At 47.4% G+C, this 115,343-nt stretch carries 116 protein-coding genes and 1 other RNA gene (1 of these 117 only partly in view); 54 read left to right on the top strand and 63 right to left on the bottom strand.

Annotated features, from left to right (window positions below):
* Positions 1-200: the final stretch of an MFS transporter gene (locus tag OEU88_RS04115; RefSeq protein ID WP_262693838.1), read on the top strand. 1,081 nt of this gene lie to the left of the window's left edge; only the last 200 of its 1,281 coding nucleotides appear in the window; the start codon falls outside the window, past its left edge; its stop codon occupies positions 198-200.
* 11 nt (positions 201-211) lie between these two features.
* On the opposite strand, the gene OEU88_RS04110 is transcribed toward OEU88_RS04115, so the two are convergent.
* From OEU88_RS04110 to OEU88_RS04085, 6 genes are all read right to left on the bottom strand, one after another.
* On the bottom strand, positions 212-865 hold the full coding sequence (locus tag OEU88_RS04110; protein WP_262693837.1) for an ABC-type transport auxiliary lipoprotein family protein: 654 nt from the start codon (positions 863-865) through the stop codon (positions 212-214).
* Positions 865-1,836, bottom strand: coding sequence for an MlaD family protein (locus OEU88_RS04105; protein WP_262693836.1), 972 nt, complete (start codon positions 1,834-1,836; stop codon positions 865-867). Before OEU88_RS04105 ends, OEU88_RS04110 begins: the two co-directional genes overlap by 1 nt.
* A 10-nt stretch (positions 1,837-1,846) precedes the next feature.
* Entirely contained in the window at positions 1,847-2,653 is an 807-nt protein-coding gene (locus OEU88_RS04100; protein WP_262693835.1) for an ABC transporter ATP-binding protein, read from the bottom strand.
* 2 nt (positions 2,654-2,655) lie between these two features.
* Entirely contained in the window at positions 2,656-3,831 is a 1,176-nt protein-coding gene (locus tag OEU88_RS04095) for an ABC transporter permease (RefSeq protein WP_262693834.1), read from the bottom strand.
* A 111-nt stretch (positions 3,832-3,942) separates the two neighbouring features.
* The gene (locus OEU88_RS04090; RefSeq protein WP_262693833.1) at positions 3,943-4,734 is read right to left on the bottom strand and encodes a nucleotidyltransferase family protein; all 792 of its coding nucleotides are present in this window, start codon (positions 4,732-4,734) and stop codon (positions 3,943-3,945) included.
* Positions 4,735-4,747: 13 nt separating this feature from the next.
* The gene (locus OEU88_RS04085; RefSeq protein ID WP_262693832.1) at positions 4,748-5,776 is read right to left on the bottom strand and encodes a D-alanine--D-alanine ligase family protein; all 1,029 of its coding nucleotides are present in this window, start codon (positions 5,774-5,776) and stop codon (positions 4,748-4,750) included.
* 238 nt (positions 5,777-6,014) lie between these two features.
* Between OEU88_RS04085 and pip the strand changes: the two genes are divergently transcribed.
* Both pip and OEU88_RS04075 read left to right on the top strand, forming a co-directional pair.
* Positions 6,015-6,980, top strand: a complete 966-nt coding sequence (pip, locus tag OEU88_RS04080; RefSeq protein ID WP_262693831.1) for a prolyl aminopeptidase — start codon at positions 6,015-6,017, stop codon at positions 6,978-6,980.
* A 111-nt stretch (positions 6,981-7,091) separates the two neighbouring features.
* Complete coding sequence (locus OEU88_RS04075) at positions 7,092-7,547, top strand: copper chaperone PCu(A)C (RefSeq protein ID WP_262693830.1); 456 nt, start codon at positions 7,092-7,094, stop codon at positions 7,545-7,547.
* A 12-nt stretch (positions 7,548-7,559) separates the two neighbouring features.
* Here the strand turns inward: OEU88_RS04075 and hemH are convergent, their stop codons facing one another.
* Positions 7,560-8,588 (bottom strand): ferrochelatase, encoded by a 1,029-nt coding sequence (gene hemH / locus OEU88_RS04070; protein WP_262693829.1) that lies wholly within the window; start codon positions 8,586-8,588, stop codon positions 7,560-7,562.
* Between the two features lie 51 nt (positions 8,589-8,639).
* Positions 8,640-9,716, bottom strand: a complete 1,077-nt coding sequence (locus tag OEU88_RS04065; RefSeq protein ID WP_262693828.1) for a succinylglutamate desuccinylase/aspartoacylase family protein — start codon at positions 9,714-9,716, stop codon at positions 8,640-8,642.
* A gap of 158 nt (positions 9,717-9,874) precedes the next feature.
* On the opposite strand from OEU88_RS04065, the gene OEU88_RS04060 reads away from it, so the two are divergent.
* The 4 genes from OEU88_RS04060 (at position 9,875) to argB (ending at position 13,618) form a co-directional block, all read left to right on the top strand.
* Entirely contained in the window at positions 9,875-10,504 is a 630-nt protein-coding gene (locus OEU88_RS04060; RefSeq protein WP_262693827.1) for a cation transporter, read from the top strand.
* Between the two features lie 8 nt (positions 10,505-10,512).
* Entirely contained in the window at positions 10,513-11,799 is a 1,287-nt protein-coding gene (locus tag OEU88_RS04055) for an MFS transporter (protein WP_262693826.1), read from the top strand.
* Positions 11,800-11,951: 152 nt separating this feature from the next.
* Positions 11,952-12,668: a lysoplasmalogenase gene (locus tag OEU88_RS04050; protein ID WP_262693825.1), complete on the top strand. Its 717-nt coding sequence runs from the start codon at positions 11,952-11,954 to the stop codon at positions 12,666-12,668.
* 47 nt (positions 12,669-12,715) lie between these two features.
* Positions 12,716-13,618, top strand: a complete 903-nt coding sequence (gene argB / locus OEU88_RS04045; RefSeq protein WP_262693824.1) for an acetylglutamate kinase — start codon at positions 12,716-12,718, stop codon at positions 13,616-13,618.
* 38 nt (positions 13,619-13,656) lie between these two features.
* Here the strand turns inward: argB and OEU88_RS04040 are convergent, their stop codons facing one another.
* The gene (locus OEU88_RS04040) at positions 13,657-14,922 is read right to left on the bottom strand and encodes a DUF2336 domain-containing protein (protein WP_262693823.1); all 1,266 of its coding nucleotides are present in this window, start codon (positions 14,920-14,922) and stop codon (positions 13,657-13,659) included.
* Positions 14,922-16,580, bottom strand: coding sequence for a diguanylate cyclase (locus OEU88_RS04035; protein ID WP_262693822.1), 1,659 nt, complete (start codon positions 16,578-16,580; stop codon positions 14,922-14,924). Before OEU88_RS04035 ends, OEU88_RS04040 begins: the two co-directional genes overlap by 1 nt.
* Before the next feature lie 112 nt (positions 16,581-16,692).
* On the opposite strand from OEU88_RS04035, the gene OEU88_RS04030 reads away from it, so the two are divergent.
* The 3 genes from OEU88_RS04030 to dapE all read left to right on the top strand — a co-directional run bounded on the left by OEU88_RS04030 (position 16,693) and on the right by dapE (position 19,504).
* Entirely contained in the window at positions 16,693-17,418 is a 726-nt protein-coding gene (locus OEU88_RS04030) for a pyrimidine 5'-nucleotidase (protein WP_262693821.1), read from the top strand.
* 98 nt (positions 17,419-17,516) lie between these two features.
* Positions 17,517-18,362: a 2,3,4,5-tetrahydropyridine-2,6-dicarboxylate N-succinyltransferase gene (dapD, locus tag OEU88_RS04025; RefSeq protein ID WP_262693820.1), complete on the top strand. Its 846-nt coding sequence runs from the start codon at positions 17,517-17,519 to the stop codon at positions 18,360-18,362.
* A gap of 5 nt (positions 18,363-18,367) precedes the next feature.
* A complete protein-coding gene (dapE, locus tag OEU88_RS04020) occupies positions 18,368-19,504 on the top strand; it encodes a succinyl-diaminopimelate desuccinylase (RefSeq protein ID WP_262693819.1) in 1,137 nt (378 codons plus the stop codon).
* A gap of 53 nt (positions 19,505-19,557) precedes the next feature.
* Here dapE and OEU88_RS04015 read toward each other — a convergent pair whose 3' ends face one another.
* The 6 genes from OEU88_RS04015 to ffs form a co-directional block, all read right to left on the bottom strand.
* Complete coding sequence (locus OEU88_RS04015) at positions 19,558-19,938, bottom strand: GFA family protein (RefSeq protein ID WP_262693818.1); 381 nt, start codon at positions 19,936-19,938, stop codon at positions 19,558-19,560.
* A gap of 3 nt (positions 19,939-19,941) precedes the next feature.
* Positions 19,942-20,547, bottom strand: coding sequence for a recombination mediator RecR (gene recR / locus OEU88_RS04010; protein WP_262693817.1), 606 nt, complete (start codon positions 20,545-20,547; stop codon positions 19,942-19,944).
* A complete protein-coding gene (locus tag OEU88_RS04005; RefSeq protein WP_394805226.1) occupies positions 20,547-20,843 on the bottom strand; it encodes a GIY-YIG nuclease family protein in 297 nt (98 codons plus the stop codon). Before OEU88_RS04005 ends, recR begins: the two co-directional genes overlap by 1 nt.
* On the bottom strand, positions 20,821-21,144 hold the full coding sequence (locus OEU88_RS04000; protein ID WP_262693815.1) for a YbaB/EbfC family nucleoid-associated protein: 324 nt from the start codon (positions 21,142-21,144) through the stop codon (positions 20,821-20,823). Before OEU88_RS04000 ends, OEU88_RS04005 begins: the two co-directional genes overlap by 23 nt.
* A 17-nt stretch (positions 21,145-21,161) precedes the next feature.
* Positions 21,162-22,961 (bottom strand): DNA polymerase III subunit gamma/tau, encoded by a 1,800-nt coding sequence (locus tag OEU88_RS03995; RefSeq protein ID WP_262693814.1) that lies wholly within the window; start codon positions 22,959-22,961, stop codon positions 21,162-21,164.
* Between the two features lie 94 nt (positions 22,962-23,055).
* An RNA gene (gene ffs, locus OEU88_RS03990) (signal recognition particle sRNA small type) lies at positions 23,056-23,155 on the bottom strand.
* Positions 23,156-23,244: 89 nt separating this feature from the next.
* On the opposite strand from ffs, the gene nudC reads away from it, so the two are divergent.
* The gene (gene nudC, locus OEU88_RS03985; RefSeq protein ID WP_262693813.1) at positions 23,245-24,156 is read left to right on the top strand and encodes an NAD(+) diphosphatase; all 912 of its coding nucleotides are present in this window, start codon (positions 23,245-23,247) and stop codon (positions 24,154-24,156) included.
* A 55-nt stretch (positions 24,157-24,211) separates the two neighbouring features.
* On the opposite strand, the gene OEU88_RS03980 is transcribed toward nudC, so the two are convergent.
* Together OEU88_RS03980 and OEU88_RS03975 are read right to left on the bottom strand one after the other, a co-directional pair.
* Complete coding sequence (locus OEU88_RS03980; RefSeq protein ID WP_262693812.1) at positions 24,212-24,511, bottom strand: 4a-hydroxytetrahydrobiopterin dehydratase; 300 nt, start codon at positions 24,509-24,511, stop codon at positions 24,212-24,214.
* A complete protein-coding gene (locus OEU88_RS03975) occupies positions 24,511-25,227 on the bottom strand; it encodes an NAD-dependent deacylase (RefSeq protein ID WP_262693811.1) in 717 nt (238 codons plus the stop codon). Before OEU88_RS03975 ends, OEU88_RS03980 begins: the two co-directional genes overlap by 1 nt.
* A gap of 70 nt (positions 25,228-25,297) precedes the next feature.
* Here OEU88_RS03975 and OEU88_RS03970 point away from each other — a divergent pair, with 70 nt between their 5' ends.
* The 3 genes from OEU88_RS03970 (at position 25,298) to OEU88_RS03960 (ending at position 27,643) form a co-directional block, all read left to right on the top strand.
* The gene (locus OEU88_RS03970) at positions 25,298-25,771 is read left to right on the top strand and encodes a low molecular weight protein-tyrosine-phosphatase (protein WP_262693810.1); all 474 of its coding nucleotides are present in this window, start codon (positions 25,298-25,300) and stop codon (positions 25,769-25,771) included.
* A 5-nt stretch (positions 25,772-25,776) separates the two neighbouring features.
* Positions 25,777-26,652, top strand: a complete 876-nt coding sequence (locus OEU88_RS03965) for a fructosamine kinase family protein (RefSeq protein ID WP_262693809.1) — start codon at positions 25,777-25,779, stop codon at positions 26,650-26,652.
* Between the two features lie 79 nt (positions 26,653-26,731).
* Positions 26,732-27,643, top strand: coding sequence for an alpha/beta fold hydrolase (locus tag OEU88_RS03960; RefSeq protein ID WP_262693808.1), 912 nt, complete (start codon positions 26,732-26,734; stop codon positions 27,641-27,643).
* Between the two features lie 12 nt (positions 27,644-27,655).
* Here OEU88_RS03960 and thpR read toward each other — a convergent pair whose 3' ends face one another.
* Both thpR and OEU88_RS03950 read right to left on the bottom strand, forming a co-directional pair.
* Positions 27,656-28,264: an RNA 2',3'-cyclic phosphodiesterase gene (thpR, locus tag OEU88_RS03955; protein ID WP_262693807.1), complete on the bottom strand. Its 609-nt coding sequence runs from the start codon at positions 28,262-28,264 to the stop codon at positions 27,656-27,658.
* 76 nt (positions 28,265-28,340) lie between these two features.
* Entirely contained in the window at positions 28,341-29,018 is a 678-nt protein-coding gene (locus OEU88_RS03950; RefSeq protein ID WP_262693806.1) for an arylesterase, read from the bottom strand.
* Between the two features lie 79 nt (positions 29,019-29,097).
* Here OEU88_RS03950 and OEU88_RS03945 point away from each other — a divergent pair, with 79 nt between their 5' ends.
* From OEU88_RS03945 to OEU88_RS03920, 6 genes are all read left to right on the top strand, one after another.
* The gene (locus tag OEU88_RS03945; protein ID WP_394805225.1) at positions 29,098-29,832 is read left to right on the top strand and encodes an ABC transporter ATP-binding protein; all 735 of its coding nucleotides are present in this window, start codon (positions 29,098-29,100) and stop codon (positions 29,830-29,832) included.
* Positions 29,829-32,363 carry an ABC transporter permease gene (locus OEU88_RS03940; protein WP_262693804.1) on the top strand — a complete coding sequence of 845 codons (2,535 nt, stop codon included), beginning with the start codon at positions 29,829-29,831 and terminating at the stop codon, positions 32,361-32,363. Before OEU88_RS03945 ends, OEU88_RS03940 begins: the two co-directional genes overlap by 4 nt.
* Positions 32,364-32,474: 111 nt before the next feature.
* On the top strand, positions 32,475-33,191 hold the full coding sequence (locus tag OEU88_RS03935; RefSeq protein WP_262693803.1) for a Bax inhibitor-1/YccA family protein: 717 nt from the start codon (positions 32,475-32,477) through the stop codon (positions 33,189-33,191).
* 254 nt (positions 33,192-33,445) lie between these two features.
* Positions 33,446-34,519 (top strand): DUF547 domain-containing protein, encoded by a 1,074-nt coding sequence (locus OEU88_RS03930; RefSeq protein ID WP_262693802.1) that lies wholly within the window; start codon positions 33,446-33,448, stop codon positions 34,517-34,519.
* A gap of 285 nt (positions 34,520-34,804) precedes the next feature.
* Positions 34,805-35,875: a DUF547 domain-containing protein gene (locus OEU88_RS03925; protein ID WP_262693801.1), complete on the top strand. Its 1,071-nt coding sequence runs from the start codon at positions 34,805-34,807 to the stop codon at positions 35,873-35,875.
* Positions 35,876-36,004: 129 nt separating this feature from the next.
* Positions 36,005-36,949: a DUF547 domain-containing protein gene (locus OEU88_RS03920; RefSeq protein WP_262693799.1), complete on the top strand. Its 945-nt coding sequence runs from the start codon at positions 36,005-36,007 to the stop codon at positions 36,947-36,949.
* A 158-nt stretch (positions 36,950-37,107) separates the two neighbouring features.
* On the opposite strand, the gene OEU88_RS03915 is transcribed toward OEU88_RS03920, so the two are convergent.
* The 3 genes from OEU88_RS03915 to OEU88_RS03905 form a co-directional block, all read right to left on the bottom strand.
* Positions 37,108-37,962 (bottom strand): peroxiredoxin-like family protein, encoded by an 855-nt coding sequence (locus tag OEU88_RS03915; protein ID WP_262693798.1) that lies wholly within the window; start codon positions 37,960-37,962, stop codon positions 37,108-37,110.
* Between the two features lie 93 nt (positions 37,963-38,055).
* The gene (bioB, locus tag OEU88_RS03910; protein ID WP_317279124.1) at positions 38,056-39,054 is read right to left on the bottom strand and encodes a biotin synthase BioB; all 999 of its coding nucleotides are present in this window, start codon (positions 39,052-39,054) and stop codon (positions 38,056-38,058) included.
* 203 nt (positions 39,055-39,257) lie between these two features.
* Positions 39,258-39,392 carry a hypothetical protein gene (locus OEU88_RS03905; protein ID WP_262693797.1) on the bottom strand — a complete coding sequence of 45 codons (135 nt, stop codon included), beginning with the start codon at positions 39,390-39,392 and terminating at the stop codon, positions 39,258-39,260.
* Here OEU88_RS03905 and OEU88_RS03900 point away from each other — a divergent pair.
* Positions 39,380-39,604 carry a hypothetical protein gene (locus tag OEU88_RS03900; protein WP_262693796.1) on the top strand — a complete coding sequence of 75 codons (225 nt, stop codon included), beginning with the start codon at positions 39,380-39,382 and terminating at the stop codon, positions 39,602-39,604. The two genes, OEU88_RS03905 and OEU88_RS03900, sit on opposite strands and share 13 nt — an antisense overlap.
* Before the next feature lie 244 nt (positions 39,605-39,848).
* Complete coding sequence (locus OEU88_RS03895) at positions 39,849-40,088, top strand: sulfurtransferase TusA family protein (RefSeq protein ID WP_262693795.1); 240 nt, start codon at positions 39,849-39,851, stop codon at positions 40,086-40,088.
* A 48-nt stretch (positions 40,089-40,136) separates the two neighbouring features.
* Here the strand turns inward: OEU88_RS03895 and OEU88_RS03890 are convergent, their stop codons facing one another.
* From OEU88_RS03890 to OEU88_RS03880, 3 genes are all read right to left on the bottom strand, one after another.
* Entirely contained in the window at positions 40,137-40,892 is a 756-nt protein-coding gene (locus OEU88_RS03890) for a TIGR02186 family protein (protein WP_262693794.1), read from the bottom strand.
* Positions 40,892-41,830: a sulfite exporter TauE/SafE family protein gene (locus OEU88_RS03885; RefSeq protein ID WP_394805208.1), complete on the bottom strand. Its 939-nt coding sequence runs from the start codon at positions 41,828-41,830 to the stop codon at positions 40,892-40,894. The genes OEU88_RS03890 and OEU88_RS03885 overlap by 1 nt, the downstream gene beginning before the upstream one ends.
* 126 nt (positions 41,831-41,956) lie before the next feature.
* Positions 41,957-42,325: a DUF962 domain-containing protein gene (locus OEU88_RS03880; protein ID WP_262693792.1), complete on the bottom strand. Its 369-nt coding sequence runs from the start codon at positions 42,323-42,325 to the stop codon at positions 41,957-41,959.
* Positions 42,326-42,557: 232 nt separating this feature from the next.
* On the opposite strand from OEU88_RS03880, the gene OEU88_RS03875 reads away from it, so the two are divergent.
* From OEU88_RS03875 to OEU88_RS03860, 4 genes are read left to right on the top strand one after another with little or no spacing between them, the layout of a single operon-like run.
* The gene (locus tag OEU88_RS03875; protein ID WP_262693791.1) at positions 42,558-43,031 is read left to right on the top strand and encodes a MerR family transcriptional regulator; all 474 of its coding nucleotides are present in this window, start codon (positions 42,558-42,560) and stop codon (positions 43,029-43,031) included.
* 31 nt (positions 43,032-43,062) lie between these two features.
* The gene (locus OEU88_RS03870) at positions 43,063-44,859 is read left to right on the top strand and encodes an acyl-CoA dehydrogenase C-terminal domain-containing protein (protein ID WP_262693790.1); all 1,797 of its coding nucleotides are present in this window, start codon (positions 43,063-43,065) and stop codon (positions 44,857-44,859) included.
* 26 nt (positions 44,860-44,885) lie between these two features.
* Positions 44,886-46,091 carry an acetyl-CoA C-acetyltransferase gene (locus OEU88_RS03865; RefSeq protein ID WP_262693789.1) on the top strand — a complete coding sequence of 402 codons (1,206 nt, stop codon included), beginning with the start codon at positions 44,886-44,888 and terminating at the stop codon, positions 46,089-46,091.
* 24 nt (positions 46,092-46,115) lie between these two features.
* Positions 46,116-48,332: a 3-hydroxyacyl-CoA dehydrogenase NAD-binding domain-containing protein gene (locus tag OEU88_RS03860; RefSeq protein WP_262693788.1), complete on the top strand. Its 2,217-nt coding sequence runs from the start codon at positions 46,116-46,118 to the stop codon at positions 48,330-48,332.
* Between the two features lie 80 nt (positions 48,333-48,412).
* Here the strand turns inward: OEU88_RS03860 and OEU88_RS03855 are convergent, their stop codons facing one another.
* The 3 genes from OEU88_RS03855 to OEU88_RS03845 are packed head-to-tail and all read right to left on the bottom strand — an operon-like array spanning position 48,413 to position 49,758.
* Positions 48,413-48,598 (bottom strand): hypothetical protein, encoded by a 186-nt coding sequence (locus OEU88_RS03855; protein ID WP_262693787.1) that lies wholly within the window; start codon positions 48,596-48,598, stop codon positions 48,413-48,415.
* 12 nt (positions 48,599-48,610) lie between these two features.
* Positions 48,611-49,405 (bottom strand): hypothetical protein, encoded by a 795-nt coding sequence (locus tag OEU88_RS03850; RefSeq protein ID WP_262693786.1) that lies wholly within the window; start codon positions 49,403-49,405, stop codon positions 48,611-48,613.
* Positions 49,384-49,758 (bottom strand): hypothetical protein, encoded by a 375-nt coding sequence (locus OEU88_RS03845; RefSeq protein WP_262693785.1) that lies wholly within the window; start codon positions 49,756-49,758, stop codon positions 49,384-49,386. The genes OEU88_RS03850 and OEU88_RS03845 overlap by 22 nt, the downstream gene beginning before the upstream one ends.
* Positions 49,759-50,051: 293 nt before the next feature.
* Here OEU88_RS03845 and OEU88_RS03840 point away from each other — a divergent pair, with 293 nt between their 5' ends.
* From OEU88_RS03840 to OEU88_RS03785, 12 genes are all read left to right on the top strand, one after another.
* Complete coding sequence (locus OEU88_RS03840; RefSeq protein ID WP_262693784.1) at positions 50,052-50,471, top strand: hypothetical protein; 420 nt, start codon at positions 50,052-50,054, stop codon at positions 50,469-50,471.
* A 2-nt stretch (positions 50,472-50,473) separates the two neighbouring features.
* Positions 50,474-50,707: a helix-turn-helix transcriptional regulator gene (locus OEU88_RS03835; RefSeq protein WP_262693783.1), complete on the top strand. Its 234-nt coding sequence runs from the start codon at positions 50,474-50,476 to the stop codon at positions 50,705-50,707.
* Positions 50,708-50,735: 28 nt separating this feature from the next.
* Positions 50,736-51,398, top strand: coding sequence for a DUF2461 domain-containing protein (locus OEU88_RS03830; RefSeq protein WP_262693782.1), 663 nt, complete (start codon positions 50,736-50,738; stop codon positions 51,396-51,398).
* Between the two features lie 24 nt (positions 51,399-51,422).
* Positions 51,423-52,037: a carboxymuconolactone decarboxylase family protein gene (locus OEU88_RS03825; RefSeq protein WP_262693781.1), complete on the top strand. Its 615-nt coding sequence runs from the start codon at positions 51,423-51,425 to the stop codon at positions 52,035-52,037.
* Positions 52,038-52,064: 27 nt separating this feature from the next.
* The gene (locus tag OEU88_RS03820) at positions 52,065-52,700 is read left to right on the top strand and encodes a B3/B4 domain-containing protein (protein WP_262693780.1); all 636 of its coding nucleotides are present in this window, start codon (positions 52,065-52,067) and stop codon (positions 52,698-52,700) included.
* A 102-nt stretch (positions 52,701-52,802) separates the two neighbouring features.
* Entirely contained in the window at positions 52,803-53,630 is an 828-nt protein-coding gene (locus tag OEU88_RS03815) for a crotonase/enoyl-CoA hydratase family protein (RefSeq protein WP_262693779.1), read from the top strand.
* A complete protein-coding gene (locus tag OEU88_RS03810) occupies positions 53,631-54,530 on the top strand; it encodes an NINE protein (RefSeq protein WP_262693778.1) in 900 nt (299 codons plus the stop codon).
* Positions 54,520-55,164: a phosphoribosylanthranilate isomerase gene (locus OEU88_RS03805; RefSeq protein WP_262693777.1), complete on the top strand. Its 645-nt coding sequence runs from the start codon at positions 54,520-54,522 to the stop codon at positions 55,162-55,164. Before OEU88_RS03810 ends, OEU88_RS03805 begins: the two co-directional genes overlap by 11 nt.
* A 48-nt stretch (positions 55,165-55,212) precedes the next feature.
* Entirely contained in the window at positions 55,213-56,421 is a 1,209-nt protein-coding gene (gene trpB, locus OEU88_RS03800; RefSeq protein ID WP_262693776.1) for a tryptophan synthase subunit beta, read from the top strand.
* A gap of 9 nt (positions 56,422-56,430) precedes the next feature.
* Entirely contained in the window at positions 56,431-57,252 is an 822-nt protein-coding gene (gene trpA / locus OEU88_RS03795) for a tryptophan synthase subunit alpha (protein WP_262693775.1), read from the top strand.
* Positions 57,253-57,312: 60 nt separating this feature from the next.
* Positions 57,313-58,185 (top strand): acetyl-CoA carboxylase, carboxyltransferase subunit beta, encoded by an 873-nt coding sequence (gene accD / locus OEU88_RS03790; RefSeq protein WP_262693774.1) that lies wholly within the window; start codon positions 57,313-57,315, stop codon positions 58,183-58,185.
* 39 nt (positions 58,186-58,224) lie between these two features.
* On the top strand, positions 58,225-59,544 hold the full coding sequence (locus tag OEU88_RS03785; RefSeq protein WP_262693773.1) for a bifunctional folylpolyglutamate synthase/dihydrofolate synthase: 1,320 nt from the start codon (positions 58,225-58,227) through the stop codon (positions 59,542-59,544).
* A 29-nt stretch (positions 59,545-59,573) separates the two neighbouring features.
* Here the strand turns inward: OEU88_RS03785 and OEU88_RS03780 are convergent, their stop codons facing one another.
* The 16 genes from OEU88_RS03780 to OEU88_RS03705 all read right to left on the bottom strand — a co-directional run bounded on the left by OEU88_RS03780 (position 59,574) and on the right by OEU88_RS03705 (position 78,392).
* A complete protein-coding gene (locus OEU88_RS03780; protein WP_262693772.1) occupies positions 59,574-59,987 on the bottom strand; it encodes a DUF1801 domain-containing protein in 414 nt (137 codons plus the stop codon).
* A 31-nt stretch (positions 59,988-60,018) separates the two neighbouring features.
* A complete protein-coding gene (locus OEU88_RS03775) occupies positions 60,019-60,429 on the bottom strand; it encodes an ACT domain-containing protein (RefSeq protein WP_262693771.1) in 411 nt (136 codons plus the stop codon).
* Positions 60,430-60,542: 113 nt separating this feature from the next.
* Positions 60,543-60,875: a thioredoxin gene (gene trxA, locus OEU88_RS03770; protein WP_262693770.1), complete on the bottom strand. Its 333-nt coding sequence runs from the start codon at positions 60,873-60,875 to the stop codon at positions 60,543-60,545.
* Positions 60,876-61,010: 135 nt separating this feature from the next.
* Positions 61,011-64,472: a double-strand break repair helicase AddA gene (addA, locus tag OEU88_RS03765; protein WP_262693769.1), complete on the bottom strand. Its 3,462-nt coding sequence runs from the start codon at positions 64,470-64,472 to the stop codon at positions 61,011-61,013.
* Positions 64,469-67,498, bottom strand: a complete 3,030-nt coding sequence (gene addB, locus OEU88_RS03760) for a double-strand break repair protein AddB (RefSeq protein WP_262693768.1) — start codon at positions 67,496-67,498, stop codon at positions 64,469-64,471. Before addB ends, addA begins: the two co-directional genes overlap by 4 nt.
* Positions 67,495-68,244 (bottom strand): nucleotidyltransferase family protein, encoded by a 750-nt coding sequence (locus OEU88_RS03755; RefSeq protein ID WP_262693767.1) that lies wholly within the window; start codon positions 68,242-68,244, stop codon positions 67,495-67,497. The genes addB and OEU88_RS03755 overlap by 4 nt, the downstream gene beginning before the upstream one ends.
* Before the next feature lie 46 nt (positions 68,245-68,290).
* The gene (gene tsaE / locus OEU88_RS03750) at positions 68,291-68,773 is read right to left on the bottom strand and encodes a tRNA (adenosine(37)-N6)-threonylcarbamoyltransferase complex ATPase subunit type 1 TsaE (protein ID WP_262693766.1); all 483 of its coding nucleotides are present in this window, start codon (positions 68,771-68,773) and stop codon (positions 68,291-68,293) included.
* A 10-nt stretch (positions 68,774-68,783) separates the two neighbouring features.
* On the bottom strand, positions 68,784-71,141 hold the full coding sequence (locus OEU88_RS03745; RefSeq protein WP_262693765.1) for a PAS domain-containing sensor histidine kinase: 2,358 nt from the start codon (positions 71,139-71,141) through the stop codon (positions 68,784-68,786).
* A gap of 138 nt (positions 71,142-71,279) precedes the next feature.
* Positions 71,280-72,449 carry a methionine adenosyltransferase gene (metK, locus tag OEU88_RS03740; RefSeq protein ID WP_262693764.1) on the bottom strand — a complete coding sequence of 390 codons (1,170 nt, stop codon included), beginning with the start codon at positions 72,447-72,449 and terminating at the stop codon, positions 71,280-71,282.
* Positions 72,450-72,487: 38 nt separating this feature from the next.
* Positions 72,488-73,774, bottom strand: a complete 1,287-nt coding sequence (gene ahcY / locus OEU88_RS03735; RefSeq protein ID WP_262693763.1) for an adenosylhomocysteinase — start codon at positions 73,772-73,774, stop codon at positions 72,488-72,490.
* Between the two features lie 98 nt (positions 73,775-73,872).
* Positions 73,873-74,163 (bottom strand): HPr family phosphocarrier protein, encoded by a 291-nt coding sequence (locus OEU88_RS03730; protein WP_262693762.1) that lies wholly within the window; start codon positions 74,161-74,163, stop codon positions 73,873-73,875.
* A gap of 2 nt (positions 74,164-74,165) precedes the next feature.
* A complete protein-coding gene (locus OEU88_RS03725) occupies positions 74,166-74,564 on the bottom strand; it encodes a PTS sugar transporter subunit IIA (protein WP_262693761.1) in 399 nt (132 codons plus the stop codon).
* A 50-nt stretch (positions 74,565-74,614) separates the two neighbouring features.
* Positions 74,615-75,502 carry an RNase adapter RapZ gene (rapZ, locus tag OEU88_RS03720; RefSeq protein WP_262693760.1) on the bottom strand — a complete coding sequence of 296 codons (888 nt, stop codon included), beginning with the start codon at positions 75,500-75,502 and terminating at the stop codon, positions 74,615-74,617.
* A complete protein-coding gene (locus OEU88_RS03715) occupies positions 75,495-75,938 on the bottom strand; it encodes an HPr kinase/phosphorylase (RefSeq protein ID WP_262693759.1) in 444 nt (147 codons plus the stop codon). Before OEU88_RS03715 ends, rapZ begins: the two co-directional genes overlap by 8 nt.
* 45 nt (positions 75,939-75,983) lie before the next feature.
* Entirely contained in the window at positions 75,984-77,669 is a 1,686-nt protein-coding gene (locus OEU88_RS03710) for a sensor histidine kinase (RefSeq protein ID WP_262693758.1), read from the bottom strand.
* A gap of 12 nt (positions 77,670-77,681) precedes the next feature.
* Complete coding sequence (locus tag OEU88_RS03705; protein WP_262693757.1) at positions 77,682-78,392, bottom strand: response regulator transcription factor; 711 nt, start codon at positions 78,390-78,392, stop codon at positions 77,682-77,684.
* 379 nt (positions 78,393-78,771) lie between these two features.
* On the opposite strand from OEU88_RS03705, the gene OEU88_RS03700 reads away from it, so the two are divergent.
* From OEU88_RS03700 to OEU88_RS03690, 3 genes are all read left to right on the top strand, one after another.
* Positions 78,772-80,367: a phosphoenolpyruvate carboxykinase gene (locus OEU88_RS03700; RefSeq protein WP_394805224.1), complete on the top strand. Its 1,596-nt coding sequence runs from the start codon at positions 78,772-78,774 to the stop codon at positions 80,365-80,367.
* 198 nt (positions 80,368-80,565) lie between these two features.
* A complete protein-coding gene (gene speD, locus OEU88_RS03695; protein ID WP_262693755.1) occupies positions 80,566-80,991 on the top strand; it encodes an adenosylmethionine decarboxylase in 426 nt (141 codons plus the stop codon).
* On the top strand, positions 80,978-81,886 hold the full coding sequence (locus OEU88_RS03690; RefSeq protein ID WP_262693754.1) for a spermine/spermidine synthase domain-containing protein: 909 nt from the start codon (positions 80,978-80,980) through the stop codon (positions 81,884-81,886). Before speD ends, OEU88_RS03690 begins: the two co-directional genes overlap by 14 nt.
* A gap of 61 nt (positions 81,887-81,947) precedes the next feature.
* Here OEU88_RS03690 and OEU88_RS03685 read toward each other — a convergent pair whose 3' ends face one another.
* From OEU88_RS03685 to OEU88_RS03665, 5 genes are all read right to left on the bottom strand, one after another.
* On the bottom strand, positions 81,948-82,724 hold the full coding sequence (locus tag OEU88_RS03685) for a hypothetical protein (protein WP_262693753.1): 777 nt from the start codon (positions 82,722-82,724) through the stop codon (positions 81,948-81,950).
* 124 nt (positions 82,725-82,848) lie between these two features.
* Positions 82,849-83,748, bottom strand: a complete 900-nt coding sequence (locus OEU88_RS03680; RefSeq protein WP_262693752.1) for a LytTR family DNA-binding domain-containing protein — start codon at positions 83,746-83,748, stop codon at positions 82,849-82,851.
* Positions 83,720-84,169, bottom strand: coding sequence for a tellurite resistance TerB family protein (locus tag OEU88_RS03675; protein ID WP_262693751.1), 450 nt, complete (start codon positions 84,167-84,169; stop codon positions 83,720-83,722). The genes OEU88_RS03680 and OEU88_RS03675 overlap by 29 nt, the downstream gene beginning before the upstream one ends.
* A gap of 106 nt (positions 84,170-84,275) precedes the next feature.
* Positions 84,276-85,142 carry an acyl-CoA thioester hydrolase/BAAT C-terminal domain-containing protein gene (locus tag OEU88_RS03670; protein ID WP_262693750.1) on the bottom strand — a complete coding sequence of 289 codons (867 nt, stop codon included), beginning with the start codon at positions 85,140-85,142 and terminating at the stop codon, positions 84,276-84,278.
* Between the two features lie 93 nt (positions 85,143-85,235).
* Positions 85,236-85,913, bottom strand: a complete 678-nt coding sequence (locus OEU88_RS03665) for a DNA-3-methyladenine glycosylase I (protein ID WP_262693749.1) — start codon at positions 85,911-85,913, stop codon at positions 85,236-85,238.
* Between the two features lie 240 nt (positions 85,914-86,153).
* On the opposite strand from OEU88_RS03665, the gene OEU88_RS03660 reads away from it, so the two are divergent.
* Complete coding sequence (locus tag OEU88_RS03660; RefSeq protein ID WP_262693748.1) at positions 86,154-86,675, top strand: J domain-containing protein; 522 nt, start codon at positions 86,154-86,156, stop codon at positions 86,673-86,675.
* On the opposite strand, the gene OEU88_RS03655 is transcribed toward OEU88_RS03660, so the two are convergent.
* Both OEU88_RS03655 and OEU88_RS03650 read right to left on the bottom strand, forming a co-directional pair.
* Complete coding sequence (locus OEU88_RS03655) at positions 86,672-87,361, bottom strand: GNAT family N-acetyltransferase (protein WP_262693747.1); 690 nt, start codon at positions 87,359-87,361, stop codon at positions 86,672-86,674. The genes OEU88_RS03660 and OEU88_RS03655 overlap by 4 nt on opposite strands.
* Before the next feature lie 5 nt (positions 87,362-87,366).
* Positions 87,367-87,675 carry a DUF1272 domain-containing protein gene (locus OEU88_RS03650; protein ID WP_262693746.1) on the bottom strand — a complete coding sequence of 103 codons (309 nt, stop codon included), beginning with the start codon at positions 87,673-87,675 and terminating at the stop codon, positions 87,367-87,369.
* Between the two features lie 115 nt (positions 87,676-87,790).
* Here OEU88_RS03650 and OEU88_RS03645 point away from each other — a divergent pair, with 115 nt between their 5' ends.
* Positions 87,791-89,107 (top strand): Zn-dependent hydrolase, encoded by a 1,317-nt coding sequence (locus tag OEU88_RS03645; protein WP_262693745.1) that lies wholly within the window; start codon positions 87,791-87,793, stop codon positions 89,105-89,107.
* Between the two features lie 31 nt (positions 89,108-89,138).
* Here OEU88_RS03645 and OEU88_RS03640 read toward each other — a convergent pair whose 3' ends face one another.
* Positions 89,139-89,801: a pyridoxamine 5'-phosphate oxidase family protein gene (locus OEU88_RS03640; RefSeq protein ID WP_262693744.1), complete on the bottom strand. Its 663-nt coding sequence runs from the start codon at positions 89,799-89,801 to the stop codon at positions 89,139-89,141.
* Positions 89,802-90,063: 262 nt separating this feature from the next.
* Here OEU88_RS03640 and pdxR point away from each other — a divergent pair, with 262 nt between their 5' ends.
* The 4 genes from pdxR to OEU88_RS03620 all read left to right on the top strand — a co-directional run bounded on the left by pdxR (position 90,064) and on the right by OEU88_RS03620 (position 94,612).
* On the top strand, positions 90,064-91,494 hold the full coding sequence (pdxR, locus tag OEU88_RS03635) for a MocR-like pyridoxine biosynthesis transcription factor PdxR (RefSeq protein WP_262693743.1): 1,431 nt from the start codon (positions 90,064-90,066) through the stop codon (positions 91,492-91,494).
* Between the two features lie 70 nt (positions 91,495-91,564).
* Positions 91,565-92,326, top strand: coding sequence for a carbonic anhydrase (locus OEU88_RS03630; protein ID WP_262693742.1), 762 nt, complete (start codon positions 91,565-91,567; stop codon positions 92,324-92,326).
* A gap of 2 nt (positions 92,327-92,328) precedes the next feature.
* Entirely contained in the window at positions 92,329-93,141 is an 813-nt protein-coding gene (locus OEU88_RS03625) for a hypothetical protein (protein WP_262693741.1), read from the top strand.
* 100 nt (positions 93,142-93,241) lie between these two features.
* Positions 93,242-94,612, top strand: coding sequence for a sodium-dependent transporter (locus tag OEU88_RS03620; protein ID WP_394805223.1), 1,371 nt, complete (start codon positions 93,242-93,244; stop codon positions 94,610-94,612).
* Between the two features lie 72 nt (positions 94,613-94,684).
* On the opposite strand, the gene OEU88_RS03615 is transcribed toward OEU88_RS03620, so the two are convergent.
* Complete coding sequence (locus tag OEU88_RS03615) at positions 94,685-95,101, bottom strand: SufE family protein (RefSeq protein WP_262693739.1); 417 nt, start codon at positions 95,099-95,101, stop codon at positions 94,685-94,687.
* A gap of 136 nt (positions 95,102-95,237) precedes the next feature.
* Between OEU88_RS03615 and OEU88_RS03610 the strand changes: the two genes are divergently transcribed.
* On the top strand, positions 95,238-96,578 hold the full coding sequence (locus OEU88_RS03610; protein ID WP_262693738.1) for a spinster family MFS transporter: 1,341 nt from the start codon (positions 95,238-95,240) through the stop codon (positions 96,576-96,578).
* A 77-nt stretch (positions 96,579-96,655) separates the two neighbouring features.
* Here OEU88_RS03610 and pspC read toward each other — a convergent pair whose 3' ends face one another.
* From pspC to OEU88_RS03590, 4 genes are all read right to left on the bottom strand, one after another.
* Positions 96,656-97,048, bottom strand: coding sequence for an envelope stress response membrane protein PspC (gene pspC / locus OEU88_RS03605; RefSeq protein ID WP_262693737.1), 393 nt, complete (start codon positions 97,046-97,048; stop codon positions 96,656-96,658).
* Positions 97,035-97,262, bottom strand: coding sequence for an envelope stress response membrane protein PspB (gene pspB / locus OEU88_RS03600; RefSeq protein WP_262693736.1), 228 nt, complete (start codon positions 97,260-97,262; stop codon positions 97,035-97,037). Before pspB ends, pspC begins: the two co-directional genes overlap by 14 nt.
* Before the next feature lie 69 nt (positions 97,263-97,331).
* Positions 97,332-98,048, bottom strand: coding sequence for a phage shock protein PspA (gene pspA / locus OEU88_RS03595; RefSeq protein WP_262693735.1), 717 nt, complete (start codon positions 98,046-98,048; stop codon positions 97,332-97,334).
* A 160-nt stretch (positions 98,049-98,208) separates the two neighbouring features.
* Positions 98,209-98,373 carry a hypothetical protein gene (locus tag OEU88_RS03590; protein WP_262693734.1) on the bottom strand — a complete coding sequence of 55 codons (165 nt, stop codon included), beginning with the start codon at positions 98,371-98,373 and terminating at the stop codon, positions 98,209-98,211.
* Positions 98,374-98,575: 202 nt separating this feature from the next.
* Here OEU88_RS03590 and pspF point away from each other — a divergent pair, with 202 nt between their 5' ends.
* Together pspF and OEU88_RS03580 are read left to right on the top strand one after the other, a co-directional pair.
* Positions 98,576-99,610, top strand: a complete 1,035-nt coding sequence (pspF, locus tag OEU88_RS03585; RefSeq protein ID WP_262693733.1) for a phage shock protein operon transcriptional activator — start codon at positions 98,576-98,578, stop codon at positions 99,608-99,610.
* 36 nt (positions 99,611-99,646) lie between these two features.
* Positions 99,647-99,970, top strand: coding sequence for a hypothetical protein (locus OEU88_RS03580; protein WP_262693732.1), 324 nt, complete (start codon positions 99,647-99,649; stop codon positions 99,968-99,970).
* Positions 99,971-99,999: 29 nt separating this feature from the next.
* On the opposite strand, the gene OEU88_RS03575 is transcribed toward OEU88_RS03580, so the two are convergent.
* On the bottom strand, positions 100,000-101,358 hold the full coding sequence (locus tag OEU88_RS03575; RefSeq protein ID WP_262693731.1) for a putative O-glycosylation ligase, exosortase A system-associated: 1,359 nt from the start codon (positions 101,356-101,358) through the stop codon (positions 100,000-100,002).
* Positions 101,359-101,474: 116 nt separating this feature from the next.
* On the opposite strand from OEU88_RS03575, the gene OEU88_RS03570 reads away from it, so the two are divergent.
* Positions 101,475-103,181, top strand: a complete 1,707-nt coding sequence (locus tag OEU88_RS03570) for an amidohydrolase (protein ID WP_262693730.1) — start codon at positions 101,475-101,477, stop codon at positions 103,179-103,181.
* A gap of 66 nt (positions 103,182-103,247) precedes the next feature.
* On the opposite strand, the gene OEU88_RS03565 is transcribed toward OEU88_RS03570, so the two are convergent.
* Complete coding sequence (locus OEU88_RS03565) at positions 103,248-105,311, bottom strand: S9 family peptidase (RefSeq protein ID WP_262693729.1); 2,064 nt, start codon at positions 105,309-105,311, stop codon at positions 103,248-103,250.
* Between the two features lie 252 nt (positions 105,312-105,563).
* Between OEU88_RS03565 and OEU88_RS03560 the strand changes: the two genes are divergently transcribed.
* Positions 105,564-107,174 carry an EAL domain-containing protein gene (locus OEU88_RS03560; protein ID WP_262693728.1) on the top strand — a complete coding sequence of 537 codons (1,611 nt, stop codon included), beginning with the start codon at positions 105,564-105,566 and terminating at the stop codon, positions 107,172-107,174.
* 296 nt (positions 107,175-107,470) lie between these two features.
* Here OEU88_RS03560 and OEU88_RS03555 read toward each other — a convergent pair whose 3' ends face one another.
* Complete coding sequence (locus OEU88_RS03555) at positions 107,471-108,289, bottom strand: hypothetical protein (RefSeq protein WP_262693727.1); 819 nt, start codon at positions 108,287-108,289, stop codon at positions 107,471-107,473.
* 756 nt (positions 108,290-109,045) lie between these two features.
* On the bottom strand, positions 109,046-110,848 hold the full coding sequence (gene lepA / locus OEU88_RS03550) for a translation elongation factor 4 (RefSeq protein ID WP_262693726.1): 1,803 nt from the start codon (positions 110,846-110,848) through the stop codon (positions 109,046-109,048).
* A gap of 153 nt (positions 110,849-111,001) precedes the next feature.
* Here lepA and OEU88_RS03545 point away from each other — a divergent pair, with 153 nt between their 5' ends.
* Positions 111,002-112,912, top strand: a complete 1,911-nt coding sequence (locus OEU88_RS03545) for an ATP-binding protein (protein WP_262693725.1) — start codon at positions 111,002-111,004, stop codon at positions 112,910-112,912.
* Here the strand turns inward: OEU88_RS03545 and OEU88_RS03540 are convergent.
* A complete protein-coding gene (locus tag OEU88_RS03540; protein WP_262693724.1) occupies positions 112,905-113,939 on the bottom strand; it encodes a DNA cytosine methyltransferase in 1,035 nt (344 codons plus the stop codon). The genes OEU88_RS03545 and OEU88_RS03540 overlap by 8 nt on opposite strands.
* Before the next feature lie 200 nt (positions 113,940-114,139).
* Between OEU88_RS03540 and OEU88_RS03535 the strand changes: the two genes are divergently transcribed.
* Positions 114,140-115,273 carry a PepSY-associated TM helix domain-containing protein gene (locus OEU88_RS03535; RefSeq protein WP_262693723.1) on the top strand — a complete coding sequence of 378 codons (1,134 nt, stop codon included), beginning with the start codon at positions 114,140-114,142 and terminating at the stop codon, positions 115,271-115,273.
* Positions 115,274-115,343 lie beyond the last annotated feature (70 nt).

Here is a 115,343-nt window from a genome sequence, read left to right as displayed (position 1 = left end):
AAGGCGCGGCACTTGGTCTGTCAAACGGGTTTGGTGCTCTAGGGCGCGTTATGGGGCCTCTAATCGGTGGCCTTTTGTTCAGCGCGACAACAACTTATTTGCCATTCGTTGTCGTAATATCAATCGGGCTTATTGCATTCACTTGGGCATGGTGGGAAAACCGTAGAAGACCACATCTCCATTCAAAACGAGCCGTATAGAAATCAATAGTTTATAGTGCGCAATTACTACCAAGCGGCCCAAGCCAGTTGGCGGCGTCGCCGCTCAATGCATGCATGCCTGCCCGAAACCCGGCAACAACACTATTTCCTTGGTTTGTATCAATGGCTGTACTCACATTGAAGGCACGTTGCCCCACAAGGTGTCCATCGCGGTATCGCACCAGTGAAAACTCGATAGCCACGTCAACTGTATCGTCTCTGCTGCGTTCACCAGGAGCGAACTCAAAAGACCATACTTTCACGGTCATACGGCACCCTGCCCGCACATCCAGACCACCATCGCCCAATAATTTAACACCCGATTTCTCGCTTAAGGAACGCACGAGATAATCGCGTACAAGATCAGCAGAATTACCCGCCCAGCGCACACCTTTAAGAGTTGACCGTTGATCGTCAGGCAAAGCAACAGCAATATCAACACCTGACAGTCCCTGATTCATCAAAGGCTCCTCCAGGTAGATGATGTTTTCACTGTCCACATTCGCACTATAACCACCTTCGTAGCTCAGATTATAGACATCATCAGCAGGTCCATCATCACCGAAAGAGATAAGCGGTCCACACCCTGCAAGCAACACTAGTGCGCAGAAAAGGAAGCTCGTTATAAGCTTAGAAACAGGGATTTTAACTGTCTGTCCCACCATCAGTTACCTTCCTCTTCCGTTTTGCGTGTTTTCAGATTGTAGGGTGCTTCTTTAGCACCAAACAAAGCTTCTGAAGGGTTTTGTTCGATACGACTAACAAGCCGCGAAAGGCTACGGGCCGTCAGGCGCAAGTCGAGAATCATGCGTGAAACTTCAGGTAAGCTGCCACCAATAAATTGTGTCACCGTACCCTCATTAGCAGCTACAAGGCCATCCACTCTATTAAGCATAGCTGTTGCGGCCTGCATTGTGCCTGTCGCTTCCGCGATCAGTTGTTTGGCGTCTTCTTCAATGAGTGTATTGCCATTATCAACCAACGTGCTGATTTTCACGGCAGCGTTTTTAGCCTCGGCCAGAATAATCTGCACGTCAGCAACCATCACTTCAAGGTTATCAGTTCCATCAGCCAAATTACCTGTAAGTCGTTCAGTATTACTGAGTGTTTTGGAGATATTCGCAACATTATCATTGCTTAAAATCTTTTGTATTTGCCCCAGCATTTTGATGGCTTCGTTAACAAGGTTAGGCGCACTATCAAATATCTCCAGCAAAGGAGACGGTTCGGCTTCGATGATTGGGCGCTCAGCCCCTAGGTGCGATTCAAGCGGCGGCGAATTAGGCGACCCGCCAGACAATTCGATATATGCAACGCCTGTTAATCCCTGAAATTCAAGCCGAGCACGTGACGCTTCGCTTACCGGCACCTCAGCGCGTAGCCTGATCCATACACGCACCTTGCTTGGGTCTTGCGGGGCCAGTGTAATGTCACGGACATCGCCAACAGGAATCCCGAGATAATACACGATACTGCGTTTATAAAGGCCGCTAACAGTGCCATCAAAGTAGATGTCATAGTCTTTGTATTCAGCATCAAGGTCTACCTTGGCAATCCAAATAGCAAACGCGATAAGGCCTGCTAAGAAGCTAAGCACAAACCCACCAACCAACACATATGACGCTCTGGTTTCCATAACCCTGACCTTACTCTATTCCGGCAGCGCGTGCACGCGGCCCACCAAAATATTCTTGTACCCACGGATGATCAAAGTGAACCACTTCAGACAGCGGTGCGTTGATCAAGATACGTTTATCACCAAGTACCGCAACACGGTCGCATACTCTGTAAAGCGTGTCGAGATCATGTGTAACTAAGAAAACCGTAAGACCGAGCGACTTACTCAGGTCTTTCACAAGAGCATCGAATGCCGCAGCACCTATCGGATCAAGGCCTGCAGTTGGCTCATCAAGAAATAAAACATGAGGATCAAGCGCCAATGCCCGGGCGAGCGATGCACGTTTGCGCATACCCCCAGACAGGTCGGAAGGAAACTTGCAGGCTGCATCAAGCGGCAAACCTGCCATTGTAATTTTGCTTCGGGCAAGGTCATCCATCAAATCTGTAGGTAAATGATAATGCTCTCCAAGCGGCACTTGAACATTTTGCGCCACAGTTAAGGAGCTGAATAATGCGCCGTCTTGAAACAAAACACCCCATTCACGGCGAGAAGCACGTTCTTCGCTAGTTGTCAGGGACGCCTGATCGCGCCCATTGATGGATATAGCACCCGCTTGTGGATGGTTTAGTCCAATAATGGTCTTCAGCAGCACTGACTTTCCTGTACCAGATCCACCAACAACACCTAAAATTTCACCACGCCGCACTTCCAAGTCCAGACCATCATGCACAACATGGTCGCCGAAAGCTGTTTTCAGGCCAGTTACAACAATGGCATTATCCATTGCTTCACTCGAAGATGGCATCTTTGTAGCTATTTGCACATCTGTCATAGCTACATTCCAATACTGGTGAAAAATATCGCAAACAAAGCATCAAAAGCGATTACGAGAAAGATAGATTGAACAACACTTTTTGTCGTACGCATACCCAGCGCATCAGCACTGCCTTCAACCCGCAACCCTTGGTAACAGCCACATGTCGCAATAACAGCGGCAAAGAATGGTGCCTTTAGAATACCAACCCAATAATGCTCAACGGTAATGACATCACGAAAATAGACAACAAAATTAGCAGGCGAGATATCTAGCTGTATCCACGCCATCATTATACCGCCAGCAACACCAACGATATCTGCGTAAAAACCGAGAAGCGGCAAACATATTAACAGCGCAATTAAACGCGGCAGCACCAAAACATCAATCGGGTTCATCCCAAGTGTTTTCATCGCGTCGACTTCTTCACGCAACACCATCGAACCAATTTGAGCCGTAAATGCGCTACCTGAACGACCAGCAACAATAATGGCTGTTAATAAGATACCCAACTCACGTAAGTGCGATATACCAAGCATATCTATAACAAAAATATCGGCGCCAAACTTGGCAAGCTGAATGGCACCTTGGTTCACCATCACGGCACCAATTAAAAATGATATAAGCCCCACAATACCCATTGCACGCAAACCTGTTACCTCCATTTGATGGATAACAGGCACTAACCGAACACGGCCAGGCTCAGATACAGAACCAAACAAGCGAACTAACACAAGCCCCAGGAAACTAAGAAGCCTGCCGAGTGACCGAACCGCCAGAAAGACTGACTCGCCAGTTTCAATCAAAGGGCCGAGGTACCATGGCGGCCTTTCAGGTTCTGTAGGCGCAGGAACGGGACAACAGGTAATTACATCAAGCAAGGCTTTGTTTTGTTCTGGCACGCCCATTAATGTTGCTTCACAGTCCTCGCCCATGTGTGCAGCAAAACGACGCACCAACACGGCGCCCGTTGTATCCAGCTTTTGCAGGCCAGAACAGTCAAGGCGCATCATATCCGTTTGCGCTAGAGCACGTCCGGTTTCACAACTGCCGCCCAGTCTGGAAAATATCTCTTTGGTAACAGTATCAATCAATATGGCATTGTCGATGATCCAATTACCTTTCAGCGTTACGCGCGTTTGTGTATCGACTTTCTCAAAAGTCACAAACTCATCGATAATTGCTGCATCTACCATCAAAGCTCCACTATGGGGTCGCTACACACCATCAAAAAAACAATAATGTCATGCGGCATTATTGCCAATCAATATCGTGATTTAATGGTATTTGTTAGTGCTAAAAAATATCTAAGCAGCGTGTTGGCCAAGCAAGATTTCCGTCGCCAGCTTCTTTGAACGTGCATTGTCCACATCTATTGGTGCTTCAGGAAAGGGCATACGCACTGCAACCGCCGTCATATTAAAACGTTTACCGATTCGAGTCATAGCCTTATCGAGACTATAGAGCGAAAAACGATATGCAAATGCATTCCAGAGACCAAATGCCTTTAAAACACGGTATAAAGATTTGGCAAATTGGCCACCGGTCTGAAAAACACGTGCTGCATTAACAACGCGTTCGCTAGTAAGGGCATAAAGATTACAATTAGAATACTCACCATCAGCAAATTCATGAAACCTACGTTGACCGTCCGGGTATTTTGCAAGCAATATTTCCTTCGGCGTTAACGCAATAGCAGCGTCGCAGCCAGAGTTTCCTATCTCAGTACAAAAATGTGCAATCATTTCCGGCGACAAAAGAACATTATCAGCTGTTGTCACCAGTGTAGGGAACATACCATCACCTTCAATCGCAGCTAGGTAGCTGGAAAAAAGATCAGTTCTGGCTTCAATGGCGCGTGCCTTGCCTGCTTGTTGCAGGCGGACAAATGCAGGTACGTCACCAAGTACTGCTATGTTATCAATAACAACTGTTATCTGCTTAATTTCAGATGCGCGATCCAGGTTATCAAGCACATGCTCAACTAACTTTTTACCGGCGATCTCAATAAGGCATTTATGAGATACGCCAGCTTCAGCTGCCAATTCATTAACAATGCCGGGGCGCTGCGCCGCCATAACAACCGCATGGAACTGCATATACTGCCTTTACTTAAGCTAAGTCAGATTCGGTTATAACATTTTGTCGTAGCATACTGTGGCACAAAATTGTCTCTACCAATTCTGTATACGACACACCCGCACCCCGCGCCGAAAATGGTATTGCTTTTTTGGACCAAAGATTACAGCTCAGGTTGATTTCAAGAAAATTCAGGCGATCCGTTTCCGGATCATACTTAAATTCCATTCTGCCATAATCGCACGGCCATATCTCAGGCATAATTGCCTCTGCTGCTGCATGAAGTCGGTCGATAATCGCTTGGTTATCATATATTTTGAGTACGACATCATCTGTCGCCGTAAGGTGCCGCTTCTGTTCGTACGACCTAATGGCTAAGGGGTCATCAACATGAAACCGTACGATAGGCAATATCCACGGGCCGCGCGCACCAACAATTGGTACAGCTAGCTCGTATCCATCAACGAAGCTTTCCACTATCACATCGTGCCCTGCTGAATGCAGATACTGAATGTGTTCCTTGGCTTCATCCCAGCTATCTGTCGCCTTAATCCCCCATGAAGCTGAACTCGCATTAGGCTTTATCACCAGGCGAGTCCATTCAAATTTTGGCTTGTTCGTCTCAAGACAATCAACATCAAGACAACCGCGGCGATATATCTCCCAATCCGGTGTCGTAAGGCCGCGGCTTTTTGAGGCTAGTTTCATCAGGTGCTTGTCATCGCCAAGTCCACGAATAATAGGACTGGCCCCCAAAAAAGGAACCCGGTTGTATGTCGCCAATAAAGGTGCAAGCATTTCGCTGTTCAGGAAACCACCCCGATTAAAGAGCGTTAAGAGAAAATCATAATCAGGCTTGTCAAAAACCCGCTCATAATGACCGCTGGCCTCCACGCTAAAGCCAATTTCTTTCAGCGTTTCGCGTAATTCATAGTGGTAAACAGCGTGTGTGCCATCTTCCGCGTCAGGCTGACCATCACCTTCTGCCCATTTTGCCAAAAAGAGGATTTTAAGCTGTTTTTTAACATCTTCTTTGAGGCGAAGACAGTTTTCGTGCGGCATAGTTACCTCATAGCGAAGCGTTTATTCGACGAACTAATTACTATTAGATTGCCTTTTTCGACCAAAGGTTACAGCCTAGACCCACTTAAAAATAGACAGCCTGCTTTTCAACCTAACCCGAACCTCATCTACATCTTTTTCTTCTCCAAGCCAAATTATTTTAAAGAAAAGACATTAAGTCCTGACAGTCTTGTCTTGTTGTGATTGCGAGGTTAAACTTACAAAAAAGGACATACAATTGCGCGCAGACAGCAAACTAGCACTACGAACACTATATCCACCGATACAGCCTTATGCCGCTGATTGGGTAACTGTTGAAAACGGCCACCGTATATATGTGGAACAGTCTGGCGCACCTGATGGCATCCCCGTTTTATTTGTACATGGTGGCCCTGGTGGCGGCACCAGCCCAGTACAACGCCGGTTCTTTAACCCTCGAAAATATCGTATTATATTATTTGATCAGCGCGGGTGCGGTAAAAGCCAGCCTCATGCATCTTTAAATCATAATACAACGCAGCACCTGATCGGCGATATGGAGCTTATTAGAGAAGCCCTATCTATCGACAATTGGCTACTGTTTGGCGGATCATGGGGAAGCACACTATCTCTTCTTTATGCTCAAGCTTATCCCGAACGCACAAGAGGTCTTATCCTAAGAGGTATATTCTTGATGCGTGAACGCGAGATGGACTGGTTCTATAAAGATGGGACCAGCCGCATCTTCCCTGAAGCTTGGGAACAATTTAGAAGCATGGTCCCTGAGGGCGAACAGAATGATTTAATCGCCGCTTATTATAAACGCCTATCTGATCCGGAATTTGAAAAAGAACGCCTACAGTTTGCAAAAGAATGGAGTCTTTGGGAAGCAAGCTCCGTTACATTAATGCCAGACGAAGAACAACAAGCGCATTCTGTAGACCCTATATTTGCGCTCGCTTTTGCGCGCATTGAAGCACACTATTTTCACAATAGGGGCTTCCTGAAGCGCGAAAATCAAATTTTGGAAGATGCTCACAAACTCAACGGCATCCCGACCACCATTATTCAAGGCAGATACGATTCAATATGTCCGCCAAGTTCAGCGTGGGAATTGGCGCAAGCCATGCCATGGGCAAAACTAAAAATTGTACCCATTGCTGGCCATTCTGCTTTTGAGCCCGCGATTCAGCATGAGTTAATTTGCGCCACTGATGCGGCATAGCGCCTCACTGGGCTTAACAAATCACAATGTATCCTCTATCGAAACAATCAGTGAAGCTGCAAACCCTCAAGTATGAACAGGCAATCGCCCTTCAAGCATAGAGAGATTGACATGACAAAGATGCTAATGACTTTGCTGCTGACTTTTTGTTTTGCTCATCCTGTTTTTGCGCACGGCAACCCTGCGCACGAATCGCTTGATCTATCTAATGCCTGGGCACGCAAAACAGGCAGGCGCAGCGTATCTGCCGCTGTTTACTTTGACATTCACAATCAAACACACGCGCAAGAAACATTGACAGCTGTGTCAAGCGACCGCGCAGCAATTGCAATGATTCACCGCTCGTTCGAGCAAGACGACATAATGCGGATGGAAATGCAGGACGAAGTACCCATTGCGCCTGCAGAGAAGCTTTCTTTTGAGCCCGGCAGCTACCATGTCATGTTGATTGATTTAACAGAGCCCCTAGTGGAAGGCGATGTGTTTCCTGTCACTCTATCTTTCAAGAATGCTGGCGATGTAACCATTTACGTAGAAGTCACCGGAATAAGCGGGCCACAAAATTAACTAACCAACAGCCTACTTTGTAAGCCACCCAGAAACTTCGTCACGGATCACATGTTCAAGCACCTCAATGCCAATTTCTGTGTCATTAAGGCAGGGAATATAGTGGAAGTGTGTCCCTCCCTCGCTCAGGAATTGCTCCCTCAGTTCCATATTCAGTTCTTCAAGTGTCTCCAGACAGTCAACACTGAAGGCCGGTGCCATAACGGCGAGTCGTTTCACGCCTGATGCCGCTAACTCTGATACCGTTTTATCTGTATACGGGCTCACCCATTCCGCGGGCCCGACACGAGACTGAAAGCTTGTAACAACCGTTCCAGCATCAAAATTGGTTGCTTCCTCAAATTGCCGCGAGGTCTTTTTACAGTAGCACGGATAAGGGTCACCCTTATCATAGTATGATTGCGGGATAGAGTGATACGACATCAATATTTTTTCCGGCTGCCAATCGATAGTATTAAGCGATTCATGGGCCGAACGCGCCAAGGCCTTGATATATTTGGGATGGTCATTGTAACGATTAATCGTGTGCACACCGGGTTGCCAGCGCATTTTCCCAAGGCATTCAAATACTTTATCATACGAAGACGCTGTGGTTGTCGCACTATATTGCGGGTAAAGAGCAAACGGAATAATGCGCTCACAGCCTTTAGCTTTCAGTTCCTCCAATGCATTCATTATTGAAGGGTCGCCATAACGAAACGCCCAAGCCACTTCCAGCGTATCCCCAAAGCTGGTTTGCAGTTTTTCTGCCTGTGACCGCGCATATGTGCGCAGCGGAGACTCATCTTTCTCATTATCCCATATTTTTGCATATGCCTTCGCCGAGCGCAGTGGACGAAAAGTCAAGATAGGGCCATATAGTACAGGCAACCACAATGCTCGCGGTGTTTCAATAACACGCGGGTCTGATAAAAATTCCGCCAAATACTTACGCACAGACCAATATGTTGGGGCCTCAGGGGTGCCGAGCGATATTAACAGCAACCCTGTTTTACCAAACTTCACCTTTGGGTGGTCTGTAGGCAAATGTTCAATATCCATAATAGTGTCTTTTTCTTTTAATTAATGAGCGCTTCAAACCTGCTGAGACTTCTAACGTAGTATACGTACCAGCATTGCGCCTGGTTCTCTTAAAGGATCTGTCGCTACAGACAAAACAATACCGTCATGCGGTGCAACATATGTTGCAATTTCCTGCCCATAAGCATCAAGCATAACTGCCAACACCTGATTTTGCCTGACATGCTCTTTCAGACCAACTTTCAAATAAGCAAATCCGCCCACTTCCGTATAGACATTTGTTGACACGGAACCCACGAATGGTTCTGTCGCAGACTCCATTTTCACGCCTTCAATCATTTCTGCGCCAATCATAAGATTACGCAACCCCGATACAGCGCGCGCAATCAAGTCAGGCTGCCACTTTTTTGGTCCACCTACTTCAAATGTAACAGCTGGAATACCACGGCTTAAAAAACTTGTTTCAAGCGTACCCTTTTGCCCGGCGTCATTTTTGATCATGTCTGGCATTAAATCGAATGCCATTTGCCGGGATATATCGTTCCTGAAATCCGAAAAAACAAACAAAGGATAAAGCGTGCCGATGGTTTGCGTATGAAGATCAACTGCCAAATCAAAATCAGCTGATAAAATACTGGCCCAAAGACGTGCAACATAACGTTCAGCTACATCGCCGCCGTCCAGTCGACCCGGAAATATGCGATTTAAGTCCGTTTTAGAGCCGCCGCCGTCAGAGCCAACAAAGTGTCTGCTATTGGCAATCATACCTGGCTGATTAAGCCCTGGAACCGCAACAATTAAGCCACTAACCGCTTGTGTATCCAAGCCATCAATCAGACTGTGAATAGCTGCAATACCGTTTAATTCATCGCCGTGTACGGCGGCTGTTAATAATAGCTTAGGGCCAGGCTTTGCGCCTTTAGCCACAATGATTGGAACCCAAATAGGCTGCCCTGTATTGGTGCTGCCTGCACGAAATTTAAGCCTGTGTATCCCCACATCCATTTGAGCCGCGTTCAGCATCTCAATTTCAATGGCGTCACCAAGCGACGCACCAAAGCTCGCATGCGCGTTTTGCATAGCCGGCAACAACAAGCCTGCCGATATTAAAACGGCAATCCGTATCCAGGACAGTTTCAAAAAATGCATAAAAACATGCCACTTTCGTTCAAGCGCTAGCAAATATAATGACCATATAATGCTCACCACAGGAACGAGATTGCAATGGTTGCTAGAAAAATGATGTTGCACATCCGCCATGAAAAGGGCCTAATAAACTTCTGTGTATCTACATTTGAGAGAACATCATGGGCGCCCATTGTTGTGACGATGTAAAGTTTGACGGTATAGATCCGGCCTATAAACGTGCCTTAATTGCTGTCATCATCATTAATGCACTTATGTTTTTAATCGAAATGCCAATGGGGTTTGTTGGCCAGTCACAGGCACTAAAAGCAGATGCGCTAGACTTTCTTGGGGACACACTGACGTATACAATATCACTACTCGTTATTGGAAAGGCTGCGACCCTAAGGGCCAAGGTAGCTCTCTTGAAAGGGTTAAGTCTGGCTGCCATGGGAATTTGGGTGCTTGGCTCAACCATATACAGTGTCTTCTACACCACTGAACCTGCCGCGTTGATTATGGGGTCTGTAGGAATGGCCGCTCTGATCGCAAACCTGATCAGCGTTCTTCTCCTTATGCGTTATAAGGATGGTGATGCAAACGTGAGATCAGTTTGGTTGTGTAGCCGCAATGATGCAATTGGCAATGTCATGGTAATGCTTGCAGCATCTGGTGTTTGGGCCTCTGGCACAGGTTGGCCAGACCTAATCGTAGCAACATTAATGGCGACACTGTTTATCACCGGCGCGGTCGCAATTATCAAACAGGCACGCGCTGAGATAAACCACCCACCCCACGCGCCTGCAGAATAGACAAAACAGTGGCAGCCAAAAATAAACACTTCTTACTGACTAAACGCTTTTTTCCGCTATTTTTGACCCAATTTCTTGGTGCATTTAACGATAACCTTTTTCGACAAGCCGTAATTATTCTGATCACTTTCCGCTTTGCTGCTGAGATTGGCATGTCCCCACCAATGCTTACCAATCTGGCAGTCGGGTTATTCATTCTACCATTTTTCATATTTTCAGCTCTGGCCGGGCAAATGGCGGATAAGCTTGAAAAAAGCGATCAGATAGTCTGGATCAAAGTGTGGGAAATTGGCCTGATGATACTCGGTGCTGTTGCCTTTCATTTTGAAAGCCTGCCAATGATGATTGCCGTGCTCGCGGGCCTCGGGCTTCAGTCCACCTTTTTTGGACCTATTAAGTACGGTATTTTGCCTGACCTGATGAAAGAGAAGGAACTACTCGGGGCAAATGCTCTTGTGGAAGCTGGAACTTTTATAGCAATTTTAGCAGGCACTATAATTGGCGGTATATTGGTTTTGAGCGAAAATGGTCTTGCACAGGTATCCTTATTCATGATTGCCATTGCCGTCATCGGCACCTTTAGCGGAAGACTTGTGCCTAAAACCGGTCAGGCTGCACCCGATCTTACCATTAACCTAAATATCTTCACCTCGACGAGAAGCCTTATCAAAAGCTCCTGGTCAGAGCCTACAACCAAAAGAGCCATGCTGGGTATAAGCTGGATCTGGCTGCTGGGCACAATCTTCATTGCACAGATACCGGACATCGTTAAAAACCGCCTCAATGGAGATGAGCAAATCGTCACAATGTTCATGGCCTGCTTTTCACTTGGAATCGGCGTCGGCTCTCTTGCATGCAACCGCATTCTGAAAGGTGCGCTCTCAGCAAGGTTGGCTGCACCCGGACTGCTCGTTTTGATGATTGCCTCCACTTTGTTGTATCTCATTCTTCCAAACGGGATCGAAACGACAAGCACGCCAATGTCAATTACAGCATTTATGAGCGCACCTACAAACTGGATTATAACCACTATCCTTACCATCATCGCAATGAGTGCTGGCATGGTTATCGTGCCGTTATACGCCGTTCTACAACACCACACACAGCGGGAAAAACGCTCCCGAATTATGGCTGCTACCAATATTGTAAATAGTGCCTTTATGGCAGGCGGCTCTCTCATTGCTGCTGCACTAATCGGGTTTGGCCTGTCTTCTCCCGATATTTTATTGATCGTAGGTTTAGCCAATCTCGGCTTTCTACCAGGTGTGCGCTCATTGCATAAGTCGCTGACTTAAAAGCATGCCTTGATGCGAGATTTTCCCGTAATATCGATATTTAAATTGCGCTTGCCATGATTACACTACAAACACAAAATACATACATTTGAATCAAAGACTTGAGGCATTGGGTTGCAAGCGATTATAGTGTCGCATTAAGGGGAGCGATTTTGACGCAACTATTCGGCAGACGTAAACGACCCATTGTGGAAGGTATCGGGCAGCTTATGTTGTTCCTGTCTGCCGTTGCTTCGGTTGTCTATGTAGGCGGATGGTACCCCGAAGGCCTTCTTTGGCAACCACTAGCGAAAGCAGGCGCTGTTGGTTTTCTGGCACTTTTTGTCATAATAACTGCGCAAACCTCCAATCACATGCTTTTAATTCTCGCGCTACTTGCTTCAGTTGTTGGCGATGTAATGCTGGTGCTTCCTGCAGAGAATAGCTTTCTGCATGGCTTGTCAGCTTTTTTTGCTGCTCACGTAGTTTATATTTTTCTGTTTATGAAAAACCGCATGCATTCTGCCGACATAACAAGTGCACGAACACGTATCAGTGCTTTGTATTGGGCATTAGGCGGTGTGGCGGCATTTCTACTTTACCCAACATTGGGCGACATGCTAATTCCAGTGTTCGCTTATATCCTCGTTCTGACATTGATGGCGACAATGGCCATGTTCAGCCGCTTTCCTCCACGCTTGGTTGGCTTTGGTGTAACATTATTTCTTATTTCAGACGGACTACTTGGTGCTGGAAAATTTCTGAATTTCACCTACGGCGAACCTTATGCTGTTTGGGGCACCTACTATTTTGCACAGTTATTTATCACTTTAGGTGTCATGATATACGATGAACGGCCAACACATTTTGGCGGCTACCGATTTGACTAATCTGTTAAAACACACCTCCCTAATTCTCTACACATTATTCTGAGGCCATGCTGATCGTGGACAAGCAAAAGAAGAAACTACAAAAAAAAGCTTCAACTCTTGTTGAGGCACTCCCTTACATGCGCAAATACTCCGGCGAAACTTTTGTTATTAAATACGGCGGACATGCCATGGGTGATAGCGCACTCGCCAATCAATTTGCCGAAGACATCACACTTCTGAAACAAGTTGGTATAAACCCCGTTGTTGTACATGGTGGTGGGCCACAAATCGGCGACATGCTGTCACGGTTATCTATTGAAAGCGAATTTATTGACGGGCTGCGTGTTACCAGCAAAGCTACTGTTGAAATTGCAGAAATGGTTCTGTGTGGCTCTGTATGTAAATCCATTGTTGCAGATATAAATGCCGTTGGTGGCAGGGCCATTGGACTATCTGGCAAGGATAGTTCTCTTGTTATGGCCAAGAAAGCACACCGAACAAAGCCCGATCCAGACTCAAATCTGGAACAGGTCATTGATCTTGGCTTTGTTGGTGATCCTGTTCAGGTTGACCCCACAATTCTTGAACAAAGTATCGATAATGGCATCATCCCCGTTATCTCCCCAATAGCTGCAGGCTTGGACGGTCATACATACAATATTAATGCTGACACTATGGCGGGGGCAATTGCTGGCGCGCTTGGCGCACGCAGGTTTTTCCTTCTTACTGATGTAGCAGGCGTTTTAAACAAAGACGGCGACATGTTAACAGAGCTGGATGCTGACGACATTGAGCGCCTCAGAGAAGACGGCACGATAACAGGGGGAATGATCCCAAAAGTTGAGACATGCCTTAAAGCAGTAGATGCTGGCGTTAAAGGTGCTGTTATTATAGACGGTCGTGTGAAACATGCTCTATTGCTGGAAATTTTCACAGAACGCGGCGCAGGTACCTTGATTAGATCATAACCCTCATAGAGCTTCGCTGATCTACCAAAAAGATATTATCAAGATTGATCAAGGAAGTAGCTTAAATGCCACTCCAGCTCATCATCTTTAATAGGATACTTGGTGCCATGCTTGGCGTGAAGTAACTGCGCAGTTGGCACCAAAGCAAACCGAGTTTGCATTTCATATGCGGTGCGCATTGTAAGGCCCGCTTTCCAACAAAGCGCCGTAACAGCACGGCCACTTTTGGAGTGGATAACCTGCCGTACCGCATCGACAGTCATATCCGCCATTACTGCCAAACACTGGATAAGTAATTCACGCCTATTTTGACTGATCTGCTCTAAAACAAACTTATCATCCAGCATACTTCGTTCATAATAATCCAGTGCCGTTTGCGCGTATTTTTCTTCGTCATCGTCACCTGGTTTCTCACTGGCCAAACGTTCACGTACTTTATCAAGCAATTCTTCAGCTTGATCTTCCGAAAGCTCACTTTGCTCCATCATGGCATGAACAAGTGCCGAAGCCACAAACCCGGCAATACGTTTCATTGCACGCACAGAAAGTTGTGGCCTGAGCGCAAGTGGTCGGTGTAAATCCTCTACCGTTGCAGCTTGTGAAATAATCTGATCAAGCGTGTCTTCACGTATTTGAGCATTTCGGTTTGTCAGCAATGCCGAAACAGCCGGAACATCAAGCGTTGTTGCAATTTCTTGTGAAACTTCTTCGGAGACAACAACACGGTTAGCAATTGACTCAAGCGCTTTAGAGCTAATTCCTGCTGCGATAATCTCGCGCAGATCATCATCGTTTAAAAGCGGTGAATACTGCAGGATAGGCCCGCAAACCACATCTTCAATATCGCGGGCTAAGCGTGTGATTAACTGCTTAGGTACGTTCTCGGCATCCTTAATCTCTTGTGATACCATCGCCCTGATCTTAGGTAACTGATCACTTGCCAAATCTTCCAGTACAGCAATCGACTTATCACGCAGAGACTTTTGTTCTTCCTCCTTAAGGCCTGGTACAAGCCGGCCTATTTTCCGTGCGAGTTCAGCTCGCACTTCTTCGTCGCTGTCACTTTTAAGTATCTCGTCAGCCTGTATCGGTGTTGACGTGTTTTTTGCTATATTACGCCGCACTGAAACCGACTCGTCTTCAGCAAGATAATACAGGACTTCGGGACGAGCATCACGCCGCTCAGCAAGTTGAATACGCTGCTGTTCCGTTCCTTCCCGCAATATTGTCTGCTCCTGCTCAACAGTCAGCGTTAATGGCAATTCCTTTTGCCCACCAAAAATATTCTTAAGCTTGTTCAGCATCAGGCAGACACCTCCTTTTCACGAGGTTCATTTAAAGGGCCGTCTGCAATGGCAACACCATTTCGTCCTTGATTCTTCACTTCATACAACGCGCCGTCAGCACGCTCTGCCAGATCAGCAAACTTCAAATCAACACCAGGAACCGACCGGCAAATGCCGATAGATGCAGAAAGCTGCAATTCAGCATTGCCAATTTTTTCTCTTATACCCGGCATGGCATCAATAATGTTTCTGGCTTTCAATGCAGCATTTGCAGCTGAAATATCCTCCAACCAGACAACAAACTCGTCGCCGCCGTATCTACCTGCATAATCAGATGCCCGAATGATGGTCTTCAACACATCACCCATCAGATGAATGGCTTTATCACCTGCACCATGTCCCAGCGTATCATTCACTTCCTTGAAGTGATCCAGATCAATGAACAATAAACATCCACTTTGCCCAGAACGGCATTGCTGCTGCAAACGACGCTCAACAATTTCAATAAATGCGCGCCGATTGGAAAGACCTGTTAGTTCATCGAGCGACGAAAGCCGCGTCAATCGGTTAATGAGTTGCGCTTTGCCGAAGGCTGCGGCCAAAGAGCCAATAATATCAGACAGAAGCTGCCGCTCATGGTCAGCCCAAGGAAAAAGGTTTGTATCACGGCTCACAACTATCATGCCAATACCGCGATCATTTTGTTCGAGACGAACAGCCAAATGCTTTCGCCCCATATCTTCCACTTCAACAACAGTCTCAGATGAAAGTGCCAAATCTCGCCAAATCATTTCTGTATTTGGCGTAACTGCGCCATCCCCACTGATAGCAACAGGTACTAGTCCTTCAGGGTACTTAACAACCGACCACACCAAATCGGCACGCAGCATTTCGATCAGTTCATTGGAGGCGCTATCCAGCAAATCCTCTGATGTCTCGGCACTATTAAGCAGATCAACAATTCGCTGCTGCAATCCCAAGCGTAAATTGTCCATGCGTGTCTGGCGCTCACTAGCAACACGGCTGGAAACATCTGTGCATGTGCCCCGCACGCCGATGAAGTTTTGATGGTCATCGAACCTTGGTTCTACCGTAAACGAAACCCAACTTTTCACACCTTCTATAATTTCAACCTGAATCGTTTCAAAATTTGATGCGGTCTTCGATGACAACGGACTACGTGCTGGTATCTTTCCAGTTGGCCAAAACAAGTCATCTGCACATCGTCCAATCCAGGGCTCTAGGTTACAACCAAAGGCATTCATGGGGGATAAAAATCTAAATATGCGGTCGGCGTCCACCTCAAAGCTCAGATCCACGGCTCGATCAAGAAGAGATTTCAACATTGCCCTACTTTCAAGCAAGGCTTCCGTCATTTGATCATTTAGAGTTGTGTCACGCCCAACAATCAACACTCCATCGGGATGCGGGCACGCCGTCAACCAGAACCGTTCTTCTTTTGCTGAAACCAAACGCGCTTCTGCAGGTATATGCTGTTGAAACACAGTGTGTGCTAACTCTTTGATTTGAGGAGAGCCACTTTTCCATGCGTGTGCAAGAACATCACCAGATGGCGATTGCTGCAAAAGCTGCTCTTCTGCGCCCACCAATATAGCCCGCACATCAGCAGCACTCGTTAAAGAAGGCTGGAAAGCTCTTTTTTTGAATAGTCCCAAATCTATTTCCAATATGGAGTCTGGTAACAGTTACTCACATACGTTAAGACCTCACGGTTAATGTTGTTTTAACGCAGCATCAATGTCTGCCATCTTCGTTTGAGAAATAAACATGACACTGAGCAACTCTTCCGGCCCTAAAGCTATTTCCGAGGTTTTCCTTGAAAACAGAGATGTTTTCGTCTTCGATCTCGACAACACTCTTTACCCATCGGAAAACAATCTGTTTGCACAAGTCGATGTAAAAATTGGAGAATATGTGCAGAAATTCCTTCAGCTTGGTCCTGAAGATGCACGTGCTGTACAAAAACGATATTTACTAGAGCACGGCACAACCCTTAAAGGGTTGATGGCTAATCATACAATTGATCCGCAACATTATATGGACAGTGTGCATGATATTGACATGTCACTACTGCAAAAAAATACCCAACTTCGTGAGGCACTTCTCAATTTGGACGGTCGGCGGATTGTTTTTACAAACGCCGACACAGCTTATGCTGAACGTGTACTCGCCCGTATTGGTATAGCTGACCTTTTTGAAGATATTTTCGATATTCACCGCGCAAAGCTAGAACCCAAGCCTGCGCCTCATATTTATGATAACTTCCTCAGTGAATTCAACATTGACCCAAAGCGGGCAATAATGTTCGAGGACATGGCGCGAAACCTGATCCCGGCACACGCGCGAGGCATGGCGACAGTATGGATTGATACGGATAGTGTTTGGGGAAACGCAGACCATCACCCGTCTTTCATTGACGCCGAAACAACGTCTTTACCAAGCTGGCTTGAAACCTACCTTGATCACAAAGACGCGAACAAGGCTAAAAGCTAGGTTTCCGCAACTCCGACACATTGACTCCGTAAGCAAGATGGCTATTGTTTGCGCCCATTCGGCCAAGCGCCCAACCGTTATAGACCAAGGTTACTTTCATGAGTTATTCCGATCTAGAGAAAACAATCTCCGATGCATTTGATGCGCGCGATACTATCAACACAAAAACAACTGGTATTGTTCGTGATGCAGTAAACGAAGCACTTGATCTGCTTGACGCAGGCAAAGCACGCGTCGCCAGCAAAGAAACCGACGGCTGGGTCGTACACCAATGGCTTAAGAAAGCTGTTCTGCTTTCTTTTCGGTTGAATGATATGGAAACGATCATGGGCGGCCCTGGCAACAACACAACATGGTGGGACAAAGTACCCAGCAAATTTGAAGGCTGGGGCGAAAAAGAATTTCGCATGGCAGGTTTCCGTGCCGTACCTGGCTCCATTGTTCGGCGTTCAGCACACATTGCCAAGGACGTAGTTTTGATGCCTTCGTTTGTAAACCTGGGTGCACACGTTGGCACCGGCACCATGGTAGACACATGGGCAAGTGTTGGCAGCTGTGCACAAGTGGGTGCCCATGTGCATGTATCCGCTGGTGCCGGCATTGGCGGCGTGCTTGAACCACTGCAGGCTGATCCTGTTATCATTGAAGATAATTGCTTTATCGGTGCGCGCTCGGAAATTGTTGAAGGTGTGATCGTTGAAGAAGGGTCCGTTATCTCAATGGGCGTTTTCATCACTGGCTCAACCAAAATCATTGACCGCAATACAGGTGAAGTTTTCCGTGGCCGCGTGCCTGCATATAGTGTTGTGGTTCCGGGCAGTTTGCCTGGAAAATCGTTACCCGATGGCACACCTGGCCCCAGCCTTTCATGTGCTGTGATTGTCAAACGCGTCGACGAGCAAACCCGCGCAAAAACATCTATCAATGATCTGCTGAGAGATTAAACACAATGATTGATCCAGTCGCATTATCGCAGGAACTAATACGCCACAAAAGTGTCACGCCTGACACAGGTGATGCGTTGGATTTACTAGCAGAACACCTTGAGAAACTAGGCTTCGAGTGTCACAAACTCATCTTTGAAGAAGACGGCACAGACCCTGTACCCAATTTATATGCAAGGCGCGGCAACGCAGCACCCAATTTATGCTTTGCTGGCCATACGGATGTTGTTCCTGTGGGAGCTGAGAAAAACTGGTCTGTGGACCCATTTGCAGCAACTATTAAAGACGGCAATCTTTATGGCCGCGGTGCTTCGGATATGAAATCCGCAATTGCCGCTTTTGTTTCAGCCTGTGACCGCGTACTAGCTGAAACATCAGTGAACGGGTCATTGTCACTCTTGATAACTGGTGACGAGGAAGGCCCAGCAATTAATGGCACGCGCAAAGTGCTTGATTGGCTTCGGGCGCGTAATGAAACCATTGATCTTTGTGTGGTTGGTGAACCGACAAATCCCAAACAAATGGGGCAAATGATAAAGGTAGGACGGCGCGGTAGCCTGCATGGTATGTTGTCTGTAACAGGCATTCAGGGGCATGTTGCTTACCCACAAGTTGCACATAACCCAGTGCCGGACCTTGTAAAAGTGCTTGCTGAATTAAACAAGGAACCGCTTGATAATGGCAATGAACTGTTTCAGCCATCCAATCTGGAAGTTGTTAATATTCATGTTGGCAACGAAAGCCATAATGTCATCCCCGAGCAAGCCAGCGCTCGCTTTAACGTGCGTTTCAACAACGAGTTCACACCCGAAAGCTTGCAAGCCGAGCTCACACGCCGCATGGCCCGTGCCGGTGTTAACTACGATATTGATTGGTGGGTCTCGGGTGAAAGTTTCCTGACCGAGGAAGGTCCTCTATCAGCAGCCGTAAGTGAAGCGGTTGCCAGACACACAGACCAAGAACCTGAGCTGTCGACAACAGGCGGCACATCAGATGCGCGTTTCATTAAGGACATGTGCCCGGTTGTAGAATTTGGTCTTGTTGGCGCCACCATGCACAAAATTGATGAGCATGTAGCGGTGAGTGATATCAACATGCTTACAGACATCTACGCTGATGTAATTCGATTATTACTGAAGTAAAACACACTACCCACACATAAGATTTCATGTAAAACGACACCGCCTGCACACTGCTAGCGAATTGTCTCTACGTTGGCTTCCCAGTTTGCACCGTCAAACGCTTTGATCTGCATGCCCTCGACTGTACCTTTATCTATGCAGCGGGCGTTAATTGACCAACCATCAGGGTGGCTACGCGGTACATAAAATGGCTTCACACCGCATGTCTTGCAAAAGAGGTGCTGCGCTGTGCCAGTGTTAAAACGATATTCAGTCAGGTTTTCTGCGCCTGACACTATGCGGAACTCTTCCTTACTCGCGAACACATGCAAAAAACCCACTGCCAAACACATGGAGCAATTGCATTCCAGCGCTTCAAACGATGCCGGTAAATCAACTTCAAACGAAACAGCACCACAATGGCACGCCCCGCAGTGCGTTACTTTTTCAGCCATAGCCTATCCTACCTCACCGCGCGCACGCAGCGCAGCTGCCAGCGTGCCGTCATCCAGATAATCCAGTTCTCCGCCTACAGGCACCCCGTGAGCAAGAGCCGTAACTTTCACACCCGCATCCTCGAGCCGCTCAGCCAAATAATGGCTTGTGGTTTGTCCGTCAACTGTGGCGTTCAGTGCTAAAATAATTTCGCTTACCTGCTCACCACCCGCGCGTTCAACCAATCCTGCAATATTCAAATCATCGGGGCCAACACCATCAAGGGCTGACAGCGTTCCGCCAAGTACATGATAAAGGCCTTTGAATGTTTCTGATCGATCAAGCGCCCACAAATCAGCGACTTCCTCTACCACGCAGATCACCGTCTGGTCACGGCGCGCGTCTTCACAAACATGGCATGGGTTCAATGTGTCTACATTGCCGCAAACACCGCATATTTGCACACGGTCCGCCACCATGCGCAGTGCCTCAGCCAGCGGTATCATGACGCTGTCTTTCTTCTTCAAAAGTTGCAATGCAGAACGGCGCGCAGAACGCGGGCCAAGCCCCGGCAATTTAGCGAGCAGCTGGATAAGTTTATCAATTTCACTGCCGTGGGAGCGAGGCATCAGGCATTATCCTTCAAATAATCTTCCAACAGCTTTTTGCGGAATTTCCTGTCTCGTTTCAAGTGCCATTCACGGCTCATGGCATCAGACCGGTTTTTAAATTCTTCTGTATAGAGAATAACCCATTGTCGCCCACGCGTAGATTTGGCCCCCGTGCCTGCATTATGTGCAGCCAATCGCTTATCCAGATCATTAGTCCAACCAACATACGTTTTAGATGTTTTCCCCAAACTGCCAAGAACATATGCGTAGCACGGGAAAATAATCGCTGTCCTAAAACGGCATTTTGAAACCAGCAGGCAACTCAAGGCCACCGGTGAGGTCTTTCATCTGCTCCGCTGCTAGGTCCGCCACTTTTGCTTTGGCCTGGGTATGCGCTGCCACAATCAGGTCTTCCAGCACTTCACGGTCTTCGCTTGAGAACAAGCTATCATCAATGGAAACAGCCTTCATGTCACCTTGGCCGTTTAATGTGACCTTCACCATGCCTGCACCGGCAACACCTTCTACGGTTGCGTCAGCAAGGCCTGCTTGCATATCTCCCATTTTGGCTTGCATTTCCTGGGCTTTTTTCATCATTTCGGTCAGGTTTTTCATGGTATCAAACTCTTGTTCTAAAAATCAAAATCACTGGGTACTTCGTCGTCATAGTTCAGCATCTCATCATCGCCTGCGTTTGCCAGAACATCATCCAGCATATCATCTTCAGCGCTACGACGGTCACGCACTGTCAGTAACTTCGCTTCAGGAAAAACACTTAGCAGTGATTTCACTGCCGGGTCTTCCAGTGTTTCTTCGCGGCGTTTTTTGTTACGTGCATCATGCTGCTCTTTAAGTGTTACATCACTGCTGGCAGCAGCAGTTGGTTGCGCAATGCTGATTGCCCAATCATGGTCAGTCCATGCTTTTAGGCATTGCTTGACACGCATGATAAAATCATTTGGGGTTTGACGCGTTGTTGTAACAGTGAATGCGCCCGACTTGTATTCAACCAATCGAATATGATCGGTTAACACCGTTGCCAGAATGCCCTCTTTTTCAGCCTGAAATAACGCGACCATTTTTTCAAAACTAATTGGCATTGGGTGTTTTGCATGATCATTTGCGCCACTGGCGTGAAGCGCAACAACATTAGACACAGCACTTGCTGTTGGCCCAGAGGTCTGTTGTTGCTGATGTTGTGTCCCAGCCGCTTGAGCCACGGCACCGCCTCCCGTGGGAGATGAACCTGAAACCGGCGCACCAGCGACAGAAGGTGTACTCGTGATTTTTTTTACCAAATCAGCAGGGCTCGGCAGATTGGATGCATAAGCAAGCCTGATCAGCACCATCTCGGCGGCAGCGATCGCACTTGGTGCCACGCGCACTTCACCAAGGCCCTTCATCAGCATCTGCCAGGCACGTGTCAGGTGAGGCATCGACAGACCCGCGGCCATCTTGCCACCTTGTTCTTTTTCTGCTTCCGATACCAGTGTATCTACACCGGTATCCGGTGTTACTTTAAGCCGCGTTAACCAATGCAACACTTCAAGCAAATCATTAATCACAACAACAGGGTCAGCACCACTGTCATACTGTTGGCGCAGTGTTGTAATCGCGGCAGCAATATCACCGCGCATGATCTGCTCAAATAAGTCCAACACCTGCGCACGGTCAGCAAGACCAAGCATGTCGCGTACTTGCCCTTCAGTTACGGCGCCAGCACCGTGGGCAATCGCCTGATCCAAAAGCGACAAACTATCCCGAACAGAACCTTCCGCCGCACGTGCTATTAACTTCAGCGCACCGTCTTCTGCTGTGCAGTTTTCGTTTGCAACCAGCTTCGCTAAGTGCGCAATGAGCGTGTCAGCTTCCACACGCTTTAGGTCAAAGCGTTGACAACGTGACAGAACCGTAACCGGTAGCTTTCTAATCTCTGTTGTCGCAAAGATAAATTTTACATGCTCAGGAGGTTCTTCCAGCGTCTTCAATAACGCATTAAATGCGTTTTTCGACAACATGTGTACTTCATCGATAATATAGATTTTATAGCGCGCAGACACCGGCGCATAGCGAACGCTTTCAATAATCTCACGAATATCGTCAACACCGGTACGTGATGCAGCATCCATTTCCAGCACATCAACATGGCGCGATTGTGCAATCGAATTGCAATTGTCGCACTCACCGCACGGATTGATGGTGGGGCCCTCAACACTGGTACAATTTAGTGCTTTTGCAATAATGCGCGCTGTTGTGGTTTTACCTACACCGCGAACACCTGTTAAAATAAAAGCATGCGCCAAACGGCCAGTATCAATCGCATTGGAAAGCGTACGCACCATGGCATCCTGACCGATCAAGCTGTCAAAATCAGAAGGGCGGTACTTTCGGGCAAGAACCCGATAATTCTGGTCGTTGGTGTTATCGCTCATACTTACACTGCTCCCAAGGGGTATTCACCCGCATGATTAGCAGGAAAGCAGTCCGCGTAAAAGTTATTCACGCGCTTCACGTCAAAATTTTTAGAAGGGTGGGAGAGCCAAACGACCCACGCACAACTCGTTACGGCTGCTTCCTTTCGGACCTGACCGGCTTGGCGAGCGGAATGTCCGCCGGCGCTCCCGCGGCTTATATGGCGAATGTCATCAAAACTTGCAAGAGAATAAGCGCACGCTAGGTTAAAGTAATTATACTGACCTCTTACAAGGACCACTTATGGCGCTCTCATCAATACAGACATTCTTTTCCGGCAGTACGATGGACAGAGCTGATCATTTGCGCACGGACCCAGAGATACTCGGCGCTTTGGCAGACGCGGATACCGCACGGATTATGGTCTTCGTTGAGGAGCAGATATTAACCGGGCCAATAGGAGAGATTACCTGGCTTTCGGCAAGCCAATGCAGGTATCTACCGGTCGCAGAAAAAATATTTCTCGGCATCAGTGACAATATACACCGTTATGCAGCGACATTAAGCGGCGGCGTTGATGATTTTGTGGACATGTTCGGCGAATCGAAGTTTCGGGATGCACGCGGTATTGCGATGAAAGCAGGACACGCTCATCCTGAACTTGGCATCATCGCACAAGCCAAATCTGTACTTAGTTGGCATACCAGCCACCGATTTTGCTCCAATTGCGGCAGCGAATCGCAATTAGTAAAAGCTGGATACGAACGGCAATGCCAAACATGCGGTAAAAACCACTTCCCACGCACAGACCCTGTGGTGATCATGCTTGCATGTCACGGCGACAAAGCCTTGCTTGGGCGAGGACCACATCTACCGCCCAACTTCTTTTCCGCGCTTGCCGGTTTCATGGAACCCGGCGAAACCATTGAAGAAGCAGTTGCCCGCGAACTGATGGAAGAAGCAGGCGTTACGGCAACCAGTGTGGAGATTGTGGCCAATCAACCATGGCCGTGGCCGTCCAGCCTGATGATTGGATGCATGGCCCAGGTTGAAGACACAAAGCTAACCCTGGATGAAAAGGAAATTGATGATGCCAGATGGGTCACTAAAGATGAGATAAGAGCATCCTTAAGGGGAGAAACACCCGATATGCTGGTACCGCCAGCCATTGCTATCGCATATGACCTACTTCAATATTGGCTTACTCAAAAGTGACTTCAAAACTGAAGTACCCAACAAACAGTTAAATAAAGCGAATGCTCTAATTATTCTAGCTTGCAAAGGCCTCCATTGCTGTTGCCATCTTGATGTCCAGTTCAGTGACACCGTCCGCATCGTGCGTTGTCATTTTAACTTCAACGCGGTTGTAAACATTGAACCACTCAGGATGATGGTCCATCTTTTCAGCAAGCAAAGCGGCACGATTCATAAATGCCCAGGCTTCACTAAAATCACCAAACATATATGTCTTTTTAAGCGCCATATCAGCCACATCGTATGACCAGCCAGCCAGCAAGGCCAACGCGTCATTACGTGCAGTATCAGATAATTTAGTAGGCCGGTCACTCATTACGGTTCTCCTGAACGTATAATTTCCTCAACAAACACAGGAAGCAAATCTCCCGCTTTGCCGTGCCGTGCTTCCGCAAAATTGCTTATGCCCTCACTTGGCTCAAGGTTTATCTCTGCGGTATGTGCACGTCCATATGCATTTATCGCATTCACAAAACCGGCCGCAGGATAGACGGTACCACTCGTGCCAACGGAAACAAACAGGTCGCACTTATAAAGCAGGTCTTCAATTTCATCCATATAGAACGGTATTTCACCAAACCAAACAATATGAGGACGAAGTGCTGGCATTGCACCGCATTTGGGACATTTTGTTTGCTGCGTACAATCGCCTTGCCAGTGATGCACGCTATTGCAATGTATGCAGCGCACCTTGCACAGCTCACCGTGCATATGCAGCACATTCTTACTACCTGCCCGCTCATGCAGATCGTCAACATTCTGGGTTATAATTGTTACATGCGTATCTGATGCTTGCTCCAAGTTCGCCAATGCAACATGAGCTGCATTGGGTTCCACACTTCCAACATTCTGCCGGCGGGCATTATAAAAACGTTGAACAAGTTCAGGGTCTCGCGCAAAAGCTTCAGGTGTGGCAACATCCTGAACACGGTGCTGCTCCCATAAGCCGCCGTTATCGCGAAATGTAGCCACGCCGGATTCTGCTGAGATACCAGCCCCCGTTAGCACGACAATGTTCTTATATTTCGCCAAAACACTTTCCTTAAAACAAGCTAGCTCGTAGGTTACTATCTTAGCCAGCAAGAACAAGCAGGAGTTGGGTTTGGTATCGGTTCTTTTTGTATGTATGGGTAATATATGTCGCTCGCCTATGGCGGAAGGTGCTTTTAAGGCTGCTGTTGAAATTGCTGGCTTGGTGGATGAAATTAAAATCGATAGCGCAGGCACAATCGACTACCACGCTGGTTCATTGCCTGACGAGCGAGCACAAAAGGCCGCACATGCCAAAGGCGTTGACATAACTAATCAACGATCACGAAAGGTCGCAAATAACGACTATGAAGCTTTCGATTATATTATGGCGATGGACAATGAAAACTTCCGCGACCTTATGGCCAACTGCCCAGCTGAATACCAGGAACGTATCCATATGTTTCTAAAGTTTGCACCCGATGTTCCTATCAACGAGATGCCGGATCCTTATTATGGGCGTGATAATGGTTTCGCGGAATGCTTTGCTGCCGCTGAAAAAGCAGCAGAAGGGCTACTGAGCCATATCAAACAGAAGCATTTTTAAATCTTATGTCTGGTGCAATTAGTCATAAAATTGAACAAGCGTTAAACGCCAAAATCATGCATGCAAAGCCACTTGCCGGCGGCGATATCGCAGATGTTTCGTGTCTTACTTTATCAGATGGTCGCTTTGTTGTGGCAAAACGCCCGCGCATCGATCAACCTGACACAACCGCATCCGAAAAAATGATGCTGAAACATCTTGCCAGCAGCTCAAAACTACCGGTTCCAGATGTTTTGTTTCAGACAAAAGGCGTGCTGATCATCAGTCATATTGAAAACACCGGGATGAGCACAACAGCCGAAGCCGCAGAGGGTGCTGCAATCCATATTTCAGCACTGCATGCATCACAGCCAAAAGGCAAAAAAACTCATTACGGACTAAACAAAGATACCTTCATCGGACCACTGCCACAGCAAAACCAGCCAACAGATAACTGGGTGGACTTTTTTCGTGATCGTCGATTAATGGCAATGGCAACTTCGTGTTTGCGCACACAGCGGATGCCGCCAGAGACAATGAAACGCATCGAAAACTTAAGTGAACGGCTGTCCGACTTAATTCCTGCGCAACCTACACCCAGTTTGCTGCACGGCGACTTATGGGCCGGCAATATGTTATTTAATGATGATAAAGTTGCAGGATTCATAGACCCGGCTATTTCGTATGGTCACCATGAAATGGACCTTGCCTTCATTGCACTGATGGGCGGACTTCATGAAAATTTCTTTAGCGCTTATTCAACTCAAAGCTTTATCGATAAAGGGTTTCATAGCCAACGATGCGCGGTATACCAGCTATGGCCTCTTTTGGTGCACTTGCGTATTTTTGGCGGCAGCTATCTGGATCAGATTCATGAACGCCTCGACGAACTTGGTTTTTAATGTCACCGGAATGTGATCTGTTAGATAAAAAGAAACTACCTATATAATGGTTATTACTAATGCGACGGAACATACCTCAATGCCCAAAAAAGTAAAAATCCTGCGGTCATTTCGTTTCTGGGCCACTATTGTGGCATTGCCATTTCTATTACTTGGATGCGCTTCAACATTCTTTGATTTTGAATCTGACTTTGTCAGCGACGAATTTATCCAACGTGAAACTATTTCTGTCGATGTCGGCAAAGGCATAGAGCTGAGCTATCTACGAAGCGGTGATCCAAGTGGTCAGCGCGTCATCTTTGTGAACGGCACACCCGGAGACGCCGGCGGCAACTGGGTCGACATGCTACGCGGTGTACCTGAAGGTTTCGAATTTATTGCCATTGATCGCCCAGGCTTTGGTTTAACAAAACCGAAGAAACAACTTGTTGCTCTTGATGACCAGGCAGCAGCTATCGCGCCTCTATTTGTTGAGCGAGATGGACGAAAAACCATTCTGGCAGGCCATTCTCTTGGCGGACCAATTGTTGCAGCTGCTGCCGCCAATTACCCAGATCAAGTAGGCGGCATTGCGGTGTTAGCCGGTGCGCTGGACCCTGAGCTAGAAGATGTATTGTTTATTCAGTACATTGGTAACATACCACCGATTAGCTGGTTACTGCCAAAAGTTGCGCGCCATTCTAACCGGGAACTTATCGCGCTTGAAGATGAGCTTCGTTTACTTGAACCAAAACTGGCAACCATTACGCAACCGGTTGTTATTGTGCATGGCACCGAAGATGAACTGGTACCCTACAAAAATGTTCCGTTCATGCAGCGCACCATGACCAATGCCCAAAGTCTGGATGTCATTAAGATCGAAGGAATGAACCACTTCCTGCAATGGCGTCAACGTGACGTGATCATGGATGCCGTTATGTCAATTGCAGAACAACTTAAAGCCAACCATGAAGATATAACCGCAGCGTCACCACCAAATGTTAGCCCCTAGGCTATTTATTATTTAAACAGCCCCAAATGCAGGCCATGAGTTACCAGCATATTCCGGCAAATCGCTCTCGTGAATAACATCCATACCTGTCGCGCTGTAAACAGCTTCATGCCGGTAATATGACCCTTCAGAGGTACGCTCACTGGAAAACAGCACAAAATTGCCAACCTCAACCGATCGTGTGTGCAAAATTTCATTGTTTGTGAGCCAGTCACCGACACGCGCCTGAGCACCGCGCCTGAAACGCGCCAAAGTGACATGTGGCTTATATTTTCGGCGCTCAACATCCACATCAATTCGATCCAGCGACGCTATGACTTTCTCGTGCAGATGTTGCAGTGGCTTCTTGTCCTGCACACCTGCCCACAATGCTTTGGGGTGTCTTGGTTTACCGAACAAACCTACACCGTGTAGTGAAAGCTGAAACGGTTCAAAGCGGATACGGGATAAAGCATCTTCAATTTCACGGGCAGTTTTGACAGACACATCGCCAATAAAAGCGAGTGTCATATGAAGTTGATTATCACGTTGCCAGTGCGCACCTTCGACGCCACCGCGTGCTGGAGCAAGGTCATGAATGACCAGATCAGGAATATCTAAGCCCACAAAAAGTCGGACCATGTGCACCTCCTGTCATTGGCGATACACCGATTCTACGCAGATTTTTTTATTTGGCCAGACATATTTAATCGGTTTTTTATTTCGAAAGAGCGCGTACCACGTAAGGGCCCATTTTATCTATAATAATAGCGACGCCTTCTTTGGTAGGATGAATACCATCTTCCTGATTAAGTGAAGCAATCGTTGCAACACCGTCCAAGAAAAATGGGTAAAGTGGTACATCGTACTTTTCCTTCAGGTCAGGGAAAATAGCGTCAAACGTAGCCTGATAGTCAGGCCCCCAACTAGGCGACGCCAACATGCCTGCAATCAATACAGGAATACCGCGATCCATCAGCGTTTTGACCATTGCATCCATGTTGTCGCGTGTAATTTCTGGCGCAACACCGCGCAATGCATCATTTGCGCCCAGCTCCAATATGACAAGGTCTGGCTTCCCGCCTTTAACCGGTGCCAGCGCCCAATCAAGGCGTGAACGACCACCGGACGATGTATCACCCGACACACCCGCGTTGATAACCTTAACCGACTCATCAATATTTTGATTCAACCAAACCTCAAGCTGATCGGTAAAACCATCACCCGCAGGCAAGCCATAACCAGCCGTTAAACTATCACCGAAAGCCAAAACCTGGACTGTTTTGTCTTCATTATCGCTTTGCACCGCATAAATGGAGCCACTTATCGCAAACAAAGCGAGCACACAAAAACTGCGCGTTAGTAGTAATATTTTGGTGAGACGATTGACCTTCATGATCCGAGCACCTAGCTATAAGCGTAATAACAATAACATCCACACTAATGTGGCAGCGAGAGGAAAAATTACAATGGCTATGCCAAAACCTATCATCGAACTCAAGGACGTTTCACTGACATTATCGTCAGGTGCTGGCCCCGTAAACATTCTCAAGAAGATTAATTTCGCAATAGAAGACGGCGAAACTGTGGGCATTGTCGGACCATCTGGCTCTGGTAAATCATCTTTGATGAGCTTGATGACAGGTCTTGAACAATCAACAACTGGTAGCGTCATTGTTGACGGCCTTCCATTTGAAGGCGCTGATGAAGACACACTTGCACGCCATCGCCTCAGCCGGGTTGGTATTGTAATGCAGGCCTTCCATTTGATTCCCACGATGACTGCGCTCGAAAATGTTGCTGTGCCGCTTGAACTGGCAAAAGTAAATGACGCTTTTGATCGCGCCTCTCGTGAACTGGAAGCCGTTGGGCTTGCTCACCGAATGGATCATTATCCTGCGCAATTATCAGGCGGCGAACAGCAACGCGTAGCGCTTGCGCGCGCACTGGCACCAGAACCTGCAATTTTGTTCGGCGATGAACCAACAGGTAACTTGGACGGCAAAACAGGCCGCGCGATTATTGATCTGATCTTCAACCTATCCAAAAGCCGCAGATCGACACTTATTCTGGTCACGCACGACCCAGCACTTGCAGACCAATGTGACCGCGTCATATCCATGGCGGACGGCAACATTGTGGATGACACAGGCAACACCCGTTCTGTTGACGGTAAAACCGACATGATGCCGAAAGCAGCAAGGTCATGATTACCCGCAACGCTTCAACACCTATTGCGCTGAAACTGGCACTGCGCGAGCTGCGTGCCGGTCTTAGCGGCTTCAAAGTTTTCATGGCGTGTTTGATTTTAGGTGTAACTGCCATCGCCGCAATTGGGTCGCTTACACGTGCAATCCAAGAAGGACTAGAGCGCGAAGGTCAGTCTATCCTTGGCGGCGATATTGAAATTCGCCTGGACCAAACAGACGCTCAAGCGTCAGAAATTGAATGGTTCAATACTCAGGGTGAAATGTCATCATCGGCACGCTTGCGCACTATGGCGCGTGTCGACGGTGTTCCCGCTTCAACACTTGTGGAACTGCGTGCAGTAGATAATCTTTATCCGCTATACGGTGAGTTTAAAACAAACCCGCAGCTGGACAGCGAAGCACTATTTTCCGAAGTCAACGGAAAGTGGGGGACTGCAATTGACCCATTGCTAGCTGAAAAACTGAATGTATCCATCGGCGACACGCTTTTATTTGGTCAGATAAAAGCAGATATCCGCGCATTTATTGACACAGAACCCGACAAAGCGAACCTTGGTTTCCAACTAGGCCCATCAGTGATGATCAACCGCGCTGCGCTTGAAAAGACCGGCCTTGTTACTGTCGGTAGCCTAGTTAATTTCTACTATAAAATTAAGCTGCCAGAAGGCGCTGTCATTGAAACAGTGCGTGAAAACCTGAAAGAGAATTTCCCGGACGCAACATGGCGCGTACGTGATCGTGGCACCAGCGCCCCCGGCCTGCGGCGCTTCATTGAACAGATGGGCATGTTCCTGACACTTGTTGGCATATCAGCGCTCGTTGTTGGTGGTGTCGGGGTTGGCAACGCAGTGCGTGGCTACATGGACAGAAAAACACGAACCATCGCTACATTAAAAATTCTCGGTGCGGATGGCAGTGTTGTGTTTGCCACCTATTTTATCCAAATCCTGTTGATAGGCAGCATAGCTGTATCTGTAGGTTTGGTCCTTGGTGCATTTCTACCAAGTGTGCTTGCGCAGTTCCTGCCTGACACGCTGCCTGTAAAACCTGACGGCGGTGTTTACCCTATTGCGCTGATTTTAGCCGCCATATACGGCCTGATGATCACTATCGCCTTTACTGTATGGCCGCTTGGTAAAGCACGTGACCTGCCTGCTGTGCGTCTGTTTAGAACACTGGTTGCACCAGAAGGTAAATGGCCGCGCCTTATATATACATCGACAATTTTTGGCGCAGCAACATCTGTTGTATTGCTTGCTGTGGGCCTCTCTGACAACAAAGTGCTGGCAGCAGGTTTTTTGGCAGGGTCCGTTATTGCACTTGGCCTGTTACGCTTCACTAGCTATGTGATTGAAAAAACTGCTGCTGCTGCGCCTCGCCCCAAAAACGCACTTATACGTATGGCTGTTGCCAACTTGCACCGACCTGGTGCCGCAACAGGTGCTGTCGTAATCTCATTGGGTCTTGGCTTAACTTTATTCGCCGGACTTGCACTTATCGAAGGCAACCTTGGCAAACGGTTAAGCGAACAAGTGCCATCAGAAGCGCCTGCGTTTTTCATGCTGGATATCCAGCCATACCAAGTTGAAGAATTTGAAGCGACAACCGGCAGCATTGAAGGTGTTAAGGACGTGGTGACCATTCCTAATTTGCGTGGCCGCGTAACTCACTTAAACGGTATACCTGCAACTGATGTGGAAGTTGATCCTGAAGTGCGCTGGATTTTACGCGGCGACCGAGGCTTGTCTTACATGGATACACTGCGCGCCGGCAGTGAGGTTGTTGAAGGAGAGTGGTGGCCAGAAGATTATGCTGGTGAACCGGAGATTAGTCTTGGCAAGGAAGCTGCAGACGGCTTGGGACTAACGATTGGTGATACGATGACCATATCGGTTCTTGGCCGCGACATAACCGTTCGTGTCCGATCTCTAAGGGAAATCAACTGGGGCAGTTTCGGCTTCAACTTTGTTATCCTGTTTGATCCATACACTCTTAAGGCTGCTCCGCATACGTTTATGGCAACACTGAAAGCTGACAACGCCACCGAACGAGAAGCTCATAGTATTATTACGAACAAGTTTCCTAATGTAACAGCCATTCGCATGAAGGAAGTTTTGTCATCTCTGAATACAATGATCGAACAAATAGGTGTTGCAGTGCGCGCCACGGCACTTGTTGCAATTGTCGCAGGCATTTTGGTGCTTGCTGGTGCGATTGCAGCAGGGTTCCAGCAACGTGTTTATGAAAGTGTGATCTTGAAAGTGGTGGGAGCTGTGCGTAGCCAAATTCTGCGCGCATACCTGCTTGAATACGCCTTGATTGGGCTGGTAACAGCCACTATTGCACTGGGCCTCGGTACATTGACCGGTTGGGTTGTAGTGGAGATCGTAATGGAAATGGAGTTTGCATTCCTGCCTATGCCAATGATTATTACAGTTGTTACCAGCTTGCTTGTAACGGTGTTGTTTGGCCTAGCGTCTAGCTTTCGCGCACTTTCCATCAAACCAAATACAGTTTTGCGCGCAGAATAAAGCGATGAGGCTGAAAAATGCGACCAACCGGTATCAGTTGCTGTTGCAACTGGTGCCGTAAATCCCCATATTAGAGAAAATTATGTCACACACTTCCAAAGGGAGTAACAAATGGTAAATCGATTTAATACTGCATACCGTGCTGGTACGGCGCAGCAAACTGCAGAGTATGATGAAGGCCTGCGCGCCTACATGCTCAAGGTTTATAACTATATGTCTTCAGGTGTTTTGCTGACCGGCGTCATTGCAATGCTTGTTGGCACTAATGAAGCATTACTGAGCACTATATACAGCGGGGGTTTGCGTTGGATTGTTGCACTGGCACCACTTGCATTCGTCATGGTGATGAGCTTTGGTGCACACCGGATGAAATCAAGCACCTTACAAATGGTTTTCTGGGCGTTTGCTGCGACAATGGGCCTATCAATGGCTAGTATTTTTGCCATTTATGACGGCATGAGCATCGCTCGTACATTCTTCATCACAGCTGCAGCATTCGGCGCCTTAAGTCTGTATGGTTATACGACCAAAAGAAGCCTTTCCGGATTTGGTACGTTCCTGTTTATGGGTGTTATTGGTATCCTGATCGCAAGTGTCGTGAACATTTTCGTCGCTTCCAGCATGCTTCATTTTGTGATTTCTGTTGCTGGTGTGCTTATTTTTGCAGGCCTTACTGCTTATGATACGCAGCGCATCAAAGAAAGCTATCACATGATGGCAACAGGTGAAGCGGTTGCAAAAGGCGCGATTATGGGTGCAGTTAACCTGTATCTCGATTTTGTGAACTTGTTCATGTTCCTGTTGCAGTTCCTCGGCAACCGCGAATAAGCGTTATTCACAATATATTGTACAAAACCCGGCGCAATGCGTCGGGTTTTTTTATGTGCAGTCACTAAACAATAGTTTATAACCCCCACAAAATTCTGTTAAGGAGCACACTGTGCTGCAATAGCAACATTAGCAATTACAGCTTTTATATATCATAACGGCATTGGCACACGGGCTATTTAAAACGACTTAATTGTGTCATGCTACCGGCTAATGCAGCGTACTTATGCGTTAGTTAAGTTTGTTTGGGTCAAATGTTTAAGAAAATAAGTATAATCCTGATCTGCATATGCGCACTTCCTGCTGCCGCCACTGCTGTTGATTTACCAACTGAGCATAGTACTAATTCCAGATTTAGGCTGAATTACAGCGATCTGGATACAGTTCTTAAGGGTTCAGTACTCAATATGGGCCCTTCAACACACAATCGCGCGCGTGCCAGCCGCAATTCGACAGGTACCAAGATAAATCTGGCAAACCCTCTACCATCCAGGCTTGAGGGAAACCGTGTGATGTTTCACCTGTTAAAACCAGATCAAATTGCATTTTTAAGTGAAATGCGCACTGACCTGCTGAATGTTCCTCAAAAAGTGCCGATTGAGGAGCTCTCAAAAAACGGTCAACTGGCTTATTGGCTAAACCTACATAATGCCATTGTACTGGCTGAGATTGCCCAGCTTTATCCTATTACCAACATTGAGCCCCTTTTTGATCAAAGCGATGCCAATGCTTTTTACAAGCAACGGCGTTATGATTTTGATGGACAGAAGATTTCACTTGAAGATATCCAAAATCATGTTGTTGAAAACTGGAACGACCCTTTGGTGATTTATGGTTTTTATATGGGAGCCATTGGCACACCAAACATCATAAACACAGCTTTCACTGCCGCTGAAGTGATGAGCCAACTCAAGAGAAACGCGATAGACTTTGTTAACAGTGTTCGCGGCACGGAAATATGGCGCCGAAACGAACTACGCGTATCAACATATTATACCAGGATGGGAAAAGCGTTTCCTAATTTCGAAACCGATTTGTTGACTCATGTTCGTGCACACGCAAAACAATCTTTTCTACTGCGCTTATCCGAGATCGAAGAAATAAAACCACAAATAGAAAATTGGTATATTGCTGATATCTATAATGGCAACCTAAACCGCCCAGCTGGTTCATACCCGGTAACATCTTTAAACAATCTTGGACTGGTTACCACGTCTGACTTACCAGACCATGTTATCGAGCTTTTAAGTTACCGAAAAGAAAAACTGGCCCGGCAACAGCGCAATGAAGAAGTTGCCGTTGAGGAACTGGAAGACGGTAACAATTAATGCTTTCAGCGAACGGCTTCTAACTTGTTAGCGCGTCATAATTAGGCTTGCAAAAACACAACCCATTCCCATATCTTAAATCAGTAACTTTATTGTCGATACTGCGATCCATCGCATATTCAAGGCGACTAATCGCGTATTGATTGATGTTACTTTGGTTTAAACCATTAATTGCTTACTCATAGGTGAGTAAAAAATGATCTACTCCAAACATAAAACAGTAAAAATATAAAACATAACAACAACAATAAAAAATAAACGACAGAGAGAAAACAGGAGCGCACCGTGCTAAGAAAAATTAGCGTAATATTCGTATGCCTTGGCTTAACATCCACAGCAATGGCAGCAGATCTTCCCACTGAGTTTGATCCAAATTCAAAATACAGGCTTGACTATAGCGACCTTAACGCAGTGCTAAAGGGTTCCGTTCTGGATATGGGGCCATCAACACATAAGCGTGCCAAGAAAAGCCGCAAAAGCACTGGTTCCAAGATGAGAACCGGTAATCCATTGCCATCACGTCTCGAAGGCAACCGGATCATGTTCCATCAATATGAACCGCAACAGGTCAATTTCCTCAAAGGCATGCGTGACGATCTGCTAGCCATTCCTTCGCAAATATCACTTGCAAGGCTAACTAAGGATGCACAGTTAGCTTATTGGCTAAACCTCCATAATTCTATTGTGCTTGCAAAGATCGCTGAAGAATACCCAATCACTGATATTGAGCCATTTTTCAACCCCGACGATGCAGACGCATTCTATAAGCAAGCACAATTTGACTTGAACGGACAAATGATCTCACTTGAAGACATTCAAAATCATGTCGTAGAAAACTGGGATGATCCGTTAGTTATTTATGGCTTTTTCATGGGTGCCATTGGCACGCCTAATGTGCGCAACGAAGCCTATACAGCCAACACTGTGTATGCACAGCTGGAAGACAATGCGAAAAACTTTGTAAACAGCGTACGTGGCACTCAGGTCTGGAGAAAGAAAGAACTCCGCGTTGCAACATACTATGAGCGCATGGGCAAGCAATTTCCTGATTTTGAAAACAGCGTAATGTCGCATGTACGCAAATATGCAAAACCAGAATTCCTCAATAAAATGTCAGGCGTTGACCGTGTTTCTGCACAAATAGAAGATTGGCATATCGCTGATCTTTATAATGGTCGCCTTAGCAAATCTGGCGGTACATTTGCCGGCAACACCAGTGATGCGCTCGGTATCCAGATTATCTCTGGCCTGCCTGATCACGTTGTAGAATTATTGCGCTACCGCGACGAGAAAAACGCAACGATCCGACGCGAAGAGAACGTGGTAGTTGAAGAGGTTGACACAAGCGATAATTAAGTTCTGTTAAGAACCGTATTTTTAAAAGCCCTGCCAGTATTGGTGGGGCTTTTCTATATTGAATTCATCTTTCGTTCATACTGGCGGCTTTATTACACCTCTATTACCTTATTGGGGAAAGGGAAAATAATGCGGCAGTTACGGACAATAATTATACTGATAACCGCCACTCTAACCACCTCTGCCCTAGCATTGCCATACGGCGACACCTCACATTCTAAATATGTTATCGACTACACCGACCTGAGCATGATTTTAAAAGGATCGGTTCTGGATATGGGACCGTCTACCCACAAACCACCCATAAATCGGATTTCACGTGCCACAGGCAGCCGCATATTGGTGGGCAATACATCTATAACTAACCAAGAAGGTAATCGCGTGTTGATGCACGGATTCAGAGAGCCTGAACTAACTTATTTAAGGAAAATAAGAGATGACTTACTTGCTGTTCCATCTACTTTGCCTTTAGAAAGTCTCTCGCGAAATGAACAATTGGCCTATTGGCTGAATCTTCACAATGTAATTGTTCTCACAAAAATTTCTGAAGAATATCCAGTCACTTACCTTAATTCCTTTTTTGATGTTGATGTTGATGATACCAAGTCTTTTATAAATCAAAAACAATTCATGTTTAATGACAAACTCATTTCGGTCACGGATGTACAGCAACATGTACTGACATATTGGAAAGACCCCGTTGTCATTTACGGATTTTATATGGGAGCGATTGGTACACCAAATATTCGTACTACAGCATACACAGGGACCAATGTTTATAACCATCTGCAAGATAACGCTACCGATTTTGTTAATAGCCTGAGGGGAACTCAAGTATGGAAAAGCTCAGAGTTAAGAATATCTAAATATTACGAACGAATGAGTATCGTATTTCCCAATTTTGAAGCTAACGTCAAAACGCATATAGAAAAATATGCAAAAGAAAACTTACAACGCAGAATGGCTAACACATATTCAATTTCAGTGGATATTGAGGATTGGCATATTGCAGACCTATATAATGGTAGGCCCTTTCAGTCAGCCTGGCGCGCGCTATGCTGGCATTACAACTGACGCAACAGGAAACGCAATAAGAAGAGGCGTTTCCGCCCATGCCCAAGAGCTTCTTAGAGCACGTCAAAGAAAATTATTTCGTCTTTATCGTCAACGTGGCGGCAATGTAGAAATCGAAGAGCTACCAAAACAAGATGAAGAAGAAAAACCAGAATAACCTAATTAGCCGAGATCAAGCCCTTTTCACGCATTATAGCCATATAGGTTTCTGGCTCAGGGCGCACCCGGTAATTATCCGTTTCATGTACCCAATGAACAATCCCGTCACTACCGGTGATGATAACAGTAGGTAAAACAGTATGGCTGCTGTATCCAAGCACCTGCATACCAAACGGTGTACCGTATTTGTTTTCCAAACCAAGCGTTCTGGCGGCATTATTATCTTTGTCCTGATAAAACTCCATTGCGGCATCAAACTTTGTTGCAATGGATTTTGTATGGCGCTGGGACTGCGGAGAGATCAACAACACACGTACACCTTTTTGTTTTAGATCATTATACCGAGCTGCAATTTCTTTTACCTGCGCCACACACAGCGGGCACCAATTGCCACGATAAAATATCAAGATCGACGGCGAGCCTTGCAAAGCTTCGCTATTCAGTATGTCCCCGTTGGGTGAAACCAGTTCAAAAGGGGGCATACGCTTCCCAACTGTTAAGTTGGACGCACTACGGTCCAGCCGCGCATACCAATAGTCATAGAAATAATAGAGAGCCGTCATCAACACCGCAATGCTCAGTGGCTCAAGGCTGCCGCCATCAATATAATGATGATATGCTGTCAACGCTGAACCGAGCCAAGCCCCCACTGCAACAACACGCAATCGGTCGCTTGTGCGCGCTTTGTTGTTCAGCACCATCATTGCACCTATCATCAAGCTGATCGGTGCACTGGTAAGCAACAAACCTATTGCAGGCACAATTTGCTGGCCTGCAATCAACTGCATTACCGCATAAACAGTAACAACAACTGCAGCTGTCAGATATGCAACGACATAAACTGATTTCAACATGATAGAGCACCTCCAGTTTTCACATTCAGTAAAACCTACTGAAGGCTAAAAGTTAGCGCCAATCACTTTATTAAAACAAATCTGTTGTTGACTTTAAACGGCGGTAAGCCCCAGTTTTTTGAATAGCTTTAAATCTTCATTATTTTCAGGGTTTGGTGTGGTGAGCAGCTGTTCGCCGTAAAAGATGCTGCTGGCTCCTGCCATGAAACATAACGCTTGCAGTTCTTCGCTCATGGACTGCCTGCCTGCAGACAGCCGCACTTCGGCTTTTGGCATCATGATACGCGCAACAGCGATTGTGCGAACAAACTCAAAAGGATCTAATGCTTCAACATTCTCAAGTGGTGTACCAGGCACTGCCACAAGCATATTAATCGGCACACTTTCTGGGTGGGCCGGCAAGTTAGCAAGCGTTTTTAACATACCCGCACGGTCTGTACGCTCTTCGCCCATACCCACAATGCCGCCGGAGCAAACATTAATGCCCGCGCCGCGCACACGCGCCAAAGTATCAAGCCGGTCCTGGTACGTACGCGTTGAAATTATCTTGCTGTAATACTCTTCGGACGTATCAACATTGTGGTTGTAGTAATCAAGACCTGCATCCTTAAGCATTGCAGTCTGATGATCGCTTAACATGCCAAGGGTCATGCATGTTTCCATGCCAAGTTCTTTAACACCTTCAACCATTGCAACCAGTTGGTCCATATCGCGGTCTTTTGGGCTGGTCCAGCCCGCACCCATACAATACCGCGAAGCACCACCCTCTTTCGCTTTGCGTGCCGCTGTTACCACACGCTCAACTTCCATCAATTTCGTGGCACTCAGACCGGTACCTTCTTTGTGAGAAGAGGCCTGCGCACAATATGCGCAGTCTTCTGCACATCCGCCGGTTTTAATTGAGATCAACTGCGATAATTGTACCTTGTTAGGGTCATGGTATATGCGGTGAATACGCTGGGCATCAAAAACAAGGTCCATCAATGGCATATCGAAAAGAGCAAGAATTTCGTCCTGCTGCCAATTATGCCGTGTCTGGATTTCACTGGTAATAGGCTGTTGAGCAGCCTTAGGTGAAGAAATGACGTTCATCTGATGCCCCAATTTTAGTCATAGTGATCAAGTTGCCGAACAGTTGCGGCTTACACTTAATTAAGTCAAGCAATTTTGGGTAAAATACACGCGAGCCACCCCGTGGTTATAATCACATTTCACCATCACACCTGACATCTAGGGGCAAGGTTTACCTGCTCGGCAAATCCAACTCGGCAACGGATAACATTAAAAGCAGAATTTCATACATCAAACACGACATAAACGGCAATAAACCGCCATTTTTCAAAAGCTTCAAACATTGGCACAAGGGTTGCAAATTTATGATCACGTAGCAACACACCCATAATATTGGAGTAGCGCCATGCAACAGCCATTACCTTTTGACCCTAACTATTACTTTAGTCTCGTTGCCGATAATTTGCTCAAGAACTTTGGTGATAAAGCCATTGGCTATGCTGATCATGCACTCAATAAAATGAAAGCCATTGGTGACGATGAAGGCTTTAACATTTGGGTGGAAATCCACGCCCAACTTACAAACAAGTCTGCCATAGGCACACTACCCGCAGGCGCGACAATGCACTAGGATACTTATTCGACATTCGCGAACGGGGTAGCTCTCAGCACCCATACCCAACTATCTCGTTCGTGACCGGAAAATACCCAATTCCGGTCTTGGGCTTGTTCTTACCCGGAGCAAGCCCAAATTTTATGCCTAATCATCATAATAACTGCAATTGAACCTGTGTTGTTAACCAGCTATTGAGAACTACAAATTATGTTGTCAATAACGAACGATTATCAAAACATGATCGCACTTGCAGGCAAAGATGACTGAAGACAAAGCAAAAACACTTAATGTAACTGGCCTTTTATGCCCTATGCCCGTGCTTCGCACACGGCGAGCGCTTGATAGCATGAAGGCGGGTGAAAAGCTTACCATTACAGCATCAGACCCTGCATCAATTCATGATATGCCTGCCTTCTGCAAAATGGCTGGGCACAAATTACTGATGGCACACGAGACAAAAGGCGTCATTATCTTTGAAGTTGAAAAAGGCAGCGTTTAAAAAGTTATATTGAAACTATACAGATTAATTTTATCTGTTTAAACCGCGCTACTTTTTACCTAAAACCCCAGCTAACCAACCGGCAGACAAAGCAACCAGCACAGCAGTGATACCGTACCAGAAGGGGTAGTCGTGCGCATAGTCATAGGCGGCACGTTCAAAGCCTTCTTTATCCACATTCAACATAATACGGTTGCGTGCTTTAATTGTGCCTTTTTGAAAAATGAATGTCTCAACAATGAAGTCACCAACCGGCACATTGGCTGGCAATCGAATATCTGTTTTAAACAATCCCTCGCCTACATGGGTTACATCGTCCTGTTCTTGCCGGTAAAGACCTTGCGCCGATTGTAGCCGAAACAGTGCTTTGCGAAACCCGGCTTTCGGCTCAGCAAGTCCGCGCTCAGTATGTGCCAGTAACGGTAGATAATCGAACCCGATCCCATAGCTCTCAAACACAGGTTTGGTTGCTATCTCACTTAAAGGGCGCGAGGCTGCCACGGCATAATACCCAGGTGCGGACGGGAACAATAATTCCTGATTGTTGATCCAGATAAGCCCGACCTTTTCTTTCTGCCGCACCACAGTAGCCGCTTCAGGGCCGCGCACTACAATAACAACATCAAAATCATCCCGGGTTGGGTCCACTGCAGATGATCCAATCGCGCCAAACAGGATGAGGTCTGCGCCGTTAAAACTATACCGAATTTCAATACGTTTATTGGACAGGTCGGTAACCAATGCGTAAGCCGGCGCAAGGTTCGCACCAAACACGATCAACAACATCATGCAAAGAGCACGCATCAGTGACCTCCTACCGCTACAGCATCAGTAACACTGTATAGTTCTACTGGCTCAAGCACCAAACCCAACGCCATCTTGACACACACTACAAGAACCAGCGCGGCAAGCAACGCGCGCAACTGTTCTGCTTTGAGTTTCAAGCCCATGCCAGCACCAAATTGTGCACCAATAACGGCACCAAACAAAAGCAATACCGCCAAGAAAATATCAACTGTTTGCGTATTCACCGAATGGAAAATAGTTGTTAGCGCGGTCACGAAAATAATCTGGAAAAGAGATGTACCAATCACCACATTGGTTGGCATACCCAGCAAATAAATCATGGCAGGCACCATAATAAACCCACCACCAACACCCATGATCGCTGATAACACGCCAACGAACATACCAATTGAAAGAGGTAAAAGAACTGAAATATACAGACGTGACTTGCGAAAGCGCATTTTAAGCGGCAACGCATGAATCCAGGCCTTATGTCGTTCCTCACGTGAGCGCGGCACAGGCACAATACCCTTATACTGGCGTATCATAGCGCGCACACTTTCCCAGAACATCAACCCGCCAACAGAACCAAGGAACAAAACATAAGCCAGCGAAATCATGAGGTCCACTTGGCCCAGCGCACGCAAATAGGTAAACAACTGCGCACCGAAAAATGAACCAACAGCACCGCCGATGATCAGCACAACACCCATCTTCACATCGACACCCTGCCGGCGCCAATGCGCTAAAACACCGGACACGGAAGCGGCTGTAATCTCGTTAGACTCGGTTGCCACAGCCACGGCTGGCGGCACACCAATAAAAATAAGTAGCGGTGTCATCAGAAAACCACCACCAACACCAAACATGCCTGAAAGAAAGCCTACAACCGCACCCATCCCGATGACCAAAAATATGTTCATCGATAGCTCAGCAATAGGAAGGTATAACGGCATCTGCTACATTCGGTCCTGATTAGGCGGGACAACAGAGCATTGCGCTCTTGTTAATACTCTTTCCCTATAGAAACTCAGACAAAATTGCAATCTCAGCTGGATTAAAATTCCAAAAAACAATGCAATTTATAGTGACATATCCGCCGCTTTACTATTTCGGCGACCATGTTGATCTAATGCATCAGCCATTGCAGGGCCAAGACGCCCGGTTATCCATAACCCATACATCTTCAAGTCACCCAGAAATGACCACCAGGCATAATCAAATGTGGCCGGACGGTTTTTTTCAAACCCGAAGTGGCCAATCCACGCGAATCCATATCCCACAACGGGATACAGCAACAACACCCATAAATTCATTGTGTATAAGGCATACACGATCAAAAGCGTGGATAAAGTCGTACCAATGTAATGGAGGCTTCTGCATATCGGATCAGCATGCTCCGCAAGATAATACGGGAAAAATTCACTGAAATTCTCAAATTTTGGTGCCACTGGCTTCTCCCTCCCGAAAAAATCATATGCGATTCGCAGTATTTCCACTGCAGCTAGCACAGATCATAATAAACAAGTCATGCGCTAAAGCGTGGAATATAGCCGATATCATATTGATTATAGGGCGAAACCGCGGCCTGCACAAAAAGAATATCCTTTCCACTTGACGTTAACGTAAACGTAACTATGTAATGTGGTACATTAAATTGGATAATATGAGAAGCAAATAGCCTTGGCCAGCAAAGCACGCAATCAAAATTCAGTGGATGATCGAATACAGAAACACTATTCGATTCAGGAACTATCGGCCGCTTATAGCGTTACACCGCGAACCTTGCGCCACTATGAGGAGCAAGGCCTGCTTTCCCCGCAACGTGATGGGCAGTTACGTATTTATCATGAAGCAGACCGCGTACGTCTTGACTGGATACTACGTGGTCGCCGTGTTGGTTTTTCTTTATCCGAAATTGGCGAAATGCTGAGCCTTTATGATCTTGACGATGGGCGCAAAACGCAGCGCGTCGTCACGATACAACACTGTGAAAATCGTATTAAAGCGCTAGAAGCTCAGCGCGACGATATCAATGCCACTATCAAGGAACTGAAGGGTTTTCGCACTCTGCTTTCAAGCCTTGAACATGATGATCAAACCGGCAAATGGGTTCATGCCAAAACCGGCGAACCAGTTGCCAGCTACACCCCATAGTTTTTAACACCTGATAAAAAAGGTTTACCCCATGCCTACATACAGTGCCCCCGTAAAAGAAATGAATTTCATCCTGAACGACGTTCTTAATGTCAGTCAGTATGCTGGTGAAATGCCCGGTTATGATGAGGCGTCACCCGACCTTATTGCCGCTATCCTTGAAGAAGGGGCAAAATTTTGTGAAAACGAATTGGCACCGCTTAACCTTTCAGGAGACCACGAGGGTTGCACACGCCATGAAGATGGATCGGTTACAACACCAAAAGGCTTTAAAGAGGCTTACAATCAGTTTGCTGCAGGTGGCTGGTGCGGCTTGACAGATCCTGTCGAGTTTGGCGGCCAAGGTTTACCGCATGTCATCGGTATGGCGCTTGAGGAAATGATATCATCTTCCAACATGGCATTTGGTATGTACCCAGGCCTATCAGGCGGCGCTAAAGCCGCTATTAATATTGACGGCACCAACGAACAGAAAGCGACCTATTTACCGAAAATGGTAACCGGTGAATGGACAGGCACAATGAACCTGACTGAGTCGCACTGCGGCACCGACCTTGGCTTGCTGCGCACGAAGGCAGAACCAAACGACGATGGCAGTTTTGCTATCACAGGTCAGAAAATATTCATCTCTGCTGGTGAGCACGACATGGCAGAAAATATTATCCACCTTGTGCTTGCACGCACGCCAGGCGGCCCTGAGGGTGTTAAAGGTATCTCGCTTTATATCGTGCCTAAATACATCGTGAACGAGGATGGCAGCCTCGGTGATCGCAACGGTGTTGTTTGTGGCTCGATCGAAGAAAAAATGGGCATCCACGGCAACTCAACCTGTGTCTTGAACTATGATAACGCGACAGGTTACTTACTCGGCGACGAGAACCAAGGCTTGCGGACCATGTTCATTATGATGAACGCTGCACGTATCGGCGTTGGCATTCAAGGCCTTGCACTATCAGAAGTGTCCTATCAAAACGCAGTGACATACGCGAATGATCGCCTACAAATGCGCTCTATCGCCGGTCCGAAAAACCCGGACGGTCCTGCAGACCCAATCATCGTTCACCCTGATGTACGCCGCATGCTCCTGAACAGCCGCTCGTTTAACGAATCTGCACGCTCGATCGCTCTTTGGTGCGCATTGCTTGTTGATATGTCGCACAAGGCACCAGACGAGAAGCAGCGCGAATGGGCAGATGACATGGTTGGGTTGATGACCCCTGTTCTCAAAGGTGTGTTCACTGATCGCGGCTATGAAAACGCCAGCAACAACCAACAGGTATATGGTGGCCATGGCTATATTTCTGAATGGGGTATGGAACAATTTGTCCGCGATGCACGCATCACCCAAATTTATGAAGGCACCAACGGCATTCAGGCACTGGACCTTGTTGGCCGTAAGCTTGGTGCAAATGGTGGCCGCGCCATCCAGCGTTTCTTCAAATATGTGGCAACAGAAATTGAAGACGCCAAAGGTAACGAAAAAGTTGCTGACTTCGTTTCAGCTGTTGAAAGTGCGAATGCTGACCTGCAGCGCGCAGCTATGTGGCTTATGCAAAATGCAATGACTAAACCTGATAATGCAGGCGCTGGCTCAACAGCATTTATGCACCTGTTTGGTCATGTCGTATTGGGCTTGATGTGGATGAAGATTGCAAAAATCTCGGCTGATAAGCTGGACAGCGGCACAGACGATCCTACCTTCTTCGAGAATAAACTCATTGTTGGGCGTTATTACATCAATCGCCGCATGCCGGAAATTAAGTTCCTGCTCGCAGAACTTGAAGCAGGCGCAGAAGATGTAATGGCGCTTGATGCCGCTAACTTTTAAGTAACGCGTAACCTTAGGAACATAAAATGACCGAAGCTTATATTTACGATGCAGTGAGAACCCCGCGTGGGCGTGGGCGCAAAGATGGCTCACTACACGAAATCACACCTGTTCAGTTAGCGACACAGCAGCTGGAAGCCATTCGCGATCGCAATGACATCGACACATCACTCATTGAAGATGTTGTTCTTGGTTGCGTTGCACCTGTTGGCGAACAGGGCTCCGATATAGCACGCGTTGCTGCTCTTAATGCAGGGTATGCCGAAACAACAGCTGGTTTTCAAGTCAACCGCTTCTGTGCAAGCGGGCTTGAAGCTGCAAATATTGCAGCGGCTAAAGTTATGAGCGGCGAAGCAGACGCCGCCATTGGCGGCGGTGTGGAAAGCATGTCACGTGTCCCGATGGGTTCAGACGGCGGTGCATGGCCGATGGACCCTGATGTTGCATTCCGCACATATTTTGTACCCCAGGGCATATCTGCGGATCTAATCGCAACAAAATACGGCCATAGCCGTGATGACGTTGATGCTTACGCTGTAGAGAGCCAGAAGCGTGCTAAAGCTGCGTGGGACGACAAGCGCTTTGATGGTTCTATTGTGCCAGTTAGAGACGTTGTTGGCATGAACGTACTGGACCACGATGAGTTCATGCGCCCTGAAACGACAATGCAATCGCTTGGTGCGCTAAAGCCATCATTTGTGGATATGGGTGCATTTGGCTTTGATAATGTTGCCATGCAAAAATATCCAGAGATTGAGAAAATCAAACATGTCCACCACGCTGGAAACAGTTCAGGCATCGTTGACGGCGCTGCTGCTGTATTGATCGGCAACAAGGAAATTGGTGAAAAGCTTGGCTTAAAACCGCGTGCACGTATTCGCTCTATGGCCTCGGTTGGGTCTGAGCCAACCATTATGCTGACAGGCCCAAGTTTTGCTGCTGAAAAAGCACTGAAGCGCGCTGGCATGAGCAAATCAGACATCGACGTTTGGGAACTAAATGAAGCGTTTGCTTCTGTTGTGCTGCGCTTCATGGAAGCGCTGGATATCGACCATTCAGACATTAATGTAAACGGCGGCGCAATTGCGATGGGCCACCCACTGGGTGCCACTGGTGCGATGATCCTTGGTACCGTGCTTGATGAACTGGAACGCTCCGGTAAATCAACAGCACTTGCAACACTTTGTATTGGTGCCGGTATGGGCACTGCAACCATTATTGAGCGCGTATAGCCGCACCTGTTCTGGAGTAATAAAATGACTGATACAATTCGTTACGAAGTAGACAGCGACGGCATTGCATTGCTGACGATTGATTTGCCAAATGCAAGCATGAACGTGTTTAACGCTCAGCTGATTAATGATCTTGATACCTGTGTTGACAAGGTACTGGCGGATGATGCCGTCAAAGGTGCAGTTATCACATCTGGTAAATCAACTTTTCTTGCTGGTGCGGACCTGAACATGCTCGGTGATCAAGCCGGCAGCGACACCACACCACAAGCTGCATTTGAGGCTGCATTTGGCCTAAACAAGCTTTTCCGCAAAATGGAAACTGGTGATAAAGACCGCAAAGTATTGGCAAAAGAAGGCACAAAACCTTTTGCCGTTGCTGTAAACGGCCTTGCGCTTGGTGGTGGTTTTGAGCTTGTTCTGGCTTGTCATTACCGTGTTGTAGCAGACGATCCACGCATGCAGCTTGGCTTCCCCGAAGTGCAGGTTGGTTTGCTGCCAGGTGGTGGCGGCACACAGCGCCTGCCACGCCTAACTGGCATCCAGGCTGCAGCGCAAGCCATCACAACAGGCAAGCCTTATAATGCGCAGATTGCACTTGGCCTTGGCATCGCAAGTGAACTTGCGCCAGCAAGTGACGTTGTTGAAAAAGCCAAAGCATGGGTTAAAAAATCACCAAGTGCGATTGCTCCTTGGGACAAAAAAGGCTTCAAGTACCCAGGTGGCGCTGGTGCAATGCACCCTGGCAGTGTTCAAACATTTGTCGGTGCCAACGCGATGGCACAGAAGCAAACACAGCATAACTACCCAGCCGTTCAGGCGATCCTATCATGCCTGTTTGAGGGCGGCGTGGTTGATTTCGATACAGCCATCCGTATCGAGAGCAAATACTTCATGAAGTTGCTGGCTGACCCGGTTGCTGGCAACATGATCCGCAGTTTATTTATTAACAAGCAAGCCGTTGAAAAAGGCTCACTTCGCCCTGACGGGTTTGAGCGCAAAAAAGTAAAGCGCCTTGGTATGCTGGGTGCTGGCCTTATGGGAGCTGGCGTTGCCTACGTTTCAGCCAAAGCCGGCATGGACGTTGTACTGCTGGACCGCGACGAAGCCTCTGCCGAGAAAGGCAAAGACTATTCTCGCAACCTTGTTAAAAAAGGTATGGAGCGTGGTAAGGTGACACAGGAAAAAGGCGACGCATTGCTTGAGCGCATTATCACCACTAGTGATTATGCTGACTTGAAAGACTGTGACCTGATCATTGAGGCCGTGTTTGAAGCAGACGAGATCAAAAAAGACGTTACGGAAAAGACAGAAGCTGTGATTGGCAAAGACGTTGTTTTTGCAAGCAACACGTCAACACTCCCAATCACTGGTTTGGCGAAAAACTTCACGCGCCCTCACCAGTTTATCGGTATCCACTTCTTCTCACCTGTCGACAAAATGCCACTTGTTGAAATCATTATGGGTGAGAAAACTGATGACGGGACACTGGCGCTCGCACTTGATTATGTGAACCAAATCAAGAAAACACCGATTGTGGTGAACGATAGCCGCGGTTTCTACACTAGCCGTTGCTTCGGTACATATGTGCAAGAAGGTTACGCAATGGTACAGGAAGGTGTGAACCCTGCCCTCATTGAAAATGCTGGCAAAATGGCTGGCATGCCTGTTGGCCCACTTGCCGTTGGTGATGAGGTTGCGCTTGATCTTTCCTACAAGGTCGGCATGGCAACAAGGAAAGCGATGGGCGATAAGTATGTGTCATCACCTGCCGATGGCTTTGTTGAGAAAATGGTTGTTGATCTGGAGCGTTTTGGCCGCAAAAACGGCAAGGGCAACTATGTTTACCCTGAAGACGGTGGACGCAAATATCTGTGGCCGGGGCTCGGCGAACACTTCCCTGTTGCTGCAGACCAGCCAAGCGTTGATGAAGTGAAGTCACGCTTCATGGTACGCCAAGCGGTTGAGGCCGCGCGTTGCTTTGAAGAAGGTGTGCTAATCGATGCATCATCTGGTGATATCGGTGCGATCTTCGGTTGGGGCTTTGCGCCGTTCACAGGCGGACCGTTCAGCTTCATTGACACCATGGGCGTTGCAGAGTTTGTGCGCGAAGCTGACCGCTTGGCTCAAGCCTACGGACCGCGTTTTACACCACCGCAAATGCTGCGTGATATGGCCGAGAAGGGCGAAAGTTTTTACGCTAAAGGCGACACCCGCGGACGCATCGCCAAAGCTGCATAACTTGCATAGCCATAGATAACAATTATAGGCAGACCGACAGTATATTCGGGCTGCCTATATTTTAATTGAAAAGATTTGTTTTATATATCTTCTAAACCGACAACGACCCAAATCTTCTGATTAATATTCCCGGAAAAACCGTACTCTGCATAGTCAAATACTTCGCCGCCAGACAGGCTTGTATGTATTGATGCATCATCACCCATTGAATTTCTCTTCCGAATTGCTCTTTGCTCGTCTTTGAATATATTTATTGAAACTCTCATAATAATTCACTCCTATTTATTTGGGATTAAAGCGTCAAAACAAGGTTTTCTATTTTTATCCAACCCATCTAAAAAGTTCTTAACAGTGTCTTGAGGGTAGCCACTCAAAATACTATCCGTGCATCCAGCGCCCATAGTGCTCGCTAATGCTGCCCTCAAAGCGGGGTCTACACTTACTGAGGGATCATTGCCCATCATTACCAGCGCGACATCTTTACCACTGGCATATTCACTCAGTGCTTGTGTACGAAGTTTGGTCCTCTCAATAGCCGCTTTGTCTTTTGAGGCAGCTATAGCTGCGTCCGCCTTTGCCTTTGTATCACCACCAGCGCTAACAACATTAGCTCCACCCGAAATAGCAAGCTGTTGTGCCGCTACTCCAGTCGCAAAATATTGGGCAATGGCCACTGTACCTTGCAAATTCCCTGATGCGTCAACTGACGCTCCTTTTTTGCTTCCAAACGATGCCAACGTTGAATAACTATCTTTGCTCTTTCCGTCATGAGTACCGACGAACTTGCATGCTTTCGCGTTAGCTGCATCACAAGGCGCTAAATCTCCCCCTCCAGAAGCAGGACCTGTATTGGCGAGCACGGGCACAAATGCCACTTCCTGTCTACTGTGACCTACCTGGATCCCTGGCAACTGCTTCTCATCAGCACCAATTTTTAAGCCTGAAGTCGTATTAGTTGCAAAAATTAAGGTGTTTGAATGTTTGAGGACTTGAGAACAAGCACCCATCCCTATGGCCATCAGGCTAACACCAGCCACTTTCGCGGCTCGTTTTATTGAAATGACGTGAGACATATATTTTCTCCCTTTAAATCACGCAACACAGCTGCCGCGTGTTCTGCTTCTGCCACCGAGCGAACAATCACGACCATGCCGCACGTTGCTTCTAACGGCGCACCTTTTGCCGCTCCTTCTTTCAGCGGCACTAAGACCGTTTCATTTTCTCGCCAACCCACACTCAGCCCATTTTCAAGGGCAATGCCCGCAGACTGAATTTTGACCGCTTCAATATCCCGCTCAATCTTTGGGACAACGACCTCAACAAATCCAAAATAACGGTATGACTTACCGTCACGTTCTGTTGCACGAATACTTGTGCACGCACTCAGCAGCGTTATCGAAATCAATACCAAAACGAGTCGCATCACTCATGCCGCCTTTATTACCGGATACGTCTAAATCACATGAAACTTGATACAGACCTGTAGTGGGAATGGCTGTGACGGTGATCACGGCGGCTCAAATTTACCCCGCTTTTCAAACAGGACTGAGCTGCGACCCTTGTAAAATCAGGTTTCTACAAGAATGCTATGTAGATAATTATTGACATAAAGTCCGCTATTATTTACATAACTGAAATGTCAAAAATAATACACATAATGAAAAATATATTTGACTCTAAAGACCCGAGTCACGACAGCAAAACACAAAGAGAATTACTATGACTTACCTGGAACGCACATATCTTGCCGCACTTATCGTCACCATCGCTGTTTATGCGTGGTACTTCACAAGTGTATTTACCAACCTGCCAACAGACATGAATTCAACAAATGAATTCGGGACGAAACTATGGACCATGATGGGCGCTTATGTCGTGTTGGTGATCATTATATCTATACTGGCTAATATTCTACAAAAAGAACCAGCAGAAGAGTTTGACGAACGAGACGATATCATCGACATGAAAGCTGAGCGTATCGCAAGTTACGTACAAGCTGTTGCGGTTTTTGGTATTCTGGTTTTGGTTATGTTTGACTTCAGTAAATTTATTCTTGCTCATGCACTGCTTGCTACAATGGTTTTATCCACCATTATAAGTGTCTCTGTCAGGCTTTATCTTTACAAGCGCGGTGTGTAACCATGGTCAAACCAACAGCAATTACCAACAATATTCGCAAGCTTCGTTTTATGGCGGATGAAATGTCACAAGCTGAGCTTGCGAAACGTATTGGCCTGACACGCCAAACCGTTATTGCCATTGAGCAAGGGCGATATTCTCCAAGCCTGGAGGCCGCGTTTCTTATCGCAAAAGCGCTTGGTGTTTCACTGGAAGACGTGTTTCAATACAATGTTACTGACAAGGAACCGACATAACATTGTAAACTGATAGGGCAGCAGGGTAATGAACAACACAAGCAGTACTTGGTGTTTTCCTGAAGAAACAGTGAAATTTCTGAAAAACCTGCACGCAAACAACAACCGAGAATGGTTTACAGAATATAAATCAGCCTATGAAACATCCGTAAAAAAACCTGCTGAATTTTTTGCTGCCATCATGGCGGCAAAGCTTCAAAGCCTGACAGGTCACACATATAGCTCAAAAGTATTCCGCGTATACCGTGATGTACGCTTTTCCAAAGACAAAACCCCATACAATACACATGTCCACATCGGGTTTACGCCAGAAGGTCTGGATACGCCGGGTTGGTATTTTGGTCTTGATACAGAAAAATTATCGGTTGGCGTTGGCACATTTGCATTTGAAGGTGACAAGCTTGAAACGTATCGCCAGCGCATAGTGGGTGAAGACGGCAACGCACTAGCCGTCACTCTCAAGAAGATAGAAAAAAACTCAGGTTTCCGCATCATGGAGCCGGAATTGAAACGTGTGCCACGCCAATTTGATCCTGACCATGTGCATGCTGCATTGCTTCGCCGCAAAGGTTTAACTGTTTGGTATGATTTTCCTGACCTCAACACCGCCACACGCGGTGATCTAATATCTGCCTGCAACGAAAAATATACGATTTTAAAACCCGTTTTTGATTGGCTAATTGACCTGTAAAGCACCTTTCAGGAGGAAATATCCATGTCATGGATTACAACGCTGAACTACGATAATGCCAAAGGCAAACTGAAGGCTATTTATGAGCGGGTGAAAGGGCCTGATAATAATATTGACAACATTTTAATGGCGCACAGTCTCCGTCCGCACACTCTTGAAGGACACATGACACTATACAAATATGTGCTGCATCATCCGGGCAATAAACTGCCCAAATGGTTACTTGAAGCTATCGGCGTTTATGTAAGCCTGCTCAATGAGTGCACTTATTGTGTTGATCATCATTACGCCGGTTTAGCGCGCTTGTTAAACGACAACATAATTGCAAAAGATATTCGCACAGCCCTCGATGCGCGCACTCCTTCAGCCGCAAAAGAGCACCTGTCACAGCGTGATATCGTTGCGCTTGAATATGCAGCGCAATTAACAACCGCTCCTGCCGGTCTTAACGAGTCTGATATTGAAGATATGAGAGCGGCTGGTTTATCAGATGGTGAAATTCTCGAGGTTAACCAAGTCACTGCCTATTTCGCTTATGCAAACAGAACAGTGCTGGGGCTTGGCGTTACAACAAATGGTGATATCATCGGCCTGTCGCCAAATGATAACACTGACCCTGACAATTGGGGGCACCAATAAACCACGATTAAATCTGATGAGGTGGGCATGCAGTTTGATATCAGTCCAGAATTCAAAACCCTTGGTTTTCCGCTTCATCTTGGTGTTTTAGATTATAAAACTGCTGTTGGTCCTACAACCGATACCCTGCAAAACACCATAACAGAAGCGACAGATCTCCGCCAACAGGAGCTGCTGGGTGAAGCTGCATCTTCAGATCCGGTCATCGCAGCCGTACGTGCCGCCTTCAAAGCCATCGGGAAAGACCCGAGCCGTTACAGGCCATCCTCCGAAGCGTTGACACGGCGTATTGTTGCAGGCAAAGGGCTATATCTTGTCAACAATGTTGTTGATTGCGGCAATCTGGTATCGCTGATGACCGGCTTACCTGTTGGGTGTTATGATGCAGCCTGGATAAAAGGCAGCTTAAAACTGCGCATAGGCACACCGGGCGAAACATATGACGGGATTGGACGTGGTAGCATCAATCTGGAAGGTCTGGCTGTTCTCTCTGATGAAGACGGGCCATTTGGATCGCCGTTTTCAGACAGTGCGCGCACAGCAGTTACCGACAAAACAAAAGACATAATTTTTGTGATATACGGTTTTAATGTCGATGTTGCTCACGTGGAAGCTGCCGCGGAAATTGCGGATGCTCTTATTACAAAATACTGCAGCGCATAGCTTGATTAGTTCATAAATACCCATGCTATAGCCCGATAAATTGGTTTTGTTTGAATACTGAACAATATTACAGTCAAAACCAATGTATTCAGGAGCCTACGCATGCAGTTCGAAACATTAGAAGTCACCCAAAACGACCACATTGCAACCATATCGCTCAACAGGCCAAAGCAGCTTAATGCCATGAACCGTGCAATGTTCCGCGAAATTGGTGAAGCATTTCGTTGGTTGGATACTCAAACAAATGTACGCGCAATTATTTTGTCCGCAAACGGCAAGCATTTCACCGCAGGATTAGATCTTAAAGAAAGCGGTAGCGCGATTGACCCTTCAGGTGGTGACCCTGCTCGCGTGCGCGAGCAGCTCAGGCGACATATCCTGCATCTGCAGGCGTGCTTCACCGCAGCAGAAGAATGCCGCGCTCCCGTAATCGCAGCTATTCACGGCGCATGCCTTGGCGGCGGTATCGACCTCATTTCTGCATGTGATATCCGCGTGTGTTCTAGCGATACGTGGTTTTCTATACAGGAAATCAATGTCGCTATAGTTGCTGATGTTGGTACCTTGCAGCGTGCCCCTTACCTGTTGCCAAACGGAATACTGCGTGAGCTCGCTTATACAGGGCGCAAGTTCATGGCTGACGAGGCCAGCAAATATGGTTTCGTTAATCATGTAACAGATAGCCGCGAAGCTGCTTTGCTGAAAGCACAAGAGATCGCTAATGAAATAGCCAGTAAAAGTCCTCTTGCGGTCAGCGGTACAAAAGCGATACTTAATCATTCACGGGACCACAGTATCAAGGATGGCCTTGATTATGTGGCAACATGGAATAGTGGTCAGCTAATAAGCGAAGACCTGATGAAAGCGGCAACGGCAGCCTTAACACGCGAAACCGTTACCTTTTCTAATTTGCTGGAAAGCGAAGACTAGATGTTCGAAACGGCGATTGAGTGGTTAAAAGAATATGGTGACGTGCTGGGGGGTATTGGCTCCATTACAGCACTCACAATGCTACTTATCACCAATGGTCGCGTGATTATGCATAGGCTAACAGGTAAGACGTTTATACGTGAAAGCGATAACAGTCTAGGCAAGCCAGATTATGGCGGCAAAACAGCGATTGCCGTGATGCCATATAAAACGTTGGGTGATGTTGATCATCATTTTGGTGATGGATTGATAAGCGACTTAATTGCTGACATCAAAGGCGCCGGATTCGCAGTTGCCGCGCCTGAAACGCAAACAGGCACTTCATCAACTGAAATTGAAGCTTCAAAAGTTACCAAAAAACTTGGCACTAAATACGCTCTTACAACCAATCTGCGCCAGCAAGAAGACACCCGCCGGGTGAGTGCACAGCTGATAGATACAAATGGTGCGATTGTTTGGTCGCAGCGTTTTGATGCAAGCGGAGCAAATCTCATAGAGGTTCAAGAGGGTGTCGCTGCAAAAATAGCAACAGCTATAAGTGAAGAAATTTTAGCAGAAAACATACCCACTGTTGCTGTTTTGCCGTCCGTGGAATTATCACTCCAAACACAAGCTGGTGCGGATGTGGGCTTTATAGAAGATAATGAAGTGTCACCCAAAAGCCGTTTCATTGCTTTCATGCTTTGCTTCTTTGTCGTAGGCCTTTTTGGTGCTCACCGCTTTTATGTTGGCCGCCCATTTACGGGCATGCTTTACATTCTAACGGCTGGCCTTTTTACATTCGGTTGGTTCTTCGACCTTATCCTGATTTCCTTAGGCATGTTCGCAGATGGCAAAGGCCGCACGCTGAAACTATTCCATCCGCAACGCACAATTAAGCAGTCAGTTCATGTCAATTGAAGTTAAAATATGCGGCCTGACAACCGCTGAAACAGCACATGCGGCTGCAGGTGCTGGCGCATCATATCTGGGTTTCATGTTTTTCGAGCCCTCACCGCGCCACCTCACATTCGGTGCTGCGCGCCGGCTAAATCCCGACCTGCCAGACGGACCGGAACGCATTGGCGTTTTTGTTAACGCAAACGATCGCTTTATCGCAGAAGCGATCGACGCGATTGACCTTACCTGGTTGCAGCTGCATGGCAGCGAGACACCAGAAGAGGTCGCGCGCCTAAAAGATAAACACAGTCTACCCGTTATTAAGGCTGTTGGCGTCAGCGAACCAGCTGACATTGAGCAAGCATCCGCCTACTATGATATAGCAGATGCAATGCTATTTGATGCAAAACCTCCCAAAGGTGCAGCCCTGCCAGGGGGCAATGCTGTTTCATTTCCATGGCACATTATGCAGGAAGCCAGCTTACCTGAAAAATGGCTGCTTGCTGGTGGCTTGACACCCGACAATATTGCCGAGGCTGTCAAATTGTCACAGGCTTCAATCCTTGACGTTTCTTCAGGCGTAGAAAGTGAACCTGGAATTAAATCAATTCCTGCAATTGAGGCCTTTCTTCGCGCGGCAAAAGCCGTTAGTTAGGTGTCCGGTTTTTAGAGAATAACCTGCCAAGAGAAGAGGAACCGCCTCATGGCGCTCAATAGCTATCGCACTGGACCCGATGAAAAAGGGCATTTTGGCAACTATGGTGGCCGCTATGTGTCTGAAACACTGATGCCGCTTGTTATGCAAGTTGAGCAGGAATTCAAAGCTGCGATGCAAGATGAAAAGTTCCTTGCCGAACTTGACGAGTTAAACCGCCAATATATCGGCCGACCCAGTCCACTATATTATGCAGAACGACTGACTGAACATTTGGGCGGCGCCAAAATTTACTTTAAGCGTGAAGAGCTAAACCATACAGGCGCGCACAAGATCAACCATGCTATTGGTCAGGTATTGCTGGCAAAGCGCATGGGGAAAACGCGCGTCATTGCAGAAACAGGCGCAGGTCAACACGGCGTTGCCACCGCAACGGTTGCCGCGCGCTTTGGTCTGAAATGTACTGTGTTTATGGGTGAGGTCGATATCGAACGCCAGAAACCCAATGTATTTCGCATGAAGCTTTTAGGTGCAGAAGTTAAACCTGTGACATCAGGTTCAGCCACACTCAAAGATGCAATGAACGATGCACTGCGTGACTGGGTAACCAATGTACATGATACCTTCTACATTATTGGCACAGTTGCGGGACCACACCCCTACCCCATGATGGTACGTGATTTCCAATCGATCATTGGACGCGAAACCAAGGAACAAATTTTAGCACAGGAAGGTCGCCTACCTGACAGTCTGGTAGCCTGTATTGGTGGCGGATCCAATGCGCTCGGTCTGTTCCATGATTTTTTGGATGATCCGGATGTTCAAATGTTTGCCGTGGAAGCTTCTGGCCACGGTGTTGATACGGACAAAAATGCAGCATCAATTGCAGGCGGCAAACCCGGTGTCTTGCACGGCAATCGCACATATCTGCTGCAAACCGAAGATGGTCAAATTGAAGAAGCGCATTCTATATCGGCAGGTCTTGACTACCCCGGCATAGGCCCTGAGCACGTATGGCTACATGAAGCAGGGCGCGTTAACTATGTGTCCGCTACGGACGATGAAGCAATGGAAGCATTCCAACTGTGCTGCCGTACAGAGGGAATTATTCCGGCATTAGAGAGCAGCCACGGACTTGCGCATATCATCCGCACCGCAGGCGATCTGCCCAAAGACCATATATGTGTGCTCAATCTTTCCGGGCGTGGTGACAAGGATATTTTCACTGTCGCAAAAGAACTAGGCCAAGAGATTTAGGAATATACCATGAGTCGTTTAACACCTTGCCTCGCTGCCTTACGTGCTGAAAACCACGCTGCTTTCGTAACCTTTGTTACGGCAGGTGACCCAAACCATGAAACATCATTTGAGATATTGATGGGTCTACCTGGTGCTGGCGCCGATATTATTGAACTGGGCATGCCGTTCACCGACCCATCGGCTGATGGCCCTGCAATTGATAAAGCAGCACAGCGCGCCATTAAAGCTGGTGCTAACATGAAAAAAACCCTGTCGATGGTCACTGCATTCAGGGCAGCAGGCCATGAAACGCCTATTGTTTTGATGGGTTATTTCAATCCAATTTATGCTTACGGCATTGAAAAATTCTGCACTGATGCCGCAACTGCAGGTGTTGATGGCCTGATCGTTGTTGATCTGCCGCCAGAAGAAGACGCAGAACTGCTTGAGCCCGCCAATGCCAACAATATTGATATTGTACGCCTTGCAACCCCAACATCAGATGACGCACGCCTGCCAGCAATCGTTAACGGTGCGAGTGGCTTTGTGTATTATGTGGCCGTCGCCGGTGTAACTGGCGGCAAATCAGCAAGTGCCGATGACATTGGTGAAGCTGTAAACCGCATTCGCAAATACACAGACTTGCCAGTTGCTGTTGGTTTTGGTATCCGCACGGCTGAACAAGCAGGTGCCATTGCAAAACATGCTGATGCCGCTGTAGTGGGTTCAGCAATCGTATCGCTGATTGAAAACGGAATTGACGCCGACGGCACACCAAAAGGTGACTTAGTAGAAAATGTCTTGAATTTCACCCAAACGTTAGCAAATGGTGTAAGATCAGGACGATAAAATGTAGGTTTGCCACATTATTGGTAGATCAAATATACTAAACAAAAGGGGGTACGTGACATGAGTTGGCTTACAAATTATGTCAAACCAAAGCTGCAAAAAGTATTGAATGCCCGGGACACCCCCGACAATCTTTGGCACAAATGCAAAAGCTGCGGACAGATGATCTTCCAGAAAGAGTTTGAGGCAAACCAGCGGGTATGTGCTCACTGTGATCATCATGACCGCGTGCCACCACTCGACCGGTTCAATAAACTGTTCGATAACGGAAAGTTCGAATTGATCGCTTTACCTGAAGTAAAGCAAGACCCTTTGAAGTTCAAAGACACCAAAAAATATACTGAACGCCTGAAAATTGCACGCGCAGCAACCGGCGACACAGACGCCATCAAGGTAGCTGTAGGCAAGATTAACGGCCAGCAAACTGTTATTGCTATTCAGAACTTCTTCTTCATGGGAGGCTCTATGGGCATGGCCGTCGGTGAAGGTATCATCACTGGCGCGCGTGAAGCACTTAATATTGGCGCTCCGTTTGTTATGTTCACGGCCTCTGGCGGTGCCCGCATGCAAGAAGGTATTTTGTCACTCATGCAAATGCCGCGCACAACAGTTGCGGTTCAAATGCTCAGAGATGCAGGTATACCTTATCTGGTTGTTTTAACAGACCCAACCTCAGGCGGCGTATCGGCATCTTATGCAATGCTTGGTGATGTACAAATCGCTGAACCCGGTGCAATGATTGCCTTTTCAGGACCGCGTGTGATTGAACAAACCATCAGGGAAAAATTACCTGAAGGGTTCCAGCGCTCTGAATATCTGCTGGAGCATGGCATGGTGGATATGGTTGTTCACAGACACGAACTAAGAGAAAAACTGGGTACAACACTGGCTCTGCTGATGGGCGGGCGCAACCGTAAGCGCGCTGCCGAATAAGGCCTGTCACACACTGCTATTCTCAAATACGAGGCGTTCATGGATACAAAAGCAAGCGACCGCGTGCTAGCTCGCTTGAGCGCCTTGCACCCTAAAAAGATTGACCTTTCTCTCGGTCGCATGCACCGCATTCTGGCAAAGCTTGGCAACCCGGAGAAAAAACTACCCCCCGTTATCCATATCGCAGGAACGAATGGCAAAGGCTCAACCATTGCTAACTTGCGTGCTATTGCAGAAGCAGCTGGACACCGTGTTCATGTATATACATCGCCGCATCTTGTGCGTTTTCACGAGCGTATTCGGGTTGCAAACCAACTGATCGGCGAAGAAGAGCTTACCAGCTTGCTTGAACGTATTGAACAAGCGGCAGGCGATGACCCCATAACGTTTTTCGAGGTTACAACCGCTGCGGCACTGCTTGCTTTTGCAGAAACCCCTGCAGATTTATGTTTGCTGGAAGTAGGCTTGGGAGGGCGTCTTGACGCAACAAATGTTATTGAAGCACCTGCTGCCGTTGGCATCACGCCTGTCAGTCTGGACCATCAGCAGTTTTTAGGTGAAACCTTACCTGAAATTGCTGCAGAAAAAGCCGGTATCATTAAAAAAGGCGCGCCGCTTGTTGTTGGGCAACAAAAGAAAGTAGGCCTGGACGTTATAAAAGACATTGCAAGCCTGAACGGTGTTACGCCGTTGCTTGCCAACGACGCGTGGCACTATGAAACAATGAAGAATGGCACAGGCATTCTTTATGAAGACTGGCACGGCACCCTAAACTTGCCTACGCCGCCTTTGGCAGGCGTTCATCAAACCGGAAATGCGGCAATGGCCGTTGCAATTGCCCGTGCTCAGAAGGCTGTTTCTATTCCTGACGCAGCAATCAAAGCCGGCCTTGGTTGGGTGCGCTGGCCTGCGCGCCTTCAGGAAGTCACTTCTACTCGCTTCAACAAAATACTGCCCGATGGTTCAGATTTATGGCTTGATGGCGGCCACAATCCTGCTGCAGCTGAAACTATCCGGACTTTTTTACAGCATGTTGATCCCGTAGAGCGGTCAGTCACCATCGTGCTTGGCATGATGGGCCCAAAGGATGCAGCAGGCTTTCTGGCACCACTTGTAGGCCTGGCAAACCAAGTTATTGCAGTGCCCATTCCTGGTGAAGACGGCGGCGCACCAGCGGCAACGCTTGCCGCAGCAGCTACGGACCTCGGCATCAACGGCATTATTGCAAAAGACGTAGAAAGTGCGATTAAGACAATCTCAACTTCAGCTGATAAGAGCAGACCCCCCTTTGTGCTGATAGCCGGATCCCTTTATCTTGCGGGATCGGTACTGCGCGAATTGGAGTTGTTTCCCGTTTAGCAGATCACTACCAACATGCTAACAACCAGTTATTCAGGTGCCCATGTATAGCGACGCTGCATTTCCTCAATAGATAACTGAATTAGTTCTTTAAGTACGCCGATATCTATATCTTCAAGCTTATTAATATATAGACAGCATTTACCGGTTTTGTGCTTTCCGAGCCTTTGCAACTGCTCCTCATACATCGAGAACCCTGGCATTATATATACTGATAGAGATGCTTTGCGCGGCGATAAACCTGTAATCATCCATCGCCCTGTTTTACCTTCGTATGCACCAAACCCAATGATACTTGGACCCCACATCATTGGTTTCCAACCGGTCATTTCTTCTATCATTTCACATACGACTATCGCATCTTCACGGCGTTTTACATTTTCAACGCTCGCCAAAAAATCAGATATTTCGGCATCGTTTTGCTGCGTTTTAAAAGTCGCCATCATATTCCCCTATTTGCGAGCGTACCCAGTCTTATATCATACTGCGATGTTCCGCCGAAAGTGCAACCAATTCAGCCAAAACATCTTCCGCAGCATCTGCAGGTATAAAAAGGTGATCATGGTAAAACCCGGAAACAGGGTTAACACCTATGTTAAGTGTCGCCAGCCGTGTGGAAACAAGCGCAAGAAAGCCAACCGCATCAAGCGCGGAATGGATATTTAACGTAACCATCCGGCAAGGAAACTCATAGTCAAGCCCGGCTTCCTCTAGCTGTCTTAGCGGCGCTATTATTGTTGTGCCTTCTGCTTCACTGAATTGCATAATCGGAGTCACTGAATCCGGTATATTTCTCTCTGACATTGTTGCAAATACGAAAACTTCGTCATGTAATTCAGGCTGCATAGAGCCAAGAAGGTGAGATAGGTTTTTAGAACCAGACATATCGTTATTCCCGATTAAACTGTTAGATCAACAGATTGATAAAAAGTAACATATCCTGTCATAAAAAAAGGCGCCAGATAAGGCGCCTTTTTAATCAAACTATGTGCAGGACGTTAAGCAGCGGCTGCACCAACTGCTTCATCAATCCATGAAGAAAGCTGTGCTTTAGGTTTTGCACCCATAGTGGTTGCAACAGCTTCGCCGTCTTTGAAGATCAGGATAGTTGGAATAGAACGCACACCAAACTTCATTGGTGTTTCAGGGTTTTCATCAATATCCATCTTCGCGATGATAATATCATCACGTTCACCTGAAATCTCTTCAAGAACAGGGCCAATCATCTTACACGGGCCACACCATTGTGCCCAAAAATCGAGTAAAACAGGTTTTCCCGCATTTAAAACATCTTGTTCAAAGGTTGCATCCGTTACAGCAATTGTAGCCATGGCACTTTCTTTCTTTTTTCAGGCATCATGCCCGCGCACTGCGGCGTTGGTTTTAATAATCAAAGCATAAAGTAGGAACGCCCCTCGCTGGGGTCAAGGTTTAGTAACGCACGCGTGATAGAATTATTTTGAGAACTATAACTTCGACTGCAGCAAGGCATGCTCCAACTGTTGATCAGACAAGGGCATCAACCGTGCACCATATGTCCATAAAAGCGCTGCTTTTACTTGCTTGTCAGTATAGATATCCATCAAAGCGCGCCGGTACAATGCCATTTGTTTCAAATAAACAGATGGTACAGCATCAGCATTATCAGGGGGCGGCCTGTTAGTTTTATAATCAACAATCAATACCGAATTATCCGTTACGACCAGCCTATCTACTTGGCCGGATACAGGTCTGCCTTTTGGCTGCATTGGTGTGATAACAAGCCCGGCTATAGGCACTTCAGCACGGCTGGCTGGGCCAAATATGTCACCAAATTCATCGTGCTCAAGAACAAATTGCACTTCTTGCCAGAAAGCTTCCTGTTGTTGAACATCAAGTCGTCCATTATGCCCTAGATAGCGCAATGCCGCAGCCTTTCGGGTATCCACAGGCATGTCTGGCAACCATTGCAACAATGCATGCAAAAGGTTTCCGCGCATATATTTATCATGGCCCGTGTCGCCGCGACTTAATGGTCCTGTAACAGCGGGCTCCTCGTCTGGCTTAGACGGAGCAAGTGGTCGCGTAGGTGTCGGTTCCTCTGGCATAGGAGCAAACAACCAACTCGGCACCTGCTGCATTTCTGCTGTATGTGCCGTTTTCCTGTCATCTACTTCAGGAGCAGCAATCTGGCTAATTTCATAGCGCTTTACTTCAAGACCATCTGACAAGACATTGGTTTTTGCGCCAAGACGTTCAAACCCTTCGTCAATCAGATTGTACCAGCAGTCCATATCCAGATCACGTGGACCACGCCAGCCAGCAACATACAGTTCATCTTCGGCACGGGTTAATGCCACATAGAGTAATCGACGATATTCTGCCAGTTGTTTGGCTTTAATCTCTTCTCTTGCCGCGTCAACTTCTGTCAAACCTTTTGCTTTACTTGCCCATAATGGGATAGCTGGCTGACCTGGCTCATCACTTTTCAGAGGCAATAATCGGGCGTCTTTAGTTAAGTCAGGAGTGCTAACAACATCGGAAACATAAACGATCGGAGCTTGCAGGCCTTTAGCACTATGTGCGGTCATGATACGCACTTTGTCACCCGCTTCTTCCATATCCCGTTTTATCTGTGTGTTGTTGCGGGTTACATGCTCAACAAAACCAAGTAAGGAAGCCGGGCGGGTAAGCTCAAACCGCAATGCTTCCTCCAGCAATTCGTCAACAGGGTCATGTATCTCGGCGCCCATACGGCTAGCCAGCTTCTTCCTGCCATCCAGATCAATAAGTAGATAGTTCAGGAATGCAAATGGACCATCGAGATCAGCACGATTCAAAATATCAATCAACACCGTATATAGGTGTGCAAAACGTATATCTCGTCGCTGACTATATAGTGCGTCCCACAGCGATCCTCTACGCTTGTGCGCAAGTTCAAAAAGTGTGTCTTCATCACAACCGATAATGGGCGATTTCAATACAGTTGCCAAAGTCAGGTCATCTGTCGGCAGCAGCACAAATCTTAGTACCGCCAGCAAATCCATAACTGGCAACTCATCAAGAAGCGTCATACGGTCGCGGCCAGCAACAGGAACATCCATAATCTTCAGTGCGCGCACCAAATGATCAACAAACGCAGTACGACGACGTACAAGCACAAGTATATCGCCAGCCATGACCTTGCGAGCGCGCGGCTCAAGCAACCGTTGACCTACCGCTGCTTTGATATGGCGCGCAATACGCCATGCAGCGCGTTGCTCAGCATCATCCGCTGTTTCTTGCTTTACCGGTGGTTGCCAACCGGTATTTGCATCTTCCGGTACCGGCTTGGGACTTTCCAGCGGCCAAAGCTCAACCAATCCGGCTTGCCCACTGCGGGAGAAATCATGCTTAACAAATTCATCATCAGCGGACAGGCCAACAACCGCCCGACTATCCGAAGCAAAAACTGCATCAACAAGTGACAGAACCGCTTCACTTGACCTGAACGACAATGACAAAGGTACCGTTTCTGCATGGCTGGCACTATTATGTGCCTTCTCGAAAATACGGTTGCGTGCTGCGATAAACTCTTTCGGGTCTGCTCGCTGAAACGAAAAGATCGATTGTTTGGCATCACCAACAGCAAAGACTGTTCGCGGTTCTTCGCGTGCGCTTTCTCCGGCAAAAAACTCAGTAGCCAGTGTCTCGACAATGCGCCATTGCTCGCGGTTTGTATCCTGCGCTTCGTCAACCAGAATATGGTCAATGCGATTATCAAGTTTATAGAGAATCCAGGGTGCAATTTGAGCGACAGAAAACAGATCAACGGTACGCTCGATCATGTCGTCAAAGTCCACATACCCACGCTCGGCTTTCATCTGTCGGTAAAGGCCGAGTTGGGTTAAACCCAGCCTTAGCAATGCCGCCGTTGCATGCGCCGCTTGTATGCGCACCAGCTTATCGGCAACAGCTGCTAATCGCGTTTGCTCAGCTTCAATGATGTCAATCAATTGTGGATTAGCTGTCAAAACCTTTTTGGTCGCAACGGTCACAAGCGGCGTATTTTTTTGTGTTAAAAATGCTGAACGATAAGCAACCCAGACATGGGCCATTCCTTGCTTATCATTTGCTAGGGCTTGGGCAATTGCGGCGGCTCGCTTCTGATCGCCAACACTACCCTTAGCAAGCTCTCCAGCCAGCACAGTCAGTCCGGTCCGGTCCATGTTGTCAGCTGCTAAGGCATCCGAGATAACATCCTGTGAAGACTGCCCAAACATAACGCCGAGCCGTACATACAGCGCCTTTACCAGCCCTTCTATACCACCATAAGCAAGACTTGCTCGTGCAAGCAACGACGCCTCAAAAGACAAACGCCCGATCACTTCATCAAAAGTTCGCTCTGTTGCTAAACCTGCAACAACATCAAGCGCACGGCGCAAACCAACAGCGCTGACATCACGTGTTTGCTCCAACATTTGATCGCGGGCGATCACCATCAGCTCGCTTGCCTCAGCTTCGTCAAGACCTTCAAATCCGGGAATCATATTGGCCTCAAGCGGAAACCGGCCCAGCAAAGCCTGACAAAAACTATGGAACGTCTGAATTTGCAGCCCGCCCGAAAGGTCAAGTACACGCGCAAACAATTGTCGTGCACGAATGAGCATTTCGGCATCAGCGATTTCATCGGTGCGATTGCGTATAACCACCAAAAGCTCAGAATCAGGCAAAGTGGTCCAACGCCCCAACTCTGCAAAAATACGGTTTTTCATCTCAGCCGCAGCAGCTTTTGTAAAAGTGAGACACACAATATTTTCGGGCTCAGTGCCCGTGAGCATCAAACGCAGTACACGTGCAGTAAGGACGTGGGTCTTGCCCGTTCCTGCAGAAGCACCCACCCACGCCGTTAATGTTGGAAGCGTGGCATGTGCCTGATCAGCTGTCATGCCTGGTTTGGATATGGTCAAGGCACATCCCCCTCAGCGTCAGCAAATGGATCAACACCGCTGCGCCATTCTTTAACGCGCGCCAAATGATCATATTCACCGTAGCCTGCAATGCTCGGACGCGGATTGGAAAGATAAGGTGTATTCTGATCAGCAAACGCTTGCACCAGATGCATCAACCCTTCTTCGGCGTCAGCAATCGACATCTCGACATCTTTAATCGGCTGCTTGATTTCGCAAACGGGGTCACCACCGCTTAATTTCCAAAAGCTAAGATCATTAACTGTCCCTGATGGTAGTCCATTAAATGCACCACTTTGTGCGAGCAGCCCTTCAAGCGGTAATTGCGGAGCATAACCGGCCTCAACCTGTTTTGCGGTTGGAATACCCCCGGTTTTGTAATCAATGATCGAGAGTGCTTCTGTTTCAAGATGCTGATCAATACGGTCCGCCTTTGCAACCAATGTGAATGACAAAGCATCCTTATTAAAAGAGTGCTCCGCCCAGTCTTCAATCAGCACAATCCGGTGCGTTCTTCTGCGATCATCTTCATGTTTTACAAACCATGCGGCTATGCGCTCAAATCGCGGCCACCAGAATGCATACACCGTTGGTTGACTGAGAACCGGCTCAAATACACGCACCCCTGTTTCAATTAACCGCTTATGGCCATCTGGACCGTATAACGGCCCGTCTTCCTTAAGAAAAACCTCCAGCGCCTCATGTAGCAGATTGCCTTTTGTTGCCGCATTCGGTCTGTCATCGATGGGGTCGATCGTCCGCAAGCCAAGTATTTTCTTGGCATAAAGGGCATAAGGATCCCGCATCCATTCCTGGACCTGCGTTACGGACAATTTGGTTGGGCGCACATCGAGCGGCGGCTTCGGCGCAGGTGGGCTACAAGGAGCAAACACATCCGGCTTACTCAGTTGAGCCGCCCAGCCTAAATACTGATCAGCCCTTGGTACATTCTGACCCGCTAAAGCTTCAAGGCGGAACCACCAGCGGCTAGGTACTGACGGTGTGCCGTCCACCTTCAATGAACGCGTTAACAAAACACGCGGCGCACTGGCAGCAAGCATAAAATCGTGAGCTGACTGACCTATACGCCGCGCCAATGACGGCAGGCCAAATTCACTGCGCATCGATTGGCTCATCCACGGGTCAATGTCTGGCTCAGCAGGCCATACACCTTCATTCAACCCTCCCAACACCATGATATCTGCCTGTTGAAGGCGGGCTTCAAGCGGGCCCCAAATGGCAAGACGTGGATGCTGGTTCCAAGATGGCCGAACAGTTATATCATTCATCAATTCGGCAAATAATGTGCTATAGCCGTATGCGCTAATCCCGTCGAAAACGGCAGTATTTTCAATTAAATTTGTTATCTGATCAGCAAGACCGGCACCGGCATCGCCTCGCCATAGAACATCTGCTCCTGAAGTGTTGCTGCTCGCTGCCAACTTTTCTGCAACAGCCACATGTTGCTCTAAAACGGCTGGTAAGACCGCAGCGCTTCCAAGGATACGTTCAAGAGGCCGCAATAAACCAATAATTTGTGTAAGGGTTTTCAGATCTTCGCTAGATAGTTTTTGCGTGTTATCAGCATTGATGCTTTGGGCACGCGCGATAAGACCATCAAGACCGCTTGCAGGACGAACACCGCGCAAGAGGTTCTCATCCAATCGCCGGACAAACGGCAAAAAGGCCTCACGTGGCAGGCCACAGGACACCAAGGGGTGCTGCAACAAGGATAATAGAGCGATGGGGCTAAAATGTTCACTTACTGCCTGAGCAAGCAATGTTAACAACCTTCCGGGCAGGCTGTTGATCGCTTTATCGCCGCCAGAATCGTCAATGGCCACACCCCACCGCTTGAGCGCTGCGCGGACATATAACGCAAGTTGTCGGTCTGGGGTAACAAGGGCTGCCGTCTTGCCGGGTGTTTCAAGAGCTTCGCGCATCAGAACTGCAATTGCTTCAGCCTCTTCGCGGCGCGTCGGTGCAACAATCGCAGACATACCATCAAAATGAGACTGCACGCCTTCGGCAGAATAATCCGTCGCCACCAATGATTGCCACTGTGCCGTTGCTGCAGCCGGCAACAAGCTTTGCTCCAGTAAATTTATCCGGGTATCTTTTTCGGCTGTGCCTTCCTCAAGCCACGGCGCAACCTCATAACGGCTTGCACCAATGTTATCCAGAAAGCGCTTCAGCCCTGATTGAGGATGGGTATCATCGATCATGTCCCAAATTTCATCAGACATTGTTGTCTCAAGGCCGGGGAGAACAACGTGACCATTTGGTAAGCGCGCAATTGTACGCAGCAAATGTGCCGTTGCAGGAATTGAGCCTGTTGAGCCCGCAGCAATAACGACACCTGATCGTCCCTTATTCGCGTAGACCTGTGTTGCCTGATTAATGAGCTGATTACGATAAGACGCCGGGTTTTGAACTTTTTCTTCGGCCAGTATTTGCGGCCAATGTTCGGTTACAATTTTCAAAAACTCAAGTGTATCGTTCCAGTGCATAGCAAGCTTATCAGGAGCAAGTTCATTGAGGCGGGTAAACGATAACCCTTCAGTTTCCACCTGATCTATTAAATGCGCCAAATCACCCGCCAGTCGCCATGCTTGCGCTGGTGCAATAGCCTGACTTGAGGTGCCTGTTTTTTCCCTTTGCACATACCAGCTAGAAACCAGTTTTGTCAGCAGAACCTGTCGCCGCACCGGCGTAATGGCAGGAACAATTTCAGAAAAATCGACCCCAAAACCCGCACCCAAAAATGCAATTTCACCTTCATCAACATCACCGATGGCCCGTATTACAGGTAATAATATAGGTTTTTTATCATGGAACCTTAGAAAGGCCTCTTTAAGGGAACGAACCGCACGGCGGTTAGGCAACAAAACAGTAGCTGATGATAACGCTAGCGGATCACCGCCAAAACGTTCATCAATACCTGCGACCAGCGCGTCCACAAACGAATTGCCCGCGCCTATCGTGTATACATTGGGTAGATGTTTACGCGTAACATCTTGGTTCACGGCAACCAGCCTTCAGTTTGCATATGCTGTTCCGCTTCGCTTATTGCATCCTGTGTACCGACATGAAACCAACCATCTGTGTGCAACAAACCAAAAAGTCGACCCAAAGCAGCAGCTTTGCGAAACACTTCTCTATTTGACCACGGGCCATCCGGCATATCGTTATACATGCTTGCTTTAACAATTTGCACAGCACCAAAAACGAACGGTGCAGACGCTGCATCATCCCTAAAGGCTAGAGGCCCGCAGTCAGAAACACCGGACTGGTCCATGAAAAAATCACCAACCCCATCATAACCATGCGCTTGATCAAGAGGCACCATTAACAACAGAACATCCATACGGTCCGGATCCCAGTAGTGTTCAAGCCGGCCTAAAACAGAATGTTCATTTTCATTCCAGACAACATCGCAGTTCAATACAAAGAACTTATCTTCAGCAAGCCAGGGCAGCGCCTTCATTACACTGCCGCCTGTTTCCAAAAGGGCATCTCTTTCATCAGATATAATGGCTGATCCGCTTTCTACTTCATCAGTAAGGTCATCACATATTTTATCTGCAAGATGATGCACATTGATAACGAATGATGAAACTGAATGTGCACGCAGCTTATCGATAGCGCGGCGCAAAATTGAGCGACCACGCACCTGTACCAATGGCTTGGGTGTATGATCCGATACAGGGCGCATACGCAGACCTTTTCCCGCAGCCAAAATCATCGCTTTTGCCTGATGGTCAGCGTTCATAGCTACATACTACCTATAAAAGTGCTTGTTATATTCGCGGGCATATTCATTTCAATACTTTAGCAAGGCGCGCGCGCCAACTTTCTTCCACGCTGGACACACTGACAGACCTGCTTTCAGTTTCACACGCTTCGGCAAGTGACAAGGAAACCTGCAGAGCAAAACGCCACCAGTCATCCGGCATTCTATCAGGCCATTCAATTAACATGATTGAATGATCTAATTCATCATACAAACCCAAGTCTTCTATATCGTCTGGATTAGACAAGCGGTACAAATCAGCATGCAGCAAAGAGGGCCCTTCATCGGGATCATAGCTTTGTACAAGTGTAAATGTCGGGCTTGGAACCTCCTGGGTTTCGTCCTTCATGCGCGCACGTATAAAGGCTCTTGCAAACGTACTTTTACCGGCACCCAAATCACCAGACAGCGCGATGATATCCCCCTCTACAGCAACCTTGGCAACTTGCGTCGCAAGCAATGCTGTTTCATGTTCACCGTTCAGTAATGAATTATAAAACTCTGTCACTGGCACTTTCCTACCCTGTCAACCCGACAGGTTGGCGCGGCAAGAAACATGAAAGTGAAAGCCCGGACACTGAAATAGGGTCTAAGATAACGTGCCCTCCATGCAATTGAGCAATACTTCGTACAAGTGCCAAATCAAGGCCTGTTGTTCGGCGCGCACCAGGCGACGCCCCCATGGAAATAGTATTTAGCAATCTTGTTCTTTCTGCGCCCGTCAAGCTGGTTTCATTACTAATGATGCGCACCTGAATATCATTGTCGGCATCCAGCAAATCGACAATAAGCTCTCCGCCTTGACGCGTATACCCAAGCATAGAAGACACCATATTATAGAATGCCTGCTTAATACGCTGCTCGTCAGCCACTATAGTACCAAAATTTTCATCGCTATTGAGTGTCAAGGTTGTCGCAGTTTTATGCACCAGGTCTTGCGCCAACGTTGCCGCTTCACGTAGTGTTGCAGCCACCATAGTTGGTGCATAGTCCAGAGACACATCACCGGACTGAATGACCGCAAGATCAAGTACATCCGAAATTAGATTTCGCAGTTCTTCTGATGCTTGCAATATATCTTTAATATAAGATGATTGATGCGCGTTAAGCGGTCCAAAAAGTTCTTGGTCTAACAGTTCACCAAAACCAATGATTGAATTAAGCGGCGTACGTAATTCATACGACATATTAGTAATAAACTCGCTTTTCAATTTGTCAGCCGCTTCAAGTGCCAGCGATCGTTCGCGCAAGGCTTGCTCAACCTTATGTGTATCTGTCACGTCGGTCTGCGTTAACATGACGCCACCGTCAGGAAGTGGAACAATCGTGTAATCAATAACGAAGTCATCGATACGATACCATTTTCCGGTTTTGTATTCTCGCGATGCGACCCAAGCAACCAGATCATTGGCAAAATTTGCTTCATCCCCTTTTTGAGAGGATAGAGGGACCGCCGCTTCGATCAGTTCTGTCAAGTGAGGAGAGCCTGCAAGCTGGCTCTCTTGTAATTGCCAGATACTTGCAAAAGCAGGATTTGAAAGCTGCAACCGGCCATCAGTGCCAAAAACAGCAATACTGTCACGCATGTTATCAAGCGTTTCCTGCTGCACAGCAATCAATGTATTGTATGAACGCTCTAGAGCCAAACGGTCCGTTACATCCTCAAATAATATCAGCAAGCCACCCAATGGGTGCGGCTGTGTTACAACGCGGTGTGTGGTACCATCTGGCAGATGCCACATTTCCTCAAATGGTTCCAGCAATGTCGTATATTGTTTTAGGATACTCTCTTTCCATCGCCTGAAATCCGCCTGTTCAGGCAACCGGCGACGTTCGTGCATTGCATCCAACAATTCACTATGCCGGATACCAGCAGCAAGCTGATCTTCAGCGACACGCGTAAGCCGCGTAAAAGCATTATTATAAAACCGCAACGTTTGACCTGGCCCAAATATCGCAACAGGGCTGCGCAACCGGTTAAGCGTTTCTGATTGCGAATCAAGTACGCGGGATAATTCCGCGAGCGCTTCTTCCTCACCTGTTACATCAATGGCAATACCCAACGTATTGCCTTCAGTATCAAGCGGTGTGTTCGTTACATTGAAAGCATGGCGTTGCCCATCAACTACACCAAAGCGACGCTCCCTGAGTGTAGAACCTTGCTCAATAGCACGGCTTGCAGAAGCAGGGCCTGCTGCACCAAAAAACTCAAGGCCTTGCTCAATAGTGGCCGCAGCAGTGCCACCTTCCATAGCATTGACATATGCATCATTAACTTCAAGCAGGTTAAAGTCCGGACTGCGTATCCATACAGGGAATGGTAGATGATTAAATGCTGCGGTTAGGTCACGTAAACGCAATTCAAGGGCGCGGACACCGCTCCGATTAGTGCGCACAGGGCGATCCATTGATTGTTCCAGCCACATAATACCACTGGGCCAGCGCGCATCGCGCGAGGGAAGCCATTGTAGATCAATAATCGTACGTGCACGACCAGGTCCATTATCCACCACCAGCGGCGAAGGCACATCCAAACCTTGCTCTACACCGCCTTTTATCAAGGCAACCGTTTGCTCAGGCAGTCCTTTGCCTGTCTCATCAATCAAATCATCAAGTTTGGCAACATTTTCAGGGAAACCAGCCAATGCCAATGCGGATGGGTCGGCTTGCAGGCGACCATCTGGCCACAACCAGACAGGAATACGATGATCTGTCTTAATCATCGTATCAAGAAAGTTTGCGAGGTCTTTAAGAGCAGAAGCCCTGTCTGACATGCGCCCTGCCCGCCAAAATGCATATAGGCTGGCACAAATCCAAACAAGGAAAATGAGAAAAACAACCGTCCACAAAAAAGGCGTTATGTTGCCGTCTTCCAACTGTATATCTCCTGCTATATGCACAAGATACAGATTAACGCCGTAACGACAACATATACAAGCCACTCATGATAACAGGCGCACAAATTACGATGTACGCCTGTATTAAATCACTCAAAATCGCCACATGAAGCGCTATTAAGCGCCAAACTCTCGCTTCAACTCATCAATAAGGTCCGTTTTCTCCCAAGAGAAACCACCATCTGCATCAGGCGTGCGACCAAAATGGCCATAAGCTGCAGATCGCGCATAAATTGGCCTGTTAAGGTTCAAGTGTTCGCGAATACCACGCGGGCTAAGATTAACAAGCTCCTGTAATACTGCCGAAAGTCTGGCAGGGTCTACGCGCGGCTTGTCACCCCAAAGGTCAACATAAACAGCGAGTGGCTTAGATACGCCAATTGCATATGCAAGCTGGATAGTACAGTTGTCAGCCAAACCTGCTGCGACAACATTTTTAGCCAAATAACGCGACGCGTATGCAGCAGACCGGTCAACCTTCGTTGGATCTTTGCCTGAAAAAGCACCACCACCATGCGGCGCAGCACCGCCGTATGTATCTACAATAATCTTACGACCTGTCAGGCCTGCGTCACCATCTGGTCCGCCAATTACAAAGTTCCCCGTTGGATTAACGTAAAACTCGTCTTCAGGGCACATCCAGCCTTCGGGAAGCACAGCCGTAACATGACCGCGCACAATCTCACGCAATGCTTCTTGAGATACATTTGCCTTATGCTGAGTTGAAACAACAACGCTTGTAGCCCCCACAGGACGACCATCGACATAACGCAATGTCACCTGGCTTTTACTATCCGGTTCCAATTCCAGATTTGCACCACTGTGGCGCGCTTCCGCAAGTGATTTCAATATCCTGTGCGAAAAGTCAATTGGCGCAGGCATCAAACTTTCGGTTTCATCGCAGGCATAGCCAAACATGATACCTTGGTCACCAGCACCTTCATCTTTGCTGCCTGCGGCATCAACACCAGCGGCAATGTCTACTGATTGCTCATGAAGATGGTTTTCAAAGATTGCATTTTCCCAGTGAAATCCCTCCTGCTCGTATCCAATTGCCTTAACGGCTTTGCGTGCAACAGCCTCAATATCGTCGCTGGTGATACTTTTAGGACCGCGTACCTCGCCCGCAACAACAATTCTATTCGTTGTAACGAGTGTTTCAGCAGCCACACGGGCATCAGGCTGTGCGCCCAGATACAGGTCAACAATCTCATCAGAGATGCGGTCCGAAACTTTATCTGGATGACCTTCGGAAACAGATTCGCTTGTAAATTGATATTCGCTCATATGCTACTCCTTGCGGAAAATCCGCATTTCATCCATTTCTAGTAACGGTAGTGTTCAGGCTTGAACGGTCCTTGAGTTTCAATACCCAGATACTCGGATTGCTCGTCAGTCAAAGTGGTTAGCTTCGCGCCCAGTTTGCCTAGGTGCAACGTTGCCACTTTTTCATCCAAATGCTTAGGAAGCACATAAACATCGCGGTTATAATTCTTGTGGTTTTCCCAAAGCTCAATTTGAGCAAGCACCTGATTGGTGAAACTAGCTGACATTACAAAACTTGGATGGCCAGTGGCGCAGCCCAAGTTTACCAAACGGCCCTTAGCGAGAACGATAAGGCGCTTACCATCAGGGAAGATAACTTCGTCAACCTGCGGCTTAACTTCTTCCCATTTGTAATTTTCCAAGGCACCAATTTGAATTTCGCTGTCAAAGTGACCAATGTTACAAACGATAGCCCGATCTTTCATATCGCGCATATGGTCAACCGTAATAACGTCCTTGTTGCCTGTCGCTGTCACAAAGATATCGCCCTGCTTGGCAGCATCGTCCATTGTAACAACTTCATAGCCTTCCATTGCTGCCTGCAGAGCACAGATGGGATCAATTTCGGTTACCATAACCCGCGCGCCTTGGCTGCGCAGCGATTCAGCGCTGCCCTTGCCCACATCACCGTATCCGCACACAACAGCAACTTTACCGGCAATCATTACATCGGTGGCACGCTTAACACCATCAACCAGTGATTCGCGACAGCCATATAGATTATCAAACTTTGATTTGGTCACACTGTCATTAACGTTAATGGCAGGCACCAGCAGGCGGTCTTCTTTCGCCATTTCATATAAACGCATAACACCAGTAGTGGTTTCTTCTGAAATGCCGCGCACACCTGCCATAAGTTCAGGGTAATCATTATGCATCATCACGGTCAGGTCACCGCCGTCATCAAGAATCATATTAGGCACCCAACCATTTGGGCCTTTGATTGTCTGGTGGATGCACCATTCTGCTTCTTCTTCTGTTTCGCCCTTCCAGGCAAAGACAGGAATGCCAGAAGCAGCCATTGCAGCGGCGGCCTGATCCTGGGTCGAGAAGATATTACAACTGGACCAACGAACTTCGGCACCAAGTGCCGTTAACGTTTCAATCAGTACTGCCGTTTGGATTGTCATATGCAAACAACCCGCAATTCGAGCGCCTGAAAGTGGTTTTTTACTACCAAATTCATCACGCAATGCCATTAGGCCAGGCATCTCTGTTTCAGCAATTCTGATTTCCTTGCGACCCCAGTCGGCAAGTGAAATATCGGCAATTTTATAATCTGTCATGGGGGTGTCCTGCTCACTCTGCAAATATGAATTGGCAAAGTATATAGCAGGTGGTTAATTAAAGATAAAGATTTCTTTATATAACAAAATAAGAATGTTTACTGATCTTCGCCAAACCGATCAGAAATAAGGGCCACAACATTTTGTAAAGCATTCTCGGCATCAGAACCTGTAGTGCAAACCCTGACGGTATCGCCTTTAGCTGCACCCAGCATCATGAGACCCATGATAGACGTTGCTGTGACACAAGCATTATCTTTGCAAATAGTGATATGAGCGTCAAAACCGCCCGCTTGTGCCGCCAGCCTGGCTGATGCCCGCGCATGCAGGCCACGCTGGTTAACTATCTCTACAGATTGTTCCAGCGCTGCTTCAGAAGATTCAGTCAAATCTAACTACCCAGTATCTGACTAGCAACATTGATGTATTTCAATCCAGCCTCTTTCGCCGCATTCACAGCATCTTCAAGCGTACTGTTCTGACGTACGCTGGCAAGCTTGATTAGCATTGGCAGATTTATTCCCGCCAAAACCTCAACACGCCCTTTTTCCATAATCGATATTGCCAGATTGGACGGTGTACCACCAAACATATCGGTTAACAGAACAACACCGTCACCAGCATCAACTGTTTTTACTGCTTCCTGAATGTCGATACGGCGCTGTTCCATATCATCATCTGGGCCAATACAGATGGCATGAATGTTTTGCTGCGCACCAACGACATGCTCCGTTGCGGCAATAAATTCTTCTGCCAGGCGCCCGTGCGTTACTAAAACCATTCCTATCATAAACTGCCTCTTTTTATCACTAGTATGCCCATGAAGGTATATTCCGTCCCTTAATCATGTTCGCTTAATTCACGATGGTAAAGGTTAACTGCCAGTCCGTCGATAGCAATTTCACGGACAACCGCTTCCGCGGTTGCAACAGATCGATGCTGCCCGCCTGTACACCCAAACGCAACCGTCAAATATGATTTGCCTTCCGCATGATACTTGGGCAGCAGAAACGACAATAAATCAGTGACTTTTTGCAGAAAAGGCTCAAATGCGATGTCAGCCCTGACATAATTAGCCACAACTTTTTCTCTACCCGTCAGAGGGCGCAACTCGGCAACATAATGCGGGTTACGCAGAAACCGCACATCAAGCACGATATCAGCGTCACGCGGCGCACCATGTGCAAAACCAAAGGACATGCATGTTACAATCAGCTTGGCATTTTCGGTGGCGAAACGCCTGCGAATAATGCGGCGCGTTTCAGAGCCAGTACGTGAACTTGTATCAAGGATACCATCAATATTCTCGCGCACAGACGCCATCATCTCGCGCTCTTGTTTAATCGCAGAACGCAACAAACGGTCTGCCCCGAGCGGGTGTGGACGCCGTGTTTCCGAAAAACGTTTCATCAACGCATCATCGGAAGCATCTATGAACAATACATGGAGCTGGATATCTGCCCTTTTGCGTAGTCTTTCCTGTGTTTCAACAAACAAATCAGGCGAAAAATAGAGTGTGCGCGAGTCGATCCCCACCGCAATAGGCGCAGCGTCAGGCTTGTCCGCCTGATCATCAACAAGCGTTTCAACCATGTTTAATGGCAAGTTATCAATAGCCTGAAAACCCAAATCACCAAATGCATGCAGTACAGAAGACTTTCCAGCCCCGGACAGGCCTGTCACAATGATAAATTGCCTGCGATTTTCCAGCTTTTTCGTTTCAGCCATGCTGCAATTCCACTTTGCCAATTTGGTCCAGATTCTGCGCGGCTAACTCTACCTTAATGGCTGCAGAAATTTCAAATGCATAGATACTCAAACAGTCAATTTCCACATCTTCAACGATAATTTTCGTTCGCTCCGGCAAACGCGGCATTACTTCCGGCTCAACCAGATCAACGATTAATTTCAGCGTTGTATTTTTTATAGCAGGCATAGACATTATGCCTATCCCGCGCACTTCCAATGACCCATAAAGCTTGTCAGGGGCTGATGCCCGTAATCCCGAGCGATGCTTCGATAAAATAACCCTGTCGTCTGCAACCAAAACGGCCCCGCGGTCCATCAAGCGTAATGCAAGGTCAGATTTGCCGCTGGCAGAAGGGCCGCGGAGCATCACCCCAACGCCGCCAACATCAATTACACTGCCATGATGGGTTTGCACCTGAAGTATCCTCGAACGAACATAAAATTTATCATTATGCAGATACTAGGCAGTTGCTTTCGGTAAATCGACAATAAAGCGCGCACCGACAACATTACCTGCATCATCCTTGCGGTTTTCAGCCCAAATATTGCCTCCGTGCGCTTCAATAACCTGCTTGGAGATTGCAAGACCAAGTCCGGAATGGCTGCCAAACTGTTCTTCCTGCGGTCGTTCAGAATAAAACCGGCTAAATACTTTGTCTTCTGCGCCTTCGGGCAACCCAGGCCCGGCATCCTCCACAATAAACCGTATTGTAGACTTGCGCACTTCCAAAGCAACATTCAACGTGCCATCAGTTGGGCTAAAGCTGATGCCGTTATCAATTAGATTACGCCAAACCTGACCTAACCGCGCATCAATCCCTTTGACCAAGTATACACCTAACTCGTCATCAGAAAAATTAATCAATACCTGCCCAGGCTTGCCTGTTGTGTTGTAGGCATCAATTAACGTTGCCAGCATCACACCCAGATCAATTTCATCCATTTGGCCACGCGTCAATTCAGCATCCAATCGTGACGCATCGGAAATATCAGTGATTAAACGATCAATACGCCTGACATCATCTTCCAGAATACTGAGCAACTTTTCACGCACCTCAACCTTCTTCGTCATGCGAATGGTTTCAAGTGCGCTACGCATGCTTGAAAGCGGGTTTTTGATTTCGTGAGCCACGTCTGCTGCAAACTGTTCTACAGCATCAATCTGATTGTATAGTGCCCCTGTCATGTCTGATAGTGAACGCGACAAGTCGCCGATTTCGTCACGTCTATGCGCAAATTCCGGAATATTTTCCTCGCGGCCAATGCCGCCGCGGACACGCTCAGCCGCACGCGCCAAAACACGAATAGGCCGTACAAGCGTTCGCCCCAGAAAGAATGAAAGCAGGATGGTTAATCCAAGGACGCCTGCAAAAACCTTAACGGTGAGCATTTGCTCTGCTCTCACAATAGCATCGATATCGTCAGTTTGCCCAGTTAACAACAGCGCACCCAACACGCGGCGAAAACGCTGAACTGGCACAGCAACATTGATAACAAGCTGCTCATCCTGTCGGCGACGCACTTGTGTGGTTAAAGTACCATCCAGAGCATAGATAACCTCGACAAGCTCATCTGCACGTACCGTCGGGTGGTCAATATTTGGCGGTGCATCCAATTGCTGTGTGAAGGTATCAAGGAACACATGCAAACGTTCAACGACCTGCTCCTTAAGGCTTGGCTGATAGTCCAAACGGCGAAGCGGTTCCTCAACTAGCTCTTTTTCACCAGCCAGAAACAGGCTGTCAGCTATCATCCCGCCCGATGTCGAGAAAAGCCGCGCACGGTTATCTGTTGGCCCAACTAGCCTGGTGATAATTTGCCGGGAAGGTGCAAGGTCAATGGCGATTGCCTCGGGGCCTTCTACAGCTGATTCACCCAGAGCACCTGCAATAATAGTTGCTTGAATAGAAAGCTCTTCTGTGCGGGCATCAATAAGATTTTGTCTAAATTCATTCAGGTAAAGAACACTGCCGACAAGTATGATCAATGCGATGGCGTTTACCGCCATGATGCGTAACATCAACGGTGACAAGCCGCGCGTATAATGCCGTGGACGCACTTTAGGTTTGGCAGTACTAGATAATTTTTTCACCGCTGTAGATTGCGAAATACTGCCGTCGTCTATGCTCCCGGTTTTGCCTGACACTAAAAATTCGCCTTATCCATCCTTATATCGATACCCAACACCATACAGCGTTTCGATTGCAGTGAAGCTATCATCTACCATTCGGAACTTTTTCCGTAAACGCTTGATATGACTATCAATCGTGCGGTCATCAACGTAAACGTCATCTGTATAGGCGGCATCCATCAATTGATCACGGCTTTTCACATGGCCAAGATGCTGCGCCAAAGTTTGCAAAATAAGAAACTCTGTCACCGTCAAGGTTACATCTTTATCGCACCAGGTTACGCTATGACGCATCGGGTCAAGCACAAGATTACCACGCACCATCACTGCATCGCTCTCTTCTTCAGGCTCGGCGTCCGGTTCTTGCTTGCTCATTTCCACGCGGCGCAACAATGCGCGAATACGTTCAATTAACAAACGCTGGGAAAAGGGTTTGCCTATATAATCATCCGCACCCATTCTCAACCCCAGAAGCTGGTCAATTTCTTCATCCTTGGATGTAAGAAAAATAACCGGCATGTCAGAAACTTCGCGTAATTTTCGCAGTAGTTCCATGCCGTCCATGCGCGGCATTTTGATATCGAGCACAGCGAGGTCTGCAGGATTTTTAGAGAGAGCGTCCCACGCTTTTTGACCATCAGGATATGTCCGCACACGGAAGCCTTCGGCCTCAAGTGCGATTGTCACAGAAGTCAGAATATTACGGTCATCATCCACCAAGGCAATTGATGCTGTCATGTTGGTCCCCTTTTTCTCTTTTATACGCTTCTTACACTTCATCGTACAGAGCGTAAAACGCCTTTGTTAATCGCACGAAGTAAAAAGCATTTGCGTCATAATCATGACCAACATGCGAACGGAATAAGGCGTAATGCTTTATTGTTATTCAAAGATTCAGAATCCAGTTGATTTCACGTGTCTTTTCCGCAAGTTTACCGCCCTGTTCATATGTAACTGACTCGCGTTTTCGTTAGTTTACAAATGGACCTGTTCGGTGACATAGGGACCTTGTCGGACAGTCTCTGTCCAAACGTGATCGCTGAGGGACGGCGAGAGCAAATTGACTATAGAGAAGTCACAGTTATTAAATTATTTGGAGGATACACCGGTGAATTTAATCGGCACCAGCCCCAGCAAATACACTCTCGCAGATCAAAATATTACAGGCACAGGCAATCAATACTGGAATTTGGGCACATCACATCTTTATGAAGAGGCTATTCGTCGCGGTGAGGGGCGCATCGCAAAGGACGGCCCATTAGTTGTCGAAACAGGCAAACACACCGGCCGGTCGGCCAACGACAAATTCACCGTACGCGATGAAAATACGGAAGATACAATATGGTGGGGTGATGTTAACCGCCCCATGACACCAGAAGCGTTTGACACAGTACATGCTGCTTTCCTAGACCATCTCAAAGAAAAAGACCTGTTCGTGCAAGACCTTTGGGGCGGCTCCGACCCTGATCACCGCATTTCTGTTCGCACTATAGGCGAACTTGCATGGCACAGCCTTTTCTGCCGCACTATGCTGGTTCGCCCCGAAGCTGAAGAGCTTGAAGGCATGAAGCCTCAGTTCACCATCATCAATCTACCTAGTTTCAAGGCGGATCCAGCGACAATGGGCTGTAACTCGGAAACTATTATTGCTGTAAACTTCACCAAAGGTTTGGTTTTGATCGGTGGTACGGCATACGCAGGTGAGAATAAAAAGTCTGTCTTCTCTATTCTGAATTACCTGCTGCCGGAAAAAGGCATCATGCCAATGCATTGTTCAGCCAACATTGGTCCGGATGAGGATGTAGCGATTTTCTTCGGTCTTTCAGGCACTGGGAAAACTACATTGTCTGCGGACAGTACGCGTACTCTTATCGGCGACGATGAGCATGGCTGGTCAGACAATTCTGTATTTAACTTTGAAGGCGGTTGCTATGCAAAGTTAATTAATCTTTCTGCAGAAGCCGAGCCAGAGATTTATGCGACGACAAAACGCTACGGCACGATCGTTGAAAATGTGGTCATGGATGCGGACACACGTGAACTTGATCTGTTTGACAATTCACTGGCTGAAAATACGCGTGCGGCTTACCCGATCGATTTCATACCGAACACGTCCGAGCATAATCGCGGCGGCAAACCTTCAAACATCATCATGTTGACGGCAGACGCATTCGGTATTTTACCGCCAATATCGCGTCTAACACCCGAGCAAGCCATGTATCACTTCCTGTCAGGCTACACGGCCAAGGTTGCAGGCACAGAAATTGGCATCAAAGAACCACAGGCAACATTTTCAACCTGCTTTGGTGCACCGTTCATGCCGCGCCACCCTAGCGTTTATGGCAACTTGCTGCGCAAGAAAATTGCCGAAGGCTCAGTGAACTGTTGGCTCGTTAATACTGGCTGGACTGGCGGTGCTTACGGTATTGGCAATCGTATGCCGATCAAGGCAACGCGCGCACTTCTGCACGCAGCACTTGATGGCAGCTTGAACGGCGCGCCAATGCGTACTGACACCAATTTCGGATTTGAAGTACCAACCGAAGTAGTTGGCGTTGATAGCAAAATCTTGAACCCACGCGACACATGGGACGACAAAGACGCATACGATGCGAAAGCAAAGCATCTTGTTGAGTTGTTCATCAAAAACTTTGAAACATTCTCGGCACATGTCGATGACAGTGTAAATGCTGCAGCGCCCAACGTTGCGTAGGCTTTAGGCGTTATAAATATACGGATAAAGGCGCGGGATACCCCTGCGCCTTTTTTATAAGGATCAAAACTCCTTAAAACTAAACTGTGTCATAATGTACGTATTAACAGTCGTATTTTATCACGTGCTTTTCCCACAAAATACGCTATACGCATGCCCGATACACAAGTTTTGACAATGAGAGCATAAATACTGGCTATGTCTACACATCTGCATATGCACGTTCCAACCGTCCTTGATGAAAAGAAAGACTACTTCATAACACGCGGCGGCGTGCAGTATGCCGGCATTCACCTCATTCTTGATCTCTATGGTGCACAACGCCTTAATGATGCTGCCTTCATTGAAGAAACACTAAGAAAATGTATCAAAGCGGCGGGTGCAACACTCCTGCATATCCACTTGCACCCATTTGAGCCTGACGGTGTAAGCGGTGTTGCTGTACTCGCAGAAAGTCATATCTCGGTACACACATGGCCTGAAAGTGGCTATGCAGCTTTTGATGTTTTCATGTGTGGCAATACAAAACCCGAGGCTTGCATTGAAATTATGCGCGGCGCCTTCAAACCAGACAACTTGGTTGTAACGGAACATTTACGAGGAAAAGTTGATGGGGCAGAATAGCCAGCCTTCTAATGCAAGTTTCAAGTGGTGGCGCGAGCGCGATGATGAATTTGGTGCAGCATTATCACTTAATGCACAGCTTCTTCACAGTGAACAAAGCCCGTACCAACTGATTGAAATATATGATACCGCCCCTTTTGGCCGTGTGCTGGTATTGGACGGTTATGTGCAAGCAAGCCAGGCAGATGAATTCATCTATCACGAAATGGCCATTCATGTGCCACTGCTTGGCCGCGAACACGAAGATGCCAATATTCTCATCATTGGCGGCGGCGAAGGTGGCGCATTACGCGAAGCGCTCAAGCATGACTTTGTGTCAAACATTACAATGGTTGAAATTGACAAGCGGGTAGTAGAGCTTTCAAGCGCATATCTAGGCGTGAACGGCGATTATGATGATCCACGCGTTAATTTAATTATCGGTGATGCAGCAACATTTGCTGACGAGGCTTTAAGCAACAATGAAACCTATGACTTGATCCTGCTTGACCTTACAGAGCCTGTAGGCCCAAGTGCCGCACTATTCACGCAAGCTTTTTGCGAAAAGCTGGTGAAGCTGATTAAGAAAGACGGTGTTATTGTTGACTCTGACAGTCTCTATCTGTCTCGCGCGCCGGATGGCACACCACAAGGTTCGTTCCTGCAGGAGGTGTCCAGTGACGGTGAAAATCTTGTAAGCGTGATGAAACGCACCGGGCTTTTGCCGCATATTGAAGTGTATCATACAAAGGTGCCATTATATCCCGGTGCGGATTTTGGCTTTTTCCTTTATAGCCATCACGGTGAAAGCTACCAAACACCCGTCAAAAGCTTCACAGGCAACCATTATAACAGCGCCCTTCACTCCGCTGCATTCGCTTTACCTGAATGGCAAAAACGCTGGATCAACACATAAGCTCTAATCATTATTGTTAGAGCAGTATTTTTTCTGAAATACTGCTCTTTTGTTTGGCAGTTTATTTATCAAGTGGCCTGTATGATAGCAGGTCTGACACAAAACTGCGGCTACCACCTACATCACGGTGACGCTTGAAAACATAAGGCGCCGTGCGCGCAACCCATATACGCTCAAGGCTGCCATTCCATGTTTTTTTGTCTATCACCCAGCATTCACATGATAGCCCTGATGGTGTGGTAAGCGTTTCGCGCCCCGTTACCATAAACACATCCATTTCGGACGAAACATACTCCCCCTTTCGCGCATAAAAACCGGGCATCTGAAAAACTGAACCAACATCACGCGGCATCAACGATGCTAAAAGCGGCGAAAACATCTCGCTTACATAACCATTGTGGGCAATGTCACCGCTCGCTCGCTTGGGCGCACCACCTGCAATGGGAGTGCGTGACCAATCGTATGTTTTGCCGTCTGTTTTACCGACAATATACTCAGGGCCCCACGCGAAATACGGCCCCGCATAAAATTCCAGAAGCTGCGTCTGGATATCAATGAAACGCTGTGCAACGATCACCATGTTTTCCATGGGAATGATATCAATCATGCTCAGCTTTTCGCCGTTACCTGTTGTGCGCACATGTAAGGTAAACTCACCTGTTTTGGATGATGAACTGGTATAGCGTGCTTCATAATCAGGGATATTCTCGATAGAAAAAGCAGCATTGCCCGGTGTTACTGTCTCTATTTCCTGCGCTGCAACAGCCATGCTCGCAAACACACCTAACGCCAGGGCGGTAAAAGGTTTAAATATCGCATGCATTTTTTGACTTATCATAACTCGCGTCTCCAACTTTAAATTAAAGTTGGAGCATTGAGCCGGTATCATGCATCATCCAAACATCGTGGGGCGAGCGGTCACATTATTACAATGAACGGTCATACCGTTATTATACTGACCGTCAGGCTAGCCGCGTTTGCTCCCTCACCGTTGTCATCCGGCGACGACTTAAAGGCACTTTAGCGCCTGTCGTTAGTTCCACATGGTAAGCACCGCTTTCTGCACCGCGCACAATGGCGCGCACAAATGCCGTATTTACGAGAGCACTGCGATGCGTCTGTATGAGACCAAAGGCCGACGCTTCTTTTGCAATGGAGGCCAGTGATTTACGGTGAAGGAAATTACCGTCATTGGTATGTAGTTGGACGTAATTTTCCGCTGCTTCTACCCAGCAGATGTCGGATACATCAAGCGGAAAAATACGGTTACCATGCCGCACTTCATAAACGAGTGATCCAGCGGCCCCATTGTCTGCGCTTAAACCGCGCAATCTGTAATACGCAAGGATGGCAAACGCAGCATAGACGGCACCCCACAAGCCAGCATAGCGGAGCCACAATTCGGTAACCGACGTCACAAAATCATAAACACCCCACCCGGGCGGCGAATACATAATACGTAATATAGTCGCAAGCACTATCATGTGCAGCAGGTTGAGAGCCACAGCCCCCACAGCAAGACGTGCAATCAGCGGCCTAATTGGTTTGGCAGCATCAACAGTGGTCATAAAGTTTGCCGTTACTAGCCAGATATAGCGAACAACAAGCGCCCACAAAGAATAGAAGAACAGTAGCAACAACAGTTGTGCAACTAACCCTACATTGGGCGCACGCGCATGCGTATAGAAAATAGTTTCCAGCGCATCAAAAAGAAACAGCAAGAGTGCAAATGCCAATGCCCCGGCCCAATGTAGTGCGCTCCACAAGCTCTCCGTTTTATTCAAACCACTAACGGGAGCCTGGTTTATAGCCGCAAGTACTTTGCTGTTGACGTTAAATGCCAGCGGCTGCTTCCACTTCATGCTTTAGCAAAACACGGTCACGAGTGGAAACGCCGAGCAACCCGGCGACCTTAGCGAGCATATTGGCTTCAAAATTATCAATATGATTATCCGCTAACGCTACACGCCACAAAAGCCGCACAATATCTTGTCGCCCATCCTGATCCAGCTGATCGGTGATCGCTCGTGTAAATTGATACAGGCAAGTTGCGCCACCCTGCTGTAATTCGGCCTCACTCAAAATATGTTCCGCTGTTTCCGTATCCAACTCAAACTGATCTGTCAGGCAAACAATCAACTGCGACCGCTCTTCCGCGCTAAACTCACCGTCAGCACACGAAACATAAACAAGCAAAGCCGCTGTAGACAGTTGCAGATTATACTGTGGATCAACACTCTCCGGTTCTTTCAGGCCCAAAAGCGCAGAGACTTTATCAAACATGGTCTTCCTCTTTGATTTTCATCCACATTAGCTAGCACACCTGCAATTAAAAGCCTGATGCGACGATTTGATTTCCAGCAACGGCAAACCGCTCAAATCAGCATGGTTATGGCAACTGGCTCAGAAAGGCTTTGATTTTCACCTTGGAGTCTGCATTAGCCGCGGCATTGCTTTCTTCTGTACCACCGATAATAATGTCTTCATCCAGCAGATGGCCAGCTTCAGGGTATGCATGATGCACACAACTCTTTTGCACGGCGCCCATACGCTGACAAACCGTATCTGCCATCTCGCTCGCAGGCCAAATTTCGTCTTTACCACCGGAAAACAACATAACAGACGCCTCAATGTTTTCGGTCTTTATTGTAGCGTCAGCAACTAAATCCACCTGCTCTAGTGATGCAGCATAAAGGTCAACCAAACTGTTGATTTGAACATTCTTTGCAAAAGGCACATGAGGTAGAGGTTCCCCATCTTTCGTCCAGCTGGACGATGGCGTTTTAGTCCAATCTGACAATATGCCAGCCCAGACCACATGGCTGGGGGCAATACCAACCACACCTTTGTATGACGAATCGTGAGACGCTAACAAAAGTGCAAGCTCGGCCCCTTTGGACCAGCCAACAACAATCAGGCCATCACTGCGCGTTTCCTTCTGGTCTAAAAGCCATTTCTTTGGTGCATCGAAATACTCCAAGGGAATTTCATTCAGTTCTGCGGGCAGCCCTTCGGCTTTAAAGTATGCAAGCGAGAGAACAGAGTACCCCATGTCAGCAATTTTGTCCGCCAAAGGCTCTGGTTTACCACCGCCTGATCCGCCCAAAACAAGCACGCCGTATTTAACAGGCCCGTCAGCAGCGGTATAATCGGCTACAAATCGATCATCCGATACCGGCTTAAAGTCTGCGCCCGACGCACCAAAACTCATCCATACACAAATGCAAACTGCCGCTGCCATCCGTAAACTATCCATTTAATCCTCACTAATTTTATTGTTATTATAAGCACATAGGGTTGCTCGCGCGCTGATGCAAGAGCTTGCTACATATAGTTTATGCTTCGCAGTTTACAGGGATGGGCCTACACTAAAAGCAAGCAGTCTTGATATATGAGCAAACGGTCGTCCGCTTTCAGCGGCCCAGATGTTAAAAGCTTCCTGTATGGCTTTTTGAGCACTTTTGGATGTGTGCGATTTTTCAATTACACCTTCACGTACAAGTGCGGCGACAACATCACGGGAAGTAACCCAGCCATCTTTGCCAAGAAAACGTAGAAAGTATTGTGCGGTCGCACCGCCAAGCCTGCTACCGCGCTTATGCAGCATTGCAAGCAATCCCCTAAAATCATCTTGTGGCCAATCAGCGATACAGGCTGCGGCAGAACCGAACTCGTCTTCAAGGTCACACAGCATGATTGCGTTATCGCGGACACTCAGAATTTTAGTACCATTGCGCACAATCCGGGTGTCTTTAACCAAGTTGTCCAGATCATCATCTGACATGAACTTCCAGCGAACAGGCACGAACCCTTCAAAGGCCTCTTCAAATCCATCCCATTTGTTCTCGATAACTTTCCAGTTAAAGCCAGCTTGAAAAACAGCCTTTGTCATGCCGGCTAAAATGCGATCATCCGACAGCTTTTTAAGCTCTACAGCAGGCTTCATGGCTGGCAATTCACGCTCTATCGCTTGAACACTACCGCGGTATACGCAAGCCATATCCATCAAATCATCAAATGTACGCACATAGATCTCCTCGTGTATTGGGTCTCAATGATAAGAAAGCACACCACCCACGTCCAGCAGCAGATACCAACATAGTGGTTTATAGTTGCATGATTGCGAAGCAAAATTCGGTCACAAATATAATCGTATAATGCAACAGACAGCGCTTGCATTTTCGTGTCGTTTCACCGAGAGTGCCGACCCTCCCGCCCAGCTATAGGTGGTAATGACATAAACATGAATAACTATTAGAATAACAACATGCCCAGTGACCACATCAGAAATTTCGGATTCCCCAGATGGGGAGAGTACGGCAAGGACAAAGACGCCAAGCCACTAAAGATGTGCGACTACACGGGCTGCAACGAAACCGGTGACCACCCTGCACCAAAGTCACCCGGATCAAATGAGCGTTGGCACTTTTGCCGTCCGCATGCCGCAGAATATAACCGTAACTGGAACTTCTTTGAAGGCATGACCGAAGAAGAAGCGCGCAAGCATATGAAAGACACAAGTCAATCATCTGATGCTTTTGCTGGTGCCCGCACGTTCGAATGGGGCGGTGCGGTTGACGAAAATGGCTACTCGACAACCGAGCAGGCCGCTTTTGACACACTGGAACTGGACAGCTCAGCGGATCAGGATGCGGTCAAACGCCAGTACCGTAAGCTTGCAAAGCTTTATCATCCGGATGCAAACCCCGGAGACCCTCAAGCTGCTGAGCGTTTTCACCAGATCCAAAGCGCTTATGACCTTCTAAAAGAAGACAAACCCAGCATCTAATACTCGCTCACCTTAAACGTCGATAATTTTTGCAATTGATTGCCATGTTGATCAAAGTTTTCAGGTTTCAACCATGCCTGAAACATGGCTTTTACAGCTGGCCATTCATCGTCCGTGATTGAATACCACGCCGTATCGCGGCTGGCGCCATGTACAATCATATCATTACGGAACACACCTTCAAACACGAAGCCAAAACGCACTGCTGCGTTTTTAGACGCATCGTTAGCATTATTGCATTTCCATTCATAACGGCGGTATCCAAGGTCATCAAAAACGTGGCACATCATCAAAAACATAGCTTCTGTCGCCGCAAATGTTCGCTTCAGTTTTTTACCAAACGCAATACACCCAACCTCCACACTGCCGTGCTCTGGGCGCAACCGCATATAACTTGCCATACCTCTTATTGTTTGCGTGGCTGTACATTTGATCACCATCGTCTTCCAGCCTATATGCTGGCGCGTATAGGCAAGGGCCTGCGCAAAAGCTTCGCTGTTTTCAAATGGGCCCAACGGCATATACTGCCAGATGTCATCATTGCCGGGCCCCGCCACAGCCTCAAACAAACCGGTTAGATGATCGGCATCACTATATGGTTCAAGGCAACTGGACACGCCGACAAGATTAGTTTCCCCCGGTGTTTTGCATGGCTGCCAATTAGAAAATCTAGTGTCTTTTGTCATCGTTATTATCTCTCGGATAATTTGATTTCATTAACTTTAGCTGCGAACAAGCGGTGCGCATCCACATCGACAGGTTTATGAACATGTTCACTGGATGGACATTGATGGGCAGCCGACACACCCGAGCGCCATTCTCGGTTTACACGCGCCGGTCGCGGCACAAACCCTCCGCCGCAATTAGGGCAAACCTTGTGAAGCACATCTTCCACACAATCTTTGCAGAAGGTACATTCATAGCTACATATCATTGCGTTTGCATCGCCGTTTGGCAAAGGCACATTACAATGCTCGCAGCTTGATTTTATCTTTAACATCTGAAATCTCCTGATGTGGTGGCCATCGGATTGGTATCATTGTTTGCGCAGCATGGTGCCTGCGCTTATAGTTGAAGCCAACCAGGTTTAGGCCGAAAAATAAAAGGGGGGATGTATGTCTTGGAATCGTTTTTTCGCCACTGCTTTTGTGGCGGTTAGTATTTTGACAATAAGCACTGGCAGCTTTGCCCAGAACATCGGCAAAGCCAAAGCAGAGCGCCTTGAAGCACGCATTAAAGCCCTTGGTGAATTTGGTAAAAATGATGATGGCGGCGTTGACCGCGTCGCTTATTCGGATGCCGATAAAGCTGGCCGTACTCATATTATAGCTGAATTGGAAGCATTGAATTTGGATGTGCGCATTGATGCTGCCGCCAATATAATCGCGCGGCGTAACGGCAGCAATAACACGCTTAAGCCTATTCTTTTTGGCTCTCATATCGATTCTGTACCTGGGGGTGGCAATTATGATGGCCCGACAGGTGTCATGGCAGCAATTGAGGCTATACAGCTTTTGAACGAAGCGGGTCACACAACGCAGCACCCGCTTGAGCTTGTTATTTTCTCCAATGAAGAAGGCGGACTTGTTGGCTCGCTTGCAATGACAGGCAAACTTAAACCTGATGCTTTGAATGTGGTGAACGCTAGTGGTCGCTCCATCGGTGATGGCACCAACTTTATTGGTGGAAACACTGATAACCTCGCTAGTGCACAAGTCGCCCCAGGCACACATGAAGCTTTTATCGAACTGCATATTGAGCAAGGTGGATTCCTTGATCAGGAAAGCCTCGATATTGGTGTGGTTGAAGGCATTGTTGGCATTGGCTGGTGGGATGTAACCATTGAAGGATACGCCAACCACGGCGGCACAACTCAGATGAACAATAGGCGTGATGCCATGGTGTCTGCTGCAGAACTGACACTTGCTATCAACAAAATCGCCAACGATCTGCCAGGCCGGCAAGTGGCGACTGTAGGGCGTATTCAGGCGTTTCCCGGCGCCCCCAACGTTATTCCGGGGCGGGTTGTCATGAGCCTTGAGATCCGCGATCTTGAACAAGAAAAAATTGATCAGGTATATGCTGCCGTTGAACAAGCGGCGAAAGCCATCGCAGCTAAAAACACGACACCGATTGGTTTTGAGTATCTGGATGTTGCGTCCGAGCCAGCCCCGACAGACCCACGCATGCGCAAAATCATCGAAAATGCCACGCAGAAAATGGGATATACATACAAGCATATGCCCTCGGGAGCCGGACACGACGCGCAGGACATGGTGCACTTGGCACCAACCGGCATGATCTTTGTGCCATCGGTTGGCGGCGTTAGTCACTCGCCCAACGAGTTCACCACACCGGAAGCCATGGCAAAAGGAACAGATGTGTTGGTACACACCATCCTCGCTATCGATGATGGCGCGCTCAACAACTAAGTCGCGGCGGTATATGCACTGAACATGCACGTTAAATAGTTTTCCAATTATAGGCTGTGAAAACGTCATGATTTAAAGGCGCCTGCGCGCCCTCAGGCGCATCCACCTTTGCTCTACTGACCGTCTCAAGAGGTACAACACCTGCCCAAACAGGATGGTCAGCTTCATCACCGTCTCCTGGAGGGGCTGCCCGCACTTTCGCAGCGGCTGTATCGATTTCCATTTCAAGCAAGCCTGTAGCTTTGCGTTCGGTTGCTGTCATGGTGCGCAGTTGTGGCCACCGCCCCGGCGCCAGCATTTCGAAGAAGCGCTCCATTTGCTGATCAAAAACAGCATCGTCAGTTACCAGTTCAGGTGTGCCATAACATATGACAGAACGATAATTTACGCTTGTGTTGAAAGCTGAGCGCGCAAGAACAAGACCATCCAGTAATGTTACAGAAACAGCTGCAGCATTACCCGCGGATAGGTGTTTGATCATGAAACTTTTGGAAGAACCATGCCAATATAACTTATTGCCGTCCCGCCAGTGACTGGTAGGGATGATATGCGGTGCACCATCTACTTCAAATGCCACATGACACAGGAAATGGCTGTCCAGAATACCATAAACCGTTTCCTTGTCGTAAGCGGCACGCTTGTTACCGCGCTTAACCTTGTTACGCAGTGTTACGCCGAATACATCATTTGTCATTTCTTACTCCAGACCTCACGGTACAATTGTGCCAATTTTTTCCAGAATGCCTTTGAAAACCTAATGTGCTTTCGAACAGCTCTGCTTCGATTATCGCTACAAGAGTGTAACGCGCCCCAATAGGTTATGATTTTGGTATTCATTGATATCACCATGCTTTTCATATTGATTTTCAAACAAAATGCGCGCTTATTGATCCTATAATAAGGTCCAATTTAATATTTTTTATAGGTCCAATTTAATATTTTTTATAGGTCCAATTTTGGAACAAGATATAGCCACGCTTTGGAGTCATGCCCTAGAGAATTCAAAAGGCATTTCATTACAGAAAAAATTACATGCAGACATTCGCGGCGGTATTTTAGACGGCATACTGAAAACAGGAGCACGTCTTCCAGCAACCCGTGCACTTGCGAAACGCCTGGGTATTGCACGCAATACAGTTATCGAGGCTTACGATCAGTTGATTGCGGAAGGTTACCTTGAGACCAAACGCGGCGCAGGCACCTTTGTTAGCGCCATGCGGCCCGACGACTTCATGACATCAAGCCAAGGCGAAAATACAAAACCACCAAGGGTGGTTACCGCCAAAACTGAGCCAATGCAACTGTCCGGCATGCCTGCGCTGGATCAATTCCCAAACCAGATTTGGGCCCGTGCCGCCAGCAAAGCCGTGCGAGGTTTGAATGCAGACTTGATGTACCACCGCGACCCGCTTGGTTATGCGCCGCTCAGGCAAAATATTGCTGATTACCTGAAAGCCTCGCGCACCGTTGTATGCTCGTACAAGCAAGTGATGATTGTCTCTGGCTTGCAGCAAGGGCTTTTCCTGCTCGCATCTTCAGTATTACAAGAAAATGCCAACATTATTTTGGAAGAGCCCGGGTTTATTGGCATGCTCGCGGCAGCAAGGGCGACAGGTATACCCATATCATATACTGCCGTTGACGCTGACGGGGCATGCGTTCCGCAAAAAAGCGCTGGCTTGCTGGTTACCAGCCCTTCTCAGCAATATCCGCTTGGCTATACTATGCCGCATAACCGCAGGCTGGCGCTTTTAAACTGGGCGCGGGAAACAGATAGCCTCATACTGGAAGACGATTACGACAGTGAATTCCGTTATGCGGGCAGGCCTCTTAACAGCCTGCAAGGCGTCGATGGTGGCAAGCGTGTTATATACGGCGGCACTTTCTCGAAATCTCTATTTCCAGCCGTACGCATGGGTTATTTAGTATTACCAGAACATTTAGTTAACCGCGTCATGGCCTTTCGTTCTGCTACTGACAGCTTTCCTGCAATCACAGGACAATTGGCCCTGAATGCCTTTATGGAAAGCGGAGAATTCAGCAAACATATAAGACGCCTGCGTAAAGTGCATGCACGCCGCCAAAATGTGTGCGCTGCATGTATCAGGCAGAAACTATCACCCTATTTCAACCTGCAACCCTCGGACGCTGGCCTGCACTTATTGCTGCGACCAACCACTGCCTTGATCAAGTCCGGTATTACAGAAGACATATGGGTTGAAGCTGCATACACTGCGGGTATAGGCGCTGTTTCGCTGTCTCACACATTTAACAAGACAAAACCTGAGCACGGGGTTTTAATGGGGTTTGCAAATATGGTGGATGAACTGATTGAGCCCGCTATAGAAACATTTAGAAAAAACATGCAGCGAGAAACGGGCTATTAATAATTGCATGCGCATAGTAGCCTCTTGTTAATTGGTTAACCATCTATCCGGCCTGAGGAGGGGCGGCAGCGTGAGAAAATTATTCATTGGTCTTATTTCTGCAACGACCATAGGCTTTGCCTTGCATACTGGCGCTCAAGCACAGGAAGCCAACTGGAGCTATAATGGTAACAACGGCCCGTCCGCTTGGCACACGCTCGGCAGTGCAAATGCCATTTGTCGTACTGGCCAGTTCCAGTCGCCTATCAATATTGAAGGCACTGAACCTGCGGTTATGCGCCGCCTTGAGACCAATTACACCGTTACTCCGATTGATCTGACCAACAACAGATTATCCATTCATATGCGATATGATGCCGGCAGCAGTTTGCAAGTTGGTGCAAAATCTTACGCTTTAGAAGGCGCTGTTTTTCACACACCCGCAGAGCACACGGTAGCAAACAAAACGTTCCCGATGTCTATCCAGTTTATGCATACAGCAACGGACGGCAAACGCGCTGTTGTTGTTAGTCTTATTGAGGAAGGCGCAGAAAACAAAGCCATCACTGAATTTATGCCGCATTTGCCACTTGAGCCAGATCAGCGTAACAGGCGTGCGGACGTTTTTGTTAATGCCAGAGACCTCATGCCTTCAAATAAAGACTATTACCGCTACACCGGGTCTTTAACCACACCGCCGTGCACTGAAGGTGTGAGCTGGTATATTCTGAAAAAACCAGTGCAGTTTTCTGCCGAGCAGATTTTATTAATTAAAGGTGTTATTGGCGGAGACAATGCGCGGCCAATGCAGCAACGTGGCAACCGTATTATCCTTGATGCACGCGGACAGTAATCATGGGTACAGCAACAAAATATACAAAAATTAAATGGTCAGCCTTTAAACTGTTACCACTGTTGCTTCTCAGCGCATGCGGCACCATGTCAGGCATTATGGGTTCTTCTGATCCGTCTGAGAGGGGCACTGTTCGCCCGTTACCGGCGGCTTTACAAACTGCTATTTGTGAAGGACGCGGCCAAGACGCTCTTGATGCACTAACGGCTGAACCATTATTTTCTGCGTCAGACAGATTTTACACAGCATTGGCCCTGGAAGAGACAGGTGCCGCCATGCGTGCACGTTCTCTATATGCTGCTGTTATGCAAACAGGATCAACTGATATTGTACGTGCAAGCTGTGCTGATCGTGTTCTGGCGGATGGTCTTGCCACAGACGAAGCTGCACGCAGGCTCGCGGCTCTTTCACAGCAATTAGCCGCCCTTGATGTTAACCTTGCTCCTGAACGACCTTTGCATAATGGGCTCGCGCGAACCTCTGCATTAAACACGGGCAGCATTGCATCAACGCTCAGTTACTCAGGCGGCGCATCACAATCAATTGTTCGACCTGCTAGCCAGTCACCTCTTGGGCAATGGTTTGCGCACCTGACAAGCTATGGTTCCATTGAAAGCGCAACCAGTAACCGTGCAACTTTAGAGAAGAAATTCCCTGCGTTAACAGGCTTGATCGATCAATGGGAGCTTGTGGTCAATGGCAACACAGCCATCCGCCTAGGTGTACGGGTTAGTGAAAAAAGTGATGCGGACCGCCTATGCAATACGGTAAAAAGCCAAGGTGAATACTGCGCCGTCATTGACACATCGCGCTGACGAACGCTAAAGCTGGCATATACTTTTTATCACACACAAATATTAAGCCTGATCTGCAATCAAAATCGGGCTCTAAGTAACCAAATCTGGGGAGATTGGGATAATGGCTGGAACTTCACAAACTGCGCATTGGTCTTCGCGCTGGACATTTATTATGGCAGCCGTCGGCAGCGCCGTTGGTCTTGGGAACATATGGAAGTTCCCGTATGAAGCCGGTCAAGGCGGTGGCGGCGCATTTGTGCTTATATATCTTTTCTTTGTCTTCGTCATTGGTACGCCTGTTCTTGTCGCCGAGTTGTCGCTTGGACGGCGCGGGCAAAAATCACCAATCGGCTCTATGGCCAAGATTGCAAAAGAAGAAGGCCGTAGTCCGTTATGGAGTTTAATCGGTTGGTCCGGTGTCCTGGGCGCCGTGATCGTTCTTAGCTTCTACTCTGTCATTGGTGGATGGACCCTGTCTTATATGTTTGATGCCTTCGCAGGCACATTCTCAGGTATGGATGCAGCCGCAGCTGGTGCTCATTTTGGCGGACTGCTTACCAACGAGTATGCTGTTATTGGCTGGCATGCAGCCTTTATGGGTCTAACAATGTTCATTGTTGCACGCGGTGTTGAAGGTGGCCTTGAGAAAGCCGTAACCTATCTGATGCCAGCACTTTTCGCGCTTCTGATTGGGCTTGCTATTTATTCAAGTATCGCTGGCGACCTGGCTGCGACAGTAGATTTTCTATTCAAGCCTGATTTCTCAAAACTGACTTTTGATGTGATGCTACAAGCGCTCGGTCAATCATTCTTCTCATTGTCGTTGGCACTTGGCTCTATTATGACATACGGCGCATACATGACACGTGATGTAAACATCGGAAAATCTGCAGTAATTATCGCAAGTGCAGATACAGGTGTAGCTATCATGGCTGGTATGATGATCTTTCCTATCGTATTTGCATACGGCCTTGTTCCTGGCCAAGGCCCAGGGCTTATCTTTGCAACACTACCTATCGCATTCGGACAAATGAGCGGCGGCGCGTTTATTGGCGGTGCCTTCTTCTTCCTGTTGGTTGTTGCTGCCATCACAAGCTCAATCTCACTACTTGAGCCTTCAGTATCCTATATTACTGAAAAAACAGGCGCTAACAGACGCAAAGTCGCTTTAATGATTGGCGGTTTTATCTTTACTATGGGCATTCTATCAGGCCTGAGCCAGGGTGATAATCCTGTTGCAGATATCAGTATTTTTGGTCGTAGCATTCTGGATGCGAAAGACTTCCTGACCAACAATATCATGATGCCAATTGGCGGCATGTTCTCTGCTATATTTGTTGGCTGGTTTGTTAGCCGCAAAAACATGATGGAAGAGCTGGCTATGGAAGATGGTACATTCCGTATCTGGTACTTCCTTGTACGCTTTATTTGCCCGGTCGCAATTGGTGCCGTGTTCGTGTCTATTATCTACAATACGGTTACTGGCTAAAATCAGCGCGAAAAAAAAGGGGCGTGCTGTTGCATGCCCCTTTTTCTATTGAACCGTTTATCTAATCTATGTTCACCCAGCGCTTGCTATTTCCTTAATGCGCTCAACCATGGAAAACACACCATTTGCCCGCATAGGTGACAAATGGGCAGAAAGACCAAGCTGGTCAAGAACGCCGCGTGCATCAATTGCCAAAATTTCCTTAGCCGTTTTGCCAGAAAATAAAACGATCATTAATGCAACAAGGCCTTTAACAATGTGTGCATCACTATCACCTCTAAAGTGAATGATACCATCTGCATCAACGGTGGGTATAAGCCAAACCTGACTTTGACAGCCCCGGACTTTAAAAGCATCTGTCATTTCTTCTGCAGCCAGCGGCAGCAACTGTTTGCCTAAGTCTATGATGGTCCGATAACGATCTTCCCAATCATCCAGAAATTCAAAAGTCTCGATAATTTCAACGATTGTTGTATTTTCAAGCGACATCGATTACTCCATAACGAGAGATGAAAAGAGCAAAGCCTTGACAAATTCAGCATTTGCTCGACTGTCTAAAGTATCAGGCTCAAAATGCAATCATCATTTGATGAGGATACAAGAGCATCGCAACAAGGAAGCACTTATGTCGGAAGATAACAACGTATATCCAAAGCCAAGCTATGCCTGGTATACTGTTGCCTTGCTACTATTAATATATACGTTTTCATTTATCGACAGACAAATTCTCAGCCTTCTAGGACCTGCGATTAAAGCTGATTTTGGCATTTCAGATACTGAGTTCGGATTACTTGTCGGGTTTGCCTTTGCTGTCTTTTATACATTCATTGGGTTATTTTGCGCGCGCATTGCTGATAGCCGCAGTCGCATAGGTCTAATTGCCATAGGGCTTTTTCTCTGGAGCCTCGCAACCGCTGCATCTTCACTTGCAAAAAACTTCGTCCAGCTTTTCGTACTGCGCATGGGTGTGGGCATCGGTGAAGCCACACTTGGGCCTTCTGCAAATTCCATCATTGCCGACAGCTTTCCCAAACAAAAATTATCAACTGCCCTATCCGTTTACGCCATGGGTATTCCTGTTGGTTCAGCGCTGGCTTTCATCATTGGCGGGTCAATTATTCCAATTGCCAACCAAATGCCTGATATTGCTTTCTGGAGTTTCAATATCGCAAGCGGCTGGCAGAAGGCATTATTGCTGGTCGGAGCACCAGGGTTGCTCCTAACGCTATTTGTTTTAACACTGAAAGAACCCGCCCGACAAGGTCAAGTGGCAGGTCAAGCTGCGATACCGATAAAAGAAGTTTTTGCTTTTTTCAAAAGCAAATATAAAGCCTACACAGCAATTTGCTTTGGTGTTTCGATGAATGCGGCCTTTGGTTTTGGCAGTGTCGTTTTTCTCGCGTTTTTCTTCAGCCGTTATCACGGCCTCAGTGGCTCTGAGGTTGGTCTGATATTCGGATCCATTTCCATCATCACCGGGCCTTTGGGTCTTTTGTTTGGTGGTTATATCGCTGACAAATGGTTTAAAGCCGGGAAAAAAGACGCCCATATTCGCGCGCTGATGATGGCCCCTATTGGTTTCGCCATTCCTTCAATTGCAATTGTGTTTGTTTCCGACACGACACTGGCTTGGGTTTTACTCGGGATCAGCAACTTTTTTGTCAACAGCCCATCCGGCGTTGCCTACGCCAGTCTTCAAATCATTACGCCTAACCAAATGCGCGGGCAAATCATCTCGATCTATATCATGTCTACAAGCCTTATCGGATACGGCGGTGGTCCGTTTGCTATAGGCTTTATGTCAGATTATGTGTTTAGCGGCGAAAGTGCCCTTCGTTATTCTTATCTAACGGTGGCTCTTATCACCATACCACTTGGTATTCTGACATTCTTATGGGGACGCAAAGCATATATGCGTGCTGTCGATCAAGAAAACGCACGAGAATTAGAAGCTCAGAACGCATAAAAAAAGGCGGGCCAGAAGGCGCCCGCCATAGCTCTTTCTCATATCCGGGAGGAAGGGAAAGATAGTCTCTGTAAATTTTAGTCTTCTAGTGCTCTGAGCTCGCGCTCTAAGCGAAAGCGTTTGCTTGTCATGTATGCTTCCATTTCACTAGTGCGACGTTCGATATCACGAAACCGACGGCGAAGCTCAGCTGCTGTATAATCAGGTGACTTGCGGGTTTGTTTCCAGAACTCTTCTTCTTGTTCGTCTTCATAAAGGTCAACTGGTGCAGGATCGAGCATGAACCCCAAAATGAAGTAACCAACAAATATGAAGAAGCTGAGCGGCGTAAAGAAACCAATTACAGTCAGCACACGCACGGGAGTTGTAGAGATGCCGAGGTAATCGGCGATACCGGCACACACACCCATAAATTTTCCATCAACAGGATTTTTATAAAGGCGGGTTGGGCTTTTCTTAAAACTTGTCATTGTGCCTGCTCCTCCAGTCTGGAACTTCGTCATCCATAATACGTTCCATTGTACGTATACGGTCTTCAAGGCGGTCCGCTGTTGACCTTAGGTCACCCAGTGACGCTTCATCTTCAGGGGTGATACCCTTCATTTGTTTCCATTTGGTCACATAGTGAAAAATGATCCACAACGGGGCGACAACAACCGTTAGTAATATTGGTATAACATCCATCTTCTTAGCCCTTAATTCTTTGGGTTCTTCTTGTTGGCGCGCCCAGGGTCACATGGGCGCGCATTATCACTATTTAGAAGCGGTCTTAGCTTTAGCTTTGGCTGCTGCTTTTTTATTATCGTTGGCCGTGCCAGTCGCTTTCGCTTTCAACTGCTCCAGCTCTTTTTCGATGGAGTCGTCCACTTCAAGGTTAGTGATTTCTTCGGCAAGTGTTTCTGTCTTGCCAAGGTTCATGGCTTCAGCTTCACCTTCAAGGCGATCAAGGCGCGCATCCACTTTATCAAATCGGTCAAAAGCATCCTGAATACGATTATCATTCAGGTTTTTACGCAGGCGCACAGTATTGGAAACCGTATTATGTCTTGCCTGCAATGAGGCCTTTTTCGCACGTGCTTCACGCAACTTCGCTTCAAGCTTTACGACGTCATCTTCATTGCGCTTAAGCGCTTCATCAAGGTGAGCGGCTTCCTCAATCATATGTGCTGCCATGTCGGCAACCTTGGCTTTTTCAACCAACGCGCCTTTGGCCAAGTCATCACGACCTTTAGATATCGCCAGTTCGGCTTTCTTTTCCCAATCAGACTGTGCTTTTTCAAGTTTGCCAATCCGGCGAGTTATATCTTTTTGATCTGCGATTGTTTTTGCAGCGCTTGAGCGCACTTCAACAAGGGTATCTTCCATTTCCTGAATAACCATACGGATAATTTTTTCAGGATCCTCGGCTTTGTCCAAAATGGAATTGATATTCGAATTTACGATGTCTGATAGGCGGGAGAAAATACCCATTATTATGTTCCTTTCTTATAATCCTCGCTCGTGCCTCGGGCTTCTATGAGCCATTTTTTGGCAGTTCCGTGGGCGACCTTCTTGAGTTTTGTTAACTTCTTTTGTGATCGCTTATTATTAGTGTTGTCGTTTATTTGCTGTCGATCCTGGGCCGGTTGGACTAGTGCCGGTTATTACGGCTACGACGACGCTCCCGTCGCATCGTGCTAGGCATACGCCCATCAGCACAGCGTGTTACACCAAGGCCTGAAAAAATACCTGGTACATTCATCAGCGTATCGCTTGATAAAACATGTAAGCTCGCAATTTGTGATAACTGGTTCATGTCGTGTCCTCTAGTCCTGTTTTGCTGTCGTATTAACCACCTCTTAGCGGGTGGATATCCATAACATTGCAGAAGGTGTGCCAGTTTTTTAAAATTATTTAACTAATTGAAATATAAAGATAATTATTTTTAATATATTCTTTTTCTTTCTTTATCTAAATTTAAACTACCAATAGTTAGTAATTTTTACTATATATTGGCAATGAATTATCAATCAGAACAAATCGTCGGCACTTCACCAGCGTTTCTGGATTTGATGGACAAGGTTAGCCGCGCAGCACCGCTTGATCGCCCTATCCTCGTGATCGGCGAACGTGGTACCGGCAAAGAGCTAATCGCTGCCCGCCTCCACTATCTATCGCGGCGCTGGGATAATAACTTTCAAAAAATGAACTGCGCTGCGCTTACCCCAACACTGCTGGAAAGCGAGTTGTTTGGTTATGAGCAAGGTGCCTTTACCGGCGCCAAAGGGCGCCGTGCAGGGCGCTTTGAAGCCGCCGACAAAGGTAGCTTGTTTCTGGACGAGATTGGCACAATGAGTATGGCCGCGCAGGAAAAATTGTTGCGGGTTATAGAATACGGTGAGTTTGAACGCGTGGGCGGCACGGAAACCATCTATGTTGATACGAGAGTAATAGGCGCCACAAACATTGATCTGCCATCTGCTGCTGATGCAGGACAATTCAGGCATGATTTACTTGATCGCTTGGCTTTTGATGTCATTACCGTGCCGCCACTGCGCCACAGGCCTGAAGATATTATGCTGCTTGCCAACCATTTTGGTCTGGCAATGGCGCGTGAATTAGAATGGCTACAATTCCCGGGCTTCTCCGATTTGGCAACAGAGCAATTACTGGATCACGCTTGGCCCGGCAATATCCGTGAACTCAAGAATGTCATCGAACGCGCCATATACTGCGCATGGGACGGCGAACAAGCCGTTTGCGGGCTTGTGTTTGATCCATTTGAAAGCCCTTTCCGGCCGAAACCGGCTGCCTTACGTCAGTACTATACAGAAGAGCAAACCGGTACAGGCAAAGATGCTGATTATGAAGAAGATAGCCTGCCAGATACACCGATTAATTTCAAAGTTGCTTTGGCGGAACACGAAAAACGATTGCTAAAGCACGCGCTGGAACAAAACCGATATAACCAGCGCGCAGCCGCAAAATGGCTTCACATAACTTATGATCAATTGCGACATGCTTTGAAAAAACATAACCTCTTGGGTTCGTGACTTGCCTATAGACAGTCAGCTGTTCATAGTGTGGGAATGGTTGAACATATATTTGTGAAAAAACGGCAACACCGCAGGTCAGGTAACCTGCTGAACACCAAGAACGCGATCCGGCTTATTGTCGCAAGCTTATTAACACTTGGTGGCTTTTTATATTTTGTAGGCGACCCAACAACTGGCTTGTGCGAAGGAGGCTGTGAAAGTCAACACAGTCTCACAGCTTGGGTTTTCGGCTTTTTCATTGTCTTTGCCAGCATCATCGCACTAGCAAGCTGCATTGGTGCAATATTTGGTTTTATACGCTGGCAGCGTAGTAAAAACACCCGGTCATTTTCGTCGCTGATGGACGAAAGCGAATAAATACCAAACAATATAAGTTAGCTTAATTATTACTCAGCCGGCTGTGGCTTGCCTTTCCGTGCGCCAGGCTTCCAGCCTGCTTCAGTATCTTTACCACCACCTGATAGTGCAGCCGCCAAAATACCCTTTGGTTTTATTTCTGTGACACCCTTCTCAATGATCTTATCACCAACAGAGCGACACAGTACGAGAACGATTAACAGGTTATAGAACACATCAAATAGTGCGATGTTCACAGTCAACGACCCCATGGCATAACCCAGTAACGCCAATTGAATCATAGTACTCATATCCGCGAGCCATATTGTTTCTTCATACCGCCGAAATCTTTTTGCATTCGTGGCGCCAGAGTACCAACCCGTAAACAAAATAGTAAGAAACAAAAGTAACCCTACATACCCATGCTCACCCAGCACTTCAAAATAGCTTGAATGCGGTGCACGTTGTATATAGCCAGGCGGCATATATTTAGGCCCAAGGTAACGAATATAAAACACATCAAAACCACCGCCCTCAATGGGGTGATCACTAGCCACATTAGTCGCATACTTCCACATGGAAACACGCCCCATGAAACTGTTATCGTCGGTGGCCTCCTCTGTTGATTCCATTCGGTTTTTCCAGCTATCCGGCATGAAATTAAACGCGCCAAATGCCAAAGGTACAGCGATAATCAAAATAGTGAACTTATGTTTTGACTTGAGGAGAAACATAAACAAAACAGCAGCAATAGCCGCAAAGCCACCGCGCGACTGCGTACCAAGAACCGCTAAAATTACCAAAAATACTGTCGCAAACATGGGCCATTTAAGCCACTTATGCGGCGGATGCATTGCCAAATAAACAGTCAACGGGAATGTCATTGCCATCGCCATAGCAAGCTGGTTGTTATCCCCCATCATACCGCCTGCACCCTGCACGCGTGCACCTCCTCCTGTGACGGCAGTAAAAACTCCCCCTTTAATGCCAATAAATAGTAAAGACGCCATCATCACATAATAATATGCCTTCAAGCGATTAGGTGTTTTCATGATCATGGCAGTCAGAATTGTAAAAGCGATCGTTTTTGAAAACTCTATGAGCTTTGGCTTACCCACCTCAAATTCAAATGCAGCCCCTGATGTCACCAAGGTCCACGTAAAATATATCAGAATAGCAAAAATGATGGGATGCGCCGGCAGGCTTTTTTCATCTTTCGAAATGACGACACCAAGAGCTGTTAGCCCGCCAACACTGACAAGAAACGGAAACGTTGCAGCAAACCCGTATGTATAGGATTGCGGAGACATAAAAGACACCCAGTTCCAAACCAACACACCAATTTGCGGTTTGAAAACCATTATTGGCATCCAAATAAAGATCAACAAGGCGACGAGAGCGCTTTTCATGCTTTAATCCTACAGTCTCACTTCCATCATTGTGCCAATTTAAAGGGCATTCTGCAAGCCTGCCGCTTGACATAACAGTTATCCATCATAGCATGGCGCGCAAAGGAGATCATGTCATGCGCTTTATTCGCAACATTCTATCACTAACAATATTCGCGTTGTCATATGCGTTTACAGCAAATGCCATACAAACAGGAAACTCTGCCTCAGACCTCAACCTACAAACGGCAGACATGATTATCTGGGGCGGCACAATATATACCGCAGAAGATTCGACCCCAACGGCCGAGGCCATCGCCATCGCGAATGACCGCATTATTTATGTTGGAAATCGCGCAGATGCGGGAGCCTTGGCATCCAACACAACAGAAATTATTGATTTAAACGGCGCCACATTATATCCAGGGTTTGTTGATGCGCATGCACACTTGTCAGGCATAGGCGCACGTGAACTTACCCTTAATCTTGAAGGCTTAAACTCACTTACAGCAGTAAAAGATGCTCTGCGTGCCTATAGCACGGAAAATGATCTGGCTGTTATTGTCGGGCGTGGATGGATTGAAACGCACTGGCCAGAGGGTCGCTTCCCTTCACGCTGGGATCTCGATGAAATTGTTGCTGACCGCCCCGTCATCTTAACCCGTGCTGATGGTCACGCTGCTGTTGTTAATACTGCAGCATTGACAGCCGCAAATATTGACGGTGAAACGCCGATACCTTTTGGTGGTGACATTATAAAAAATGCACTGGGTGAGCCGACAGGCTTACTAATCGACCTAGCACAAGGCTTGGTGAGCAACCTCATTCCAGCCCCTACACCTGAAGACATTCGCCAACAACTCACGGTTGGGGCAGATATATATGCGCAATATGGCTGGACAGGTTTGCATAACATGTCTGTCAGCTGGACAGAAGTTGAGATGCTGGAAGCTTTATCTGACGAAAACACTGTCGGCATTCGCGTATACAATTCAATTAACAGGGCTGACGCCGATACACTGCTCACGACAGGTGCACGTACAAACACCAACGGTCGCGCTGTAACCCGTGCCATAAAACTATATATGGACGGCGCTCTAGGATCCAGAGGTGCTGCTCTAATAGAACCATACTCAGACGCAAACACGCTAGGACTTATGCTCTCGAAAGAAGAGGAAGTAGCTCCCATACTGGAAGACGCACTCAGGCGCGGTATTCAGATGAATGTTCACGCTATTGGTGATCGCGGCAACCGTGAACTATTGAACTGGTTTGAAAAGGCATTTAATGCCGTCCCACCTACGGAGCGGGCTGTGTCAGTACCGCGCTGGCGCGATGAACACACACAAATTCTTCACCTTGACGATATACCGCGTTATCAAACGCTGGGCGTTATCCCATCAATGCAACCTTCGCACGCGATTGGTGATTTGCACTTCGCGCCTGACCGTTTAGGTGACACTCGATTAGACGGCGCCTACGCTTGGACAACTCTCTTAGAAACGGGTGTTATCATTGCTGGTGGTTCAGATGCACCTGTTGAACGCGGCGATCCATTAATTGAATTTTACGCAGCCACGGCCCGACGCGATTTGAACGGTTTTCAAGGTGAAAATTGGCGTGCACGTGAAGCTTTAACGCGCGCAGAAGCCTTAAAAATGTTCACACTGTGGCCAGCGATTGCATCTTTTGCAGAAGATGAAATTGGTTCGATTGCTGTTGGCAAAAAAGCAGACTTTACCGCATTTACCATCAATCTGATGACCGCTATTGAGACAGACATTCCGAAAGGAAAAGCTGTACTAACAATTGTAGACGGCAGGGTTTTGCATAACAGTTTGTAGTTTAGCGTCCAAAAAGGCCTCTGCATTGCAGAGGCCTTTCCGTATATCTTTTAAGATGGCAGATACTTAATCTGCGTTCGCATTACCTTCAAACTTATTAAACCATCCCAAGATGTTTCCAATTTTCTGGATAAGGTTACTCGGCTTACCTGCAATCAAATGACTTGCCCCGGGCACAGTCACAAGTGCCGTTGGCACGCCTTCAAGCTTCAAAGCCTTGTAATATTGTTCAGCTTCCGAAGTTGGCGTCCGGAAATCCTCAAGACCAGATATCACCATTGTTGGTGTCGTTACATTTCCAACCAGTGATAATGGTGAACGCTGCCAGTAATGCTCAGGCATGTTCCATGGCATATCGGCAAACCAGTATTTTGTCGTCATTGCACTAATGTCTGCAGTTAGAACAAAACTTGACCAGTTAATAACCGGCTTTGCCACCACAGCCGCACGGAATCTGTTGGTTTTACCAACAATCCATGCCGTTAACACACCGCCGCCAGAACCACCCGTTACATACAGCTGATCTGCATCAACGGAGCCTTGTGCAATAGTTGCATCCACCAAATCCATCATGTCATCATAATCCTGTGACGGATAATTTTGATGAATGAGGTTAGAAAAGTCTGCACCGTAAGATGTGCTGCCACGCGGATTTGTATATAACACCATATACCCCTGTGCCGCCATCAGCTGAACTTCTGTACTATAGCCTGGACCATAGGCCGAGTGCGGACCGCCGTGAATTTCAAGTATCAGCGGATACTGCTTCGACGGATCAAAGTCCGCAGGCTTTACAATCCAACCTTCAACCTCAATACCATCAACACTTGAGCTCGTGACGATGCGCTCCGCTATCGACATCTTGCGCTGTCCCAAAACATCACTGTTAAGATCTGTCAGTGTTTTAACACTGCCAATTCGATCAATAATGGCAAGGTCCGCTGGTCGGTCAGAACGATTTTGTGTAAATACAATACGACCATCCGGAACCGCCCGGTATGTACCGCTGGTATATGGCCGCCCCATTACTGTACCCCCAAGAGCATCTGTAATAATCCGGCCATTGCCTGCCAAGTTGGTAAATGCCGCAACCTTTTTGCCTGAACGGTCGTAAGAATAATAAAGGCCGGTGCCTTCAGCATTCCATTGAATATTACTGACATTACGGTCTAAGCCTTGAGTCAAATTGCGCACGCCGGTACCGTCCATGTTCATCACATACACATCGCCGTTCTGCTGGGACAGGCCATTTTCGTCATTACCGGTATAAGCAATCAGATCACCATTTGGCGACACAACTGGAGAGCGGTCAGGGCCAACACGGTTAGTTAACTGCGTGTAGGTACCGCTTTCAATAGCAACCGTGTATATTTCGCTTTCACGCGGATTACGCTCCCAGTTATCACTTCGGTTTGCTGATATTAAAATGGAAGACGAGTCTGGCGTCCACGCAATCGCACCACCATGATTAAAATCACCGCTGGTTACCTGACGCGGTGTGCCACCATCTGCCGGCACTACAAATACATGGGTATATCCTGGTGCCACATAACCAGCTCCATCGCGGCGATAAACCATCTGATCAGTTGATTTGACATTACCTGCCCATTTGGCGCCTTTCGGCTTAGCAGGCAAACTAAACAAAGATAATCCTTCGGATGGTACAAACATTGTGAACGCAATGGAGGCACCATCTGGCGACCAGCTAATATTACCCGGTGTGCGCGAGATATCTGTTACACGTGCGGTGTCGCCGCCTTCCAACCACCTAACATAGATTTGCGTATTGCCTTCAGCAGTGGATAGATAAGCAAGGCGTTTACCGTCAGCCGAAAAGCGCGGCATGCGGTATTGTGATTTCCCGGATAGAATTGGTCGGTGATGACCGCCCGCCAAATCAACAGCCCAAATATTTGAACGCACACTATCTGTCATGACATCCATTGAGCGCCGTTCGTAATATACTGAAAGTCCATCAGGTGAAATCTGTGGCCCGGTCGCATATTCAAGATCAAAAACATCACTATACTGAAGCCCACCCTGCACAGGTGTAGGCGTTGCAGCAGAAACCTCAGGCATTACAGCACTGCATACGAGGCCACAGGCCAAAAACAATGACTTGCCGCTCATCTTATTTCCCATCAACTTCATCAATCCACTCCCCAAATCAATAGTTACACTTATATTCCAGCCCAAAACGAAACACCGTCATCTCGGTAAGTGTTTTAATAATACTCAAACCTAACAGCACATAACTCAATTGGAAAGCCACCCGAAAATAAATCCCTATAGGGTTTGTTTACGATTAACCTTTATCGTTATTGTTTGATTTAAGCCTCAAGCAAGCAGCAAAGGGCTAAAATAAAGGCTATTGGGGGTGGCATGGCATCATTGATGGATGAGATAAAAAAAGAACGCGAACGGTTCGTTGCGTTTGCTTTTGCTGCCGCTGAAATTTTTCTGGAGATTGATGGTCAGGACCAGATTGTTTTCGAGGGTGGCGCTGCAGAGCGACTTTGCAATGATACGGCAAAAGGTACCCTGATCGGCACCCCGATAACAGACATCATAAACGCGGATGATGTTGAAGTATTTCTCGCACTGAAAAGCCACCTCGTGCACAAAGGTCGTTTAGGGCCAATACCACTTCGGTTCAAAAGTGAAACAGGCGGCAATATAACACTACGCCTGTTTGCACTCCACATGCCGGGAGCGCATAGCCGTACATTCATTGCACTTCGCTCTGCGCCCCTTGGTGCACGAGGCAACGAACACCGTGAAAGCAGTGAGACAGGCTTAATACCAAAAGACACTTTCCTGAAACTGGCAAGTTCAACAATGACTGAAAATCCCACAAACAACAGCCTTTATATTACGGCGGTTGAAGTTGATGGGCTGGATGATGCCAAGAAAAAGCACGGCCCCAAATTTGCTGAGCGCTTTATTCGTCGTTTGGCAGCGCATCTGAAGACAATCTCAATCGATGGTGAGATGGCCGGTCAAATTGATGGAAAACACTTTGCGTTTCTCCACCGTGCACAAACCGATGGTCAGCGCATTAAACAAAGCCTCGAAGAACTGGATCAAGATGCAGCAATAAAAGCATCCGTCGCCACACTATCATCTGACACCACCGACCTCTCCGAAGAGGAAACTTTACGCACACTCTCTTATGTTCTGAACCAATTCTGTGAAAACACAAGCGATGTGTCGTTTGACAACCTTTCATCGGCTTATGAAACAATGGCTAGCGAAGCACAACAGCGCGTAACCAGTATCAGGTCTATGATTGAAAGTGCCTCGTTCAACATCGCATTTCAACCTGTCATTAGTCTAATGGATGGTACCATCCATCATCATGAAGTTCTCAGCCGCTTCAACGATAAAATGGCTGAAAACAAACCTCTCGAAGTCATTAAATTTGCCGAGAATGTTGGCATGATCGAGGAGTTTGATATTACGCTTTGCAAAAAAGCGATTGATTACATCCGTAAAATGAAGCGCCTTGGTGATCCGGTGTCACTTGCCATCAATGTATCTGGTCGAACGCTTGATAGTGATCGTTTCAGAGATACGTTTTTGGCAGTCTTAAGCGGCGCAAAAGATATTGCGCGATCTCTTCTTATAGAGCTGACCGAAACAAGCACCATTCAAAACATGGAGAAAGCTGAAGCTGCCCTAAATGACTTAAAGGCAATGCACTATAGAATTGCTCTTGATGATTTCGGCGCAGGCGCTTCAGGGTATCAATACTTGCGTGCATTCAATGTAGATTTTGTCAAAATTGACGGCACTTATATCCGTAGTATGGGGCAGCCAAACTATAATCCAACCTTTCTTCTATCCATCGTACGTTTGTGTAATGACCTCAATATAAAAACTATTGGCGAGCATGTCGAAAATCAATTTCAAGCCGATTTGTTAAAATCACTAGGCGTTCATTTCGGACAAGGGTATCACTTCGGTAAACCTGAATTTTCACCCAAAGCATAATTGATATACATGCTTTGTAGACCAGCTGAGATGGATCAACCTGATGCAAACAACAAACGCCCTTATTGGTATGGTTTTGGGTGCAGTGCTTTGGGGTTTTGGCCGATGGCGAGAAAAGCGGCACCAAGTCGGGAAGGTCGCGTTAATCCCCCCCTTCTATATTCAGTTTACAGGGTTGCTTATATTTTTGGCTTTTTCGGCGGACTTTATCGCAGCTTACACAGGGGCTACATGGACATCACCGTTCAGGAGATAGCTATCAATGCGCTGACTTGATTAAAGCAACCGACTAACACTTAAGCAGACCGCTCCGGTGCACTGATCTCAAACAGGCGCCACCCGCGGGCAGCATATGTTTTTGCCCACATCGCGCTCTTGAAGAAACGGCGTTTGCCGCTTTTACCCCGACCAATATAGAAACCATCAGGATGCTTGAACACATTCTTCACAACCTCTTTGCTTTCCTCAAGATATTCGTCTTTCAAGCTGCTGCTCGCACCCACACGGTGCTTATGCATTGGCTTCATACGCTCCCGCGGTTTGCGCGTTTGCTTAAATTTCCATGCCCGCCACCAAACGATGGTGAAAACCAGGATAAACGCAAATGTTATTGTGACGATACCGACGATAGAAGCAACGTTCACTTCGTCCTCAAGGTCAAGACGGTCAACGGTTTCACCGAAAGCCTGATTGACAGTTAAAGAGCTATCGCCTGACAACTCGCCTTCATTATCAAAGCTGTAGATCAACCCATCCGAGCGGTTAAGCCCTGACAGAATACCATTGCCGCCGTACACTGTGACATAACCATTGGAAGCCACGGTTACACCGTAAAGTGTATCGCCGCTGCATTTCACTTTCAGGTCAATAATATTGGTGCGCTGCGCAAACACCTGGTAATCGGTTAGGCGTGTACAACGATACCGGAACAACCGCACCACAGCTTGCAGACGAACCGCAATGGTCGCTTCAGGTGCTGCGCGGTTGATACCACTATATACATCAAGGGCCAGTTGGCGCGGGTCATCCGTATCCACAAGACTTTGAGCATGCACCGGCGCCAGCGCCGCAATACTCAAAACAACCGCTAATACAAAGGAATGTAACGCTTTCATATCTTGTTCACCAACAATAACCCCCGCCGCCATTGAAGTTTATCTGCGGTAAATATGCAAGTCTCTAATAAAACTAGCGAATGAAATTTAACGATAATCAGGCAATAAAAAAGCGGAACCGCAATTTGGGGGAGAGGGGGCGGTCCCGCTTTGACACAGTCATATCATGGGAGCTAATTTGCTGCATCTACCCTTCGAAGATACACCCTGATTTATTAAGAACAGGTAAAAATCAGCGCTAAAATAGGCGTTTTTACCGTTTTTTCGCTCATTTTGAGCACTTTTTGTGCTGTTTTCAGAAAATAACAATGCGTTTTCAGCGGCAAACATCCTGTTTTGCGAAGTCATTATGAAAGCGGCATATGTTTTCAAAGAACAACAGCGATATCTGAATTTTACCGAACATGAACAGCAAAACGAACAACGCAAAAACTGACAAAGCAAAACTGGCAAAGTAAAACTGGCGTGGAAATTTCACGCGGGCACCAAATCAGACTTTGATACCAAAACAGGAAATGCCATCCAGAAAGCAAAACAGGCGCAGACAGAAACGGGGGATGATTTTCAATATCCGCTTTGAGCAAATTTTCCTCGCTGCGCTCCCGACCACATTAACGAAATGGGATGAAGCGGCAAGAGGCGAGGAGGCGAGGAGGCGAGACAGAACGAAACGAACGCACCCAAACCGAAACTCAGGCGCGCATAATTTGCAAGCATGCGTAATATCATTGGCGCATTTTTAATGCTGCGTTCTTTTTAAGTATCGCGCATTTTAAGTGCCGCGATAAACGCACTGTGCGGAATTTCAACTTTTCCGTACATCCGCATTTTGGCTTTACCCTTTTTCTGCTTCTCCAGCAGTTTTTTCTTCCGGGTCACATCGCCGCCGTAACATTTCGCGGTTACGTCCTTGCGCATCGCAGAAATCGTTTCGCGGCCAATAATTTTGCCGCCAATCGCTGCCTGGATCGGAATTTTAAACAATTGCCGCGGGATAAGGTCTTTCAGGCGCGCGCACAGCGCCCGGCCCCGGCTTTCAGCCTGAGAGCGGTGCACCAGCATCGACAGCGCATCAACAGGTTCCGCGTTCACCAGAATAGACATTTTCACCAAATCAGACTGTTCGTAACCACTAATCTCATAGTCAAAGCTGGCATAGCCACGGCTCACAGATTTCAAGCGGTCGTAAAAGTCATACACCACCTCATTCAGCGGCAGCTTATATTTCAGCATGGCACGCGTGCCAGCATAGGTCAGGTCTTCCTGAATGCCGCGCTTGTCCTCACACAGTTTCAGCACCACACCCAAATAATCGTCAGGCACCAAAATGGTCGCGTCAATCCACGGCTCTTTAATATGGTCGATATAAACCACATCAGGCAGGTCAGCGGGGTTGTGCATTTCCAGCACATCACCATTATTCATGTTGATTTCGTATATCACGCTGGGGCTGGTGGTAATCAGCTCAATATCAAACTCGCGGTTGATCCGCTCCTGAATAATTTCCAGATGCAGCATGCCAAGGAACCCGCAGCGGTAGCCGAACCCAAGCGCGGTTGAGCTTTCGGTTTCAAACTCAAAGCTGGCATCATTCAGTCGCAGTTTCGCGAGCGCCTCGCGCAGTTGCTCAAACTCGCTTGTGTCGGCAGGGAACAGGCCGCAAAACACAACAGACCGGCTCGGCTTAAAACCTTCCAGCGCTTCGGCGCACGGCTTTTTCACGTCCGTAATGGTGTCACCCACGTGGGTGTCTGCCACTTCCTTGATCGATGCGGTAATGAAGCCAACCTCACCGGGTCCGAGGGACGGCACAACAACACCCTTGGGTGTAAACACACCCACGCGTTCCACGTTGTGCTCACTGCCGGCGGCCATCATTTTAATGTTCTGGCCCTTCTTTATGGTGCCATCAATCACCCGCACCAGAACCATCACACCCAGATAGCTGTCATACCAGCTGTCCACCAGCATGGCTTTTAAGGGCGCGTCCGGGTTACCCGTGGGCGCAGGCAGGCGCTGCACCACAGCCTCAAGCACATCATCAATGCCAATGCCAGACTTGGCAGAGCATTCAATGGCGTCCGAAGCGTCTAGCCCAATCACATCTTCGATTTGCTGACGCACACGCTCTGGCTCGGCGGCGGGCAGGTCAATTTTGTTCAGCACAGGCACAATATCATGGTCGTTTTCAATTGCCTGATACACGTTCGCCAGCGTTTGCGCCTCAACCCCCTGGCTTGCATCCACCACCAGCAGGGAGCCTTCGCATGCGCTCAGGCAGCGGCTCACTTCGTAGGCAAAGTCAACGTGGCCGGGCGTGTCCATCAGGTTGAGCACATAATCTTCGCCGTCCTTGGCCTTATATTCAAGCCGTACGGTCTGCGCCTTAATGGTGATGCCGCGCTCGCGCTCAATGTCCATGCTGTCCAGCACCTGTGCCTGCATTTCGCGGTCAGACAGCGCACCGGTGTGCTGAATCATACGATCAGCAAGCGTAGACTTGCCGTGATCAATGTGTGCAACAATTGAAAAATTGCGGATATTTTTTTGGTCAACCATGAGCGGCTATGTACAGCCAAATGAAAGGGTGAGCAAGAGGAAGGTGAAGGCACAAAATTAATCGAAGATTCTTCACCAAATATTGACAGGCAAAGCCCACAAACTTAATGTAATTTCTACTAAAAGCTTCATCCTTGCATCTGTGAGTATCAATTGAGCGAAGAAAAAAAATACGAGATTAGCATAGACCCTAGAATCCTAGAGTTATTAGGGCCAAGTCTCTATACGAATATATACTACATATTAGCTGAACTAATTGCCAACGCTTATGACGCTAATGCTAGCAACGTCTATGTAATTCAGGATGACGATAGCATAGTAGTTGAAGATGATGGATCTGGGATGTCCTACGAGGAAGGCGATGTTAACAAGTATTTAAATGTGGCCCAAGAAACTCGCGTCGACCCAGACGATGCATACGTTAAGGGTAGCAAAAACAGTCGGAAAAAAATGGGCCGGAAAGGCGTTGGTAAATTAGCAGCTTTATCGGTATCTAAAAACGTAGAAATTCATACTATAAAAAATGGAGAGAAATCCGGATTCATTCTCTCTCGTCATGTGAACGAAAATCATCTATTGGAACCAATTCCTGACGAGAGAGTTGAATTCAGACAAATAACTCAAAACGGTACTGCCGTTGTAATGCGAGAACCCCAATACGACTTGCATAAGCGCTCTGACACAATCGCCAACAACCTGTTGAAGCTATTCCCATTGGTAGACGAAAGTTTTCGCATCCATATCCACTTGGGAAAGCAAAAACCAAAAATCGTCGACTCTTTCGAAAAGCAGATTATCAAGGATCTAGGTGGCCTAATAACCTTAGGAACCCAGTTTGAATATTTGATCGAACACTTTAACAGCCAACTCAAAAATAGATCCGCGGTTGAAGATCAACTTCTGAAAAAGAATGAAGCACACATAATACCAATCAATATGAATGACCGTGAGGGAAACAAGCAATCCCATAATCTCACAATAGAAGGCTGGATAGGCGTCTATAGATCTTCGCGGGGCAGAAAAGCTGATAAGAAAGATTTTCCCGACAACTTCCTCTCTCTAATGTCTAACAAAAAACTTGGCGAGTTCAACATACTGGACACTGTTGGCAAAAACGCGTTGGCCGAAGTCTATGTAGTCGGTCAGTTGCATATTGATTTACTTGAAGAAACCACATTGCCCGACATCGCTCTTAGCAATCGACAAGGATATAAAACTGACGATATACGTTATCAGAAAGTTACGGACTATGTGCGTGATGACTTATTGCCAAAAATTATAGCACTTAGAACAAAATATGCGAGCTTATTCAAAGCGCAGAAGGACGAAGACAAGAATCAAAAGGCAGCTGCTCGTGAAGCATTACTTCGACAGAAGGTCGACACATTCAAAGACAAAGCTTCAAGCTCCGCCGTAAAAAAAATAGCTGAAAGCCTTACTGACAACATTCATTTTGATTCTGAAACTGCGCAAAGTGCTATTAAGCAAGCCATAAACACCAACATGCCGGACTTAGGGATCAAAAGCGCAATCGACGATGCCAAACGTAAGATTTTACTAAGTCATACTAGCAAAGATAAAGCGGCGGCCGACTTTATCTATCATTTGCTTCTTCATAACAATGTTCCTGCATCCCACATAATATATACAAGCAGCGATAATGAAGAATCTCGTATTCCTGAAACTATTCCTGGAACTGACATATTCGAGTACCTGAGAAAATTCTTCGTTGAGAGTTACTCAACCCAAAAAATCCACGTCATTTATGTTACGAGCGAGGATATGGCAGAAAGTTGGGCAGCAGTTTCAGAAGTTGGCGCAGGATGGATTACTCAACAAAACCACGACATCATCAATGTTAACAGCTTCACACCCAAGAAACCTCTGGATGTTTCAGCGGTATGGGCGAGCCTGAATCAAGATAAATCGCAGATTCAAATTGAAGCTTTGGAAGCAGACATCATAGCCGCTAAAATCATTAAAATATGTAAGTATTTAGAATACACAACAAAAACAAAAGATCAGATTTTAGATGAAATAAAACGAATAGCTGACATTACCTAATATGTTGATTAAGGCTTTTGCCTATCACTTTCCCTAGAGTGACTGGAACAGCGTTACCAATCATCTTGCCTACTGATGTCATGTGTATTTTTCCTGAAGGTGGCACAAACTTGTAGCTTTTCGGGAATGTCTGTAGCATGGCAGCCTCTCGCAATGAAATGGCTCGGTTTTGCTCAGGATGACCAAACCTACCGTTGCCATATCCAAAACACTGTGTCGTCATTGTAGGACTCGGTTCGTCCCACTTCATTCGCGCATAAACACCACTGTATGTTCTACCACTTTTTTTACGATGACAAGGCGCACGCAAACCTTCAGGCCAGTCCATCCAAGTTCCACCCGGTTTAGACTGTTTTATACGTTCCAAATTTTTCTCGGACAATCCTGCTGAAACATGCAGAGAATCAACACTATGTCGCTGACCAGCCTCAATAGCAGGTAATGAGCCGATTGTTTGCTGAACAGTTTTATATTCTTCAGGCTTACGATTAGGTTTCATAAGTGTAATTGGGCCAAGTTTTGAAGCTAATAAAACGTGTCTTTTCCGAACCTGAGGCATGCCATAATCAGGACAATAAACCCGTTGCGCCCAGACATGATACCCCAAGCTTTCTAAGTCTAAGACGAAATCGTGGTACACTTCGTGTTTCGTCACGTCTGGCACATTTTCCATTGTTACCAGTTCAGGGTTTACTTCACGAATTAACCGAGAGAAGGCGTATAATAGGGGCCATTTCTTGTCTTCTTTAGCAACTCGTCCTTGTGAGTAAGTTGAGAAAGGCTGACAAGGTGCACAACCAGCCAAAAGCTTAATATGCCCCTTGGGAAAGAGTGCCAAAACCTCTTCACCAGTCAATAACGCAACGTCTTTATTGAAAAACCGTGCACCTATGTTATTTTTTTCGTAGGCATATCGACACACTTCCTCAATATCAAAACCTGCAACAACATTGACTTTAGATTTGATTAGGCCGTGCGTTAGCCCACCAGCCCCACAAAACAAATCAATAGCAGCTATTTTTGACACTAGATGCTGTTCCCATACTTCACATCAGTTACCGAGTTCTACTCGATTCTATATCCGCGCAAGTAATTGAGCAATCATAGAGTTGAGGAAATACACTTGAAAGTTTGCCCGCAACTCCCTCCTTGCGCTTGGCCTTCAACCATGGCAAGCGGTTTGGCGTATGAATTTTGCAGACACTAATAGCGGATACGGGGACTTATATGTCGATTAGAAGCGTGTTTTTTTGGGCTCATCTTTCGGCTGGTGTTGTGGCAGGGCTGGTTATCCTCACCATGTCAGCAACAGGGGTGCTCCTCACCTATGAGCGGCAGCTTGTTGCCAGCGCCGAAAAAGACGTTTTCCGGATTGATCCCACCACCCGCATCAGCGTGGATGAGATGGCGACTATCGCCGCCGGTGTACACCCATCAGCCGAACTTTCCATCCCTGATGACCGCGCCGCGCCTGTGCGGTTTTACGTGGGGCGGGACAAGCACCTGATGAACCCCTCAAATGGCCGCATCCTGCGCAATGTGGAAACCAAGACCGAGCGTTTCATGGATGATATGGTGCGCTTCCACCGCTGGTTTTCCCTCACCGGTGATAGCCGTGCCACCGGCAAGGCAATAACCGGTGCTGCAAACCTACTGTTTATCTTCCTTGCCCTATCAGGCGCATACCTGTGGTTGCCGCCCGTGATGCGCTGGTCTGCAACAAAGGTGCGGCTGGTGTTCCGGCGCAGCTACGCAACCGGCCATGCGCGGGATTACAACTGGCACCATGTGTTCAGTGTGTGGATGCTGATCCCGATCATCGTGATGGCAACCACCGCCACGGTGTTTAATTACCGCTGGGCAAACGAGCTGGTGTACGCCGCTTACGGCGAAGACGTGCCACAGCGCGGGCGCGGCGGCAGCACTGTTGAAGCCCCTGCCCCTGCGGCAGACGCAGCGCTGGGCCTAACGCTGCAAGCACGGTTTGACGCCATGGCCGCCGCCTATCCCGGCTGGCAAACCATTTCGCTGGACGCAGACAGCCTGCGCGCCCTGCCCACCGCGTTCGGCGTGGATATGGGCAACGGCGCACAGCACCACAAGCGGTTCACGGCAACCGTGCAACCGGACGGCAGTATCACCGACCAGAACCGCCCGTTTGACGCACGCACACCGGGCGGCAAAGCGCGCATCACCATCCGGTTCTTGCATACGGGCGAAGTGCTGGGGTGGTTTGGCCAAACGCTGGCCGGCCTCGGCTCACTCGCCGGTATGTTCCTTGTGTGGACCGGCCTTGCGCTGAGTTACCGCCGCCTGATCCGGCCGCTATTTAACAAGAACAAAGCAGGCGATAAGGCGTAAGCGATAGCCGCTTAGCCTTATGAACCCTCGCATGAAAAATGCTGCGCCCCATCACGGGACGCAGCATCGT

This window comes from Kordiimonas aquimaris, from assembly GCF_025574485.1.
Lineage (GTDB): Bacteria > Pseudomonadota > Alphaproteobacteria > Sphingomonadales > Kordiimonadaceae > Kordiimonas > Kordiimonas aquimaris.
The sequence above is the reverse complement of the archived record's forward strand: the minus strand, read 5'-3'. Positions and strand labels throughout refer to the sequence as shown.

Bases quoted from the DNA above. Each gene is read 5' to 3' on its own strand.
- OEU88_RS03575 (WP_262693731.1), bottom strand. From the start codon at position 101,358: ATGAAAAGCGCTCTCGTCGCCTTGTTGATCTTTATTTGGATGCCAATA.
- OEU88_RS03755 (WP_262693767.1), bottom strand. From the start codon at position 68,244: ATGAACGCTGACCATCAGGCAAAAGCGATGATTTTGGCTGCGGGAAAA.
- trxA (WP_262693770.1), bottom strand. From the start codon at position 60,875: ATGGCTACAATTGCTGTAACGGATGCAACCTTTGAACAAGATGTTTTA.
- pspF (WP_262693733.1), top strand. From the start codon at position 98,576: ATGAATTATCAATCAGAACAAATCGTCGGCACTTCACCAGCGTTTCTG.
- OEU88_RS04065 (WP_262693828.1), bottom strand. From the start codon at position 9,716: ATGCATTTTTTGAAACTGTCCTGGATACGGATTGCCGTTTTAATATCG.
- accD (WP_262693774.1), top strand. From the start codon at position 57,313: ATGAGTTGGCTTACAAATTATGTCAAACCAAAGCTGCAAAAAGTATTG.
- OEU88_RS03645 (WP_262693745.1), top strand. From the start codon at position 87,791: ATGTCTTGGAATCGTTTTTTCGCCACTGCTTTTGTGGCGGTTAGTATT.
- metK (WP_262693764.1), bottom strand. From the start codon at position 72,449: ATGAGCGAATATCAATTTACAAGCGAATCTGTTTCCGAAGGTCATCCA.
- OEU88_RS03675 (WP_262693751.1), bottom strand. From the start codon at position 84,169: ATGTTTGATAAAGTCTCTGCGCTTTTGGGCCTGAAAGAACCGGAGAGT.
- OEU88_RS03915 (WP_262693798.1), bottom strand. From the start codon at position 37,962: ATGTTGAAATCAGTTTATGTCGTTGCATATCTGACAGCTGCAGTTGTT.
- OEU88_RS03850 (WP_262693786.1), bottom strand. From the start codon at position 49,405: ATGTCTCACGTCATTTCAATAAAACGAGCCGCGAAAGTGGCTGGTGTT.
- OEU88_RS03920 (WP_262693799.1), top strand. From the start codon at position 36,005: ATGCGGCAGTTACGGACAATAATTATACTGATAACCGCCACTCTAACC.
- hemH (WP_262693829.1), bottom strand. From the start codon at position 8,588: ATGGATATTGAACATTTGCCTACAGACCACCCAAAGGTGAAGTTTGGT.
- recR (WP_262693817.1), bottom strand. From the start codon at position 20,547: ATGCCTCGCTCCCACGGCAGTGAAATTGATAAACTTATCCAGCTGCTC.
- OEU88_RS03940 (WP_262693804.1), top strand. From the start codon at position 29,829: ATGATTACCCGCAACGCTTCAACACCTATTGCGCTGAAACTGGCACTG.
- OEU88_RS04090 (WP_262693833.1), bottom strand. From the start codon at position 4,734: ATGCAGTTCCATGCGGTTGTTATGGCGGCGCAGCGCCCCGGCATTGTT.
- OEU88_RS03610 (WP_262693738.1), top strand. From the start codon at position 95,238: ATGTCGGAAGATAACAACGTATATCCAAAGCCAAGCTATGCCTGGTAT.
- bioB (WP_317279124.1), bottom strand. From the start codon at position 39,054: ATGAACGTCATTTCTTCACCTAAGGCTGCTCAACAGCCTATTACCAGT.
- OEU88_RS03890 (WP_262693794.1), bottom strand. From the start codon at position 40,892: ATGCGTGCTCTTTGCATGATGTTGTTGATCGTGTTTGGTGCGAACCTT.
- OEU88_RS03815 (WP_262693779.1), top strand. From the start codon at position 52,803: ATGCAGTTCGAAACATTAGAAGTCACCCAAAACGACCACATTGCAACC.
- OEU88_RS04100 (WP_262693835.1), bottom strand. From the start codon at position 2,653: ATGACAGATGTGCAAATAGCTACAAAGATGCCATCTTCGAGTGAAGCA.
- ahcY (WP_262693763.1), bottom strand. From the start codon at position 73,774: ATGACAGATTATAAAATTGCCGATATTTCACTTGCCGACTGGGGTCGC.
- trpA (WP_262693775.1), top strand. From the start codon at position 56,431: ATGAGTCGTTTAACACCTTGCCTCGCTGCCTTACGTGCTGAAAACCAC.
- OEU88_RS03705 (WP_262693757.1), bottom strand. From the start codon at position 78,392: ATGACAGCATCAATTGCCTTGGTGGATGATGACCGTAATATTCTGACT.
- OEU88_RS03885 (WP_394805208.1), bottom strand. From the start codon at position 41,830: ATGCCGTTATACCTTCCTATTGCTGAGCTATCGATGAACATATTTTTG.
- OEU88_RS04075 (WP_262693830.1), top strand. From the start codon at position 7,092: ATGACAAAGATGCTAATGACTTTGCTGCTGACTTTTTGTTTTGCTCAT.
- OEU88_RS03660 (WP_262693748.1), top strand. From the start codon at position 86,154: ATGCCCAGTGACCACATCAGAAATTTCGGATTCCCCAGATGGGGAGAG.
- OEU88_RS03825 (WP_262693781.1), top strand. From the start codon at position 51,423: ATGTCATGGATTACAACGCTGAACTACGATAATGCCAAAGGCAAACTG.
- OEU88_RS03865 (WP_262693789.1), top strand. From the start codon at position 44,886: ATGACCGAAGCTTATATTTACGATGCAGTGAGAACCCCGCGTGGGCGT.
- dapE (WP_262693819.1), top strand. From the start codon at position 18,368: ATGATTGATCCAGTCGCATTATCGCAGGAACTAATACGCCACAAAAGT.
- OEU88_RS03900 (WP_262693796.1), top strand. From the start codon at position 39,380: ATGCAACAGCCATTACCTTTTGACCCTAACTATTACTTTAGTCTCGTT.
- OEU88_RS03840 (WP_262693784.1), top strand. From the start codon at position 50,052: ATGACTTACCTGGAACGCACATATCTTGCCGCACTTATCGTCACCATC.
- OEU88_RS03580 (WP_262693732.1), top strand. From the start codon at position 99,647: ATGGTTGAACATATATTTGTGAAAAAACGGCAACACCGCAGGTCAGGT.
- OEU88_RS03960 (WP_262693808.1), top strand. From the start codon at position 26,732: ATGCCCAAAAAAGTAAAAATCCTGCGGTCATTTCGTTTCTGGGCCACT.
- OEU88_RS03685 (WP_262693753.1), bottom strand. From the start codon at position 82,724: ATGATAAGTCAAAAAATGCATGCGATATTTAAACCTTTTACCGCCCTG.
- OEU88_RS03995 (WP_262693814.1), bottom strand. From the start codon at position 22,961: ATGAGCGATAACACCAACGACCAGAATTATCGGGTTCTTGCCCGAAAG.
- OEU88_RS03535 (WP_262693723.1), top strand. From the start codon at position 114,140: ATGTCGATTAGAAGCGTGTTTTTTTGGGCTCATCTTTCGGCTGGTGTT.
- OEU88_RS03555 (WP_262693727.1), bottom strand. From the start codon at position 108,289: ATGAAAGCGTTACATTCCTTTGTATTAGCGGTTGTTTTGAGTATTGCG.
- OEU88_RS03590 (WP_262693734.1), bottom strand. From the start codon at position 98,373: ATGAACCAGTTATCACAAATTGCGAGCTTACATGTTTTATCAAGCGAT.
- OEU88_RS03625 (WP_262693741.1), top strand. From the start codon at position 92,329: ATGGGTACAGCAACAAAATATACAAAAATTAAATGGTCAGCCTTTAAA.
- OEU88_RS04095 (WP_262693834.1), bottom strand. From the start codon at position 3,831: ATGGTAGATGCAGCAATTATCGATGAGTTTGTGACTTTTGAGAAAGTC.
- OEU88_RS03775 (WP_262693771.1), bottom strand. From the start codon at position 60,429: ATGTCTGGTTCTAAAAACCTATCTCACCTTCTTGGCTCTATGCAGCCT.
- OEU88_RS04000 (WP_262693815.1), bottom strand. From the start codon at position 21,144: ATGAAAAACCTGACCGAAATGATGAAAAAAGCCCAGGAAATGCAAGCC.
- OEU88_RS03565 (WP_262693729.1), bottom strand. From the start codon at position 105,311: ATGAGCGGCAAGTCATTGTTTTTGGCCTGTGGCCTCGTATGCAGTGCT.
- rapZ (WP_262693760.1), bottom strand. From the start codon at position 75,502: ATGGCTGAAACGAAAAAGCTGGAAAATCGCAGGCAATTTATCATTGTG.
- OEU88_RS04105 (WP_262693836.1), bottom strand. From the start codon at position 1,836: ATGGAAACCAGAGCGTCATATGTGTTGGTTGGTGGGTTTGTGCTTAGC.
- OEU88_RS03680 (WP_262693752.1), bottom strand. From the start codon at position 83,748: ATGAAGTGGAAGCAGCCGCTGGCATTTAACGTCAACAGCAAAGTACTT.
- dapD (WP_262693820.1), top strand. From the start codon at position 17,517: ATGAGTTATTCCGATCTAGAGAAAACAATCTCCGATGCATTTGATGCG.
- OEU88_RS03640 (WP_262693744.1), bottom strand. From the start codon at position 89,801: ATGACAAATGATGTATTCGGCGTAACACTGCGTAACAAGGTTAAGCGC.
- OEU88_RS03830 (WP_262693782.1), top strand. From the start codon at position 50,736: ATGAACAACACAAGCAGTACTTGGTGTTTTCCTGAAGAAACAGTGAAA.
- lepA (WP_262693726.1), bottom strand. From the start codon at position 110,848: ATGGTTGACCAAAAAAATATCCGCAATTTTTCAATTGTTGCACACATT.
- OEU88_RS04060 (WP_262693827.1), top strand. From the start codon at position 9,875: ATGGGCGCCCATTGTTGTGACGATGTAAAGTTTGACGGTATAGATCCG.
- OEU88_RS04110 (WP_262693837.1), bottom strand. From the start codon at position 865: ATGGTGGGACAGACAGTTAAAATCCCTGTTTCTAAGCTTATAACGAGC.
- OEU88_RS03650 (WP_262693746.1), bottom strand. From the start codon at position 87,675: ATGTTAAAGATAAAATCAAGCTGCGAGCATTGTAATGTGCCTTTGCCA.
- OEU88_RS04040 (WP_262693823.1), bottom strand. From the start codon at position 14,922: ATGCTGAACAAGCTTAAGAATATTTTTGGTGGGCAAAAGGAATTGCCA.
- pspB (WP_262693736.1), bottom strand. From the start codon at position 97,262: ATGGATGTTATACCAATATTACTAACGGTTGTTGTCGCCCCGTTGTGG.
- OEU88_RS03930 (WP_262693802.1), top strand. From the start codon at position 33,446: ATGTTTAAGAAAATAAGTATAATCCTGATCTGCATATGCGCACTTCCT.
- OEU88_RS03980 (WP_262693812.1), bottom strand. From the start codon at position 24,511: ATGAGTGACCGGCCTACTAAATTATCTGATACTGCACGTAATGACGCG.
- speD (WP_262693755.1), top strand. From the start codon at position 80,566: ATGTCTACACATCTGCATATGCACGTTCCAACCGTCCTTGATGAAAAG.
- OEU88_RS03905 (WP_262693797.1), bottom strand. From the start codon at position 39,392: ATGGCTGTTGCATGGCGCTACTCCAATATTATGGGTGTGTTGCTACGT.
- OEU88_RS03950 (WP_262693806.1), bottom strand. From the start codon at position 29,018: ATGAAGGTCAATCGTCTCACCAAAATATTACTACTAACGCGCAGTTTT.
- OEU88_RS03835 (WP_262693783.1), top strand. From the start codon at position 50,474: ATGGTCAAACCAACAGCAATTACCAACAATATTCGCAAGCTTCGTTTT.
- OEU88_RS03945 (WP_394805225.1), top strand. From the start codon at position 29,098: ATGCCAAAACCTATCATCGAACTCAAGGACGTTTCACTGACATTATCG.
- OEU88_RS03670 (WP_262693750.1), bottom strand. From the start codon at position 85,142: ATGGATAGTTTACGGATGGCAGCGGCAGTTTGCATTTGTGTATGGATG.
- OEU88_RS03810 (WP_262693778.1), top strand. From the start codon at position 53,631: ATGTTCGAAACGGCGATTGAGTGGTTAAAAGAATATGGTGACGTGCTG.
- OEU88_RS03895 (WP_262693795.1), top strand. From the start codon at position 39,849: ATGACTGAAGACAAAGCAAAAACACTTAATGTAACTGGCCTTTTATGC.
- OEU88_RS04085 (WP_262693832.1), bottom strand. From the start codon at position 5,776: ATGCCGCACGAAAACTGTCTTCGCCTCAAAGAAGATGTTAAAAAACAG.
- OEU88_RS03935 (WP_262693803.1), top strand. From the start codon at position 32,475: ATGGTAAATCGATTTAATACTGCATACCGTGCTGGTACGGCGCAGCAA.
- OEU88_RS03805 (WP_262693777.1), top strand. From the start codon at position 54,520: ATGTCAATTGAAGTTAAAATATGCGGCCTGACAACCGCTGAAACAGCA.
- trpB (WP_262693776.1), top strand. From the start codon at position 55,213: ATGGCGCTCAATAGCTATCGCACTGGACCCGATGAAAAAGGGCATTTT.
- argB (WP_262693824.1), top strand. From the start codon at position 12,716: ATGCTGATCGTGGACAAGCAAAAGAAGAAACTACAAAAAAAAGCTTCA.
- OEU88_RS03725 (WP_262693761.1), bottom strand. From the start codon at position 74,564: ATGATAGGAATGGTTTTAGTAACGCACGGGCGCCTGGCAGAAGAATTT.
- pspA (WP_262693735.1), bottom strand. From the start codon at position 98,048: ATGGGTATTTTCTCCCGCCTATCAGACATCGTAAATTCGAATATCAAT.
- OEU88_RS03785 (WP_262693773.1), top strand. From the start codon at position 58,225: ATGGATACAAAAGCAAGCGACCGCGTGCTAGCTCGCTTGAGCGCCTTG.
- OEU88_RS03820 (WP_262693780.1), top strand. From the start codon at position 52,065: ATGCAGTTTGATATCAGTCCAGAATTCAAAACCCTTGGTTTTCCGCTT.
- OEU88_RS03965 (WP_262693809.1), top strand. From the start codon at position 25,777: ATGTCTGGTGCAATTAGTCATAAAATTGAACAAGCGTTAAACGCCAAA.
- OEU88_RS04015 (WP_262693818.1), bottom strand. From the start codon at position 19,938: ATGGCTGAAAAAGTAACGCACTGCGGGGCGTGCCATTGTGGTGCTGTT.
- OEU88_RS03780 (WP_262693772.1), bottom strand. From the start codon at position 59,987: ATGGCGACTTTTAAAACGCAGCAAAACGATGCCGAAATATCTGATTTT.
- OEU88_RS03870 (WP_262693790.1), top strand. From the start codon at position 43,063: ATGCCTACATACAGTGCCCCCGTAAAAGAAATGAATTTCATCCTGAAC.
- OEU88_RS03860 (WP_262693788.1), top strand. From the start codon at position 46,116: ATGACTGATACAATTCGTTACGAAGTAGACAGCGACGGCATTGCATTG.
- OEU88_RS03655 (WP_262693747.1), bottom strand. From the start codon at position 87,361: ATGACAAAAGACACTAGATTTTCTAATTGGCAGCCATGCAAAACACCG.
- OEU88_RS03570 (WP_262693730.1), top strand. From the start codon at position 101,475: ATGCGCTTTATTCGCAACATTCTATCACTAACAATATTCGCGTTGTCA.
- OEU88_RS03560 (WP_262693728.1), top strand. From the start codon at position 105,564: ATGGCATCATTGATGGATGAGATAAAAAAAGAACGCGAACGGTTCGTT.
- nudC (WP_262693813.1), top strand. From the start codon at position 23,245: ATGGCGCTCTCATCAATACAGACATTCTTTTCCGGCAGTACGATGGAC.
- OEU88_RS04030 (WP_262693821.1), top strand. From the start codon at position 16,693: ATGACACTGAGCAACTCTTCCGGCCCTAAAGCTATTTCCGAGGTTTTC.
- thpR (WP_262693807.1), bottom strand. From the start codon at position 28,264: ATGGTCCGACTTTTTGTGGGCTTAGATATTCCTGATCTGGTCATTCAT.
- OEU88_RS03855 (WP_262693787.1), bottom strand. From the start codon at position 48,598: ATGAGAGTTTCAATAAATATATTCAAAGACGAGCAAAGAGCAATTCGG.
- OEU88_RS03615 (WP_262693739.1), bottom strand. From the start codon at position 95,101: ATGTCGCTTGAAAATACAACAATCGTTGAAATTATCGAGACTTTTGAA.
- OEU88_RS03690 (WP_262693754.1), top strand. From the start codon at position 80,978: ATGGGGCAGAATAGCCAGCCTTCTAATGCAAGTTTCAAGTGGTGGCGC.
- pspC (WP_262693737.1), bottom strand. From the start codon at position 97,048: ATGACAAGTTTTAAGAAAAGCCCAACCCGCCTTTATAAAAATCCTGTT.